The sequence below is a fragment of the Arthrobacter sp. NPDC080073 genome (assembly GCF_040686575.1).
Taxonomy (GTDB): Bacteria; Actinomycetota; Actinomycetes; order Actinomycetales; family Micrococcaceae; genus Arthrobacter.
The window spans coordinates 57251-145146 of sequence record NZ_JBFBKR010000013.1; the positions used below are offsets into that span (position 1 = coordinate 57251).

Sequence of the window (87896 nt, forward strand, 5' to 3'; positions counted from 1 at the left end):
CAGTCCGTCTGCCTTTGCCAACAGCCTTCTGGCGTTTCCGTAGTAGTCGGCAGAGATCTCACTTTCGAGCATGGCCTGCGGGATGCCGAACTGCCGCATGGCCGACTGTGCAATGGAAATAGCATCCACGTCCGGCAAACAGGTCAGAGCGTGAATGACGGTGTCTTCTACGGATGCCAGGGGGACGGCATTCTCCGGAGAGAGGCGAAGCCCGCCGTGCCTGACGAAACCGTTGCCCCGGCAGTGCCGCGTAGCCAGATGCAAGCGCATGGGCTTGTCTTTGATCCACAGGCCGTAGCGTAAAGCTGCACTCGCGCACGTGACATGCCCGTTGTTGAGGATTGCCGTGAGGTATTCCGTGTCCGCTGACGGGAGGGCGACGCAGGGGCTGACGTCCCAAGGAATGTGCCGTATGTGGATGAGCTGGCCGACATTCTGCTGGATTACCCCGGGGTGGCTTCCGCTAATCCCCGGAAAATGGGGGCATATCATCCGCCGGGCAGGAGTGATACAGCAGAATCCTTCGGGCGGGCCGCGAAATCCCGCTCTGTCTTGGCGAGGCTGCCATGGCGCACAATTGATCCGTGCGCACATTTGGTGTGGAAGAGGAATTGCTGATCGTCGATCCCGTGACCGGCGAGCCGCTCGCGCTTGCCGACGCGCTCCTCTCAGGCCCCGCCCAAGACGGCCCCGCCCAAGGCAGCCCGGCCCAGGACGGCCCGGCCCAAGACAGCCCCGCCCAGGATGGCTCCGACGCCGGTCCTACCACTGAGGAGATCGACGGCCCTGATACCGGCCTGAGCCACGAGCTTAAGCTTGAGCAAATCGAAACCCAGACCCGGCCATGCCGCACTTACGCCGAGCTCCTGCACCAGATCCGCAGGGGGCGGGGCCTCGCGAGCCATGCCGCTCGGCGCCACGGCGCAAGGATCGCAGCGTTGGCCACCTCGCCCGTGGACGCCGCTTTGCACACCACTCCGGATCCCCGGTATGCCATCATGCTGGAGCGCTTCGGCATCACGGCGCACGAACAGCTCACGTGCGGATACCATGTACACACTTCGATCGAGTCCCCCGAGGAAGGCGTGATGGTCCTGGACCGCATCCGGGACAAGCTCGCTGTCTTCACGGCCATCAGCGCCAATTCACCGTACTGGCGAGGGCTCGCTACCGGCTTTGAGAGCTACCGGACGCAGGCGTGGAACCGCTGGCCTTCGTCGGGGCCGTCGGCCATCTTCGGTTCCTTGGCTGCGTACCGGCGGGTTGTCAGGAGGCTCATCGAAACGGGAGTGTTGCTGGACGAGGGGATGGTTTACTTTGACGCCAGGCTGTCCCGGCACGTGCCGACCGTGGAGGTTCGGGTGGCCGATGTCTGCCTGAGGGCCGAGGATGCGGCCCTCATCGCGGTGCTCGTCAGGGCCCTGGTTGAGACGTCCGTTCGTGAGTACCACGCCGGAATAGAGCCGGCCGCCGTGCCCACGGCGCTTTTGCGGATGGCGTCCTGGCAGGCAAGCAACTTCGGACTCCGCACCGAGCTGTTGGACTTTGGAACCTTCCGCCCGGAGCCCGCCGCGGACGTCGTCTGGTCGTTGGTGGAGTATCTGGAACCTGTGCTCGCCGAACAGGGCGAATTCGACTTGGTCCAAGCCGGCGTGGCGGCCATCCTGGGCCGCGGCAACGGCGCCATCGAACAGCGTGGTGTTGCCGAGCGCTGGAGCGAGAGCAACGGGGGCACGCCCGACGCCGCCGGGCTGGCCGCCGTCGTCGAGCACGCCGTTCAGATCACGATGCGCTCCGAGAAGGACGAGAGCGACACCAAACCGCAGCCCGTCCTTACGTGGGTGCGCCAGGACTGGCGCGAAGCGCCGGGTTAACCAGGTGCCTGCTAGACCTGCTTGAGGGCCCGCTCCAGGTCCCCGATGAGGTCGTCCACATCCTCCAGCCCCACCGAAAGCCGCACGACACCGTCGCTCAGGCCGATCGCCGCCCGGCCTTCCGGGCCCATGGCGCGGTGCGTCGTGGTGGCAGGGTGGGTGATGAGGGACTTGGAGTCGCCCAGATTGTTCGAGATGTCGATGACGGCGAGCCCGTCAAGCAGTGCGAAGGCCGCCTCTTTCGCCGATCGCCCCGCAGAGGGGAGCAACTCGAAGGTGAGCACGGTTCCGCCGGCCTTCATTTGCTTCGCGGCGAGCTCGTACTGCGGGTGCGAGGTCAGCAGCGGGTACTTGACCCAACTGATGGCCGGCTGTTCTTCAAGCCATTCGGCGATCCGCAACGCAGACGCCGAGGAGTGATTGACGCGCAGTGCCATGGTCTCCAGGCCCTTGGTCAGGACCCAGGCGTTGAACGCGGAAAGCGAGGGCCCGGTGTGCCGCATGAGCTGCTTGACGGGACCGTCGATGAACTCCTTGGTGCCCAGGATCGCTCCGCCCAGGACCCGGCCTTGGCCGTCGATGTGCTTGGTGCCTGAGTAGACGATCACGTCTGCGCCGAGATCGCCGCAGCGCTGCAGCAGGGGAGTGGCAAAGACGTTGTCGACGACGACGGTGGCACCGGCCGCGTGCGCGAGCTCGCTCACCGCGGCGATGTCCACGATTTCCTGCATGGGGTTCGACGGCGACTCGAAGAACACTGCCGTTGTGGGCTCGGACAACGCGGCACGCCATTGGTCCAGGTCCGGCCCGTCGACGAAGACGGTCTCGACGCCCCAGCGCGGCAGGATCTCGTTGAGGATCACGAAACAGGAACCGAAGAGCGAGCGGGCGGCAACCACGCGGTCGCCGGCAGCCAGCAACGCACCGAGGGCGGTGAAGACAGCGGACATGCCCGACGCCGTCGCGAAGCACGCCTCGGTGCCTTCGAGCAGGCGGAGCCGCTCCTGGAAGGTGGCCACGGAGGGGTTGCCGTAACGGGAGTAGACAAAGCGTTCGTCCTCGCCTGTGAACGCGCGCTCCGCGGCTGCGGCGGATTCGTAGACGAACCCTGAGTTCAGGAAGACGGCCTCGGACGTTTCCTGGAAGTTGGTGCGGTCAAGACCGCCGCGGACGGCCTGGGTGTCAGGGCTCCAGCCGGCGGCGTCAGGATTGAAAGTCACTTAGATGTTCCCCAGGTTCGTCGGAAGTCCACGGTTTTTCCAGCCGTTCACGGTTCGCTCACCGTAGCGGTCCGGCTCGCCCTCAAAGCCCTCAAGGACGTTGTACGAGGTGTAGCCAGCCTGCGTTGCGGCGATGGCGGCAGCGATGGAACGCTGGCCGGAGCGGCAGAGGAAGACCAGCTCGGTGCCATCTGCTTCCGGAGCCTGCTGCGTCAGCTGTTCGATGAAACGCGTGTTGGGGATCCCGCCGGCAAGGTTCCACTGGATGAACAGGGGATCGTTTTCGGTGGCTTTGGTGTCCGGGATGCCAATGTGTGCCCACTCGGCTTCGGTACGGACGTCCACCAGGATGGCGCCCTGCTCCAGTTTGGCCCAGGCGTCGTGCGGGCTGAGGTCGCCTGCGTAGCTCATGCGTGGCCCTCGCCGTCGAACTCTTCGTCAAGCTGATCCACGGCATTGGCAACAGCTGCGTCCGCGCTGGCGATCGCCGCGGGGAGGACGATGGCCTGCGCCACAATCACGTCACTGCCGTTGAACGTCGCGGCCGGGCTCCCGTGCAGCACGTATCCCTCCGCGAGGGCGGTAGAGATCCGCTCGCAGAATTCCTTGGTGTCAGGGCCCGTGATGAGACGGTAGGAGAGTTTTTCTTCGGTGGGTTCAGGCATTGGTGCTCCTCAGTCACGCTTGCAGTTCGAAAGTGTCGATACGCCGAGTAGTCACCTGAGGCACCCCGCCGGAGAGAGGGTTGCCGACCAGCAAGTCAGGGCTTTGCGCTGGTGCTCATTACTCAAGAAGAAAATAACATCCGCGACGGCGGCCTGCATCACCGGCCGTCGTCATGTTCCGTAACCGGGCGGCAGTCAGGCTTGCCAAGGCTGGGAACCGGTAGCTCTAGGCCTCGGTATCATCGGGCAGCGGTTCCAGGCTCGCCTGTATCCGGGGAGGAATGGCGTCAAACCGCGACGCTGCTCCTGTGGGGGAGTGATGAAAAGTCGACCCTTGATGCTTCCGGATTTCCAGCAACTCGTGTACGGATATCCCGGTGGCCGTGGCGAGCGCATGCAGCGAGAGACTGTTGTGATGAGCCAAGGCAAAAACCACTCCTGACAGGGCTTCGAAACCTTCTGTCTCGTAGATTTCCTTCACCAGGTTGGACATACCGTTCGCATCATCGATTGATCCCGCTGACGCACCAGTCGCCATGGCCGTCAGCGACCACGCAGCAGAGTCGGGGCTGATGTAGATGCTCATGTCGATACCCTACGGACTCAGGCCCGCTTGGGGAATGGGCGATACGTTTATCTTTATGGCAGCACTTACCGACCTTGACCGTCAGCTCCTCTCCGCCCTCCGGGAGGACGGCAGGGCGTCCGTGGCGAGCCTCGCGCGCAAGCTGGGCGTCGCCAGGGCAACCGTGAATAGCCGGCTCGAGCGTCTTGTCTCCACCGGAACCATCGTTGGTTTCACGGCGAGGGTGCGCGATGAGGTCGATCCACTTGCTATTAGAGCTATCGCGCTCATTGCCGTGGAGGGACGATCGGCCGACAAGGTCATTCGCCAGCTTCGGGGATTCCCGGAGATCTGGGCGTTGCACACCACCAACGGCGGATGGGACCTCGTGGCCGAGCTACGCACGGAAAGCCTCAGCGATTTTGACCAGGTACTCGGGAGGATCCGCGGCATCGAGGGGATCGTCAATAGCGAGACGAGCCTGTTGCTCAGCTCCGTTCTGCGGTAGTGCCCGCATAGGACGCGCGCCGAATGATCATTATGTACAAACCCTTTCGTCGTTTTGTACAGATTTTCAATGAAAAGTACATACTTTGGCAATTGTGGATGCATATCGCCGCTCCGTAGCCTCGTAGCAACAGTGCTTATGAGGGAAAGGAGCGCACATGACGCGCTTTGTCGATGTCCGCAATATGGTTCGCTGGACGGCCGGGCGGGGTCCGGAGACCATCATCTCGGGGATGATCCAGTACTTGGAAGACGACTTCCGGCGGTGGGAGTCTTTTGACAAGACTCCGCGGGTGGCAAGTCACACCCCATTCGGGGTCATCGAGCTGATGCCCACCAGCGACCAGGAAACATACGGCTTCAAGTATGTAAATGGACACCCTTCGAATCCAGCGCGTGGCTTCCAGACCGTGACGGCTTTCGGCGTCCTGTCCGACGTCCACAACGGCTATCCGACGTTCCTCGCAGAAATGACAGTGCTGACAGCGCTGCGAACGGCGGCCACGTCCGGTATGGTCGCGAAGAAACTCGCGCGCCCCGATGCCTGCGTCATGGCGATGATCGGAACCGGAACCCAATCGGAGTTTCAGGCCCTGGCCTTCCGGGCGTCCCTGGGTATCAACAGTGTCAGGATCTGGGACACGGATCCGGCGGCGATGGAGAAATTCGTCCGGAACATGGCTCCGCTGGGCCTCGACGTCACCATCGCAGGCTCGGCGGCTGACGCGGTGGAGGGCGCCGACGTCATCACCACGTGCACAGCGGACAAAGCCAACGCCACTATCCTGACGGCAGACCAGGTTTCGCCCGGTGTCCACATCAACGCGATCGGTGGCGATTGCCCAGGGAAGACCGAACTCGACTCTGCCATCCTGCGCCTCGGCGATGTCTTTGTGGAATTTGATCCACAGACGCGGATTGAAGGCGAGATCCAGCAGATGTCCGCCGATTTCCCGGTCACGGAATTCTGGCAGGTCCTTGGCGGGCGCGCTCCGGGCCGGACCTCCAGGGACCAGATCACCATATTTGATTCCGTTGGCTTTGCGATCGAGGACTTTTCCGCCTTGCGTTACCTCCGCGATGCCGTTGAGGGCTCAGAATTCTTCGAGGAGATCGACTTGGTCGCGAACCCTGATGACCCCAAGGACCTCTTCGGTCTGGTGCGGGCACTTTCTCCGATCGGGTCCTGAAAGAAGCCTGGTGCGCCGGCCCCAGAACCGGCGCACCAGACGTTTTTATCCGGCCATCCGGCCATCCGGCCATCCGGCCGCGCTATACGGCCGCGAGGCGCAGGATCAGCTCGGCATGCCCGGGGAACCTCAAAACGAGCGATTCGATGTCGCGTGCCGTCGGTTTCGCGGAGTCCGATCTCTCGTATCCCGGTGAGAGGCTGCAGCTGACCAAGGCGAACCCCGGACCGGCCAACTCGGCACCGAACCAGGTGGAGTTCAGCGCAACTGCCTGCAACGTTTCGCCTGCCTCCGGATCCGCCCCCAATACGGCCTCGGAATAGCCAAAGTCCTGATATCCAAGCTCCCGGGAGAAGGTATGCAGCCTGATGGGTGTCCCCACGTGGAAGAACCACAGTTCATCCTGCTTGAGGGCGTGCAACTGGAGAAACTCCCCGGACTGAAGCAGGTACCAGTTGGAGCTGTAGAGCGGATGGTCGACGCCGAAGCGCGGAGGCAGCGCCGAACCGGCTATGTCCTCGTTGCTGACCAGAGCGGGTGCGAACCAGCCGCCCACGATAGCGGGGGACATGTCCAGCCGTTTGATCCAGTCCTCTGCGGCGGCAGTCATGTGACCGGATCCTTCAATGAGAAGCAGACTGTGATCCCGATGATCTCCTTGCTGCCCAGGGCACGCAACAACCCTTTTTGGGTCACGATGTCCACATTCACCATGCCGCCCTCCTTGCTGGGGACGGCGATGGTTTCGTGGAAGTTGAGCAGCGGCTTTCCGCTCGCTATCACTTCCTTGTCGTGGGCAACGTGTTCCGCGCGCGAGTCCTGGTGTCCGATCAGCTCCGACTTGCGCATGCCCACCAGGTCCGCGAAGTTCTGGTTGACCCACAGAAAGACCGAATTCGCGTCCTTCACCACCCAGTACACGCCATCCTGCCGGTCCAGCACATCGGCGACGCTCATGGGCGGAATTGTGGGAAGGAGCGCCGGGTCAGCGCCGGGGCGACGGTCATGGCGCTGCCGCCGCTCCGCCGTCGGCCTCCAGTCTTTCGGCGAGGTCCTGAGCCAGGGCCACCATCGTCATGGTCGGGTTCCAGGAACCACCCGTGGGCCAGAGACTGCCGCCGGTGACGAAGACGTTCTCCACGCCGTTGAGGCGATAGTCGATCCCGACGACGGCGTCCTCCTCTTCGCCGATAGGCAGGCTCGAGCTTTCGTGGACCAAGCCCGGTACGCGGCGCTCCGGGATGGCCGGACGCGCGGCACGCCAGGTTCCGGAATCGGGATCTCCGTGCCAGTACTCGACGCGCTCCGCGCCGGCCGGGGACAGTACCCGCTCCAGCATCTGGAAGGTGCCTTCGTCCATGGTGTCCCACGTGTCGTCGTCGGTGGCGTTGGCCAGCACCTGCAAGGTGACGTTGCAGGTCGGGTCGGCCCCGCCGGACAGGCGCAAATGGTTCTCCGGGTTGCTTTCGTCCAGTTCGCCGAGGACGGCACAGACGAACACCAAGTAGTCCTCCGAGGACCGCAGCTGGGCGAGCGAAGCCGTGGCGACGACGTCGGGGGCGTAGCGTTCGGACTTCTGGGCGTTCTTGTCCGGGCAACGGTCCGAGAGGACCGAAAGCTGCACGTGGTACTGCATGCCGGCCGTGCTCTTGCCCGCCAAATAGATGGCCGCCAACTCGAGCTCGCCGAGTTGTTCGCTGAAGTCAAAATCCTTGCGAGGTACCCGGGCCACCACAGAGGTGATGAAGTGGGCGCTGAAATGCCCGCCTGCACCTTGTACCTGCGGGAAGGAATTCAGGACCAGGGTTGCCGGCGGAAGTGTGCCCATGGCCAGTACCAGGTTGGCATTGCCGATGTTCACCACGCCGCGGTTTGTGTTCAACGCCGTGGCCCGTCCGTCCTGCTGGAGCACGCTCAGCACGGTGCAGTCCGTGACCATGCGAAGAGCGGCGCCCTTGCCTTGGGCTTCAAGTGCCGCTTGTTTGTCCGTTAGTTCCAGGAGGACTGCCGGCGTCGAGAACTTCGCGAAGTCCACGCCCGACGTCGCGCCGGTTGCCGCGGCGAGCGGGGCCGGCATGCTGCGGGTGGCGGAATCGATCTTGTGCAGGCCCGCCTCAAGCCGTTCCTGGAGGGCCTTCTGCATGATTCCGTAGACGGGCCGGGTGTCGTTGATGAGATCGACGACGTCGGCCGACCGTGCGGCGTCGATCTGGTCCGCCGAAACCACGTTGAGCAGGTCTTCCGCCGACGTGAAGTGCGACTTGGCAGCGTCCATCACCGCCCGTGGCCAGCCCCGCATCTCATCCTCCTCGGGGCGGGGGCACCACGCGCTCCACATGATGCTGCGTCCGCCATAGAAAGGGACCATGCCGTGCTGCCAGGAGGTCCTGCCCGGCGGCTGGGTGGCCGTGGCAGCGGCCAAGGTCCAGGGAAAGGTCTCGGAGAGGCCTCCCAGGGTCTCCTTGTAGGGCAGTGGCAGGTTTTGGAAATGCTGTGGCAAGAAAAACGGACCCCGTTCAATGATCAGGATCCGTGCATGCGGGTTGACCGTCAGTGTCCGTTCAGCAAAGGCGTAGGCGCAGAAACCGCTGCCGATGACGATGTGGTCGAATTGTTCTTCTTCGCGGACTTTTTTCCATTCCCCCTCGGAGAGGAAGAAAACATGATCCATGACCTTCTGGGGCGAGGGATCCTGGGGACCGGGCGTGGGAAAACCGTGATTGAAATTCTGGGACGAAGAAACTGCACTCACAATGATGCCCTCCATCAACTTTGCTGATTCCACGGCACCGTGAAACCAGGTGCCCACTGGGCCTAGAGGCAGATCACCCTTCCCCAGCAGAGTTCACGGGACTAGTTAACTACTGCGGGCATGGCGGCACAATAGCGTTCGGCAAGCCAAATTTTCAGCGGCAGCCGGGGGGTCAATGTCCGGGTGGTCGATGCGGGGGCGGGCCGGGGTGCGGAGGCTGGGGTACATGTTTGTGCAGGTGCGGCGGATGCGGGCCTGGATGCGGAGGCGGGGCGGGGCCGCCGTGCGGCTGCGGGATCTGCGGGGCCATCTGCACCGTCCCTCCTTCGTCGGTCCCGGCATCTTCGTCGGTCACAGCACCGGTTCCGCCGTCGGCACGTTCATCGGATTCCTCGGTCGAGAGCCCGTAATAGTTGTAGAGTTCCTGCTCCTGGGTCTCCGTGATCACGCCGCGGTCGCTGTCGATGCGTGGGCCGTTCTTGACCTTGTCCTTGGCGAAAGCCACCCTGATCACTGAATTCTCAAGACTGGCTCCGGAGAGCGGCGCGAAAGACTCGGACATGCCGAACAAGCCGGTCCGCACGGTGACGAAAACAGGATCCCCGGACTCACCACTGGTGAAGACCTGTTCCACTGAGCCGATTTTCTCCCCGGCGGCGTCCACGACAATCCCTCCGTTAAGGACGATGTTGTCGATGTCCTGCAGGCTGAGCATGGGGCGCATCCTTCTCGGCTGGGTTTTCCGGCCGTGCAGGCCAAGCTGTTCTACATTCTGTCCTGATTCTTCGCCCCCGGCGACAGGGTCAGGCACGCGCCGAACGCCCTCACTGTCCGGTGGCTGCGGTGGCTGCGAGCACCGCCACGGCCGCAAACACGGTCAGAGGCGCGACAACCAGTCCGAAGATCGCATAGCCCTTCCACGTAATCAGGACATTCATCCGCGCGAGCCGGTCGTGCCACAGCAAGGTGGCGAGGGATGCCCAAGGGGTGATGATCGGGCCCGCATTGACTCCGATCAACAACGCCGCCATCCGCACAGGCGTCCCAGCTAGCGGTTCTGCGAGCAAGTACGCAGGCAAATTGTTGAGGACATTCGAACCGGCAGCGCCCGTCGCGGCGAGCCGAACCAGATCCAGGAAGCCATGGCCTTCTCCGGCCAGCTGACCCAGCAACACAGGAGCTCCCAGATGCCTGACGGCTTCCATCACCAGAAAGAGGCCCGAAGCGAACAGCAACAAGGACCAAGGAATCAAGGAAACCTTGAGAACCCGAGGGCGCCGGAACGCGAACATGACGCTCAGCACAACAGCCCCGGCCAAGGCCGGGATCCATACCGGGACCCCGGACACCAATGCGGGCAGCAGCAACGCCAAAACCAGAGCACTGCATCCGAGCAGAACCCGGTCCGCCGCCGCAGGCCTCGATTCTGCGCCGGCTGGCTGATCCGGCCTGATCCGCCCGACCGGGATCCGTGAATAGCGCTTGCGCAGATCCCGCCGGAAGACGACAGCGATGAACAGCAGCGGTACGACGACGGCCGCAAGGGAGGGTGCCCACATCAAGCCGGCAAACCCGCCCGGAGTTATGCCGCCAAGGCTGTGCTGGGCCAGAAGGTTGGTCAGGTTGGAAATAGGCAGCAGCAGGCTTGCCGTGTTGGCCAGCCACACCGTCGTCAGCGCGAAAGGCAGGGCCGGCAGTCCGGCTTGCCGCGTCACACTGACCACTACCGGGGTCAGCAACACTGCCGTTGTGTCCAAAGACAGGAAGACGGTACTCAGCGTCGCGAAGAGGGCCAGGAACAGCCATAGGAGAATGCTGTATCCGCGGCCCCAATAACGGAGCCGACGGGCAGTCCAAAGGAAGACCCCGGCCTCACTGCAGAGCTCGGTTACAACCGTCATCGCGACGACGAACAGCAGGATCGGAGCCACCCGGTCCACGAGTGCCATCAGATCGGTGAAAGGCAGGGCGCCGGTGGCGATCGCCACGGCACCTGCCACAAGCAGAACCGCTCCAATGATCGCCAAACGCATGAACGGAGTCTATTCCCCGGCGTGCGATCCTCTGGCCACCAACGCTAAGCTCGGATCACGTCGATTTTGACTGAATTCCTGCTTGACGGAGAACATAGGTGCAACTGTGACGCTTGCCGAGGACATTTTCAACCGGCCAATTCGGACCCAATTCGAGGCTTTCATTGACGAGCACCGGCGCGCGCTCAATGACTGCTTGAACGGGTTGACGGAGGAGCAGTCCCGGCGGTCATTGGTCCCGTCCCGTACCACCTTGCTGGGCATCGTGAAACACGCGACCTTTGTGGAGAAGGTCTGGTTCGACGAAGCCATCACGTGCCGTTCCCGTGCCGAGATCGGTATCCCTGCGACGCCGGACGAATCGTTTATCCTCGATGACGGCGATACCATCGCTTCAATCCAGCAGGCACACCGCGAGGCATGCGAAGCATCGCGCCGGGCGACATCGTCCTTGGGGCTCGACGACATGCTCAACGGCAACCGACGCGGCCCGCTCCCGCTGCGCTGGGTCTACCTCCACATGCTCCGCGAGCTTGCTCAACACTGCGGGCACGCAGACATCCTGCGCGAGCAGATCCTCGCACCCACGTGACTCGCAGTAGATGTCGTTTAGGGCGCTCTAAACGACATCTACTGCGAGCTAGTTGGGCGGGAGTAGCGGCAGCAGGCCCTACTCGATCCCCGCGAACAGCTCGTTAAGTTCGGCTGTCAGCTGTTTGCGCATGGCAGGGGTGCCGATCTCCCTGCCGTCCACATGGTTGACGGGTGCGATGAGCCGGATGCTCGAGATCAACCACACCGCATCGGCGTCGAACAGGTCTTCCGGGACCAGCGGGCCGTAGCCGAGCTCCCACCCCGCGGCCTTAGCCTTGGCGAAAAGGGCGTCCTGGGACGTGCCCGGCAGGATGCCGCTGTCCAGTTGCGGAGTGATGAGGCGCTTGACCGTGCGCACCGAGCCGGCGCCGTCGTCGACCGTTTCAACGTGGGCCAGCAACACCGTGGAGGTCGGACCCTCCAGAACACGGCCGTCTGTTGAGGTGAAGATGGCGTCGTCCGCGCCTTGCTTGTGCGCGTAGCGCAGCGCGGCCATGTTCACCGCGTAGGAGAGAGTCTTGGCGCCGAGCAGCAGCCAGGGGGCGCGGTCGCCCGCCTCGGTGTCGAAGCCACGGTCAAGGAGTACGACGTCGATGCCCGTCTCGCGCTGCCGGCGACTGCCCGCGGGGGACGGCGAAGCCTGGACCCAGCACGTGGGAGTCGAGGCGCCTTCGACGCCGCGTGTCACGAGAAGCTTGACGACTACCTCGTCCTCGGCTGGGCTTGGCGCGGGGAAGGTGTCGCGGAATTCGGTGATCGCGGTGTCGATGGCACGGCGCCAGACGTCCTTCCCGGGAATGTCGAGGTCCAATGCGCGGGCTGAACCCTCAAGCCTGTTCAGGTGCGCTTGCACCTTGCGCGCACGGCCCTCGACGGCGAGCAACGACTCGAAGACGCCGTCACCCCGGGTGGCACCCAGGTCGGTTGCCATGAGCTGCGGTTGGCTGGAATCGGCGATGCGGCCGTTTTCGAACGCGGGATCCAGGAAAACGAGGACCGTCGGGGCAGGTAAAGTCATGCTTCCAGCTTAGTGCTGGCCCACAGGACGAGCAGTCGGGAGCGGTGCGCCCGATAGGCTGGGGTGGTTGTTGGTTCGTTCATTGGCATTGATAGTGGGGGTGTGGGGTGCTGTTTCCTTTTCAGTTCGGGACAGAGTGGACTTGGCTCCTCGGCGCCTGGGCCATCGCTGAGATCGTGCTGCGCGTCGTGCTGCTCGGCGTCATCCCCGGAAACCGCCGCCCCACGACGGCCATGGCGTGGCTCCTTGCCGTCTTCCTCGTTCCGTCCGTCGGATTCGTCCTGTTCCTGTTGTTCGGCAATTTCCGCTTGTCCCGCCGTCGTCGGGAGCAGCAGGAGCAAGTCAACGATCGGGTGCGTGCAGGCACTTCGGCGCTCGCCGACGTCGTGAGTAATTACTCGGGACCCGAATGGGTGACCTCGGCTGGTGAACTGAACCGGCGCCTCGGCTCGCTGCCGATGGTGGACGGCAACTCCGTGGAGCTGATGCCAGGCTACGAAGAGTCCATCAAGGCCATGGCGGAGGCCGTCCGGGGGGCCAAGAAGTTCGTCAACGCCGAGTTCTACATCATGAGCAGTGACTTCGTCACGGACGACCTCCTCACCGAGTTGGAAAACGCAGTAGCGCGCGGCGTCAGCGTCCGTCTCCTGTTCGACCACATCGGCACGCTGCGGATCCCCGGCTACCGGCGGCTGGTTCGCAGGCTGAAGCGCGGCCAGATCCAGTGGCGCCGCATGTTGCCGTTATTGCCCATCCACGGCCAGTGGCGCCGTCCGGATTTGCGGAACCACCGGAAAATCCTGGTGATCGACGGCGAAATCGCCTTCACGGGCTCGCAGAACCTGATCGAGCCCTCCTACAACAACCCCAAGCACCGGCGCGCCGGACGTAAATGGGTGGAACTCATGGCGCGGATGGAGGGGCCGATCGTTGCTACCCTCAACGTCGTCTTCGCTACCGACTGGCTCAGCGAAACCGATGAATCCCTCGAAAACCAGTTGCAGGTCGCAGTCAGGGCGACGCCGGGCCGAATGACGGCCCAAGTGGTTCCCAGCGGCCCGGGGTTCGTCACGGAAAACAATCTGCGCCTGTTCAATACGCTGATCTACTCGGCCCAGCACCGCATCTCGATTTGCAGCCCGTACTTCGTGCCCGACGATTCGCTGCTGTACGCCATTACGACGGCGGCCCAGCGTGGCGTCGACGTGGAACTTTTTGTCTCCGAGAAGGGCGACCAGTTCCTCGTCCACCACGCCCAGCGCTCCTACTACGAGGCGCTGCTGGAAGCCGGGGTACGGATCTACTTGTACCGCGCGCCTTACGTGCTGCACGCCAAGCATTTCACCATCGACGAGGAAGTGGCCGTCCTCGGCTCCAGCAATATGGACATGCGCTCCTTCTCGCTCAACATGGAGGTGTCCGTGATGCTCCTGGGCGCCGAGGCCGTGGACAGCATGCGATCCGTGGAGTCGAGCTACCGGGAAATGTGCCGCGAGCTGACCTTGGAAGGCTGGCTGCACCGGCCGATGCTTGCCAAATACGTGGACAACGTGGCGCGGCTGACCGCCACGCTGCAGTAAGGCTCAGTCCTCGGCGCAGGCCTCGTCCGCGGGTTCGCCGTGGATCCTCGACAACAGCCCATGGAGCTGCTGGAGCTCATCGGCGGAGAACCCGGCAAAGGCCTCCTGCTCGACGTCGGCCACCGCTACTTCAATCGACGCCGCCGCGCGCTTGCCTTCCGCAGTGATTTCGACGATATGGCGACGACGGTCGGCGGGATCGCGGCGTCGTTCCGCCAGTCCTTCGCGTTCAAGGTCGTTCAGGACCGCTACCAGTCCGCTCGCATCGATGGAGAGGGCATCAATCAGGCCCTGCTGACTGAGCGGCCCGGACTCGTCAAGCCGGCACAGCAGCACGGCATGCCTTGGGCTGAGCCCGGAGGAGTCCAACGCTTGGCGGAGTCGCCTATTCATGATGCGCCCATGGCGCGCCAAGAGAAACCCCAGTTGCTTTCCTGCTGCCGAAGAACTCATCAAGAAAATCGTATCACCGAGGAAATTATTGATGATCTCCAATCGTTGTCACTCATAAACGATCTCGGCGGCACGAGCCGAGCAGCGTGAGCTTTCTACCTAAGGAGTTGCCATGAACAACCAGGCTCCGCACCCTACTGTGGTGGTTATCGGCGGAGGCTACGGTGGGATCTCCGTAGCCAAGGCCCTGGACGAATACGCGACGGTCACCTTGGTGGAGCCCAAGGATGCTTTCGTACACAACATTGCGGCCCTCCGGGCTGTGGTCCAACCGGATTTCCTGCCGCGGATGTTCCTTCCCTATGACCGTCTGCTGGCACACGGCACGGTACTCCGCGACCGCGCAGTCCGGGTAGACGGGCACACCGTCGAGTTGGCTTCCGGAGCCAGCCTGGCGCCGGACTACATTGTCCTCGCGAGCGGTTCCAGCTACCCCTTCCCGGCCAAAAGTGATCGAGTGGTCACCACCGACGCCATCGCCCGCTACCGAGCCGCACATGACGACCTCAAACGCGCCGACAGGGTGATGCTGCTGGGCGCCGGGGCTGTAGGCCTTGAATTTGCGGGCGAGATCGCGGCCGCATGGCCGGAGAAGGACATAGTGATGGTGGATCTGGCCCCGGACATCCTTCCCGGGCCGTACGATCCACGGCTGCGGATTGAGGTCAACCGGCAGCTGGATGAACTCGGCGTACGGCGAATTCTGGGCCATTCGTTGGTGCAGTTGCCTCCGGTTCCTGCGGGTGAATTCGCCACCTTTACCGTCAGCACCACGGACGGTACGTCCATCCAGGCGGACATCTGGTTCCGCTGCTATGGAATAGCCCCGCAGACGGACTATGCGGCGGGAGACCTCCTTGCCGCGCGGACCGCCGAGGGCTACCTGGACGTCACCGGCGAACTCCGCGTCGTGGGCTTCGAGAACGTCTACGCCCTGGGCGACATTTCGGCGATCGACGTGAACAAAGCCGGCGTCGCCGGACGCGAGGCCGCTGTGGTTGCCAAGAACATCCAAGCCCAGATCGAGGACTCCGCGGAACTGGCCGCTTACACGCCGTCGAAGCCCGTCATCATCCTTCCGTTGGGACCGTCCGGCGGCTCGGGACAACTGCCCGACGGCGAGATCGCCAGTCCGGAGCTGATCTCCCAGATCAAAGGCCAACACATGATGATCGACCGCTACGTCGAAATGTTGAACCTCGGCGCATGAGCAGGCTGCGGCATCGCCTGGATGCCGATGGCAGGGTCAGTATTCACCCTTGATCACGAAGAAGGAGCCGCGGATAACTCCTGCCAGCTTCGACTTCTGGCGGGCGAATTTGAAGCGTGACGCCAGTTCTTCCGGGATCTCCATGCCGTCGGCGAGCTTGAATCCCACCGCTCGCTTCCCGCCCGCCTCGATGCTGTACATAACGTTGATCGACAGCCCGGACTCGTAGAAGACGTAGGCCATCCGCAAACCGTCGACTTCGAAGGCAGTCGCTTCCAGCGGGCGGGAGCTGATGACGATGTCACGCTCGTCCTTCAGGATGCGGCTGACCCGCTCGACCACCTCGGGAACCTCGCTGGCAGGGCTCACAGTGAAGACGTGGTTGTACTTGTTCCGGTAATAGCGGCCCTCGTTGGCGCGCAACCCGGCAAGGGCGTCGGCAACGGGCGACGATTCCAGCCCGGCAGTAGAAACATTCTCGAAGTCAACGATGTGCGGCATGCACCCTCCTGGTGAGACGTATTTGGACCAATGCTAACGTGACGACGTTCCGGCGCTCCCGAGGGGGCTTTCCTTCCCGCCGCAATGGGTCGATTCTGGAGTTCCAAGCATGTTTGGAAGCGTTCTTCGGAGGCACCATGGCGCGGAAAAACCAGTCCCCGGCTGTGAAGGCACCGCGCGAGCCAGGAGACGAATACCCTGAGAAAGTCCGAATCCTTGCCGAGGGCCGGTTGGTCAGCGACAGGCTGTGGAACGCGGACCTCGCACCGGCCCGGCAACGAAACTGGAAGGTCCGCAGCCTCTTCGCCCTGTGGATGTGCGATGTCCACAGCATTGCCGGTTACACCTTCGCGGCAGGCCTCTTCATCACCGGACTGGTGGGTTGGCAAGTCTTCCTGGCCTTGGTCCTCGGCATTACCCTGGTCTACTTCCTCATGAACTTTGCCGGGACGGCCGGACAGAAAACCGGCGTCCCGTATCCGGTCCTGGCGAGGATGTCCTTCGGCCTCTTCGGTGCCAACCTGGCCGCCCTGATCCGGGCACTCATCGCCATCGCCTGGTACGGCATCCAGACCTGGCTCGCTTCGGAAGCCGTGCTGGTGCTGCTGTTTTCCGTGTGGCCCCAGCTGACCTCGCTCGATGGCCCGGACGTGCCGCGCATCCTTGGCCTGACCCCGCTGGGCTGGGCGGCCTTCCTGGTCCTTTGGGCGGTCCAGCTGCTGGTCATCCGCCGGGGCATGGAGACGGTCCGGAGGTTCCAGGACTGGGCCGGTCCGGCCATCTGGGTGGCCATGTTTGCGCTCGCGATCTACATCCTGGCGCAAGCGGGCAACAAGTTCAGCCTCTCGATCCCCGGCGTCGCGCCTTTGGACGGGCCGGCAGCCTTGACCCAGTTCTTCTCTGCCATCGCCCTGACAGTCACCTACTTCGCGGCGCTTCTCCTGAACTTCTGCGATTTTTCCCGGTTCTCGCCGGACCGCAAGACCATCCTGCGCGGCAACTTCTGGGGCCTGCCAGTGAACTTCATCGCCTTCGCCCTGGTCACCGTGGTGGTCACGGCCGGGGCGGCGTCCTACTTCACCGCGGACCAGTATGCCGGCCAGGACATGTTCAAGGTGATCACCGATCCGGTGGCGATCGTCCAGGCGATCAGGAATCCGTGGATCACCATCATCGCCGCCGTCACGTTTGTGGTGGCCACGATCGGCATCAACGTCGTAGCGAACTTCGTTTCGGCCTCCTACGACCTCGCCAACGTGGCCCCGCACCGCATCGACTTCCGCCGCGGCGGCCTTATCAGCGCAGTGCTCGCAATCCTCATCCTGCCCTGGAACCTCTTCAGCAGTCCCGTGGTGATCGTGTACTTCCTCGGTGGCCTGGGCGCGCTGCTTGGTCCGTTGTTCGGGGTGATTTTCACGGACTTCTTCCGCATCCGGCACCAGCGCTGCAAGGTCTCGGACCTGTACCACGAGGACGAGAACGGACTCTATTTCTACACCAAGGGCTGGAACCTCAAGGCCCTTGCCGCGCTGATCCCTGCCGCCGTCGTCGCAGGTGTTTTGGCGCTGGTCCCGGCACTGCAGACCTTCCTCCCGGGAGGCTCGGGCCTGGGCCCTTATTCATGGTTCGTGGGGGCAATCCTCGCCAGCCTGATCTACTACACGATCACCCGCAACGACGCCCGGACAGTCCGCGCCCGGACCGAGGAGCACGACTGACTCTCAGGTAGTGGGAAACTCCGCGCCGAGGGCGGAGAGCACGCCGAACGCCTTGGTCCGGATTTCGTCGTATTCGTCCTGCGGCGTGGAGTCCGCCGTGATGGCCCCTCCGACGCCGAGACTGAGCGTGCGTCCGCCGTCGCCGTCGGGACCCATCACCAGGGTCCGGATTACGACGGCGAGGTCCGTCGCCGCGTTGAGCGAAAAGTAGCCGATCGCGCCGGAGTAGACTCCACGGGGCCCTGACTCCAAGCCATCGAGGATGTCCATGGTGCTGATCTTCGGGGCGCCCGTCATGGACCCTGCGGGGAACGCGGCCGCCACGGCCTCGGCCCGGGGTGCTCCGGGGCGCAGCCGGGCGTCGATAGTGCTCACCATCTGGTGCACCGTGGCGTAGCTTTCCACCGCGCACAGCCGGCTGACGGTCACCGATCCGGGCACGGCGAAATGGCTGAGGTCGTTGCGCAGCAAGTCCACGATCATGATGTTCTCGGCACGGTCCTTGAGCGAGGATTCAAGGCCGCGCCGAAGGGCCTCGTCGATGACACGATCGTTGGCCCGGCCCCTCGTGCCCTTGATCGGCTCGGCCCGCATGCCGCCGTCGGAGGTTATCCGCAGGAAGCGCTCCGGCGAGGTACTCGCGACCGTCAGATCGCCGAACCGCAAGTAGCTCGCGAACGGTGCCGGGTTGCGCTTGCGCAGCGCGAGGTAGCTCTGCCACGGGTCCAGCCCGGGATCCGGGGCGGTCACTGCGGTGGTCAAGCAGACCTCATACGTGTTGCCCTCGGCGATCTGGTGCTGGGCGTCGGTGATTTTGCTTTTGTACTCGTCCTCGGTGTCGCGGCTGGAGAACTCGAGCATACCGCTCCCGACGGCGGGATCCCCGGCCGGGTGCCTAGTGCCGGCCCCTTGGGGTGCCGACGCGGACAGCACGGCCTCGCGCGCAAGCCCAAGCCATTCGCCGGCGTCGGGAGCATCGATGGCAAGCAGCCAGACGGCAGCGTCACGGTGGTCGATCACCAGGGCCCGGCCGGCGAAGAGCAACGCTGCATCCGGAGTGCCGACCCGGACATCGCTGCCACCGGTCTCCCGCTTCAGTTCATAGCCGAGGTATCCCAACCAGCCGAGCGTGAATTCGCAGTCATAGCCTTCGGGTCCACGCAAGGCCTTCCGGCCCCACACGGTGTCCAGCCAGCGGAAGAAGGGGCCGGTGGTCTCCACGGTGGCGCATCCGGCGCTGATCCGGGTGGCTCCGGAACTGTGCGTTACAGCCTGGCCGAAGCACCCGCCGTCGTCCGCGAGGATACTGAAGCGGCTGCGTTCGGCCGCGGCGTCGAGGGATCCGGCGTCGCCGACTGTGTCCCTGTTGTTGGACGTGTTGGAGGAATCGAGCCAGACGGCGTTGGCGGACTTGGCGTACAGCGCTTGGAACAGGGCCGCGGCGTCCGGGATTGCGTCGATCCGTTCGGCCTTGAGCTGCAAGCCGCGGCGTGCCGACAGCTCGGGAGCGAGCACGGGGGAGAGCGAAGGGAGGTAGTTCAGCGCCTGCAGGGCGTCATCCGGGGCATCGCCGTCCGCCCGGTTCAGCACCCGGACGTCAATGTGGTCGAGGACGCCGTCGGTCTCAAGCCACTCGTCCTCCTGCGCCGCCCAGCTTTCCCAGAACGGTTCGTAGCTGCTGCCGTCCCGGGCCATCGCACGGTGCCTGCGGTCATCGTCGGGAGCGTCCACCCAGACCACGGCGTCCAACATGGGCCGGGCGGCACTCGCGGCTGCCCCGACGCCCTCGACAATCACGATTTCGGCAGGCAGGGTGACGTGGCTGCGGCCGTCGTAGTGTTTCTCCCAGTCCCAACTGACCCACTCGGCGGCGTTCCCGTGCCGCAGTGGTGCCAGGACAGTGGTGACGTATCGCTCGATGCCCGCGGCGAGGCCGTTCCAGCCCGGATAGATGTCCTCAAGGTGGAACAGTGACACCTTGTGATGCATCCGGAGGCGGGCGGCAAGTTCGACGGCGAGAGTAGTCTTTCCTGCGCCGGAGCGGCCATCGATAGCGATGATCACGGGTGCTGGGGTCATGAAATAGAGCGTACCTGCTGCGGGTCAGGGTGCTGTGCGTGCTGCCTGGCGGCAAGGACGTCCCGGGTGGAAGCGACGATGCCGGGGACGGCCGCCTTGATGAGGTCCCAGGTGACGTCGAAATCGTGATGGCCGCCGTACCAGGGATCCTCGATGCCCAGGTCCAAGGTGCTCCGGCCTGCTACGGCCGGGTCGAAACTGCGCAGCATCCGGATCTTGGCCAGTGACTCCGAATCCGGGGCGGCCTCGTGGAGCCAACCGTAGTGATCCACGTCGAGGGCCAAAATCAGGTCCCGCTCCCGGAACCACTCCTCGCGCCAACTCCTCGCGATGTGACCCTCGGAGCGGATGCGGTGTGCCGAAAGGACCCGAGCTGCGCGTGGATCGATGGGGTGTCCGGCCTCGTAGGACGTGGTTCCCGCGGAGTCCACAACCACCGCTCCACCGAGCCCTCCGGCGTCGAACGCTTCAGTCAACATCAGTTGCGCCATGGGTGAGCGGCAGATGTTTCCCGTGCAGACGGTGATGATGCGGTATGGGCTCAACGCTGAGTACATGGAGCAAGCATGGGGGATACCACCCTGTCTTGGCTAGTGAAAATTACAGAATTTGTAAAGTCGCTGGTGGAGGCGTAAAAGCGCCTGCACCGTGGCGGCTTGGGTCAGGAAATCCGCAAGTGCTCCAGGACTTCTGCAGCCCCGGGATAGGCGGCCTGGGTGCCTTTCTTGGTGGTGGCGAGAGCTGCGGCAACCGAAGCGAACGCCGCGGCTTCGGCCAGGGTTTCCCCCGCGGCGAGCCGGGCCGCTACGGCTCCGGTGAAGGCGTCCCCTGCACCGGTCGTATCCACGGCACTCACCTTGGTGGGTGCGATCCGCGAGATCTGTTCCCCGGATACGGCGAGCGAATCCAACACCACCGAGCCGTGGGAGCCGAGCGTAACCAATACCCGTTGCAATCCCCGCTCGGCGAACTGGCTTCGGACAGGCTCCCAGGCGCTTGCGTGCGCGCCGGGGTGGGGCATCTCAGCGTCGCCCAGAAACATGGAGGCTTCGTGGGCGTTCACCAGCAGCACATCGCTCAAGGCGGCCAGGCTTTGCGGGATCTCGGCGTACGGCGAGAGATTCAGCAGAACCGTTGCTCCGGCGTCGTGCGCTGCTTTCGCGGCAGCCTCCACGGTCTCAAGGCTGACCTCCAGACAGAGGCAGAGCACCGCGGCGTCGTCGAAGGCGTCCGCCGACACGTCCGCCGGGGCGAGCGTTCCGTTGGCACCGGCCGAAATGATGATGTTGTTCTCACCACGCGCGTCCACCGCGATAACCGCGACGCCGGTGGCCACCTCCGCGGCACGGCGGACGCACGAAACGTCCACCCCGGCCCCTTCCGTGGAGGCGATGAGCATGTCACCGTTGGAGTCGTTTCCGACCGCGCCGATCAGGCTTACCGTGCCGCCCAGCTTGCTCGCCGCGACGGCCTGGTTGGCGCTCTTGCCGCCGGGATTGACCGCGAAGCCGTTGCCGTGGACGGTTTCACCCGGGAGCGGGAGCCGCTCGCAATAGATGGTCAGGTCCGCATTCAGGGACCCGACGACGACGATCCTGCGGTTCACTTTTCAACCTCGGCTTCGAGGGGCTTGGGGATGAGCAGCGACGCCGCGAAGGCGCCGACAGTGATGGCCAGGCCCACGACGACCACCGTCAAGTACGAGGCCTTGGTGTCGCCCAGCGCCGAGGTCGCCACAAGGACTGCCGGCAACACCAGGAAGCTCAAGCCGGCGCCGAGGTTGAAGGCGCCGGCGTTCATGCCGGGCAGGAAACCGGGGTTGCCGGCCGGGGAGAGGACAACTCCGAGTCCGTTGAGCATGATGTTCACCGTACCGGCGTACATGATGCCGAGCAAGGCCGTTCCCACGATCATGGTCGGCAGGCTGCCGAGGCCGAAAAACGCGATGATTGCCAGGGCCGCGATACTGCCCAGCATTCCAATGCGCAGGACTTTGGTGTAGCCGAGCACGGGTGCGAGCCGGCCACTGATGGGTCCGAATACCCAGCCGAGGAGGGCGTACGGCGTGAGGATCATGAGCGACATCTCGGTGGGGCCAACCCCGAATCCCGGTGCCGCGGCCTGGACGTAGGCCGGGACGATGCCGTTGATGACCGCGAAGATGCCGGTCATGGCGAGGGTGGTGGTCAGCAGGGGCGCCCACGTGGAACGCTGGCGGAGGTGGATCGTTTCCACCATCGGCTCCTTGGAGCGCTTTTCGGTCCTCCAGAACGCGGCGAACGCGGCCGCGGCGACCACAATCAGTCCGATCGCCATCATCAGCGTTCCGGAAGAGAAGGCGCCGACCAGCTTGGATCCCTCATTGAGGGCTGTCAGGAGTGCGCCCACCGCGATGACAATGAAGAACACGCCGGGCCAGTCCATGCCTGTACCAGCGGCAGGCTTGCTCTCGCCGGCAAGGATGGCGATCAAGGCCGTGGCCACGATTGCGAGGCCGACCATGAGCCAGAAAATGCTGCGGAATCCGAAGTGCTCGGCGAAGTAGCCGCCTACGAAGGAGTCGACGCCGGCAACGCCGCCGTTGACTGCCGTGATGAGGCCCATGAGGGCTCCGTACTTGCGCGGGTTGTTGACCGCGGAGCGCAGCATGATGAGGCACAGCGGGACGGTAGGGCCGCTGACGCCCTGGACGATGCGGCCCACGAAGAGCCATGTAACGTCGGGCGCCATGGCTGCGATGACCGAGCCGACGGCCATGAGCAGCATCATGCCGAGGAGGATCTTCTTGCGGCCGACGATGTCGCTCAGGCGCGGCAGGAAGAGTGAGAACAAGGCCGCGGCCGTGAAGAACCAGGTCTGGGAGAGGCCGATGACCGCCTGGTCCGTGTGGAGCTCGTTGCCCATGGTGACCAGGGCCGGGCTGAGCATGGAAGCGTTGAGCTGGAAGGCTACGCAGGCGGCCAGCAGGGCAACCATGAGGGCCGCGACGTTGCCGCGGTTGGTCTTGGTTTCGTTGATGAGGGTCGTCATTTACTTGGCCTCTCCTGCGATGCTGCCAGCCACGGCGGCGGCGGGAGTGCCGCCGTCGTCGGGCTCGCCGATGCGGATGATCGCGTCGGTGACGAGGTTCCAGAACTTCTCGTGGTCGAGGTCGACGGCAACGGAGGTGTGGCAGTCGGCCGGTGCGGGGGCGCGGAAATCGGCTACGGTCATGCCAAGCGTGAGCTTGCCTTGCAGTTCGATATCGACGGGGACCTTGCGGGTTGTCATCACGCTGGGGTCGATGACGTAGGCCACGGCGCAGGGATCGTGCACCGGGGGGTAGTCAAAGCCCTGGGCGTCCTTGTAGGTCTTGGTGAAGAACTCCATCAATTCCATGACGAACTTTGCCGGCTTGGTGCCCACGGCGGCGATCTTCTCAACGACCTCGGGAGTGGCCAGGGCCTGGTGCGTGAGGTCCAGACCGACCATCACCACGGGCCATTTTTCGTTGAACACGATATGGGCGGCCTCGGGGTCGATAATGATGTTGAATTCGGCCACGGCACTCCAGTTGCCCACGTGGTAGCCGCCGCCCATCAGGACAACTTCCTTGACGCGTTCAACGATGCGCGGCTCCTTGCGGGCGGCCATGGCGATGTTGGTGAGTCCCGCAGTGGGGACCAGGGTCACTGTGCCCGGCTCGTGCGCCATGATCGTTTCGATGATGAGGTCGACGGCGTGGCGAGGGTCCAGCTCGATGGTGGACCGGGGCTGCTCGGGGCCGTCCATGCCGTTTTCGCCGTGGATGTCCGGCGCGGTTTCGATGGAGCGGACGAGTGGGCGGTCGCAGCCGGCGGCAAAGGGAACCCCGGTGATGCCTGCGATCGTGCCCACCGACAAGGCGTTGCGGGTGACTTTTTCGAGGGTCTGGTTACCCACCACCGTTGTGACGGCGAGTAGTTCGATGTCCGGGTTGCCGTGGGCCAGCAGCAGGGCCACGGCGTCGTCATGCCCGGGATCACAATCCAGGATGATCTTCTTGCGTTCACGGGTCATGGTGGGGTCCATGTTCATCTCCACGTCATTGGGGCCTGCCGATGCAGGGCGCTAAAGCATTCAGTGGAATTCTGGCACTGGCTTGCGTCTTACGTCAAACGCTTAACGCTTTTTGCGTCAAGCGCTTGATGCCTTGCGGCGAGAGAAGGCACTGATTCCCGCTACGATCGTTGTATGGAATCCGCGGAACGAGTGCACCGGGCCTCCAACCGTACGCAGCGCGTCACCGCGGCGATGGTGGCCTCCCTGGCAGGGGTCTCGACTGCGACCGTGTCCCTGGTTGCCAACGGCAAAACCCAGGGCAGGGTCTCCGAAGACAACATTTCACGGGTCCGCCAGGCTATCGCCGAACTCGGCTACGTGGTGGATGGGATCGGCAGTTCTTTGGCCAAGGGCGTGAGCTCGATTGTGATCCTTGTGGCGCCGGACATTTCCAACCCCTTTTTCGCCAAGGTCATCGCGGGAGTCCGGGAATCGCTCGGATCCGAGTACCAGCTGCTGCTCTCCGTGACCGACGCCGGTGAGTTTCCCCGTGCGGAGGACGTCCGAAAGCTTCTGGCCCTTCGTCCCGCCGGTCTGCTGGTGGATGCGCCCAACGCAAGTTTCCTGGAGGAGCTGTCCGTTGCCGGGCCGCTGGTCCTTCTAGATGCCCCCGGCCTCGAAGCCTATGCCCCATCCGTGAACCTCGATGTTGCCCATGGCGCCCGTGAATTGGCCGCGCATCTTGCGGCCTCCGGGCACAAGCGGGTTGCCTACGTGGACAGCGTGACAGGCACAGCCACGTTCGAGGTGCGCCGGGCGGCGTTCCTGGATGAGGCAGACTCCTGCGGTATTTCCGTTGCGGACGCGCACATCGTCAGTACCACCATCGACGTCGGCGCTGCCGCGGCTGCCTTCGCCGCCGCCTGGCCGGACTGGCAGCGTGCCGGGGTCACCGCCGTCGTCTGCGGAACGGACACCCACGCCTACGGTGTGTTGCAGGAAGCCCGAGTGGCCGGTGTCCGGATTCCGAAGGAACTCGCTGTTGCCGGCTTCGATGACCTGCCGTATTCGGCCACGAGCAACCCGAGCCTGACCAGTGTGCATTTGCCGGCCACTGCGCTGGGACTCAAGGCCGGCGAACAACTCCGGGGACTGATGGAAGGCCGTGAGCTGGAACAGCCGCAGCTGACGCTTGAGAGCTCCTTGGTGGTGCGCGGGTCCACGCGGTAGGTTTCCCCGTCGATTGCTGAGCAAGTGCCGTTTTGAGGCTGGAAAACGACATTTGCTCGGCAGTCGATTGCTGGCCTAGTGGATGACGGCGAGCAGAACGCCGACGGACATGAACAGCACGCCGAAAGTGCGGTTCAGGACTTTTTGTCCGTGCTCGTTGTGCGTGAACCGTTGGAATGAACGGGCTGCCAATGCGAAGAAGAACCACATGACGCAGATGTCGATGAAAACGATCGTGCTGCTGAGGATCAGATATTGCGGAATCAGTGGCTGCTCGGGGCGGATGAATTGCGGCATGAAGGCCAGGAAGAAAACAATCGCCTTCGGATTGAGCAGGTTGACCCACACGCCTCGCTGGAACATGGACCATGCTGGCTCGTTCCGTCGGGCCTCCACTTTCTCCTTGTCCAGGTCGGGCCGGTGGAGGAACTGCCGGATGCCCATGTACACCAGATACGCGGCCCCCGTGTAGCGGATCACGTTGAAGACCACCGGCGAGCTGGAGACCAGAACACCTACCCCGAGTGCCACGACCAGGATGTGGATGATCAGTGCCGTTTGCTGGCCCAGCACTCCCCAGATGGAGCGGCGGAATCCGGAGTTGAGCGAGTTGCTCATCGTGGAGATGGCGCCGGCGCCGGGAGTGAAACTGATCAGGGTGCCGGCGCCTACCAGTGCCAGCCAAAGCGAAATTTGCACCAATCCAGCTTATGCCCGGAGGACGGCGCGGCAGGACATGCTGATGCGAGCACCCGACGAGCGGTTACCAGAGCGACTCAACTAACGGGAAGCTATGGAATTCTTGATCGGCCGTGATGACCACCATCGATTCCACAATTGCTTGGGCGGCGATCAGCCTGTCGAAGGGGTCCCGATGCTCCCAATCGAGTTTCCCGGCCGCAAGCGCGTGCACGCTCCGGATGGGTAGCTCCTCGTTGCACAGTTCGGCGACGTGCCGGGCATAACCCAGGAGCAGTCCCTCCAAGCCCGGAAGCCTACCCAGCTTGTGCTTGTAGCCGATCTCGAAGGCGCTGGCGGATGATGCCACAAGACGATTGTCGAATGACTGGATTGCACGTCTTGCCTTGGGTGAGAGCTTCCTTGGCTCAGTGAGGGCCCAGATCAGGGCATGCGTGTCGAGGAGGTAAGGGGTGCTTCCCACAGCGCAAGTTCCTCCTCGTCCATGGGCTCTAGGAAATTGTCCGGGAGTTGCCCTTTGACGAATCCAAGGCGGCGCTTGGTGGGCCGCTCGATCTTCACGAGCCGGGCAACGGGCTTGCCGGCTTTGGCGATGACCACATCTTCGCCCCGTTCAACCATGTTGAGAAGCTCAGAAAGGCGGGTCTTTGCCTCCTGGACGTTGTACTGCCCCATGTTGACCAAGTCTAGTTGGTCAACCTCTGGAAAGTAAGGCTCAGTGGCACGGTGAATGCTTCTGGCCCACGGTCGACGAAGCTCAGGCACAATGGCCATACCTCGAGTGCATCCAGTGAAGCATCGTGTCTGGGAGGTCGTCTCCCGAAGCATATTGGTCAAAGTAGGAGTGCGGGCCATTGGACATGTATCCGGTCTCGTCGATGCCAAAATGGCCGATCATGTGAAGCCCGCGCTCCTCGGCAATACCCTTGAGTTTCTTCGCTTCCTGGAGGATTGGCTGCTCATCGTAATAGTCGTCCTCGGCCCAGATTCCGGCGTGCGCGATCGCAAAATACTTGGAACCCTCGAGCTCCAGATGTTCCAGGATGGTGTCCTGGAACGGATTCAAGCTGCCTTCGAAGGACTCTGTAACAACCCGGATGCTATCCAGCTGCATCTCGGCGTCGAGGCCGATCACGACGAGTCGTGGGTAGAGCTTTTCTTCTTGGTCGATGAGCGGACGGGCGAGAATCTGGAGGTCAAAGCCTGCTTGAATAATCATGGTTCGAGGCTATTCGTGGCCGCGGACCACAAACAGGGATCACTTTGCCTATGTGGACAACTGCCCGAGCTTGGCCGCCTTCACGAGGAGGTACTGCCGTTCCTGCAGGCTCCCTGTTTTCTTTGCTGCGGCAAGAAAGCACACCCGGGCACCCGCAAGGTCGCCGGACATTTCGAGCAGGTGACCGCGGACGGCGTCGAGCCTGTGCCAGTTTTCCGGGCCATTCTCAAGCCCCTCCAGCAGCTCAAGGGCCGCCCGAGGCCCCTCGACCATTGCCACCGCAACTGCCCGGTTGAGCCTCACCACCGGGCTTGGGGCCATGGCTTCGAGGACCGTGTACAAAGCAAGGATCTGCGGCCAGTCGGTCTGCTCCGCGGAGGCCGCCTCAGAGTGGACCGCGGCGATCGCGGCCTGCAGCTGGTAGGGTCCCGGCTGCCCGACCCCCAGCACCGCCGACACCAGTTCAAGGCCCTCGGCAATCTGCGCCGCGTCCCACAGGCGGCGATCCTGCTCGGCGAGCGGCACCAGCATCCCGTCCGGGAGGGACCTCGCCCGGCGTCGTGCATCGGTGAGGAGCATGAGGGCCAGCAGTCCGCCCACCTCAAGCTCGCCCGGGAGGAGGCCGCGCAGGAGCCGCGTAAGGCGGATGGCCTCCGCCGTGAGGTCTTCGCGCTGCATGGATGGCCCGGAACTCGCCGCGTAACCCTCGTTGAAGATCAGGTACAGGACGTGGATTACGACGCCGAGCCGCGCCTTTCGCTCGCCCGGTTCCGGGAGCTCGAAATGGGCCCCCGCCTTCTTGATGCTCTGCTTGGCCCGGCTGATCCTCTGGCCCATGGTGGCCTCCGGGACAAAGAACGCGCTGGCGATTTCCGCCGTCGTGAGCCCCCCGACTGCCCGCAAAGTCAGTGCCAGCTGCGAGGGTGCTGAGAGGGCGGGGTGACAACAGAGGAAAAGGAGGGTGAGGGTGTCTTCCGAAAATCCGTCCGTGTCACCGTTCGCAGAAGGCTCCTCGCGAGGCGGCGGTTCCAAGGCCGCCGCGCGTTGTTCGCGTGCCTGCCGGGCGCTTTCGCTGCGCCAATAGTCCACCAAGCGCCGACTGGCGACGGTGAGCAGCCAGGCCCTGGGATTGTCCGGGACGCCGGAAGCGGGCCATTGCAATGCTGCCTCGAGCAGCGCCTCCTGGGCGGCATCCTCGCACTCTGCGAATTGGCCGTACCTGCGGACGAGCACGCCAAGGACCTGCGGCGCAAGCAAGCGCAGCAGGTCCTCGAACGTGGATTCACCGGAAGGCTCGGCCAAGCGCTAGACCTCCGGGGGCTCGTCCTGGACGCGACGAAGCTCCACAACGGGGGCATACTTCACGATGCTGGAGCAGATTTCCACGGCCCGTTCTTCGCTCGCGACGTCCACCACCCAGTAGCCGATGAGGGATTCCTTGGCCTCGGCGAAAGGTCCGTCGGTGGTGATGACCCCGTTGTCCGTCTGCTTGACCAGCTTGGCGGTGCCGGGGTCAGCCAGTCCCGCGTTGAAAACCATCTCGCCCGAATCGCTGAGATCCTTGTCGATCTGGATCATGAAGCCGATCATTTCCCTGATCCACTCGGGATCGGCGGTTTCCATCATGCCCTCGGCAGAACCAAACATCATGATCATGTATTTCATCTCGAACTCCTTATCAGGGCGCTCCGTGTGGGCGCTTTCGTTCATGGGTCGGAACTACGGGACGGTTTTCGACATGGTTGATGGAAATTCCCAGAAAATGTTTGGCGGGCTGCCCGCGGCCGCTACGCCCGCGCGATGACTTCCCCGTTCGGGATCAGGAAGAAGCCATCATCAGTGGAGCCCCAGCGGTGCCAACCGGCGGCGATCCGGGCCAGGTCAGCCTCGTTGGCCAGGCCATATTCCAGCGCCTGCTCGGCAAAGGCGGAGTGCAGGACGCGTTCGCTCCAAACCCGCGACTGCCAACGGCGCTGCTGCGCGGTGGCGTACAGCCAGTTGCTGCTCGAGGGCGCGACGTCGGTGAAGCCCGCCTGCTGCGCCCACGACACGAGCCGCCGCCCGGCGTCGGGCTCTGCTCCGTTCCGCCGGGCGATCTTCTGGTAGAGCTCCATCCAGTCGTCGAGCTCGCGGACCTCCGGGTACCAGCTCATGCCGTGGAAGTCGGCGTCGCGCACTGCCACGATGGCGCCGGGTTTGGCCACGCGCCGCATTTCGCGCAACGCGGCCACGGGGTCGGTCAGGTGCTGCAGGACTTGGTGGGCGTGGACGAGGTCGAAGGTCTCGTCCTCAAAGTCCAGATCGTAGATGTTACCGGTCACGAATTCCACGTTTTCCACACCACGTTCGGCCGCGAGCGAGGCAGCCTGGGCCACGATGTCGGCGGAACGGTCGAGCCCGACCACCTTCGCGGGAGCCACCAGCTCCGCGAAGTCGCAGGTGATGCTCCCAGGTCCGCATCCGACGTCGAGCACTGACGTCCCGGCGGTGAGATGCGGGATGACAAACGCGGCAGAGTTCTCGGCTGTGCGGGAGGCGTGGGCGCGTACGACGGACTCGTGGTGGCCGTGTGTGTAGACGTCTTCAGGCTTCTGCTCGTTCATAGGGAAACGCTACCCCGATGGAGCGGAAAGCGGGCGGAACTGCCCAATGACTCTTCACGAAATATGTTGCCTAAAAGGCATCAGTTGTTGCATGATGAAAAGGTGATCCACATCACCCCGAGCACACGCCCGTTCGGCGGCGACCTACGCCGGCCAGCAGGGCCATTCCAAGCCAGAAATGGAGAATAGATGAGCCTGCAGCTAACGCCGGAAGAAGTCACGTCGGCAGCGGAACGGATCGTTGCGGCCTATTCGGCCATGGACGAGGACGCATATTTCGGCTCATTCGATCCGCAGGCGACCTTCTTGTTCCACGGGACCCCCGAACGGCTCAACAGCCGGGACGACTACGAAGAGCAGTGGCGCACCTGGGTGTCCGATGGCTGGAAGGTGGTCGGCTGCCACAGCAGCGATCCACTCATCCAGATCTACGGCACAACTGCGGTTTTTTCCCACAGCGTGGCTACGACTACGGAGGAGCGGGGACAGCGGGCAGTCACCGAGGAACGGGAAACCATCGTGTTTACCCGGACCGGCTCCGGCGGCATCAAGGCCGTGCACGAGCACCTATCACTCAACACTTTCTGATCACGGAGTCCAGCAATGACGACAGAAGCATCCGACCGGCCCAGGGCGCGGCCCGGCGCACCACTGATCGAGGTCCGCTCAATCGACTGGGTTCCCGATAACGAGCGTCACGGCCGCCTGTGGCACCAAGCGCCGCTTTGGTTCCTGGGCAACTTCCAGTACTTCTCCATCCCGATCGGTTTCATCGGCCCATCGATGGGCCTGTCCCTCGGGTGGACGGTGGTGGCCAGCGTTCTGGGCATTGGAGTGGGAACCATTTTCATGGCCTTCCACGCCTCTCAGGGTCCAACCATGGGCCTACCGCAGATGATCCAGTCGCGGGCCCAATTCGGGTACCGGGGCGTGGTGGTTCCCTTGATCGCCACCCTTTTCACCTATGTGGCCTTCAATGTCGTTGATACCGTGCTCCTCGGTGACGGCCTCGGCAGTGCTTTCGGCTGGAACCCGGCACTCATTGCCGTTGTCGCTGCCGCGGGCGCGGCGGCCCTTGCGATCTTCGGCCACGACTGGCTGCACAAGGCATTCCGCGTGCTGCTCTACGTTTCCCTGCCGCTGATGCTGATTCTGACCATCGGAGTCATCACCGGAAACGCCGGCGGAGCCGAAAGCACCACGCAGTACGGCTTCAACTGGGGCGCGTTCATGGCGCAGTTCGCCGCGGCATCGGCATACAACATCACGTATGCCCCCTACGTCTCCGACTATTCGCGATACCTGCCGTCCAGAACCAAAAGCCGGTCCGTCATCGCGGCTGTGTTCTTCGGTGCATCGTCGTCTGCGATCTGGCTGATAGTCCTTGGGGCGTGGCTCGCGATCCGGCTTGGCGCCACCGACGGCCTCGCCGGACTCCAGCTGGCAGGGAACACGGTTTTCGTGCACCTCGGTGATGCTACCGCGTTGCTTTCGGCCATGGCCCTGGCCGCCACCATGGGAATGAACGCCTACGGCGGGATGCTTACCGTATTGACCACGGTCGATTCCATCCGGCCGATCAAGCCGACCCGCAAAGCCCGGGTCATCACCATCCTCGTCCTGACGGCGGTGTGGTACCTCGTTGCCAGCACCATCACCTCGGGGGCTGTCAGCACGGTGTTCTCCTCCCTGACCCTCATGCTGTACCTTCTGGTTCCCTGGACGGCGACGAACCTGGTCGACTACTTCCTGGTCCGCAAAGGCCATTACGCCATCACGGACCTGTTCACTCCCAAGGGCATCTACGGTGCCTGGGGGTCGCGGGGCTTGCTCTCGTTCGCCATCGGCCTCGTCGCTGAGGTGCCCTTCATGGTGCTGCCCCAGATCGGTTCCTGGAGCTACACGGGACCCCTTGCCCAGGCCTTGGGCGGCGTCGACATCGCCTGGCTCGTCGGGTTGCTGGTCACTTCCATCGCCTACATCCTGCTCAGCCGCTCACTCAACGTGGCTGCCGAACAGGCGGCACAGCTAAGCAGCGATCAAAAACTCGGCCGCGAGGAAGAAGCAACGACCCCCGTGCATTAGTGACCCCGGGGCATGCTTCTGAGCGAGCGTTGGGGGAAACCCGGCGATAGGTGAGCGAGCGTTGGGGGAAACCCGGCGATAGGTGAGCGAGCGTTGGGGGAAACCCGGCGATAGGTGAGCGAGCGTTGGGAGGAGGGCCTACTCCTGGGGCCGGTTCCGATAGGCCGCCAGGAACGTGGCGATCCTGCGCACCGCCTCCTCGATCTCGCGGACGGACGGCAGGATGACGAAGCGGAAGTGGTCCGGGGCGGGCCAGTTGAAGGCCGAGCCGTGAGAGACGAGGATTTTCTGGTCCTGTAGGAGATCGAGGACAAATTTCTCGTCGCTCTCAATCGGGTAGACATCAAGGTCCAGCCGCGGGAACAAATACATTGCCCCGGCCGCGGGAACGCAGCTCACTCCGGGGATCGCGGTCAGGAGCTTCAAGGCCAGGTCCCGTTGTTCGCGGAGCCGGCCTCCTGGCCTGATGAGCTCCTCGATGCTCTGGTAGCCGCCCAGGCAGGTCTGTATGGCGTGCTGCGCCGGCACGTTGGAGCACAAACGCAGGGAAGCCAACAGCTCCAATGCTTCACGGTATTCAGCGGTCGCCGCGTGCGGGCCGGTCAGGGCGACCCAGCCGGCACGGTAACCGGGCATGCGGTAAGCCTTGGAGAGGCCGCTGAAGGTCAGGACGCAGATGTCGTCTGCCACGGAGGCCATGTGGATGTGCTGGGCGTCCTCGTAGCGGATCTTCTCGTAGATCTCGTCCGAGAAGAGGACAAGATCATGCTTGCGGGCCAGTGCCGCGAACTGCTCCAGGATGTGGCGGGGATATACCGCGCCCGTGGGGTTGTTCGGGTTGATGATGACGATGGCCTTGGTGCGCTTGGTGATTTTGGCTTGGACGTCGGACATGTCCGGCCACCAGTTCTGGCTCTCGTCGCAGAGATAGTGCACCGGGTTGCCCCCCGTGAGGGTCACTGCGGCCGTCCATAGCGGATAGTCCGGAGCGGGGATGAGGACCTCGTCGCCGTTTTCCAGGAAGGCCTGCAGCGTCATGGAAATCAGTTCACTGACGCCGTTGCCGATGAAGATATCCTCGACGCCGATATTCATCAGGTTCTTTGTCTGGTAGTACTGCGAGATCGCTGTCCGCGCGGTGAAGATGCCTTTGGAATCGCTGTAGCCTTGAGCGCCGCGGAGGTGGTGGATCATGTCCACCACCACGGACTCCGGAGCTTCCAGCCCGAAAGGCGCGGTGTCACCAAGATTCATCTTGAGGATGCGGTGCCCTTCGGCCTCCATGGTCTTGGCCGCTTGGAGGATGGGCCCACGGAGTTCATAACGGACGTTCTGTAGTTTGCTGGAGTGCTGCATCGGACGCATGGTTGATCATTTCACGTCCTGGGGCCTGTTATCCCTCATTCCCAGCGGATGATGACCGGCAAGCTGCTCGTATTGGCCGCGACTTCACGTTCAGTGCCGCGGACTGCCACGACAAAATGCTGGAGATCGTCCGCCGAGGCCAGGACCTCGAAATGGCCGGTGGGATCGCTCACGACGGCGGTTCCGGACGAATGCGGGCGGATATACGCCTCAGGGATGCCCTTGTTATGGACGTCGACCAACCTGCCGTGGATGAGGCGGGCCACCGCGGCAGCAGCAAGCAGGGGTTCAGCGACCGGAGGTTCGGAAGGCTCGTCGAGGCTTATGCCGATGGGGACGCGGACCAGGAAACCGAGGCCTTGGCGGATGCCCGCGTCGTACTCGTCCGGCTGGAATTCGCCGCTGGAGACCACGGAATATTCGGTGTTCTGCTCGATGGCAACCAAGAGCTTCTCCATGTTGTCCAGCTGTGTGGGACCATGGCATTCAACGGCCACCTTTAGCTCAAGGTCCAGCAGCGGCCCCTCCCGCCGGGAACGGCCCACCCTGTTCATGGCAACGGCATGGACCGTGACGGGGGCATCGATGGATTGACCGGTGGGTGGTTCGGAACCATCATCGAAGCGCACGCGCGCGGGCGAGACGGCGTCGGAAAGTATCCCGAGGAGCTCGGTCAGGGATGATCGCACAACACCCACGGTGACACTCCAGTCCACAAAGTGGTCCAGCTAGCCGTTGTGCTCTACGTTACTCCCGCATTGGTCCACGAGTCACCCGGATTCAGGCGTAACTCCATTCGATGGTTGCCTGTTTGGCGTTACATCGTTGCGTCGAATAAGGCTCAGCGTGCAGCCACGGTTTGCTGATCCCGCCACCAGGCCACTGTTGCCGCCATCGCGTCCGCAAGCGGCGTCGGTTCCTGCCCGAGCTTGGCCTGGCTCGCGGTGGAATCCATGACGAATGGCCGTTCGAACTGGTACAACATTTCGGCCAGCTCCCGCATATCGGTGGAAAACAGGCCAAGGGTCCGGAGCAGCCAGCCTGGAACCACACTCAGCTTCGGTTCGGGAACGCCGGCCGAGCGTGCGAAGTTTCCAGCGATTTCCCGCATGGTCATTGCCGGTCCTGTGGGTGCGTGGAGCACTGAGTTCCAGAGTTCGGGCTTTTGGGCCGCGGCGATCATGGCTGCGGCGAGATCCGGGACGTAGGTGAAGGAGTGCGGCTGCCCGGCGCTTCCGAGAACCTGGACGGTCTTGCCTTTGAGGATCAGGGGGACCATGCGCTCGCCGGCATGCGCCATGCGGGCCCGTGGCCCGAAGAAATCGCCCGCCACCACGCTGACGGTGTTCGCCGGGTGGGCTTGCCGGGCCTTCAGCAAGGCGGAGCGGATCCCGCGCTTGCCACCGGCAGCTTCGCGCGGGCTGCTTTCAGTCATGGTCTTGTCCGGCTCGCTGTAGGAGTACAGGCTCTCAGGGAAGACGACGACGCCGCCCGCCGCCGCCGCGGCGTCCATCACCACCCGCTCTGCTGCGGGAAGCTCGGCCGCCCAGGCTTTGGCGCGGTAGGCGGAACCGTGGATGCAGTGGAAGACGGCCGCGGCACCGTCGAAGGCTTCCGCCAGCTTGGCCGGGTCGGAGACATCCACGCGGAGCTTTTCGACCAGAGGGTGGTCCGGGCCGCTCCCGGAGCGGGTCAGGACACGCACCTGTTCTCCACGTTCCGCGAGTTGCTCGGCAATGGTCCATCCGACGGGGCCTGCTCCTGTGACGACGTACATGGTGTTGCTCGCTTTCTGGCTGGGGATCGAGTCCTCGGGTTGTAAGACTTATTCGAGAGCAGTGCTCTCTGAATTCAGGATGGGCTCTTTCGAATCCCTTGTCAAGAGCACTGCTCACATTTGTTGCCACTGCTCTCCTTTGTGGCATGCTGGATGCATGAGCCTCCCTCCCGCCGCAGCGGCCAAACACTCGACGCCCCGCGAGCGGGCCCGGGCCCAGACGGTGGCGGACATCATCCGGCTGGGCCGCCGGCACCTTGCTGTGCATGGCGCGGCGGGCTTGTCCCTGAGGGCTGTTGCGCGCGATCTTGGCGTGGTGTCATCCGCTGTGTACCGCTACGTTGAGAGCCGGGACGAACTGCTGACCCTCCTGCTGATTGACGCTTACGGAGAGCTGGGCGACGAAGTGGATGCCGCCGTCGACGCCCTCCCCGGGGACGACTACCGCCGCAGGTTCCTGGCGCTTGGGCGGGCCGTTCGTCAGTGGGCCCTGCGTGAGCCGGCACGGTACGCCCTCCTGTTCGGCAGCCCGGTGCCCGGATACCAGGCGCCCGCCGAGCGCACCACCGAACCCGGGACGCGGGTGATCTACCGGATGGTGGGGATCTTCGATGCCGCCTTCCGCGCAGGTGCCTTGGCCGCCGACGTTGCGCCCGCCGTCGTCGTGCCTCCCGCTCTTGCCGCAGACTTGGCGGCCATCCGGGCCGAACTGGGCGTGGCCGTTCCCGAGCCTGCACTGGCCAGGGGCATGCTGGTGTGGACGTCGGTTTTTGGTGCGGTCAGCTTCGAGGTATTCGGCCAGTACGGAGCTGATACCTTCGCCGCGCGCGACGAGTTGTTTGAGCACCAGCTTGAGGTGCTGCTGGGGATCGTCGGGTTGTAGGCGCCGACGGTAGAGTGTCTAGATGGCTCGCGGACTTGCTGACATCGGCGCGGAGGGCGTTTTGCTCGCCGGAGCAGGACGCGCCATCCTGATGCAGATCGCCAATCCCGCGGTCGGTCACGGCGTAGCCGAACACAGCAATTTCGCCGAGCGGCCACTGGACCGGCTGCGTGCAACGATGACGTACGTCTACGCCGTAATCTATGGCTCGGACGAGCAATTGGCCGCGGTGCGCCGGGCTGTGAATCGTGCGCACGCCCCTGTTCGCCGGTCAGCGGACGGAGGGTCGACGGGATACAACGCCTTTGACTCCCAATCCCAGCTCTGGGTGGTGGCGACCCTCTACGACACCGCCGTCACCGTTTACGAAAAGGTCCATGGAGCCCTCGACGACGAGACGGCCGATCGTGTCTACCGTGAGTATGCGCGAATCGGGACAGCGTTGCAGCTTCCCGCCGAGCTCTGGCCTGCCGACCGCAAGGCCTTCGCCGGCTATTGGGACGAATCCGTGCGGAACCTCGAACCGGATGCAGCTGCATTGAGGGTGGCTCGCGAACTTCTGTACCCCGCGGGTGGGCCGTTCTTGATGCGGTTGAGCATGCCGTTGGTCCGGTTGCTTACCGCGGGCCTGCTGCCGGAGCAGCTTCGTGCGGGTTTCGGACTTCCTTGGAACGCCCGGGATCGGCGCAGCTTCGACGGCACCATGCGGCTCTTGGCGGCGGCCTATCCAAGGCTGCCGGAAAAAGCCAGGCATTGGCCGAAGAACTATTATCTTGGCCGGCTCGGGCCCGGCGGGCCCGGCCTTGGCGAGTTCGGTCCCGGCGAGTAGGGCGCTGATGCGTGAGCTCACCGCGGTAGAGGAACTTATCGACGGGAGCGCGAGCCGCTTCCTGGGGAGTGCCCCGGTCCAAGGGCTTCGATCCAGGCTCATCGAGTTCACCGTCTTCGGCCTCAAGCAGGCATGGGCGTGCATCTTCGGCGCTTCGCTCCTCGCCGTCATTTTCGCTGCCCACCTCTGGTATCCGGCCAGCGCCGGCCTCGCGAGGAACGATTTCCTGACGATCGCCGCCGTCGTGATCCAAATCCTGATGGTGGCCACGAGGCTGGAAACCTTGCGCGAACTCAGGGTTATCGTGCTCTTCCACATGGTGGGAACGGTCATGGAGTTGTTCAAGACCGACGTCGGCTCGTGGTCCTACGAAGCCGAGGGTGTCCTCCGCGTAGGCGCCGTTCCGCTCTTCAGTGGCTTCATGTATGCAGCGGTCGGCTCGTACATGGTGCGGGTTTACCGGGTTTTCGACCTGCGTTTCGACAGGTATCCGCGGCGCTGGATCACCGCGGTCCTCGCTGCGGCCATCTACCTGAACTTCTTTTCGCACCACTACGTCGCTGACGCCCGCTGGGTCCTGCTGGCCGCCGTCGTCGTGATCTATGGCCGGTGCGTCATGTACTTCAGGGTGTTTCGTCGTCGACTCCGGATGCCGCTGGTCCTTGCATTCCTGCTGGTGGCGCTCTTCATCTGGATTGCCGAGAACATCGCCACCTGGTCCCACGCCTGGCTGTATCCGAGCCAGCTGGATGGCTGGCATTTGGTGTCCCCGGACAAGCTTGGCTCGTGGTTCCTCCTGATGATCATCTCCGTGGTGCTGGTGGCATGGGTCTACAAGCCGATGCCGCCGGACTCCGCCTGACGGAACACCCGGCGTCGACATCGCCGGAACGCTGCGGACTCGCCGGAGCGCTCACGCGAACCGGCACTGTTCCCGCGAGTTCGACGTCGGCCCTCTGTGTTCTCCCACGGCGAAATCGGCCATAATCCCTGAGTTTCCGCGGTTCTTGAGCCCTCGGAGAACGGGGTTGAGCGTACTCCACTCAACTTTGGATTGACATTGAATGAGGGCTGAGTACAGTTGAGTCCAGAACGCTCAACTAGCCGAAGGTTGAGTGCTCCCCGCCCTCCAAGCCCTCCGTGGGTATCGGAATCGGGTGAAATCTCCATCGTCGGCCATTGAAAGGAAGCAACATATGTCACGCGCTGTAGGTATCGACCTCGGAACCACTAACTCCGTCGTCTCTGTTCTCGAAGGTGGCGAGCCCACCGTCATTGCCAACGCCGAGGGTGGCCGTACCACGCCGTCGGTCGTTGCATTCTCCAAGTCCGGTGAAGTCCTGGTTGGCGAAATTGCCAAGCGCCAGGCCGTCAACAACATCGACCGCACCATCACGTCCGTAAAGCGCCACATGGGCACCGATTGGTCCGTCGCCATTGACGACAAGAAGTACACGCCGCAGGAAATCTCGGCGCGTATCCTCATGAAGCTCAAGAACGACGCCGAGAGCTACCTCGGCGAAAAGGTCACCGACGCTGTCATCACCGTCCCGGCCTACTTCAACGACGCCGAGCGCCAGGCCACCAAGGAAGCCGGCGAAATCGCCGGCATGAACGTTCTCCGCATTGTCAACGAGCCCACCGCCGCTGCACTTGCCTACGGCCTGGATAAGGGCAAGGAAGACGAACTCATCCTGGTCTTCGACCTCGGCGGCGGAACGTTCGACGTCTCCCTGCTGGAAGTCGGCAAGGACGAAGACGGCTTCTCCACCATCCAGGTCCGCGCCACCGCCGGCGACAACCGCCTCGGCGGCGACGACTGGGACCAGCGGGTTGTTGACTACCTGCTGAACCAACTCAAGGTCAAAGGCATCGACCTTTCCAAGGACAAGATCGCCCTGCAGCGACTGCGTGAGGCTTCGGAGCAGGCCAAGAAGGAACTCTCCTCCTCCACCAGCACCAACGTCTCCCTCCAGTACCTCTCCGTCACCCCCGACGGCCCGGTCCACCTGGACGAGCAGCTGACCCGCGCCAAGTTCCAGGACCTCACCAAGGACCTGCTCGAGCGCACCAAGAAGCCGTTCCACGACGTCATCACCGAGACCGGCATCAAGCTCTCCCAAATCGACCACATCGTGCTCGTGGGCGGTTCCACCCGTATGCCCGCTGTGTACGAGCTCGTGAAGGAACTCGCCGGCGGCAAGGAGCCCAACAAGGGCGTCAACCCGGACGAAGTTGTTGCCGTTGGTGCAGCCCTCCAGGCCGGTGTGCTGAAGGGTGAGCGCAAGGACGTTCTCCTGATCGACGTCACCCCTCTGTCCCTCGGTATCGAAACCAAGGGCGGCGTCATGACGCACCTTATCGAGCGCAACACGGCCATCCCCACCAAGCGTTCCGAGACCTTCACCACCGCTGACGACAACCAGCCGTCCGTGGCCATCCAGGTCTTCCAGGGCGAGCGTGAATTCACCCGCGACAACAAGCCGCTGGGCACGTTCGAACTGACGGGCATCGCTCCGGCACCGCGCGGCGTCCCCCAGGTCGAGGTCACCTTCGACATCGACGCCAACGGCATCGTCCACGTCTCCGCCAAGGACAAGGGCACCGGCAAGGAGCAGTCGATGACCATCACCGGCGGCACCGCGCTGTCCAAGGAAGAAATCGACCGCATGGTCCGTGAAGCCGAGGAGCACGCAGCCGAGGACAAGGCACGCCGCGAGGCTACCGACACCCGCAACACTGCCGAGCAGCTCGCCTACTCCGTGGACAAGCTCATCGCCGAAAACGACGACAAGCTGCCTGAAGAGGTCAAGACCGAGGTCAAGGCCGACGTCGACGCCCTCAAGAAGGCCCTCGAAGGCACCGACGACGCAGTAGTGAAGACCGCTTTCGAGAAGCTGCAGCACTCGCAGTCGAAGCTCGGCGAAGCGATCTACTCGCACGCAGGTTCCCCGGATGGCGCAAGCAGCGCCGCCGGTGCTGAGGGCGCTCAGGCCGGTGCCAAGGGTGCCGACGAGGACATCGTCGACGCCGAGATCATCGACGAAGACGAAAAGAAGTAAACATGCCTCACCACGGCAACGACGCAGAGCACTCACCTTCCAGCAACGAGGGCAAGCCCGACGAGCGTGAGGGAGCCGGTCAGCAGAAACCGGTCATCCGGGACAACCGCAAGGTTGACCCGAAGACCGGGGCCGCACGCCACACCCAAGGATCGGCAGCTGATTCCAACGCCGCTGCCGCCGAGGGCGACGCCCTGTCCCAGGCTGAGGAAATCCTCAACGGCATGGAGGTTCCGGCTGAAGAGTCGGTAGCCCCCGGTGCCGCTGCAGAAGCAGAGGCCGCGGAGCTCCGCAACGACCTCCTGCGCCTGCAGGCTGAGTACGTCAACTACCGCAAGCGCGTCGAACGCGACCGCGCCGTCGCAGGGGAAATGGCCGTCATCGGCGTCCTGAACTCCCTGCTCCCGGTGCTGGACGACGTCGACGCCGCCCGCCAGCACGGCGACCTCGTGGACGGACCGTTCGCCGCGATCGCCGCCAAGCTGGAGAACGCGCTGAAGACGTACGGCTTGGAGCGCATCGCGGAAACCGGAGTCGACTTCGACCCCACGATCCACGAAGCGCTCATCCAGCAGCCGGGCGAGGACATCGAAGTGGACACCGTCAGCCAAGTGCTGCGCTCCGGCTACCGGTCCGGCGACCGCGTGCTGCGTGCGGCACAGGTGATTGTGGCTGTGCCGGCTTAGCGTTCCGCCTTAGCTGTGCTCGCCGCACTGGGTGTGCTCACCGTGGCGCTTCGCCGGATATGGGGCGGTGCCCGTCCCCAGCCGCTCCCAACGCTCGCAAGCTCGCGTCGGGACCCTCGCGGCAGTGGGCCCCCCGCTGGGTGCCCTCCACACCGCCGCCCCATATCCGGCTTCGCGCCCGCTGTAAGCTCGCCTGAGGTGAGATGACAGCAGGCGCGAAGCGAAGCATAGGCCCCGGGAGTGGCATCGGGCCTGCCGGAGCGTGGCGGCTGAAGTCCGTAGGACTTAGCCGCCACGCGAAGGGGCGGGGGCCTATGCATCGCGCAGCGCACGCAACTTAACCAGAAACGAAAGAGAGAAGCCGAGTGGCCAGCCAGGACTGGGTTGAGAAGGACTTTTACGCCATCCTTGGTGTCGCCAAGGACGCCTCTGACGCTGACATCAAGAAGGCGTACCGCAAGCTTGCGCGGAAGTACCATCCGGACACCAATTCCGGGGATGCTGCTGCGGAGAAGAAGTTCAAGGACGTCTCGGAAGCCTATTCGGTGCTTTCGGATGCCGAGGAGCGCCAGCAATACGATGCCATTCGCGCTATGGGCGGGGCACGCTTCGCTCCGGGCGCAGCTCGCGGCGGGCCGGCCAATGGCGGCTTCGAGGACCTGTTCGGCGGGCTCTTCGGCGGCGGACGCCAGCCGGCCGGTGCCGGCGGCATCCCACCCGAGTTCGCTGACCTCTTCGGCGGCGGCTTCGGCGGTGGACAGACCGGGTTCCAGCGCGCACCGCAAAAAGGCAGCGACCGCACGGCGTCGACCTCAATTTCCTTTGCGGGCTCCATTCACGGCACCACGGTGAGCCTGCGCGAAAGCAACGGCAACGTCATCGACGTGAAGATTCCCGCGGGCATCCGAGACGGCCAGAAAGTCCGCCAGCGCGGCAAGGGCAACCCCGGCGCAGCTGGCAACGGGGACCTCATCATCACAGTGAACGTCAAACCGCACGATTTCTTCCACCGCGACGGCGACAACATCCGCATCCACGTGCCGGTCACCTTCGCGGAGGCAGCCTTGGGTTCGAACATCCACGTGCCAACGCTCGACGGCGACACCGTCACCGTCCGCGTCCCGGCCGGCACGCCTTCCGGGCGAACGCTCCGGGTCAAGGGCCGCGGCGTCAAGACATCGAAGGGCACTGGGGACCTGCTGGTGACGATCGACGTCTCCGTCCCGCAGAACCTCAACAAAGAGGCCGAGGAAGCCGTCAAGGCATTCGCCGCGGCCACCGCGGACGCCGATCCTCGGCACGACCTGGCCGCCAAGGCCCGCTTGTAGCGGCAGAACACATGGGAGGGGACGTAGGCATGGGGATCGACATCAACCAGCCGATCTTCGTCATCTCCGTCGCGGCCGAACTGGCTGACATGCACCCGCAGACCCTGCGCCAGTACGACCGCCTCGGTATCGTGTCGCCGAGCCGTGCCCCGGGCAAGTCCCGGCGTTACTCCCAACGGGACATCGACCGCTTGCGCGAGGTCCAGCGGCTCTCCCAGGAGGGCGTGTCCCTCGAGGGCATCAAGCGCATCCTCGAACTGGAAAACCAGGTGGCCGCGCTGCAATTCCGCGTGGCCGAGTTGAGCGAGGAATTGCAACGCCGGCGGAGCCCGATGGAGGCCCGTATTTTTGCTGCGGGAGCAGCGGGCGACGTCGTCAGCCTGGCCCGCGGGCAGCGCCCCCGGGCGCGGTCACAGGCAGTTGTTGTGTGGCGGCCGCGTCCGGGGGAGTAGTCCTCTAGGCCTGCGAGAGCGACGCCAGCAGCACGGGCGCTTCCTGCCCGGCCCACGTGCCCCGCAGGGCATCCGAATTTTCCGGACCGGGTGTCCCCGGGTCCAGGACACGATTTACCAGCAGCGTGAGCTTACCGGCGTCGATGCCAGTGACGCCGTCTTCTGTGACCGGGGCGGCCGGGGTCACCGAAGGGACTTCGCTACCGGGGGCTCCACTGCCTTTGACTTTGACGGAGCTGGCGCGTGGCTCCAAGGCGCCGTCGACCTCCACGAACTGTCGGGCTTCCTCTTGTCCAGTGAGGATGGCCGCGGCCAGGGCAGCTACGTAGACGGGGTCGGCGCAGGCGTCGTACACCCACCTCGTGCCCAACACCGAGTGTTCCATGGTGCCGAGCAACGAGTCCTCCCCACCGGGCAATTCCGAACCCCGGTAGCTCAAAGGAACCTGATAGACCTTGCCGCCGTGGGAGACCAAGTGGGTCTCGAGGCCGACTTCGCCGTCCGGATCATCGAAGCGGTACGCGCCGAGCAGCTCGGGCGGCGTGGAGCCATCCTTGGTGAACCACGGCTGGGCGGGCAAATACGTTTCGATGAGTTCAAGTTTGCTGGGACTCAGGGTTGCTCGATGGATGATAGCCATGCGGTCCAGCCTAAGCCACCTCGACGCAGTTGCTTCAGGCGTCGCGTGCAGCCAGGCGTCGATTGAGCCGGTCTACTTCGTCCAGGACTTCGGTTGCTGCCCATGCGCGATTCCGTTGCGATTGGGTGATTTGCGCCAGAATGCCGGCGTTCGTCAGCCTATCCAGGACCCTGTATATGGATCGCTCTTCGACGCCCGCGATGGATGCGGCGCTGTGCGCTTCGAACACCGGCCGCTCCAAGAGCCAAGGGATGATCTTCTCGTCTGCGGAGCCTTTTCGGGGTCGGGCCGCCTCCATCCATGCAGCCGGGAGGGCGTCGAGGGATGCCACTGACTCGCGGGCCGCTTCCGCTGCGCGGAGTGAGGACTTGGCCAGATACAGCACGAACGGATCTACCTCACCGTTGCGGTAGTTGTTGAGCAAGGAAAAGTAGCTCTCCACGTCCGCAACCATGGCCGAAGCGATCGGTATTACCGTGTTCTTCGTCAGCCCTCGCCGGCGGGAGACCGCTCCGATCAGCGCCCGGCCAATACGGCCGTTGCCGTCGGTGAACGGGTGTATGGATTCGAATTGGGCGTGCGCAATAGCCGCTTGGGCCATGATCGGGACGTCCCGTCGGGCGGAGAATGCCATGAGATCGTCCATGAATCCGGGGACGAGCTCTGCAGGCGGCGGCACATGAATGGCCCCTCGGGGTGAATAATCGCTTCCACCGATCCAGTTCTGGACGCCCCGGAACGAACCGGCATGCGTGCCATCCATGGGGTCGTTTTTCATGAGCGTCTTATGCGCTGCAAGCAGGGCCTCCAGTCTAATCTCACCTGTGGTGCCGGCGTCGTTGATCATGCCCTGGACGGCTTCGGCGGCGGCGACCATCGAATTGGCCTGGTCCGTTGCCTTCAGTCCGATCATCGCCCGGGCGTAGTCATTTCGCTTAGCGTCGACGTGCTCGATCTTGGACGACGAAACCGCCTCGCTGCGAAGAAGGAATCCACTGATGGCGGCCATGCGGGAAGCTGCGGTCACATCCAAGGATGAGATGGCGATCGCAGCCTCTTCAAGCGCCACGATGGTTTCACGTCCTGGCTCGAACCAGAGATCCGCTATGAGCGGTGGCAGCGACACCTCCACCTCGGTGAACTCCCGGTCCTCCCGCGGGGGCCGGCCGGAGGACTTCCACGGCACGATCTTGCTCCCGTGCGCGGGCCAGACTGCCATGAAGTCCTCCAGAATCGCTGAGTTACTCGCTCGTTATTCACATTTTATGCCATAAAAGTGAGTAATGATGAGTCTGGTGGCTGTTCTGAGCCCTGCCTGTGAATCCCTACTCCGCGAACAGGCCCGCCAGGTCCTCCGCGGTCAGGGCGCCGCCGGCCAGGGCATCGCCTTCCATCACATCCGCGAACAGCTGCGACTTCCTGGTCTTGAGCGCCATGACCTTTTCCTCGATGGTGTCCTTGGCCACCAAACGGTAAACCATCACGTTCCTCGCCTGCCCGATCCTGTGGGTGCGGTCCACGGCCTGCGCTTCAGAAGCCGGGTTCCACCATGGATCCAGCAGGAAGACATAATCGGCTTCGGTCAGGTTCAGGCCGAAGCCGCCGGCCTTCAAGGAAATGAGGAACACGGGCGCTGCGCCGTTCTTGAATTCGCTCACGACGTCGGCCCGGTTCCGGGTGCTGCCGTCGAGGTAGCAATACTCGATGTTCTCCGCGTCGAGCCGCTCCCTGACCTTGCCCAGGAATCCGGTGAACTGGCTGAAAATGAGGGCCCTGTGCCCCTCGGCAACGATGTCCTCCAACTGTTCGAACAGCACATCGAGCTTGGACGAGCGCACTGCGGACAGGGACTCGTCCACCAGGGAGACATCCAGGCTCAACTGCCGCAGCAGGGTGAGCGACTGGAAAATGGTGAAGCGGTTCTTATTGACGTCGTCGATGAGTCCAAGGATTTTCTGCCGCTCGCGCTGCAGATGCGTCTGGTACACCTTCTGGTGCCGCGGGTTCAGCACCACTTCCAGCACCTGCTCCTGCTTCGGTGGCAGGTCCTTGATGACCTGCTCTTTAGTGCGGCGCATCATGAGGGGGCGGACCCGACGCCGGAGCTTGGCGAGCTGGGCCTTGTCGCCGTTCTTTTCGACAGGCTTTTGGTAGTACTCAGCGAAGCGGCGCGGGCTGGAGAACAGCCCGGGGGCGACGATCGAGGTCAGCGCCCAGAACTCCATGAGGTTGTTCTCAAGCGGCGTTCCCGTGATGGCGAGCTTGAAGGATGCCGGGAGTTTCCGGGCGCACTGGTACGCCTTGGACTGGTGGTTCTTGACGAACTGGGCCTCGTCGAGCATGAGCCCGGCCCATTCCTTGGCTGCGTAGGCTTCGTAGTCGATCCGGAACAGAGCATAGGAAGTGATGACGACGTCGGTTCCGGCCATGGCTTCCCGCGGATCGGCGCCGCTCTTGGCGAAGGTTTCTCCGACGGTCTTCATGCTCAGGCCGGGCGCGAAGCGTTGGACCTCGGCGGCCCAGTTGCCCACGACGCTGGTCGGCGCGACCACCAAAAAGGGAGCGCTGCCACCCGCGCCGCCTGCGGCGGCTTCAGCCTGCTCCTTCGCCGCGCACATCAAAGCAATCGCCTGCACCGTCTTGCCGAGGCCCATGTCGTCGGCCAGGACGCCACCCAGGCTGTGCCGGTACAGGAAACTCAACCAGTTGAAGCCCTCCAGCTGGTACGGACGGAGCTCGGCATCAAGCGAGCCTGGCAGCGGCAGCCCGGTCACGCCGTCGTCGAGCAAGCCGCCCACGGCCTCGCGCCATGCGGCCGCTTGCTCTTCCACAATCCCCAGTTGCGCGAGCTCATCCCACAGCCCGGCCTGGAAGCGGCTGATCTGAAGGGTGCCGTGCCGGTCCGGGTTGTCCTGCAAGGACCTGGCCTCGTCGATCAGCGCGCGGAGCTGGTGCAGTTCGGGCAGGTCCAGCGAGAAGTAGGCGCCGCTGGGCAGCAACATCCGGCTCTGGCCGGCCGCGAGGGCGGAGAACACCGCGGCGAAGGAGACAGGTTCGCCCTCTAGCGTGATGACGATGCCGAGATCGAACCAGTCGCGGCTGTCGGTGGCCTTGGTCGAAATGGAGACGACGGGAGCCTCGGTGGCCTCGCGGTAGTCGGCGATCTCGCCGGAGGTGTCGACGACGACGTCGGGCAGTTCGCGGAGCCGGGGCAGTACCTCCTCGGTGAAGGCCAGGGTGTCCAGGCCGTCCAGCGCTACCGAGGCCGCCAACCGTGGAGCCCCCCATCCTCCGCTCGAGGATTCGCCCAGCGCGGCGACCACATCCCAAGGCCGGCCCAGGGACTCCAGGATCCGGGCTTCCTCGGCGTCGTCGCGGTAGCCGTGATCGTCCGGGTGCCGCCAGAGGGGCTGGGCCGTCACGAGCTTGCCCGCCTTGTAGTGCCACTCCCAGTGCAGCCGCACGCGGTGGTCGGAACCGTAGTTCGCCAGCAGGGACAGCGTGGGCACGGCGAGGACCGGCAACTCCACCGAATGGTCCGCTGCCGTGACCCGGGTGGACTGCTTGAGTTTCGGATAGAACGCCGTGAGGAATCGCTCTTCGTCCTTCGCCGGGATCTGGAGCCGGGATGCGCCCATGACGAAATCGAGGAGTTCCTGCGACTCGCCGCCCTCCAACGGAGCCAGCGTGATGAGGTTCTCGGGTGCCGATACGCCAGGCAAGTGCCCCTCGCCGGGACCGGTGAAGAACAAGCCATGCGCCGGGCGGCCGATCAAGCCCAAAGTGGCCGGATCAAGGGCGTCCCCGCCCAAGGTCACCGACGGCGCGAGCTGCAGTCCGCCGTCGGGCCGGCTAAGGTCAAGCCCGACGACGGCGGGCTCGGCAGCAATGCGGACCGGTGCGGCTCCGCCGGAATGGATGAGCGCGACCCCTATCTTCTCGGCATCGGCTATGAGGCTCCACAGGTTCTTGCCGGCGAATTCGTTGAGCAGCATCCACATGCTCGAGGTGAGCTGCCGGTAGTCAGCAGTGGAATGCGCGGCCAGGAAGTTCTGCATCCAGTCGATATGGGCTTCGTTGAACTCGCGCTTGTAGCCGAGGTAGTTCAGGTTGGTCCAGGAAACATCGCCCCGGATCCACTTGCCCTTGGCGCCCATCATCACCGGGCGGGCCTTGAGCTGGCGCACGCTGCGGAGCGGATCCCGCCGGCCGGTGTAGGAGAAGTGCGGTGCAGGTTCTTCCACCTCGAACGCCAGCGCCAAGGGGAGGCCCTGGCCTTGCGTTGCGGTTCCCGGAGTGGCTATGAGCTTGCTGAGTGCCTGCTCCCAGGCCGGCCGCTGCACGATTTCCCCAGGCTGCGCCGTCTGCCCAAACGCAGGCGCGCTCAGCAGCTGTGCCCGCACTGCAGGGTGGTCTTCGGCGGCGAAGAGAAGGGCGGCCACATGTTTGCAGTCCTTGCGGACGGGGCAACTGCACACGCCCACGGTGCAGCTCCAGCCGCCGGGCTTGCGGACCAGCTTGGCCGACGTCGAATACGCTGAGGGGCCACTGCCCCTGACCTTGCCCATCATCAGGCCCGTAGCGGAATCGAAAGTGATGCCGCTGACCCGGCTTCCCATGGCATAGGCGAGGCCGGCCGCCAGGGAGCGGTCGTTAATGGCGGGTGTCTGAATCGCCAGTTCCCAGGAGTCGTCTGAGTGGGAAGGCATTCGTTGGGACTACTTTCGGCAGGAGGCTATCTATGAATCCTAGGGCCCCCACCGCGGCCCTGAAACTTTGCCGGACGTTCACCTCTGCCTAGCCTGCCCGACAACCGCCTCCGCGTACGTTGAAAGGGTCCGGAGCAGCACAAGCTTCCCAGCAGTGAGGAAATCCCATGACCAGCAATGAGACCACCTTTAGGAACGCAACAGTTCTGACGAAGGACAGCATCGAGGCCGACGACGCAGCCGTTGTGGACGCGAACGTCACCGTGGTCAACGAGATGTACGAGGAGCTCCTCAACCATGAGGAAATCGCTACCAACGCTCTGCGCAGCTACTTTGTGGACTTCTACCTGACACAGGCACTCGCGGGCGGTTTCGCCCAGTACGTGTTCACGGTCCCGGAACGCGAAGAGGTGGATGCGTTTGTCCGCGAAGGCCTCGAAGGAATGGGTGCCAAAGGCCACCTCGAGCTGTTCAACCGCACCGTCGCAGCGTTCGACGCGCTGTCCGAAGACGACGCCGAGGCCTACCTGGACGGTGACCTTGACGAGTCCGAAGAGGCACCGGAAGCCGTTGCTGAGCTCGAGGCCCTCGACGGCGAATTCGAATCCCTCCTGGAGACCGAAGACATCATCGAACTCAACGCAGCCTGGCTCCGCGGCCAGGACGGCGTGCTCTACCTGGACGAGGAGCAGCTCAAGGCACACATCGCCGAGCGCGTAGCCCGGATTCCCAACCTCGAAGAGCGCAAGGCCGAGGCAGCGGAAGCGGAACTCGAGAACGCCCCCGAATTCGAGCTCATCATCCGTGAACTGTGCGACGTTGCCGGCTACCAGCTGGAGAAGATCACCATGGGCGATCCCAACTACGAGCACGACGGCGAGACGATCCTCGCCTGGCACTTCACCACGGACCACGGCAACTACATCATGATCGAAGGGGACGACGAAGCCTTCATGATCCACCCGGAGACGAAGGAAATCATCGCCGCCGTCGAGTTCGAAGACGCTGACGAGTTCGAAGACGCCTAAAACGCCCGCTCACCTATAGGGCTTCCAAGGCGGACGCTCGCTCACCTATAGGGCTTCCAAGGCGGACGCTCGCTCAGATCTTCCGGCAGGCCCGGAGAGATCTGAGCGAGCGTTTGCCTTTTGGGCTGCAAAAGTGAGCGAGGGTTTCAGTAGCCCATGCTGCTCCCGCTTGGGGTGCTGGTGCTGCTCGGGGTGCTGCTGCTCGGGGTCACCATGGAGCCGGACGGGCTGACCAGGAACCAGACGCCACCCACGCCTTGGCCATAGGTGTCACTGGAGTCTTCGTCCTTGGAGAAGAAGTAGAGGGGCATGCCGTTGATGGTGATCTGCATCTTGCCGTCTGCTGTGGGGATGGTGCCTATGCTTCCGCTCACCCCGTCAACCGCCGGCCTGGTCGACGTCGTTGTCACGGCGGGCCAGTTGTTAGCGCAGCCGCCGGTGCAAGCGCTTTTTCCGGAATCCTTGACGTCCTTCGTGAAGATGTAGACGCTCTTGCCGTTCGCCGCAACCACTCGCTCGCCAACGCTCGACGTCGCCGTCTTCAGTTCCGCCGCGCCTGCAGGAGTGCTCGACGCCGCGGGGCTGGACGCCGTCGGACCGGGACTGGTGGCGCTCGAGGATGTGGAGGACGCGCCGGGGCTTCCTCCGCAGGCAGTGAGGGCGATGGCCAGAGCAAGAATGCCGAGCCCGGTGCCGAGTTGCTTCTTCATGGTTTGCTCCTTCGCTTGCACCGGCCGCGGACGTGCCGGAAGCTAACCCGTACGACGCCGCCGGGTGAAGAATGGTTCACAGGGCGTGAACCTTTTTAGTGGCGGGCACGTCGTATCGCACGAGAAGGGGAAGCCGAGCACCAAGGAGGCGCCGATGCCGCTCGACGAGGATGTGGTGGCCGCGATCTACCGCGACCACGGCGCAGCCCTGCGCCACTTCGTGCTGAGCTGCACGCCGGACGCGCACTTGGCCGAGGACGTGGTGCAGGAAACCATCCTTCGCGTGTGGCAGCACGCCCCGCAGATCACCGGCAGCCTGCGCAGCTATTTGTTCCGCACTGCCCGCAATGTCATCATCGACAACTACCGCAAGGCCCAGCGGCGCCCGGCAGAGGCTGCCGAACGCGACATGGCGGACCCGGAGGAGGCCACCGAGCGAGTGGACGAGCTCCTCAACCGGGTCCTTATGGAGGAGGCGCTCCTGCGGCTCAGCACTGAACACCGGGAGGTCCTGGTAGCCCTGCATTACGAACGTTTCACGGTTAACGAGGCCGCGCTGAGGCTTAACATCCCCAGCGGCACGGTGAAATCCCGGGCCTTCTACGCCGTCAGGGCGCTTCGCACGATTCTCGACGAAATGGGGGTGCAGCGGTGAACGAAACCGGACTTCACCAATTGCTGGGCGCCTACTTGCTCGGCGGCCTCGAGCCTGCCGAGGCCAAGGCTTTCGAAGCGCACTTGGCAAGCTGCGCTGATTGCCGGCTCGAGCTGGGCGAGCTGGAGAGCCTCCCTGCCCTCCTCGACGCCGTCCCCGTGCCCGACGCCGTCGCGCTCGCCGCCGGGCGCCCCGCCGTCGAGCCCTCCGCCGCAGTTCCGCCCGACGCCCGCTCACGTATGGGGGCTTTTTCAGAGACGCTACCGCAGCCGATTCTTGTGAAAATGGCGGCACGGCGGCGGAAATCCCGACGCCGGTGGACGGCCTTGGTGGGTGCCGTGGCCGCCGCTTGCCTGGGGTTGGGCATACTGGCGGGGCCGGTGTTGAACCAGCCGCCCAAACCTGACGCCAGCTACTCGCTGCAGACGGACAGCGGCCTGCAGCTCACTGTGGGGCTCGTCAGGAAGGCGTGGGGGACCGAGCTGCAACTGGAAGGCCGCAGCATGCCGGCGCAGGGCACGATGTACCTATGGGTCAAGGGCCGCGACGGCACGGAGGAAATGGCGTGCGGTTGGACGGCGACCTCCAGCGGCCACATCAAGGTCACGGGCGCGACGCCGGTCCAGCTCGCCGGGATTTCGGGCGTGGAACTGCGCGATGACGCCCAGAAGACGGTCGCGGTGATTTCAGTCCCGGGAAGCTAGGGGTTCCCAGGACCTAGGGGGTCAGCGTACGCGGCTAGGCGGATGCTGCTTCGCTGGGCTCGGGATCTGGCAGATCGCTTCCCCCCCAACTTGGCATGTCCAGTCGGTTGAAACTGTAGAGATGGATTCCGGAGATACCATCCGGGCGCGCCGTTAGTTCGGAAACCAGGCCTTCCGGTGAGTACTTGTCCACGCCCAGAAGCTTGCGCGCAAGGGTCCCTTTATTGCTGAGGAACTTCAAGGAGGTCCCGACGCCGATCTGGGTCGCCAGCGCCAGCAGTTTTGTCCTCGGAACGGCCCCGGGAACACCGGCCCACACCGGCAGGTCGACCCCTTCGCGGCGCAGGAGTGCTGCGTAATCGAGGACCTTCGGGGCGGAGAAACACATTTGCGTGACAACGTGCGTCGCCAGATGTTGTTTGGCCAACAGGGCATCCAGCAAGTCCAGCCCGCTCACGGAAGGATGCCCCTCGGGGTAACCGGCGATGCCCGCGGTGATGCTGCCGCCGGAGCACTCGGCGATGTCCGCCAAGAGGGGAAGGCTCGATCCATAGGGGCCGGCAGCTTGCGCGCCGTCTCCACCGATGGCGAAGACCTCCGTGATCCCGGCAGCCTCGCAGTCCCGGAGGATGCGGGAAAGCTGCGACCGGTGCTCCAGCCCGCGTGCCGAGAGGTGCGGAACCACGTTGTAGCCCAGAAGGCTGAGCTTGATGGAAGCCTCCATGGTCCGCGCGATCCCGTGATGGGGCAAGCAGGTAACGGTGAGCGTTGTGGAAAGCGGCACTGCGGCCTGGACTTTCTCGACGATTCCGTCTGAGGGAATGATTTCAATCCGGGTGGGGAACATGCTGGCTCCTTGCGGATCAGGCCGTCGCGTGGTGTGCGAGGAGGGTGCGGGCTTCCTGGCGGGTGGTGCCGGAGTCCTGGATGCCTTCGGCAATGTGCTCTAAGTGTGCGGGGATTTCGCGGCCTTTCTTGCGCATCGCGGTGGCCCAGAGGCGTCCGGCGCGGTAGGAGGAGCGGACCAGGGGGCCGGACATGACTCCGAGGAAGCCGATTTCCTCGGCTTCGGTGGCGAGCTCGACGAATTCCTGGGGTTTGACCCAGCGGTCCACGGGCAGGTGCCGTTCGGAGGGGCGCAGGTACTGGGTGATGGTGATCAGGTCACAGCCGGCGGCGTGCAGGTCGGCCAGTGCTTCGGAGATCTCTTCCCGGGTTTCGCCCATGCCCAGGATCAGGTTGGATTTGGTGACCATGCCGGCGGCCCGGCCCTGGGTGATGACGTCCAGGGAGCGGTCGTAGCGGAACGCGGGGCGGATGCGCTTGAAGATCCGGGGCACGGTTTCGACGTTGTGCGCGAAGACTTCCGGGTTCGAGTCGCAGATCGCTTTGATGTGTTCGGGTTTGCCGGAGAAGTCGGGGATGAGCAGTTCGACGCCGGTGCCGGGGTTCAGTTCGTGGATCTTGCGGACGGTTTCGGCGTAGAGCCAGACGCCTTCGTCTTCGAGGTCGTCGCGGGCGACGCCGGTGACGGTGGCGTAGCGCAGGGCCATGGCCTGGACGGAGCGGGCGACCTTGGTGGGTTCGAACCGGTCCACGGGGGAGGGTTTGCCGGTGTCGATCTGGCAGAAGTCGCAGCGGCGGGTGCATTCGGAGCCGCCGATGAGGAAGGTCGCTTCCTTGTCTTCCCAGCACTCGAAGATGTTCGGGCAGCCGGCTTCCTCGCAGACGGTGTGCAGGCCTTCCTTTTTCACGAGGTTCTTCAGGCCCACGAACTCCGGGCCCATCTGGACCTTGGCCTTGATCCACTCGGGCTTGCGTTCGACCGGGACGGCTTTGTTGCGCTGTTCAACGCGCAGCAGCTTACGGCCTTCGGGTGCCAGGGTCATGAGGAACTCCATAATTCAGGTGGCGCGGACGCACCACGTTGATTCGGTTCCTCCCCGCTCTGTATTGGACCTGAGAGTTTCCGCGTCTCCGCCTCGTGGCTGGACGCTTGCACCGTCGGTGAGTCCGGTTGCCCGGGCTGCTTTCCAGAGTTGCCTTGCCGCGGCGGTACATGGGCCTGAGAGATTCCTGGGGAGGATTTGCTCCTACGGCGCCTGCTGAAACGTACCGGCAGGGCTCTCCCGCCGCAGATCATAAGCACGTGCCGCCTTTCGGTGACACGTCTCACATGGTATCCGGTGCCTGTGCGGTGCGCAAAGGACGCCCCCGTTCCAGCCGAGGTTCCCACCACGCAGTGTCAAGGGTTTTGCTCTTGCCTGAGTGGTCGATATGCAAAATTGAGTGCTCGAAGACAAAAAATTGAGTGGTGTTTGGATTGGGGATTGAGTATTGGGGAACATCAAAAGATAAAAATTGTGAGTACCAGATTCTAGAACTCCACGATAAAGTCCTCCATCCGTTTAACAAAAAATGTTGCTTAATTTGCCTTTTCTGCCTAATTTGATTCTGAAGCATTTGCCTTACCGGTCGCCCCTCCCGATAACGCTCGTCGGAAGACAGGGTGAATCGAAAGTCAAGAACCTTAAGAATGTACGGCGCAGTTGCCGCCAGTTACTGGTCGCCGGGGCCGAAACTCACGTGCCCAGGTCCTCTGTTGAAGCGGTATCCGATCTCATAACGGGAGTAGATGACACCTCTGGCGTACTCATGCTTGATTTCCTCGGCGAACACTTCCGCCTCGTCTTGAGATGCGAAGACGCCAAGCACGGCATTAAATGGTTCCTCTTCATCGTGTTGGACGATCCACACCGCAGCCATGCTGACAGGGTACCTGAAAACTTGAGCGCCTTGACCTTTTTATAACGCCCGGTTGTCTAGTCGGAACGTTTTAAGCACAGAAAGCAATTAGCAAAGGGAGCCATGAAGAAAATATCCGTACTTGCCACGTCAGCCCTGTTACTGGCCTCGTTGTTCGCGGCAGGGCCGTCAACTGCCATTGAACAGTCGCCGAAGGCGCCAGACGCCCCCGCCGATGCTCCGGCATATGATCCAAAGGTCGCGGCGCCGAAACCTGGCGACCTGACTTGGGCCGAGGTAGCTACAGCCCAGCAGAGCTTGGGAACATTCACGGAAGAGACCCCCAAGAACCGAATCTCGAAGGAAGTCGCTGCTCCTACCAGCCTGTCGGCGATCGCCGGTGTTAGCGGCCAGCGTTGCACCATTGACACCGGAAACGTTTATAAACGGACATCAGGAAGCATCTATCCGTATGGAACTGTCGGGGGTCACCCAAAGACGACGTGCAATGTCTTCATGATCAGCATGTCCCAGACAACGAATCTGTATAAGACGGTTTGGTGGGGGCTTCAGCGAGTCGCAGGTCCGTTCAATAGCTTTAACCAGGGACAAGCATCCTTGATCCAGACATCTCCTGAGGTCGTTTGCGCGGACCTTCGTGAATCGACATTCAGGATGTTCGTCCGTAGTACTGGGACGTTCCCGACCGGGGCAGTGGGATCAGCCAGCGCCTGGGAAGGCGCCACCTTGAGGTGCGGGACCAAGTAGTAAGTTCAACGAGCTAAACAAGGTGGACGCCTTCGTTGCCCCACCAATATCTGCCCCTAGATCCTGCGGTAGCTGAGGTCGAAGATCATGCGCCCGGCCTCGTGGGCCTTGTTTTCGAAGCTGGTGCGGATGCGGCCATCGAAGCGCGGAGCCCACCCGCCCACGTGGTCCACTCCCTCGTTGGGGCCGGTGTGCTCCGTGCTGACAGGGGCGCGGCCTTCCTTGACAGGTGCCCCGCCAACCATGGATTCGACTCCGGATTCCCACACTTGGGTGAGGGGGCTGTCAGCGCCGGTCCGCTCGCCGCGGTGCACGTTCTCAAACTCGGTGGAGCCGGCGAGGACCTCGCGGACGTGGATGGCGTAGTTGGACCAGTCGGTGGCGATCCGCCACAGGCCACCCTTTTTGAGGGACCGCGCAGCGAGTTTGGCGAACGCGGGCTGGATGAGGCGGCGTTTGTGGTGCCGGGATTTGTGCCATGGGTCCGGGAAGAAGACCCAGAGCTCGCTCACCGAACCCGCGGGGAGCATGGTGGCCAGGACCTCCGGCGCGTTGGCCTCCACCACGCGCACGTTGCTGAGCCCGCGGCTGTTGATCTTGATCATCGTGTTGGCCAGGCCCGGGGTATAGACCTCCACGGCGAGGAAGTCCTTGTCCGGGTTCTGCTCCGCTGCGTGGCACACGGCGTCGCCGAGTCCCGAACCGATTTCGACAATCAGCGGTGCTTTGCGCCCAAACTCGGCTTCGGCGTCGAACACGTAGTCCGGGTGCACGGAGGTGTTGGCGACATGCCGCGGAACCTGGATGGCCCAGCGGTCCGAGTGCTCTTCCCACGCTGCCTGGCGGCGGCCCTGAAGGCGGGTCCCGCGGCGGACGAAACTGACCGGCCGGCCACCATATGTGCCAAAGGAGGCCTGGCTGCCAGGGGTCACGGGGCGCGAAGACTGCGGTGTTTCGGGGGATTCTGGGGTTTCACTCATCTCCTCCAGAATACCGTTGCAGGGCCAAACGCCCGCGGCGGAGCCTGCGTAAGTGGACAAACTGCCAGAATGGGTTGGTGACCCGTGCTTCAAGCTCCCCCGAGAACACCAAGCCGCACTCCGCCGTCCCGGAGATCCTCGTCGACGCCGAGATCGACGAGGTTCCCGCCGCCGAGCCCACCCAGGTCAAGACGCGCTCCGGACTCGTTTTCCTGGGGATCTGCCTGGTGCTTATCGGCCTGAACCTGCGGACGGTGTTTTCGAGCTTTTCGGCGGTTCTTCCGGAAGTCACCGCCGACGCCGGGCTGCCGGGCTGGGCAGTGGTTGTCCTCACCACAGTGCCGGTGACCTTATTGGGTGTCTTCGCACCGCTGGCGCCGGTCCTGGCGCGCCGTTTCGGTGCCGAAAGAGTATTGCTCGGCGCGATGGCAGTGCTAACGGCTGGGCTGCTGCTCCGTCCCGTGGACCTCGCCGGCGCCGGGCACTTGCCGGCCCTCCTTGCCGGCACCGCCGCGTGCGGCGCCGCGATCGCGCTATGCAACGTGCTGCTTCCCGGCGTGGTCAAGCGCGACTTCCCGCATCGGCTTGGGCTCATGGGCGGGCTGTATACGACGGCGATTTGCGCGTCCGCCGCACTTGGTGCCGGTTTCACCTATCCCGTCTTCACGGCGGCCGGGCACTGGACCTCGGCGCTGTGGTTCTGGGCGCTGCCCGCCGCCGTCGTACTTGTGCTTTTCCTGCCGCTGGCGGTCCGCCAGCATCCCGTCCGGCACAATGCCGCCGACGGCGGTGCGAACGTCTGGCGTTCCGCCGTCGCCTGGCAGGTCACCATCTTCATGGTGTTGCAGGCGATGATGTCCTTCAGCGTGTTTGCCTGGTTGGCGCCGATTCTGCGTGATCGCGGGATCGACGGCGGGACGGCCGGCTTGATCGTGTCCGTGTCGATTGTGCTGCAGATGCTTGGTTCGTTCATTGCCCCGGGGCTCGCGGCCCGTTTCAAGGATCAGCGCGTCATCAACACCGTGGTGGCGCTCATGACCGGCGGCGGCTTTGCCTTGAGCATCTTCGGTCCCACGAGTTTGATTTGGGTGTGGACCGGGCTGTTGGGCCTGGGCCAGGGGAGCCTCACGGCCGTGGCGTTGACCATGATCATGCTGCGTACCCGTGATTCGCATACCGCGGCGCACCTTTCGGGCATGATGCAGGGCGTCGGCTATGGCTTGGGCTCCACGGGAACCCTGATGGTCGGCCAGTTGCACCAGGCGACCGGCGGCTTCGCGGCTGCCGGCATCCTGTTCCTCGTGGTGGGATCCCTGGCGGCGTTCTTCGGCTTCCGCGCCGGCCGGAACCGGTATGTCGGCTAGCCCAACTGACTCGCAGTTGTTGTCGTTTTCAGGCCTCTAAACGACGTTAACTGCGAGCCAGTTGGGGAGGGAACGCGGCGACGCGGCATAATCGGGTACATGGTCATGCTGGCACCCTCGCGCGAGCTGGACGGGCTCGATCGGCGGATTGTCGGCGCTCTCCAGGTCAACGGCCGCGCTTCCTGGCGGCGCATTGCCGAAGTCCTGGGCGAACCCTTCAGTACCGTGACCCGCCGCGGCATCGCATTGCTGGATTCGAACGTCGTGCGCGTGGCCGGCCTGGTGACGCTCGGCCCGACCCACCTTGTGGAGGTTCACTGTGAGCCCTCGCGGTTGGTCGCCATCGCGGAGGAGCTTTCCCGCGACCCGGACGCTATTTTCGTCTATGCGCTCACCGGTCCCACCCGCCTCCTGTTCGAAGTACAGGCCCGTGCGGGACGCCTCTCGAGCCTTGTGCTGGAGGAACTGCCAGCCCTCGACGGCGTGGTGCAAGTGAGCGCTTCGCCCGTCATGGAGTATTTCCGCACGGTGGCTGAATGGCACCCGGGCCCCGTCACCGCCGAGGAAACTGCCGCGCTCCAGGAAGTGCCGCCTCCGCCGTCCCGGCCGAGTGCGAGCGGAGCGCTCGACGACGTCGACTCCCACCTTGTGCGGATCCTCGTGGCTGACGGCCGCGTTCCCGTCGCCGAGCTGGGGGAAGCCGTGGGACTCTCCGCCCCGGCCGTGCGCCGACGGCTCAACACCCTCCTCGAGGAGGGCACACTGAGCGTCCGGGCGATCGTTGAGCCCTCGGACATCGGCCTTCCGATCGAAGCCGTGGTCTGGGTCCGCACCGCCCCGTCCGACGCCGCCGAGGTCGGCCGGCTGCTCGCTGAAGCACCCGGGGTCCGCTACGCGGTCATGGCAATGGGCGAATTCCAGCTCATGGCCAACGTCACCCTCGCCAGCTTGAACGAACTGCGCGATTTCCTCACGTCATCTCCGTGGGCCGCGCGTGCCCTGGCCGTGCGCAGTTCGCTCGTCGTGCGAGCGTACAAGCGCGGTGGCGTGCGCATGCCCGCCCTCGGCTAGGACTTCCTAAGGCTCTCCCGGGACTTCCCGGCCGTTTGTTCCCTTAGCGCGTCCACTCCCGGTCACCTCCTGCCCTGGTCCGGGTTTCGTGTACGCCAAGAAACTTTGCGCACACCCCTAGTCAAATGTGATCCATCGCACTATCGTGGTTCATTAATTCCACTTGAGGCAAAGAAGTGACTCAAAAGGAAACTAAATGAAAGCAAGATGAATCATGACAAACGATTTGATTTACCGCGGAGCCGTGGAGCTCGCTGGGCTCCTGCGCTCGCGGCAGGTGTCCGCCATCGAAGTCCTCGAGGCGCACCTGGACCAGATCGACAAGCTCAACCCGCTGATCAACGCCGTGGTGACCCTCGATGAAGAGGGCGCCAGGGCGGCGGCCGCGGAAGCCGATCGGAAGATTGTGGCCGGAGAGCCGGTGGGGCCGCTCCACGGGCTGCCCATTAGCTTCAAGGACACGGCGAACACCGCGGGGATGCGCACCACCTTCGGCCACCCGCACTTCCGGGACCACGTTCCGACCGAAAATGACCTGCACGTCCAGCGCATCCTCGACGCCGGAGCCATCCGAGTGGGCAAGACCAATGTCCCCGAGTTCGCCGCCGGATCCCACACCTTCAACCGTGTCTTCGGCGCAACGCGCAACCCTTATGACCCCGGCAAGTCCGCCGGCGGCAGCAGCGGTGGTGCGGCGGCGGCCCTGGCAGCGGGCTTCCAGCCGGTCGCCGACGGAAGCGACATGGGCGGCTCCCTCCGCAACCCGGCGTCGTTCTGCAATGTCGTAGGCCTTCGCCCAACGCCCGGCATGGTGCCCAACACGGACGGCAACAATGTCTTTTTCCCGCTCGGTGTGGCCGGACCCATGGGCCGCACGGCGGCAGACGCGGCGCTCCTGTTTGAAGTCATGACCGGCGCGTCGTCAGCGGATCCGCACTCGGTGTTCCTGCCGGATCCCGAAAGCCCCGAAAGCGCTGCCACCGAACCGTCCCCCACGGATTTCGCCGGCCTGCGCGTTGCCTTCGCACCGAACCTCGGCGGCCGGATTCCGGTGAGCCGGGAGGTACTCGACGTCATTGAACCGCAAGCGGCCGCCCTTGCGGCCCTCGGTGCCCACGTTGAACTGGACTGCCCTGACCTCGACGGTTCCGAGCAAGTGTTCCGCGTATTGCGCGCAGCCTCTTTCGATTCGATGTGGGGCGAACAGCTTGCCGCGGAACCCGACGCGTTCAACCACTTCCTCGCCGGCAACATCCGCGAAGGTGGCCTGCTCACCGGCCGCGATGTAGTCCGCGCGGAGGAAGGAATGACCCGCCTGATCCGCAAGGCGGCCGGATTCTTTGAGCGTTACGACCTGGTGATCGCGCCCGCGTCCCAGGTTGTCCCGTTCGACGTCGATCTCGAATACCCCACCGAGATCGAGGGGGAACGGCTCCAGAACTACCTCGACTGGATGCGTGCCCCGTACCTGTTCACCCCGCTGGGCCTCCCTGCCCTGTCGGTTCCGGCCGGATTCACCCCGGCCGGACTTCCCGTAGGCCTCCAGATGGTCGGAGCGCGTGGCAGCGACGCCCGCCTGCTCCGCCTGGCTTCCGCTTTCGAGAAGATCTCTTCCTGCTCAACCGTTCGCCCCCAAGGAGCTGCAGTTCTATGAGCACTACCCTGGCATCCCCCAAGAGACTGACCATTGCCTCAGTCCCCATCGTGGGCATGATCATCACACCGTTCCTCCCCTTCGTTTCCACACCAACGCTATGGCTTGGCCTTCCCTCGGCGATCGTCTGGATGGGCCTCATGATCGTCGCCACGATCGTCGCCCTGCAGATTATCGAGCGCACGTACCTTCGCGAAGGCGGTGCCGAACTCGATCGGCTCGAGGCTGAGCGAAGCGCCTTGCAACTCGCAGCCGTGACGAACAGTGCTACCAACAGCCCGGCCACCATCACCGAAAGGCAGACCCACTGATGCTTACAGTCGCCATCATCATCGGAATTGTCGGCATCGGCGCCCTCGGTATCGCAGGCCGCCGGCGCCAGACAGAACTCACCAGTTGGACCGTCGGCAAGCGGGATTTGCCCCGCTGGACCAGCTGGTTCCTCCAGGCGGGCGAGTCGCTGACCACCTTCAGCTTCCTCGGCCTCGCCGGAATCGCCTTCGGAGGCGGCGTTGCCGCGCTCTTCGCCGTCGCCTATCTGACCATCAACTGCATCGTCCAATACTTCGTGATTCCCCGGCAGCGGGAGCTCGGCGCAAACCGCGGCTACCTGACCATGGCTGACTTCTTCAAGGACCGGTTCAACAGCAAGGCCTTGGGCAAAACCGTGGCCCTCGTCGGAGCGGTCTTCCTCATCCCGTACCTGCAACTTCAGATCACCGGGCTCGGTTTGATCGTCCAGCTCGCGACGGGCAGTGAATCGGCCCGCGGTTACAGCATGGCCGTGGCAAGCGTACTGGTTGTTGTCTTCGTGATCTGGGCGGGGATCCGGGGGCTGGCCAAGGTGGCTGTTTTCAAGGACTTCGCCATGCTGGCTGCCCTGGTCATCGTGTTGGCCGGTGTGGTGGCCGGGATTGGCGGCATCCCGGATATCTTCGCCAAGGTCATGGATACCGCCCCGAGCTACCTGACCATCAGCCGTCCGGGATTCGACGCGACCTTCTGGGTGACCTCGGTCATCGTGACCAGCATCGGCGCCGGGCTCAACACCTTCCCGCACTTGTGGCCGCCGGTCCTTGCCGCGAAAAGCGGTGCCGTGCTGCGGGACAACGTCAAATGGCTTGCGGTCTACCAGTTCCTCCTGCTCATCCCGATCACGGCCGGAATTGCCGCCACCTTGGTCCTCGATCCGAAGACCAAGAGCAACTTTGTCCTGTTGGGCATCGCCCAGCACACCTTGCCAGAGCCACTGATCGCGATCATTGCCATCGGCGGCGCGGCGGCCGCCATGGTTCCCGCAGGCGCGATCGCCATGGGCATTTCCTCGCTTGTCTCGAACAACCTCCTGTCCGTGAAGAACCCCAAGCTGCGGTTCCGGATCAACCACGTGGTTGTCGCGATCGCCGTCGGACTGGCGCTGGCTTTCGGGCTCGCCAAATCGGACATCGGAGCGCTGCTCCTGCTCACGTACGGCGGCCTCACCCAGCTCGCACCCGCCGTCGCCATCGCGATCGGCCGCAAAGTGCGCATCGGTGCCCTTCCGGTCACCTTGGGGATCATCGTCGGCACGCTCACCGTAGCCGTCATTACCTTCGGCAACATCCCCACGGGCGGCGTGGATTCCGGCCTTATTTCCCTCGCGCCGAACCTTGCGGTGCTTGCCGTTGCTGAACTTATCCGCCGTCGTCGCGTTCCGCAGGCACCCGCTGAGCCGGCGGAGGACACCGGGCAACCCTCGCCCGAGCAACAGCCGGTAGCGGGACACAGCGCCGTAGGAGCCGAAGCATGACGCAGCCCGAGCTCCCCAACCACAAGCAACACCACCAGGGACCGCTTGCCGGTACGCTCGTCGTCGACCTCTCCCGCGCCCTTGCCGGTCCGCACGCCGGCATGATGCTTGGTGACCTCGGCGCCCGCGTCATCAAGGTGGAGAATCCCGACGGCGGTGACGACACCCGCGGCTGGGGGCCGCCGTTCATCGACACCCCTGAGGGTCGCGAGTCCACATACTTCCTTTCGTGCAACCGGAACAAGGAGTCCATCCGGATCGACCTCAAGGCGGCAGAAGGCAAGGCCGCGTTACGGGAACTGCTGCGGCGGGCGGACGTCCTCGTGGAGAACTTCCGACCGGGAACCCTGGACCGCCTCGGATTCGACCCGGCGAGCCTCGAAGAGTTGAATCCGCGGCTGGTGGTTCTCGCCATCAGTGGATTCGGCCACGACGGGCCGGAGGGGCATCGGGCCGGTTACGACCAGATTGCCCAGGGCGAAGCAGGGCTGATGTCACTGACAGGGTCAGGTCCGGGGGATCCGCAGCGGGTAGGCGTCCCGATTGGGGATGTCCTGGCGGGAATCCACGGAGCCTGCGGTGTGCTGGCGGCTCTATTGGAACGCGAGCGGACGGGCCGAGGCCAAATAGTACGCACCTCGCTGTTGTCCTCGATCGTCAGCGTGCTCGCTTTCCAAGGCACGCGCTGGACGGTGGGTGGCGAGGTTCCGCAAGCCCAAGGCAACCATCACCCGTCGATCGCGCCGTATGGCTTGTTCCGCTGCGCGGGAGGCTCGGTGCAGATTGCCGTGGGATCCGAAGGCTTGTGGCGGCGTTTCGCGGAAGAGTTCGGCTTCAGCACCGAGGACGAACGCTGGCGGGACAACCAGTCCCGCGTGGCCCACAGGACCGCGCTGATCGAAGCGATCGAAGCCGCATTCTCGGACTTCGACGCCGAAGAGCTGCTCGTGCGGCTTGAAGCGGCCGGGGTGCCGGGAGGGCGGGTCCGTTCCCTCGACGAAGTCTTTGCCTGGGAACAGGCTCGAAGCCAGCACTTGGCGGTCGAACTCCAGCACCCCACGCTGGGACGTATCGAGGTCCCCGGATCGCCGCTGCGGTTCTTCCAGCCGGACGGCACCGAGACCACCAGGTCGCGGCACTCTGCGCCGCCGAGGCTCGGAGAGCACGACGACGCCGTCCGGGCATGGCTTGACGGGGCCGCATTGCTCGGCGCGGCATCAATTGGTTCGGGGGCGTCATGACGGCGGTCGCGGAAGCCCAACGGCCCTCGGAGTCGGGCCCCGTCGGCACGCGGCAGCGCCGCCTTGGCGGGGCGGAGTTTCTCAACCAGCTCCTCGACGCAGGTAGTTTCCGCAGTTGGGACCGGCCGGTCCCGGCGCCGCCGGGGGCAGATTCTGCCTACCTCGCGGACCTGGCCCGGGCGCGGGAGCGCAGCGGCGCCGACGAGTCCGTGCTCACGGGCGAAGGGACGCTGGATGGGCAGCCCGTGGCCGTCCTGGCTAGTGAGTTCGCCTTCCTCGGCGGCTCGATCGGACGGTCCGCCGCCGAACGGATCGTCGCAGCAATTGAAGAAGCAGGCCGACGCCGACTACCCCTCGTGGCCGCACCGGCGTCAGGTGGAACTCGAATGCAGGAGGGCACCCTGGCTTTCCTGCAGATGGTGCGGATTACCGAGGCGCTCACGGCGTACAAGCGTCTCGGACTGCCCTATCTGGCCTATCTCCGGCACCCCACCACGGGCGGCGTCTTCGCCTCGTGGGGATCATTGGGGCACGTGACGGTGGCGGAACCGGATGGGCTGGTTGGCTTCCTGGGGCCCAAGGTCTACACCGGACTCACCGGGCAGGAGTTCCCGGAAGGCATCCAGAGGAGTGAACACCTCTTCGCCCATGGGACGGTCGACGCCGTGTTGGACGCACGGGGATTCAGGAACTTTGCCGCCGAGGTGGTGGGGATTCTCGCCGCCCGTGGATCGTGGATCGGCGCGGGAGGCCCGCCTGGTCAAGCCGCCTCCGGCGGCGACGCTTCAGCATGGGATTCGGTCGAGCGGACTCGCGACGCCGGACGTCCCGGGCTGGCCGAACTGCTCGACGGCGGGTTCGGCCGCCTCGTGCGTTTGCACGGCACCGGCCGTGGGGCAGCTTCGGCGAGTACCGCCGTCGTACTGGCTGAACTCGAGGGGCGGCCCGTCGTCGTCGTGGGCCAGGACCGGGCAGCCCAGCGGGCCGGGAGCGTCCTCGACGCGGCGGGTTTGGCGCAGGCCCGCCGGGGAATGCGCCTGGCAGAGGAACTGGGGCTGCCGCTCGTGACGGTGGTGGATACTCCGGGGGCCGAGCTTTCGGTCCGGGCCGAGGAGTCCGCAATTGCGGGCGGGATCGCCGATTGCATCGCGGGATTGCTCGGACTCACTGTGCCCAGCGTTGCCGTGCTCCTCGGCGAGGGGACCGGTGGCGGTGCGCTCGCTCTTGCGGCTGCCCGTCGCACGGTGGCGGCAGGGAACGCCTGGCTCGCTCCGCTGCCGCCCGAAGGTGCCAGCATCATCGTGCACGGTGACACGTCCTTAGCGGCCGAGCTGAGTGAGCGGCAACGGATCGTAGCGCGCGCACTGCTCGAGGACGGTGCCGTGGACGAGGTGGTAGGCGAGGACGAGGGTTTCATCAAGCGCCTCGCGGAAGCCGCCTCCCGGCAGATCGCTGCGCAGCTTTAACCCAACTGACTCGCAGTTGTTGTCGTTTTCAGGCCTCTAAACGACATTAACTGCGAGTCAGTTGGGTCCACACGGGGGAGTTTAGTGTGTCAGGTCCTTGCCCTTGGTTTCCGGGATCATGAAGGCGAACGCGATTCCGATGGCCAGCAGGACCACGGCGTAGACGTTGAACATATTGGCCTGGCCGATGCTGCCGAGCCAGGTCTGCAGGTACGGGGCCGTGCCGCCGAAGACCGCAACGCAGATCGAATACGGGACGCCGACGCCCACGGTGCGGATCTTGGTCGGGAACAGCTCAGCGTACACGGCAGGGACAATCGAGGCGCTGCCGGCAATGAAGAACAGCATCACGGACATCGAAACGGCCAGCTGCCACGGGGAATCCTTCAGGAGCCAGGTCATGGGGAAGTGCAACAACGCCGCACCGGCGGAACTCACGATCAGTACGGGCTTGCGGCCGATGCGGTCGGACAGCTTGCCCCAGAACGGCAGCGCCGCGATGAACGCAATGTTGCCGATGACGCCGGCCCACAGGGCTGCGCCGCGGTCCATCTTGAGGGTGGTTGCCGCATAACTCGGCGCAACGACGCCCCAAATGTAGTAAACGACGGTGAGGCCGACGGTCAGCCCGATCACTTGCAGGGCCTGCTTGCGGTACTTGACGATCTGCGGCCACATCGGCGCACGCTTTTCTTTCGGAGCTTCGGCTTCGAACGCCTCGGTTTCCTTCATCTTGGCCCGCATGACCAAGGCGTAGACGCCCAAGGCGCCGCCCACCAGGAACGGGATGCGCCAGCCCCAGGCGTTCATGTCGGCCTTGCTCAGCACACCGGTCAGGATGGCCCCCAGCAAAGTTCCGGCGAGAATGCCGGCGGTGCCGGAGGTGTAGATGAGGGTCGCCCAGAAGCCGCGCTTTTCCTTGGGCGCCATTTCGGACAGGTACGTTTGCGACGACGGCAGCTCGCCACCGTGGGCGAGGCCCTGGATGAGGCGGGCCACCAGCAGCATGACGGATGCCAGGGCTCCAACGGCCTGGAATGTCGGGGCGATACCGATCAGCAGGCTGCCGAGGGCCGCGAGACCGACGGCGAACGTCATGGAGGTCTTGCGGCCGATCCTGTCGCCGATCCAGCCGAAGACGAAGCCGCCGAACGGTCGGGCCACGAATCCGACGGCGAAGATCGCCAGGGTGGAGAGGACCGCGGAGGCGGGGTCGGCATTGCTGAAGAGCGCGCTGGCAATGAAAGGCGAGAACGTGGCGTAGATTGCCCAGTCGTACCATTCGACGGCGTTGCCGATGCCGGTGCCGATGAGGGTTCGCAGATGGGACTTGTGAACCTGGACTGTGGCTGAAGGGCCTACGGTGGCGGTCATGTCGTGCTCCAAGGTTTGGGGTGGTGGTTAGTTGCCGGCGGCGAGGGTGGCGATGCGGGAGACCGCGAGCTCTGCGTAGAGAGCCGCGCCGTCGGACAGTACGCCGTCGTCGAATGTGGCGTAAGGGGAGTGGTTGAACGGTGAGGTGGTGTGGTCCACGCTCCGCGGTACGGCGCTCAGGCCTACGAAGGTTCCCGGAACTTCCGCCAGGACCCTGGAGAAATCTTCCGAGCCGCTGATCGGCGTGGCCCAGCGGGAGAGACGGGAATCCCCGAACATGTCCGTGATGACGTTCTCAGCAGTGCGGGTCTCGTCCTCGTCAGTGACGGTCATGGGGTATTCGCCGCGGTAGTCGACGTCCACCTCCACGCCGTGGGCCGAGGCGATGCCCTTGAGGAGCTGGGGGATCGCGGTCATCATCCGGTCGCGGGAGGCTTCCGAGAACGTGCGGATGGTGGCTTCGAAACGCGCGGATTCGGGGATAACGTTGCGCTTGGTGCCTGCCTGCAGCACGCCCACGGTCAGGACTACGGGATCGAACATGTTGAACTGCCGCGTGATCATGACCTGCAGGGCCGTCACCATTTCGGCGGCGGCAGTCACGGGATCCTTGGCCGAATGCGGCGCCGAGCCGTGGCCGCCGGCGCCGAGGACCGTGACGAAGAGGCCGTCGGAGGCGCTCATCATGACGCCTGGTTTGGTGCAGAACTGGCCATGCGGTTCCAAGGAGGAGAAGACATGCATGCCGTAGGCGGCATCAACACGGCGGCCTGCGGCGTCCAGGACTCCTTCGCGGATCATGTGGCCCGCGCCGTCGAAGCCTTCTTCGCCCGGCTGGAACATGAGGACGACGTCGCCCGCCAGCTGATCGCGTCGCTCGGCCAGCAGGGTTGCCGCCCCGGCGAGCATGGACGTGTGGAGGTCGTGGCCGCACGCGTGCATGGCGCCGTCGATCTTCGAGGAGAACTCGACGCCGGTGCGCTCCTGGACGGGAAGGCCGTCCATGTCGGCGCGGAGCAACACAACCGGCTTCCGGGCTGGTTCCGCGCCAAGCGCACCGGGCGCGCTGCCGCGCAAGACCGCGGTGACGGACGTCGTGCTCTCGCCCAGAGTGATTTCGTACGGGAGCCCGTCAAGCGCCTTGAGCACCTTTTCCTGGGTGCGGGGGAGGTCCAGGCCGATCTCCGGTTCCTGGTGGAGCTCGTGACGGAACCGGGCGATTTCTCCCTGCATCTCTTTGGCGTCTGCGGCGATTGACATCTGTTCTCCTGTTTCCTGAACGTTTGGTAGGTATCCATAGCCATTGTGGAGTGACTAGCCTCACAGTCTTCAAAAGTCATGAAAAAATTCAGGATCATGCCAGAATTAACAGGAATCACGCACTGCCTAGGAGAGGATCGCTGATGGAACTCAGTGAAGAGGATCTTCGGCTGATCAATGCCCTCCAGATCTCGCCGCGGATCAGCTGGTCTGATGCCGCGGAGGTCCTGGACGTCCACGCCACCACGTTGGCCTCCCGATGGGAGCGCCTTCGCGAGTCCGGAGCCGCCTGGACTACGGCGCACCTCATGGGCGACCCCAAGCACGCCTGCCTCGCCCTGTTGGACGTGGACTGCGAAATGCACCTCAGGCCCGAGGTCACAGCCGCGCTCGCAGCGATTCCGGAGATCATCACGGTTGAGGAGGCGGCCAGCAACCGTGACCTCATGCTCACCGTGATCACCCAGGACCTGGGTGAGTTCAGCAGCCGGCTATTGCCCCAGCTCAAGGAAATCCGGGGGCTCACCAAGTACCGGACCTCGCTCTGCACCCGGATCCATACGAGCGGCTACGCGTGGCGGCTCAACGTCCTGAGCCGGGCGGAGCAGCAAGCGCTGCGCGCCCTCGCCGGGCCGGAAGCGCTCAATCCATCCGCCCCCTACGCGCAGGTCACCCCGCTCCCGGAGAGCCACATGGCTCTCTTTCCCTTCCTCGCGCGGGATGGAAGGGCCTCCGCCGCGGAGATCGCACGCGCCCTGGGGCGACACCCTGCCACGGTGCAGCGGCAGCTCGGCCGGGTGCTCGCGAGCCGGATGCTGTCTTTCCGCTGCGAAATCGCCCAGCAATTCTCCGGCTATCCCATCACGTGCCAGTGGTTCGCGAATGTTCCAGCAGGCCAGCACGAAGCTGCGGCCGGCGAGCTGCGGGCCGTCAGGAACGTCAGGTTCACGGCCTCCACCACCGGCAGCACCAACTTTGTGATCATCATGTGGCTGCGCTCGCTGGCCGAGGTACTGGAGATGGAACTTGCCATCCAGCAACGCATTCCCGGGATCGAACTCGTCGAAAGCGTCGTGATGCTGAGCACGGCCAAGCGGGTCGGGTGGATGCTGAACCCGGACTCGACGGCGACTGGCGCCGTTGTGCCGACTGGCGCCGTCGTGCCGACCGCCGCCGTCGTGCCGGCCGCCGCGGGCCCGGCCTAGAGGCCGGCGTTGTAGACGTCGAGTCCGAAGCGGTTCAGCCCAGGGGTGCCTGCGTAGCCGAGGTGCGGAAGGCCGAAGGTGTCTTCAATGCTCGCCAGCAAGCTGTAGTGGTTGTAGGGCGTCGTGGACCACGTGCCGCCCTTGGTGAAGGGGGAGATGACCAAGGCCCCGACCCGGCCTCCGCCCTGTCCGACGATCCCGGGAAGCGGGGAATTGGGTCCGGGGCCTTCGCCGCAGCACGCGGAGGCGTCCGATTGGGGGCTGTCGGATTCGTCGAAGGTGATCACCAAAACACCGTCCTGGCGGAACGCGGGAGACGAGGTGATCAGCGGAACGTACTGCTTCAGCCATGCATCCGCGCTGGTCAGGCCGCCGGGCTGGCCGTCAACGCACGGGGAGTCGTGTCCGTCGTGGCAGAGGTTCGGCGTGATCATGGACAGGTTGGGCGTGGTGGAGACCGAAGCAAGATCGGTCTTCAAGGCTCCGAGGTCCACGTCGTTCTTGGCGCAGTCCGGGGAACCCGTGATCCCCGCGAAGTAAACGAAGGGATTGTGCCGGGCGGCGTACTGGTCCCCGACCTTGGCTTTCTGCGTGTCATCGGGTGCGCCGAGGGCCGGGTGGCGGCATGGGGTGCCCATGTCCTCCATGTAGCCCTTCCAGGACTTGCCGGCTGCCGTCAACTGGCCGGCCACCGTGGGCACATCGGCAGGGAAGACGCAGCCATCTCCAACGGCCTGGCCAGGAGCTGCTGTCCCGGTCTTCGCGAATGGAGAGTACGTCTGGCAATCGGCCTGCATCTGCGGGTTGGGGCCCTGGCCGGAAATCTGGGCGACGTAGTTCGGTTGCGAGTTGTGTGCCGTGCCGAAGTACTGGTTCAGGAGTACGCCTTGGTTGCGCAGCGTGGTGGAAAGGTATGGTGCTGCCGAACCCGGTCCCCACGTGGTGTCGTATCCCTTGTTTTCAAGATTGATCACGAACACGTGCTTGGCTCCCGGGAGATATCCGGTGCTCTGGGCGGTTTGGGGTTCGCTCGCTTGTGCTTCCGTCTGCTGCAATCCGAAGGCGATGCAGGAGGCGCCCAGCAGGACAACCATCAGCGCAGCGAAACCGAGCCGCATCTTGGACATGGCGAAGGTTTTGAAGGTCATGGCAGGATCCATCCGTCCGCGAGAGCTTTCTGTTTCAAGCCGGCCCACTCTTCTTCCGCCGGTGGCCCTACCGGGGAGCACGCCGGACCGGCGGCATAAGGCGGCACAAGGTATGTCGGAGCGGCCAGATTGGGCGCTGATTGGAAATCGAGCACTTCGGCGATGTTGCGGGCGGCATTGTCCCGCGGCGTCAGTGGTTGAAGCCCCCAGCGCCACTCGATGGCCTTCAGGACCGAGGTGTGGTCATAGGTGCCATGTGCCACGTATTGCCTGCGGGCGCGTGGAGAAATGACCATCGACGGTACGCGGAAGCCGCGCCGGGCGGTGTCTGGATTGCTGTCCGGTGCTGTTTCGGGTGGCACGTGGTCGTAGAACCCGCCCCATTCGTCGTAGTTCACCACCAGCATGGTGTTCGCCCAGTTGGGGCTCTTGGTCACGGCGTTATAGACCTCCGCGAGGAACAGTTCGCCGGAGCGGATGTCCGCATGCGGGTGGTCATCGCCGGAGGTTCCGCTGGACTCGTCCGTGAAGCGCGGATCCACGAAGGACACGGAGGGGAGTTTGCCGGAACTGCAGTCGCTGAGGAACTCGGCGTAGGGCTTGGAGATTCCGAGATACTTCGTTCCCCATAAGGCGGTGAAGGGGATGTCGCCGTAGTAGTACTTCCCTTGCACCCCGGCGGCTGCCAAGCGGTCCCAGATCGTGGGCATGGTGCTGGTGACGGTCGAGTTATGGAGCCTGTCCGTGGCCGCCGAGTGCTGATAGAAGCGGTTCGGATACGTTTCGGCCAAGGTGGCTGCGAAATAGCGGTCGCAGACAGTCCAATCGGGGCCGGCTTGGCGCCAGAAGTCGAGATCGCCCGAGTCGTAGTATCCGACGGCGAACTCATCATTCTCGCCTGCCCGCAGCCAACCGTCGTTCTTGCCGTTGTTGTACTGGATCCGGCCGCCCTCATAGGAATGGTCAGGGTCGGGATGCCCGCAGCCCTGGTAATCCGTCAGGTGGTGAGTCGTGTGCGGGATCCCGTAGCGGTCAATGAACGTCAGTCCGGCTTGTTTTCCGTCCGCACCGGGCATCCAGCCAAGGAAATGGTCGAAGGAGCGGTTTTCCATCATCACCACAATGATGTGGTCGATTCCCGAGGCGCCGGGTTGAGGGAGGGCGGTCACGGCAGGCGCGGTTCCCACGGAGGCGCCGGTGACAAGCGTCGCGGCCGTGGCAGATCCGGCAACTGACAGGAAGTTGCGTCTTGTGAAGTTCACGCCAAGCAGTTGATCACGGAATGATTACGGGAACAACCGATAGTCGGCTATTTAGTACAGTGTTTGCCCAGAGTTAATTTCTCGTGAAACATAAATCACTTGAATGGATTTTGAGGGTGGCCCCAAACTCCACCGGGCTTCTAGGCTGGGATGATGACAAGCCACGACGCAACAGCCGGCATTTTGCAACGCCCCTATCTCCTGGCGACAGCGGGTGCCTGCGCGTTGGTCTTCCTTGCAGCTTTCGAATCCATGGCGGTCACCACCATCATGCCGCTGGTGAGCCGCGAGCTGGACGGTGCCGGACTCTATGCACTGGCGTTCGCCGGGCCGCTCGCCACCGGTGTGATCGGGATGGTGGCCGCAGGGAACTGGGCGGACAGGCGTGGTCCGTCCGCTCCGCTGTATGCCTCCGTGGTGCTGTTCGCGGCGGGGCTGCTCATCGCCGGTACGGCCGTTTCCATGCCGATACTCGTCGCCGGCAGGCTGGTCCAGGGCCTTGGCGGCGGCGCAATGACCGTGGCGCTGTACGTGGTGATCGCCCGGGTTTACCCCGCGAGGTTGCACGCCCAGGTCTTTGCGGCGTTTTCGGCGGCCTGGGTGATTCCCTCGATGATCGGTCCCTTCGCGGCCGGCGTGGTTGCCCAACTGAGCAGCTGGCACTGGGTGTTCCTTGGCGTGGTCGGCCTCGTGGTTCCGGCCCTGGCAATGATCCTCCCCGCCATGCGGGGCGTGCGGTCGGCGGAAGGCTCCGACGCGGCCGCCACACACACTCCAAAGCCCGAAGCCGCCGACGTTCCCTGGGCTTTCGGCCGCATGGGATGGGCAGCGCTCGCAGCCCTTTCGGTTCTCGGCCTGAACCTCTCCGGCCACGTGCCCGGCGTGGGTTGGGTGATTGCCGCCGTCGCGCTCGTCATCGCAATGCTGGCGGTAAGGCCCTTGGTTCCGCGCGGCACGCTAGGCGCGCACCGCGGACTGCCGAGCGTCATTTTGATGCGCGGAGCCGCTTCCGCAGCCTTCTTCGGTGCCGAGGTTTACGTGCCGTACCTCCTCACGGAGCGATACTCCTTCACCCCTGCTTTTGCGGGACTCGCGCTGACGGGATCGGCGCTCGCGTGGGCAGGGGCATCCGCGGTGCAGGGCCGCATGGGCTCCAGGCTTGGCAATTCCCGGGCAGTCCGGATTGGCTCGGCGCTGGTGCTCGGTTCGGTGGCAATTCTCCTCGTGACCACATTGTTTTCGTGGCCACCCGCGCTAGCAATTGCAGGGTGGCTGTTCGCCGGCGCCGGGATGGGCCTGATGTACCCGCGCTTGAGTGTCATGACCCTGGCCCTCTCCAAGCCCGAGGACCAAGGCTTCAACAGTTCGGCAATGTCCATCGCCGATTCCCTCGGAGGCGCCCTCTCGCTCGCCGTGACGGGACTCGTCTTCAGTGCGCTGACGACGACGGCGGCTTCCTTCGCGGGAGTGTTCGCGCTGACATCGACCATCGCCGTCGTCGGACTCATCATTGCGCCGCGGGTTACCGTCCGGCGACCTTCGGGTACGGAAATTGCGGGGGACGCCGAAGCCCACAGCGCCCCCGAGGCGGACGACGTGCGGGCCTAGGACGCTCGGGTGGCCCGGAGCACGCTGTCGATGGTGGTGGCATGTTGGCCCTCCGGCCCCGTCACGGCGCGTTCCCGGGAATCGGCAACATTGATCCTCCAAGAGCCCGGGCCGCTCATAAGTGCCTCGACCAAATCTTCGGGAGTGAAGAACTTGTCCTTCATGTCCTTGTGCCCGCTCCACGGCGTCAGGCCATCCGGATGATGCCCCACCACCAGCAAAGCACCGCCGGGAGCCACCGCGGCCGCGGCCGAAGCGAGCGAATCGCGCCACGGAAGAAGTGGAGAATGAAGGAATTGGGAGGACACGAGGTCGAAGCCCGTGTCGGGGAGCCAGGAGCCGAAGTTCCGTTGAAGCCACACGATGCGGTCCTTTAGCCCGACGTCGGCCGCATGGGCTTCTGCCCGTTCAAGCGCGACGGCGGAGACATCCACGGCGGTCACTGTCCAGCCGTGCTGGGCGAGCCAGATGGCGTCCGCGCCCTCCCCGCAGCCGAGATCCAGTGCGGTTCCGGGAGCCAGGGCCTTGGCTTCCGCGACCAGCTGCGGATTGGGATTGCCGCTCCACCTCTTCGCCTTTTCCAGGTACACCCCGTCCCAAAACTGCGCCGCGTCGGCGTCGCGGTCGGGTTCGCTGTGAAGGTGGGCTCCGCCGTCGTGCTGGTGCGTCATGCCTCAAGCCTGCCCGGAGGTGCCCCCGTGAGGCAACGGCTGCCCAAAAGCACCCCGTGGAAAGGCCAGCTGTCTGCGGATGCTAGGATAGATCTACTTGATGTGCAGTGATGCCCGCTTAGTTCCCGAATTTGGCTTGGTTCCAAACTTGGGAAGTGGGCTTTTTTCATGTGAGAGGCACATCCTGCGTCGATGAACGCGTTTTCTCTGGTCCCGGCCACGGCTTATTGCCTACCGGTCGATCACTGACTTTTCCTCGGCGAACCCTTGGCCCAACCGGCGTCGGGGGACGATGTCCGTTGGACACCGCCAGAAAGACCCTTGAAACACATGACTACTTTTGCTGCCCTTGGCACGCCCAAGGCCATCGCCGAGTCCCTCGCTGCGGATGGCATCGAAGAAGCTTTCCCTATCCAGGTCAAGACCCTCCCGGATACGCTCGCCGGCCGCGACGTCCTGGGCCGTGGCCGCACCGGCTCCGGTAAGACCATCGCTTTCGCTATCCCGCTTGTGGCACGTCTCGCCGAGCGCGAAGCCAAGCACTTCCGCAAGCCTGGCCGCCCGATGGGCCTGGTCCTTGCGCCGACCCGCGAGCTGGCCACCCAGATCAACGCCACCATCGAGCCGCTCGCCAAGGCCATGGGCCTAAACACCACGGTCATCTACGGCGGTATCTCCCAGGCCCGCCAGGAAAAGGCGCTGCGCGCCGGCGTCGACATTGTCATCGCCTGCCCGGGCCGCCTTGAGGACCTCATCCGCCAGCGCATCCTGACTCTCGAAGCCGTCGAGATCACCGTGCTGGACGAGGCCGACCACATGGCCGACCTCGGCTTCCTCCCGGTGGTCAAGAAGCTCATGGACATGACTCCTACCCAGGGTCAGCGCCTGCTCTTCTCCGCGACGTTGGACAACGGTGTTGACAAACTGGTCAACCGTTACCTGTCCAACCCGCTGACCCACTCGGTGGACGACCCCCAGGCCGCCGTGACCACCATGGAGCACCACGTCCTGGTGATCAACGACCAGACCGTCAAGAAGCAGCTGATCGTGGAGCTGGCGTCCGGCGCCGGCCGCCGCGTCCTCTTCATGCGGACCAAGCACCACGCACGCAAACTCGCCAAGACCCTGACGGACTGCGGCATCCCCGCCGTCGACCTCCACGGCAACCTGTCGCAGAATGCCCGTGACCGCAACCTCGCCGAGTTCTCCAGCGGTGAGGTCCGGGTTCTGGTGGCCACCGACGTCGCTGCCCGCGGCGTGCACGTCGACGACGTCGAGCTGGTCATCCACGTCGACCCGCCCACAGAGCACAAGGCTTACCTGCACCGCTCCGGCCGTACGGCCCGTGCAGGTTCCGACGGCACCGTGGTCACGCTGACGCTTCCCGAGCAGCAGTCCGACGTCAAGAAGCTCATGAAGGCTGCCGGCGTCGACGTTTCGTTCGAGCGCGTCACGGCCAACTCCCCGTTGATTGCCGAGCTGGTGGGCCAGGTTGCCGACAAGGTTGACCCGCGCACCCGCGCGGCACTGCTTGCGGCAAAGACCCAGCAACCGGGCGGCGGTACCTCCACCGGTGCCAACGCCCAGCGCAAGCGCAACCGCCGTTCCACCCAGGCTGCACCCACTGCGGGTGGCCGGGGTGGTCGCGGTGGCCGTGGCAAGGTCGCGGCCGAGCCCGTGCGTACCGACATCAACCGCGCGGAACGCCGTGCTGCTGCGAACGACGACGTCGCCCGTAGCTCGCGGGGACGCGGCAACGCTGCTTCCACTCACCGCAATGACGTTCCAGGCGCACAGGGCCAGGGTGGTCGCAGCGGACGTCCGGCAACGGGTCAGCGTGCATCCGGTGGTAACCGCTCGGCGTCGGCTCCGCGCACGGAATCCGCTACGTCCACGCGTACTAGCGGCAACAAGTCCGTATGGTCCTCGAACACGGGTGGCAATTCCGGTGGCTCCTACGGCTCCGGCTCAGGTAACTCGGGTTCCGGCCGTCCGGCCCGCAGCGGCCCGCGCCGTGCCTCGGCCCCGGCGTCGAACGAACGCCGCGGCCGCTAGGTTACTTGTGGTGTAGGGGCATGTCCCTTGTTCACTCGATAGGCCGCCGAGTTCGCCAGGTTGTCCGCTGGACATGCTCTGCGTGGGCAATGAGGAGTGGACATATTCCTGATATGCCCACTCCTGGGCTCGAATAATGAGCATGTCCCTCGTCCGTTCGCTAGGTTCTCCGCTGGACATGCTCAGCGTGGGCAATGAGGAGTGGACATATTCCTGATATGCCCTCTCCTGGGCTCGAAGGCTGGGCATGTCCCTTGGGGATTACCAGCCGCGCTCGCGCCATTCCGCAAGGTGTGGCCGCTCCGCGCCGAGCGTGGTCGGATCTCCATGGCCCGGGTGTACCACGGTGTCGTCCGGGTAGGCCTCGAACAGCCGTTCCTTCACATCGTTTAGCAGCGACGTGAAGCGGGCGGCGTCGTTCTGGGTGTTGCCGACGCCTCCGGGGAACAACGAGTCGCCGCTGAAAATGTGCGCGGGCCCTTCCGGGTCCTGGTAGACGTAGGCGATCGAGCCGGGAGTGTGGCCGCGCAAGTGCAGCGCGGTGATGTCGAAACCGTCGAAGTTTCCCACATCGCCATGGTGCAGCAGCACGTCCACGGGTACGGGCAGCACCTCGGCGTCGTCCACTCCGGCCGAGGTCTTCGCGCCCGTAGCTTCCACCAACCCGGGAAGCGCGCGGACGTGGTCCCAGTGCTGGTGCGTCGTGGCGATCATGGCCAGTTTCGGCGTGGCGGTGGTGTCCCCGGCGGACTCAGCCAGCATTGCCTGGATGGCCGGAAGGTCGTCCGCGGCGTCGATGAGGAGCTGCGCGCCGCTCGCCTTGGCGGTGAGCAGGTACACGTTGTTGTTCATCTCGCTGACCGAGATTCGCCGGATGGTGATGTCACGCAGTGAATGAATGAGTGAGTCCATTCGTCCACTCTACGGAAGCCTCCTGCGGCTTATCGCCTATTCGCGGCCCTGCGAAACCCAGGTGGGATCCGCGGACCGTGAGCCGACGACGGCGTCCGCGGCGCCGTCGAGCACGTCGAGTTGGGCGGCGCTCAACTCGAGCGACAGGGCGCCCAGGTTCTCATCGATCCGGTGCGCTTTGCGCGTTCCGGGGATGGGGACCACACTGAGCTGGAGGCGGCGGCCCTGGGCGAAAAGCCAGGCCAAAGCCACCTGGGCGGGGGTTGCATCCCGGCCATTGGTTTCGGACAGCTCGGCGGCCACGGCACGCACGGCGGCAACAACCGCTTGGTTGGCGTCGAGTGCGCCGTCGGCAAATCGGGGGATGCGGTGCCGGAAATCGCTCTCGCCGAGTTGATCGGCGCTGACGGTTCCCGTGAGGAAGCCCCGGCCAAGCGGCGAATAGGGCACGAAGCCCACACCCAGCTCTGCCGCAGTCGGGACGACGTTGCGTTCAACGTCCCGGCTCCAGATGGACCATTCGCTCTGCACGGCGGCTATCGGGTGCACGGCGTTGGCGTCCCTCAGCTCCTCGGCTGTCACTTCGGACAGCCCAAGGTGCCGGACCTTGCCTGCCCGGACAAGCTCCGCCATGGCCTCCACGGTTTCCACAATCGGAACGCGGAGGTCGCGGCGGTGCATGTAGTAGAAGTCGATGACGTCGGTGCCCAGGCGGCGGAGGCTTGCTTCCGCCGCCTGGGCCACGTACGCGGTATCTCCCCGGACATCGGTGTAGCCATCACGCGGGTTGCCCACGATTCCGAACTTGGTGGCCAACTGGACCTCGTCGCGCCGGTCCTTCAGGAGCTTCGCGATCAGTTCCTCGTTGTCGCCCGCACCGTAAACATCCGCGGTGTCGATGAAGCTGATGCCGGCATCCACGGCGTGATGCAGCGTTTTGAGGGATTCCGCGGGATCCACCTCGCCGTATACGGGCGTCAGTGCCATCCCGCCGAAACCGAGGGGGCTCACGGTCAAGCCATCGCCGAGCTGTACATTCGTGGTTTCCGGGCTATGGTGCTTCTCCTTCGCAGAGTGTTCGTCTCATTGCTGGCAACTCCGGGGAGCCGGGGAGTATTCCGGGCTTACGACCGGGCCGGTTCCGTCACTTCTTCACGCTTCTCAGGGGGAAGGACCTTCAGCCCGGCCGCGCAACCCACGATTCCCGCAATAAACAGCAGCTTGAGCGGGCTGGCCGGTTCGACGCCGGTGGCCATCGCCCAGCCGACCGTCAGCGCAGCGCCGATCCCGACCCAGACGGCGTAGGCCGTGCCCAAGGGAATCCGCTTCACTGCAATGCCGAGGCCGATCATGCTGAGGCTTGCCGTGACGGCGAAGACCACGGTGGGGAGGGCTTGGCTGAAGCCGTCGGACAGTCCCAGGGCCGTCGCCCACACAGCTTCGAGCACGGCGGATGCCAGCAGTATGGCCCACGCGAATTTAGCGGTCATGGCTACGCCACCACCTTCAAGCCGACCACGCACGCACCGATGCCGGCGAGCAGGAGCAGCCGGGCCGCCGTCGGGCGCTCGACTTTGGTGACCATCGCGTAAGCGGCCGTGAGAACGACGCCAACTCCCACCCACACGGCATACGCGGTTCCGGTGGGGATGGATTGCATCGCGAAGGCAAGCCCTGCTGTGCTCGCGACCACGGTGACCAGGAAGATGGCGGAGGGGACCGGCTTGCGGAAGCCGTTGGAACGGTGGAGCGCTGCGGCCCAGACGGCCTCGAGCGCGCCGGACAGAATGAGGATAAACCACGACATGACGATCCTTTGGCCAGTCTTGTCGCGTGCCGGGTACTGATCCGTCGTCCGGAGGTCCCTGTGCGGGCCTTCCTTCGAGGCTAGCAAGCCCGACGCCGGGTGGTCAGCTTTGGTGGCGAGCCTCACCAGGGGACATGCGCGGTCATGGGCCTCACCGAGGGACATGTCCAGTGGTGGGCTCAGTGAATGGGCATGTTGCTGACACCACGAGGGACATGTTCAGTGGTGGGCTCGGTGAATGGGTGTTTTGCGGACGCCATGAGGGACATGTCCAGTGGTGGGCTCAGCGAGTGGGCATGTTGCTGACACCACGAGGGGCATGTCCAGTGGTGGGCTCAGTGAATGCGCATGTTGGCATTATGTCCAGTGCTGGGACCTAGGAGGGCGCATGCTCCACACGGTCGATGGAGATGACGGCGATGAATCCACGGCCCAGGATTTCCGGGCTGCGGGTGTCGGAACCTACTACGGCGTCGTAGCGGGCGAGTTCAACGGGTTCGGCGGTCGCCGCGCCAGCCTCCCCGTCCGCGGCGGCCTCCCCGTCCGAGCCGTCCGCGGGTGCCGTGTCCGCCGGCTCCGCGCCGGGACTCACGGAAGCCTTGCCCTCCAAAAGGACAGCCAACTGGCCTTCGAACACCGGGTGTGCGCGCTTCTTGGATAGCTCGATGATGGACGTGTAGCCCTTGAATTCGCCGGCCCGGGCAATCACATTGAGGTCGCGGATGTCGCCGGTGGGAAGTGCGCTGGCCGAAGCCGCCTCTCCGGAAAACCGGAACGGTCGGTACTTTTCCAGCGGGTGTTCTTCGCCGTCCACCGTGAGCAGCAGCAATTCGCCATCGATCACGGTAAGCACTCGCTCCATGCCCGGGAACGTCGAGAAATCGCCGGCCGATCCGACGTCGGCGATGCTGACCCGCCAGTCCCACGCTCCGTCTTGCGCCGACGCCGCTTTCGGATGGCTGGCGAGTTCGCGGGTCACCCCGCCTCCGTTGCGCCATGGTTCGGGTTTGAGCTCGGCAAAGCGGATGATCTCCATGCGCTCCAGCCTAGCCCGAGCCAGCCTTTGGCCAATTGAACGCCCGCGTAACATCGGTGCAATCTTGGCACGGTTCAACAAACCCTGAGGCCCTTGCTAACGTCGTAGGAAGGTAAACGGTTGGAGGCGCGGAATGTTCGTCAAAGTGTGCGGATTGAGCACGCCTGAATCTGTGCAGGCCGCCGTCGAGTCCGGCGCAGACGCCGTTGGTTTCGTGCTGACGAAGAGTCCGCGGGAGGTATCGCCCGACCGTGCCCGAGAGTTGTTGACCCATGTCCCGGAAGGTGTCGCCGCCGTCGGGGTTTTCCGGCACGAGGCAGCTGCCGAAGCCGTCGTAACCGCCCGTGAAGCCGGTCTCGAATGGGTCCAGCTGCACGGAACTCGCTCGCCGGAAGACGTTAAGACCGTGCACGACGCCGGCATGCGGCTCATCCGGGCCGTCACCATGGGTGCCGCTCCGGTCGAGTTCGAGGAGTGGGGCGAGGAACTTCTCCTGATCGACGCCGCTGTGCCGGGTTCGGGTGAGGCATGGGACTATTCCTCGGTCCTTAAACTGGCCCTGGGCGGGCGCCACTGGTTGTTGGCCGGCGGGTTGACCGCGTCCAACGTCGGAGCCGCGGCGCGCGAAGCCAAGGCCTGGGGCGTCGACGTGTCCAGCGGCGTGGAGTCCTCGCGCGGGGTGAAGGACCTCGACCTCGTTCGCTCCTTCGTCCAGGCCGCAAAAGCCTGACGCCCGCCGGACGCTCGCTCACCTTTATCGCCTTTTCGCCGGACGCCCGCTCAGATGATGTGAGCGAGCGTCCGCGGTTTTGCCCCCGGATGTGAGCGGGCGTCCAAAGAAACTCTTGACAGTAGCCGCCCGCTGTCGCATATTTAACACGTCGACTAATTAACCGATGTATTAAATACGAAGGCGCTGGCGATGTCCACAGACCGGCTCAGTCTCATCTTCTCGGCTCTTGCCGACCCCACCCGAAGGGCCATTCTGGCCCGGCTTTCGGAGGGTGAGGCCACCGTGAACGAGCTTGCCGAACCGTTCGACATCAGCCTTCCCGCCGTCTCGCGGCATCTCAAGGTCCTGGAAAATGCAGGGCTGATCAGCCGGAGCCGGAATGCGCAATGGAGGTCTTCCAAATTGGAAGCAGAACCACTGCGCGAAGCCACCGAATGGATGGACAAATACAGGCGCTTCTGGGATGCCAGCTTTGCCCGCCTCGACGCCCACCTACGCAAGATTCAGAACGATTCAAAGGATCCAGGAGTCAAGCAATGAACACGGAACAGCACATTCTCACCATGACCCGCGAATTCGATGCCCCGCGCGAGCTCGTCTTCCAAGCTTTCGTTGACCCCGACCAGCTCGCGGCATGGTTCGGGCCGGTGGGCGTGGATTCGCCACGCGACCGGATAGCCGTCGACCCCAGGGTGGGCGGAGTCTGGCAGCTCGTCATGACCTGGGACGAGAACGGCGTCGCCAAGGAGTCACCCATCGACGCAGTCATCACCGCGTACGATCCGCCCGCCCTGCTGGTCGCCACCCAGAAAGCAGAGCCCGACGCCGGGATCACACTTTTGCTGGAAATGCGCCTTGAGTTCGAGGTACTGGACGGCGGCCGTACGCGGCTTCATATCACACAGGGTCCCTTCGACTCGGACGAATGGGTGGAAATGACCCGTGAAGGATGGGGCACCTCGTTCACCAAACTGGATACCTTGCTGGTGCGGGAAGAGGGAGCGGTCTAAAAGGGGTCCTGAAGTCAACTTGGAAGGTCCGGGGCCGTTCGGGCTACACTCCACGGCGGGGACAGAATGCCATTGCTCTGGAGACCGAACGGTTCCGGAGACAGACGATCAAGCAGAATGCGACCTTTGAAAATCCTTTCCAAACCACTTAACGGTCCGATCCGATACCTGACAGTCGCCCTCTTCGCCGCACTGGCGCTGTCCGGCTGCTCCACACAGGGAGGGGGCTCCGCCGCGGCGGGCACGCCGTCGTCCTCTTCTGCGGGCGACTCCGGAACCGCAAGCGCAAGCCCAACTCCTTCATCGGGGCCATTCGGGGGCTTCGCCTCGGCAGCCGAGATGTGCTCCACCATCTCTAAGGAAGCGACGGGAGCTTCGTTGCTGCCAATGTCTGCGGCGCAGGGAAAGACCGCCGAGCTGGAGCAATACAAGGCAGAGCTCGCCGCCACTGCGGATCGCGTCCCGGACGCGCTCAAGGCTGATTTCACAAATCTCAAGGACACTGCGATCGCAGGCCTGAAAGATCAGACCGTCTACTCGAGCGGCAAGTTCGAAAAAGCCATGGCTCCCGTTACCACGTGGCTGAGCGCCAACTGCAAGTAGTCCTTCGCGGGAAGTCCCACGGGCGTTGGCCCGGGGGGCCTTGTTTGTGAGCGGGCGTTGGCCGGGAGGGCCTTGTTTGTGAGCGGGCGTCGGAGGAAAGGGCCGTATATGTGAGCCGGGATCGGAAGATCAGGGAGATTTCAGGGCGAACCCCTAGCCCCCAACAGCACGCGGCAAGGGACAATGGGAGATATGAAAACGCTGCTCAACATCATCTGGCTCGTCTTCGGCGGCTTCGTTCTGGCCTTGGGATATTTTGTGGCCGGAATTGTGTGCTGCTTGTTGATCGTCACCATCCCGTGGGGCATCGCGTCGTTCCGGATCGCCTCGTACACGCTGTGGCCGTTCGGACGCACAATCATCGAAAAGCCCGGCGGGGGAGGTGTCTTTACGCTCCTCGGCAATGTCATCTGGTTGCTGGTTGCGGGCATTTGGATCGCGATCGGCCACGTGGTCACGGCCTTGGCCATGGCCATCACCATCGTCGGGATCCCGCTGGCCATCGCAAACCTGAAGCTCATTCCGGTATCGCTCATGCCGCTGGGCAAGCAGATCGTGCCCAGCAACCGCCCGTTCGTCACCACCTACCGTTAGCCCTCCCGACGCCGGGCATCAGGCGCCATGGACTGTTCCGGAGTAGCGTAGGCCGTGTCTGCACTGCCTCCCCTCGAAAGGAACAGTCCATGTCCGCCGCCAGGAATACTGTTGCCAAGAACATCGTCGCCACCCTCAAAGCCAACAACGTCCAGCGCGTCTACGGGATCCCCGGAGATTCGCTGAACGGATTCACGGACGCCCTGAGGGAGGAAGAGAGCATCCGCTGGGTCCATGTCCGGCACGAGGAAGCCGCCGCGCTGGCAGCCGCAGCCGAGGCGGGTCTGACGGATGAACTGGCGGTGTGCGCCGGATCCTGTGGCCCTGGCAACCTGCACCTGATCAACGGCCTCTACGATGCCAACAAGTCCAGGGTTCCCGTGTTGGCGATCGCCGCCCACATTCCCAGTGAAGAGATCGGCAGCCAGTACTTCCAGGAGACGCACCCCCAGGAGTTGTTCCGGGAATGCAGCGTTTATGTCGAGCACATCGCCCATCCTTCCCAGATGCCACGGGTCTTGGAGATCGCCATGCGGACCGCGGTCGAGAAGCGAGGCGTCGCCGTCGTCGTAATTCCCGGCGATGTCGCCCTCGCGGAGGCGCAAAGCGACCGCACAGCGGTGATCCGCGCCGCCCGGCCGGAGATCCGGCCCAACTCGCAGGAGCTCGCAGAGGCAGCGGATATTCTCAACGCGGCCGGCAAGGTCACCATTCTCGCCGGCGCCGGCACCGCGGGTGCGCACGCCGAGGTCATGGCCCTGGCGGACGCGCTCGGCGCGCCGATCGTGCACGCGATGCGCGGCAAGGAACACATCGAATACGACAACCCGTTCGACGTCGGCATGACCGGCCTTTTGGGGTTCAGCTCCGGTTATCGCGCGATGGAGAGCTGTGAGGCCTTGCTCATGCTGGGCACCGATTTTCCGTACCAGCAGTTCTACCCGGAGAACGCCAAAATCATCCAGGTGGATGTCAGGGGCGAGCAGCTGGGCAGGCGGGCCCGGATCGACCTTGGCCTCGTGGGCACGGTCAAGGACACCGCCGCTGCGCTTCTGCCCTTGATCGGGCGCAAGGCGAAGAGAACACACCTGAGTGCTTCGCTCAAGCACTACGCCAAGTCGCGTGCCAAGCTCGACGATCTCGCCTCTCCGGCCAAGGACGGGCAGCCCCTCCATCCGCAGTTCGTAGGCAGGCTCGTGGATGAGTTGGCGGCTCCGGATGCGGTTTTCACGTGCGACGTCGGGTCCCCCACTGTGTGGGCGGCCCGGTATCTGAGCATGAACGGCCGACGCCGGCTTCTGGGTTCGTTCAACCACGGAACCATGGCCAATGCCCTGTCGCACGGGATCGGCGCGGCGGCCGCGTACCCCGGGCGGCAAGTAGTGGCCCTGGCCGGCGACGGCGGCCTGACCATGCTGCTTGGCGAGCTGATCACCTTGGTGCAGAACAAGCTCCCCGTCAAAGTGGTGGTCTTCAACAACTCCTCGCTGAACTTCGTGGAGCTCGAAATGAAGGCCGCCGGATTCGTCAATTACGGCACGGAGCTCGAGAACCCGGACTTCGCCAAACTCGCGGAATCCTTGGGAATTCGCGGCATCCGGGTGGACAACTCCTCCGGGCTGAAAGCGGGACTGGCTGAAGCCTTCGAGTACGACGGTCCGGCCCTCATCGACGTCCGCACGGCCCGGCAGGAACTGTCCATTCCGCCGGCGATCAGCGCCGAACAGGTCAAGGGCTTCACGCTCTACGCGATCCGGACGGTCCTTTCCGGCCGCGGCGACCAGCTTATCGACCTCGCGAAGACCAATATCCGCCAGATTTTCTAAGGAACGCCCCGGGCGCCGCCTGAAGTACAGCGCTTCGGCGGCCCCGCGGTTGCGCTCGGGATTATGGTTACAGCCATGGGCAATCGAAATCCGGATGTAGACAACTGGCTTCAGCAATACGACAACCCGCACCGTGAACTCGTCGGAAAGATCAGGGAATTCGTCATGGGGGTGGACCCCCGCCTTTCCGAGGCCATCAAGTGGCAGGCACCCACGTTCATGTACAAGGGAAACATTGCCTCGTTCTTCCCTCGGTCAAAAAAGAACGTCACGCTGATGTTCCACCAAGGGGCGTCGATTGCCGATGAGCTGGGCCTGTTGGAGGGCGACGGCGAGGTCTCCCGCGTCGCGCGGTTCCTGGACGAAGCCGACTTCGAGGCAAAGAAGCCCGCGCTTGAGGCCGTGATTCTAGGCTGGATCAAGGACAAAGGCTAAAGCGCAGTTAGCTGATCCTGCGCCGGTAGGCCGCCGCCGCGAAGAAGTACGCGAGAACGAGGATCCCGAGGCACCAGGCGATAGCGACCCAAATGTCGCTTCCGATCGGCCGTTGTTCAAACAGGTCCTGGATCGTGTTGACGATCGAAGTGACCGGCTGGTTCTCTGCGAAGGCGCGCACGGGACCCGGCATGGTGGAAGTGGGTACGAAAGCCGAGCTGATGAACGGCAGGAAGATCAGCGGGTAGGAGAACCCGCCGGCACCGTCCACGGACTTCGCTGTCAGGCCCGCAATGATTGCGAGCCACGTGAGAGCCAGTGTGAACAGCGCCAGGATCCCGATGATGGCGAGCCATGCCAGCGGGCTTGCCGATGTGCGGAATCCCATGAGGAGGGCCACCACCACGATGATCACGAGCGAGAGCCCGTTGGCGGCGAGGGAAGTCAGCACGTGCGCCCACAGCACGGACGATCGTGCGATCGGCATGGAGTGGAACCGCTCGAAAATCCCGCTCTGCATGTCGTAAAACAAGCGAACGGCGGTGTACGCGATGCCCGACGCTATCGCGATCAGCATGATTCCCGGCAGCAGGTAATTGACGTAATTCTCCGTGCCTGTCTTGATGGCGCCGCCGAACACGTAAACGAACAGCAGCATCAGGGCGATCGGTGTGATCGCAGTGGTGATAATGGTGTCCGCGCTGCGGAAGATGTGACGCATGGAGCGGCCCAGCAAGACGGCCGTGTCTGCGAAGAAGTGTGTGCTCATGACTGGTCCTTACTTGACGCGACATTGCCCTCGTTTCCCACGAGTGCGAGGAAGATATCCTCCAGGGTGGGCTGCTTTTCGACGTACTCCACCTTCGCTGGCGGGAGGAGTTGCTTGAGCTCGGCGAGAGTGCCGTTCGCGATGATCCGCCCGTGATGAAGGATGGCGATCCGGTCCGCGAGTTGTTCGGCCTCGTCGAGATACTGCGTGGTGAGCAGAACCGTGGTGCCCTGGTTGGCGAGCTCCTGGATCACCTGCCACACCTCGATGCGTGCTTCGGGGTCCAGTCCGGTGGTCGGCTCGTCGAGGAAGACTACCTCGGGCTGCCCGATGAGGCTCATGGCGATGTCAAGGCGGCGGCGCATGCCTCCTGAATACGCGGACACCTTCCGAGATGCCGCATCGGACAGGTCGAAGCGCGCGAGGAGATCATCCGCCGCCTGGCCGGGGTCCTTGAGGTGGCGCAACTTGGCAACCAGCACCAGGTTTTCCCGACCGGACAGGATTTCATCGACAGCCGCGAATTGTCCGGTGAGGCTGATGGATTCCCGAACCCGCAGCGATTGGGTGACGACGTCGAATCCATTGACGGTGGCCGTGCCCGCGTCCGGACGCAGGAGCGTGGACAGGATTTTCACCATCGTGGTCTTTCCTGCTCCGTTGGAGCCGAGAAGGGCGAAGATGGTGCCCGCTGCCACGTCGAAGTCCACGCCGCGCAGCACGTGCAGCTCCTTGTAGGACTTTTCCATGCCCTGCACGCGGATCGCGGGTTCTCGGGTGGTGGATGCACTGGTCATGACTATCTCTCCTTCCCATCGTCTCCGGCAGCGGCGTCGATTGCCTTGACCAGGCGTTCGCGCTCCTTGTTGATCCACTGTCCGCTCGTGTAGTTGCGCATGAACGTTTCGGCGAACTCCACCGGGTCCTCGCCGACGATGTCGCGGATCGGCGTTCCGTCCGCGGCGCTCTGTTCGAAGAGATCGGTGAGGTCGCCGAGCATCCTCAGCAGCACGTCGCCCTTAGTGATGGCCCCGAAGTACATCAGGTACCGTTCCAGCGCGGTCGCCGCCGCGCGATAGTCCGCGGGAAGCTGCTCCACGCGCGCCTTGTTTTGCCGGTATTGCTTCTTCTGTTCGAGCGATCCCGTGAGCTGCTCGATCCACCCTGCGGCCATGTTCACTTTCCTCCCTTTCGGAGCTGCTCCAGCCGTTCAGACAGGAAACTCCACGTATTCCAGAATTCGTCCAGTTCCTTCTTGCCCTGCTCGTTGAGCGAATAGACCTTGCGCGGCGGGCCCTTCTCGGACGGCCGCTTCTCGACATCGACGAGGCCTTTCTGCTCGATCCTGACGAGCAGCGCATAAACGGTGCCCTCGGCGATCTCGGTGAAGCCCTGTCCCCGGAGCAGCGTCGTGATTTCGTACCCGTACGCGGGATTCCCGGTCAGGAGGGCGAGAACGATGCCCTCCAGGGTCCCTTTGAGCATCTCCGTCATCTGCCTGCCCATCGGACACCTCTTTTCACTACTCAGTGATACTAGCTACTGGTACATAGTATCGCTAAGTAGATGAAGCGCAAGCCCCTATGGAAATCGCACCGAAGGGCATTCAAGGCCGCTGGAATGCGCCGTCCCTCAAGATGGCCACGGCGGTCCCGGCGTCAAGTTCGGCGGCGATCTCGACGTCGTCGGCGTACCCTGCGCCGATCAACTCCCGGCCGCTGGAGCAGCCTCGAAGGGCGTCATGGAGCCGGGGTTCGGCAGCGTTGAACACGGCCATCGCGGCACCAGCCTCCGGCGCGAAACCTTCCCTGCCGTCTTCCGGAGTGAAGCCGCCCCGCCCTGCGGCAGCGAGCCCGGCAATGAAGGTTCCGGCCCCGATTTGATCCTCCACGGCGGGCCTGAGCGAGCCGCCGGGCCATAATTCGCCGGCTGCGATCACCGCCACCACTGCATCCGCGGGGAGTTCGGCCGCCACCCAATCCGCGGTGGCGGCTGCATTACGCAATGACACTGCCGCGATAAGCGGGACTTCCCGGGCGAGCTCGTGCGCGATGGAGGAGCCGTTGGGCGAGGGCAGCACCAGGCGGTTCAGCGTCCGTGCGTCCCGCAAGCTCGACGGCGAGAGGCTCAGTCCGCCTCCTCCCCGCGGTCCGGCCAGTTGGGCATCGTGGTGGGCGGCGAAATCCTCGGCCCCGGCATCCTTCCACGGGTAGGGGAACACGATGGCGCCCCGGTCGACGGCGACGCTGACGCAGGTGGTGAAGGAGAGAACGTCAACCACGACGGCGAGGTCAGCTCCGGACGCAACCGCACGGGCGCCGTCGAGCCCCCACTCAAACCTCACCGTGAACGGAAGCTGCCGGTGCACCGTCCCCGCCGTGGTCATGACAGTTCGGCCTCCAGGTTGCGGCGGGCGGCATCGAGCCAGAGGCCCTTTGCGCGTTCGCTGTGGAAGAGCGGATCCAAAGTGAGTAGTTGACGGACGACGGCGGTCCGGCCCGCGGCGAAGTCCGCGTCGCTGACGTGGGCGTAGTCCTCGCGGACAGCAGCCAGGTAGCGGGCGTAAGCCGTGGGTTCCGCGCCGAGGATGGACAGATCGGCGTCGCACAAGAGGGCGCCCGTGTGGTCTCCCGGTTCGGGACTGTGGGTGGAGGTCAGCCTGACCAGCCGGGCGACTTCGTCGATCACTGGCCGGGCAAGTCCCGCAAGGGCCAGCCGGTCCTCGGCCAGCCTGGCCGACTGCTCTTCGTCCTGCCCGGCGATACCTTCGTAGACGGCGTCGTGGAACCACGCGGCCAACGTTACTGGGCGTGCAGGCTGCCCGGGGTCGGTGAGGAGGTCCAGGGCTTCCAAGACCGCCAGCAAATGCGTGCGGCTGTGGTACTTCCGATGGTCCTCGCCCCAGCGTTCAAGAAGCTCGAAACCCAGTTCCTCATGTCCCGGAAGGGTGGAATTCCAGCGCTCCAGCAAGGGCACAGTGAGGGCGTTGCTCCGTTGGCGGGCCGGAATCCGCAAGCCGCTCGCGATCAGTTTGCGCACCAGGATCCGGGCCTCCACGGGGATGGCACCTGCGGACAGGAGATCCTGGTATCGGCGTTCCGGGACGTCGTAGTGGTCGCCGTCGAAGGCCCGCCCGGGAATCCCCGCGGCCTCGGCGAAGGCATGCAACTCCTCAAGCGATGTGTCCGAGACGAGGTGGGAAAACACGGTCCCGTGGGCGGGCCACAGCGGCGGATCAACGTAGACGGCCATGGCCTGCGTCCGGGAAGCTAGGAGTTTTTCCGGGTGGCTACCGCTGAGAGCGCGGCCAGGCCCTTTTCGAAGTCGCCGCCCACCATCTTGTCCATGTTCATGAACAAAGCGAAGATTTTGCCGAGGCCCTTGTTCTCGCCGGTCATTGTCCAGGTGACGCGGGTGCCGTCCCCTTCGGGCGCGAACGTGAACCGCGTGGGGTTGACGGCTTTCATCGGCTTGGTGAATTCGAGGCGGATGTCGATCTTGCCGGGCTCTTCCGAGCCGACGATTTCCATGGTTCCGGCGCCGGCCTTGTTGTTGCCGCTCCAGGCATACTTGGCTCCGACGCCGGATTCGTTGCCCGAGTAGCTCCGGCTCAGCTTGGGGTCAACGGCCTCCCACGGAGACCATTTGGTCCACTCGTGGAAGTTGTTGACGAGGGGGAAGACGTCGGAGGGCGCGGCGGGGATCAGCGCATTGCGAGTGACTGTGAAGGGTGCCATGTGCATATCGTACGGCGCTTCGGCGGGATCGTGGGTGCGGGCCGCGGGCGGAGGTTGCGTGCCCCCCCCGCGCCCCCGCCCCCACGGTTGGTCCGCCGGGGGCGGGCGGGGGGCGCCCCCCGGGGGGCGG

General features: G+C 64.2%; 90 protein-coding genes and 3 riboswitches (1 of these 93 cut by a window edge). Of the genes, 37 read left to right on the top strand and 53 right to left on the bottom strand.

Annotated elements, in window-relative coordinates:
• Positions 1 to 270: the beginning of a DUF559 domain-containing protein gene (locus AB0O52_RS15285; RefSeq protein ID WP_364538957.1), read on the bottom strand. Its footprint begins 312 nt before the window's first position; the window shows 270 of its 582 coding nt (coding positions 1-270); it begins with the start codon at positions 268 to 270; its stop codon lies beyond the left edge, outside the window.
• Positions 271 to 584: 314 nt separating this feature from the next.
• Between AB0O52_RS15285 and AB0O52_RS15290 the strand changes: the two genes are divergently transcribed.
• Positions 585 to 1874: a glutamate--cysteine ligase gene (locus tag AB0O52_RS15290; protein WP_364538959.1), complete on the top strand. Its 1290-nt coding sequence runs from the start codon at positions 585 to 587 to the stop codon at positions 1872 to 1874.
• 11 nt (positions 1875 to 1885) lie between these two features.
• On the opposite strand, the gene AB0O52_RS15295 is transcribed toward AB0O52_RS15290, so the two are convergent.
• The 4 genes from AB0O52_RS15295 to AB0O52_RS15310 all read right to left on the bottom strand — a co-directional run bounded on the left by AB0O52_RS15295 (position 1886) and on the right by AB0O52_RS15310 (position 4345).
• Positions 1886 to 3094: an O-succinylhomoserine sulfhydrylase gene (locus tag AB0O52_RS15295; protein ID WP_364538961.1), complete on the bottom strand. Its 1209-nt coding sequence runs from the start codon at positions 3092 to 3094 to the stop codon at positions 1886 to 1888.
• Positions 3095 to 3505 (bottom strand): rhodanese-like domain-containing protein, encoded by a 411-nt coding sequence (locus AB0O52_RS15300; protein WP_364538963.1) that lies wholly within the window; start codon positions 3503 to 3505, stop codon positions 3095 to 3097.
• Positions 3502 to 3759 carry a DUF1737 domain-containing protein gene (locus AB0O52_RS15305; RefSeq protein ID WP_284983558.1) on the bottom strand — a complete coding sequence of 86 codons (258 nt, stop codon included), beginning with the start codon at positions 3757 to 3759 and terminating at the stop codon, positions 3502 to 3504. The genes AB0O52_RS15300 and AB0O52_RS15305 overlap by 4 nt, the downstream gene beginning before the upstream one ends.
• 10 nt (positions 3760 to 3769) lie before the next feature.
• A riboswitch (SAM riboswitch) is annotated at positions 3770 to 3882 on the bottom strand.
• Between the two features lie 103 nt (positions 3883 to 3985).
• The gene (locus AB0O52_RS15310; RefSeq protein ID WP_364538965.1) at positions 3986 to 4345 is read right to left on the bottom strand and encodes a hypothetical protein; all 360 of its coding nucleotides are present in this window, start codon (positions 4343 to 4345) and stop codon (positions 3986 to 3988) included.
• A gap of 55 nt (positions 4346 to 4400) precedes the next feature.
• Here AB0O52_RS15310 and AB0O52_RS15315 point away from each other — a divergent pair, with 55 nt between their 5' ends.
• Complete coding sequence (locus tag AB0O52_RS15315) at positions 4401 to 4832, top strand: Lrp/AsnC family transcriptional regulator (RefSeq protein ID WP_364538967.1); 432 nt, start codon at positions 4401 to 4403, stop codon at positions 4830 to 4832.
• Positions 4833 to 4989: 157 nt separating this feature from the next.
• Positions 4990 to 6021: an ornithine cyclodeaminase gene (locus AB0O52_RS15320; protein ID WP_364538969.1), complete on the top strand. Its 1032-nt coding sequence runs from the start codon at positions 4990 to 4992 to the stop codon at positions 6019 to 6021.
• 82 nt (positions 6022 to 6103) lie between these two features.
• Here AB0O52_RS15320 and AB0O52_RS15325 read toward each other — a convergent pair whose 3' ends face one another.
• From AB0O52_RS15325 to AB0O52_RS15345, 5 genes are all read right to left on the bottom strand, one after another.
• Positions 6104 to 6631: a cupin domain-containing protein gene (locus AB0O52_RS15325; RefSeq protein WP_364538971.1), complete on the bottom strand. Its 528-nt coding sequence runs from the start codon at positions 6629 to 6631 to the stop codon at positions 6104 to 6106.
• Positions 6628 to 6978 (bottom strand): PAS domain-containing protein, encoded by a 351-nt coding sequence (locus tag AB0O52_RS15330; RefSeq protein WP_364538973.1) that lies wholly within the window; start codon positions 6976 to 6978, stop codon positions 6628 to 6630. Before AB0O52_RS15330 ends, AB0O52_RS15325 begins: the two co-directional genes overlap by 4 nt.
• A gap of 46 nt (positions 6979 to 7024) precedes the next feature.
• Complete coding sequence (locus AB0O52_RS15335) at positions 7025 to 8773, bottom strand: GMC oxidoreductase (RefSeq protein WP_364538975.1); 1749 nt, start codon at positions 8771 to 8773, stop codon at positions 7025 to 7027.
• A 172-nt stretch (positions 8774 to 8945) separates the two neighbouring features.
• Entirely contained in the window at positions 8946 to 9488 is a 543-nt protein-coding gene (locus tag AB0O52_RS15340; protein WP_364538977.1) for a PRC-barrel domain-containing protein, read from the bottom strand.
• 109 nt (positions 9489 to 9597) lie between these two features.
• The gene (locus tag AB0O52_RS15345; RefSeq protein WP_364538979.1) at positions 9598 to 10806 is read right to left on the bottom strand and encodes an SLC13 family permease; all 1209 of its coding nucleotides are present in this window, start codon (positions 10804 to 10806) and stop codon (positions 9598 to 9600) included.
• 82 nt (positions 10807 to 10888) lie between these two features.
• Between AB0O52_RS15345 and AB0O52_RS15350 the strand changes: the two genes are divergently transcribed.
• The gene (locus tag AB0O52_RS15350; RefSeq protein WP_364538981.1) at positions 10889 to 11398 is read left to right on the top strand and encodes a DinB family protein; all 510 of its coding nucleotides are present in this window, start codon (positions 10889 to 10891) and stop codon (positions 11396 to 11398) included.
• A 78-nt stretch (positions 11399 to 11476) separates the two neighbouring features.
• Here AB0O52_RS15350 and AB0O52_RS15355 read toward each other — a convergent pair whose 3' ends face one another.
• Positions 11477 to 12418, bottom strand: coding sequence for an aminodeoxychorismate lyase (locus AB0O52_RS15355; RefSeq protein ID WP_364538983.1), 942 nt, complete (start codon positions 12416 to 12418; stop codon positions 11477 to 11479).
• 107 nt (positions 12419 to 12525) lie between these two features.
• On the opposite strand from AB0O52_RS15355, the gene cls reads away from it, so the two are divergent.
• On the top strand, positions 12526 to 13998 hold the full coding sequence (cls, locus tag AB0O52_RS15360; protein WP_364538985.1) for a cardiolipin synthase: 1473 nt from the start codon (positions 12526 to 12528) through the stop codon (positions 13996 to 13998).
• A 3-nt stretch (positions 13999 to 14001) separates the two neighbouring features.
• On the opposite strand, the gene AB0O52_RS15365 is transcribed toward cls, so the two are convergent.
• Positions 14002 to 14451 (bottom strand): MarR family transcriptional regulator, encoded by a 450-nt coding sequence (locus tag AB0O52_RS15365; RefSeq protein WP_364538987.1) that lies wholly within the window; start codon positions 14449 to 14451, stop codon positions 14002 to 14004.
• Positions 14452 to 14563: 112 nt separating this feature from the next.
• Between AB0O52_RS15365 and AB0O52_RS15370 the strand changes: the two genes are divergently transcribed.
• Positions 14564 to 15661 (top strand): FAD-dependent oxidoreductase, encoded by a 1098-nt coding sequence (locus AB0O52_RS15370; RefSeq protein ID WP_364538989.1) that lies wholly within the window; start codon positions 14564 to 14566, stop codon positions 15659 to 15661.
• Positions 15662 to 15697: 36 nt separating this feature from the next.
• On the opposite strand, the gene AB0O52_RS15375 is transcribed toward AB0O52_RS15370, so the two are convergent.
• On the bottom strand, positions 15698 to 16162 hold the full coding sequence (locus tag AB0O52_RS15375; RefSeq protein WP_364538991.1) for a phage tail protein: 465 nt from the start codon (positions 16160 to 16162) through the stop codon (positions 15698 to 15700).
• 137 nt (positions 16163 to 16299) lie between these two features.
• On the opposite strand from AB0O52_RS15375, the gene AB0O52_RS15380 reads away from it, so the two are divergent.
• Positions 16300 to 17880, top strand: a complete 1581-nt coding sequence (locus AB0O52_RS15380) for an NCS1 family nucleobase:cation symporter-1 (protein ID WP_364538993.1) — start codon at positions 16300 to 16302, stop codon at positions 17878 to 17880.
• 3 nt (positions 17881 to 17883) lie between these two features.
• Here AB0O52_RS15380 and pabB read toward each other — a convergent pair whose 3' ends face one another.
• The 5 genes from pabB to AB0O52_RS15405 form a co-directional block, all read right to left on the bottom strand.
• A complete protein-coding gene (pabB, locus tag AB0O52_RS15385; protein WP_364538995.1) occupies positions 17884 to 19959 on the bottom strand; it encodes an aminodeoxychorismate synthase component I in 2076 nt (691 codons plus the stop codon).
• A complete protein-coding gene (locus tag AB0O52_RS15390) occupies positions 19956 to 20516 on the bottom strand; it encodes a low molecular weight protein-tyrosine-phosphatase (protein WP_364538997.1) in 561 nt (186 codons plus the stop codon). Before AB0O52_RS15390 ends, pabB begins: the two co-directional genes overlap by 4 nt.
• A 104-nt stretch (positions 20517 to 20620) precedes the next feature.
• Positions 20621 to 21565 (bottom strand): ribokinase, encoded by a 945-nt coding sequence (locus tag AB0O52_RS15395; protein WP_364538999.1) that lies wholly within the window; start codon positions 21563 to 21565, stop codon positions 20621 to 20623.
• Positions 21562 to 22989: an MFS transporter gene (locus AB0O52_RS15400; protein ID WP_364539001.1), complete on the bottom strand. Its 1428-nt coding sequence runs from the start codon at positions 22987 to 22989 to the stop codon at positions 21562 to 21564. The genes AB0O52_RS15395 and AB0O52_RS15400 overlap by 4 nt, the downstream gene beginning before the upstream one ends.
• Positions 22990 to 24009, bottom strand: a complete 1020-nt coding sequence (locus AB0O52_RS15405) for a nucleoside hydrolase (RefSeq protein WP_364539003.1) — start codon at positions 24007 to 24009, stop codon at positions 22990 to 22992.
• A 162-nt stretch (positions 24010 to 24171) separates the two neighbouring features.
• On the opposite strand from AB0O52_RS15405, the gene AB0O52_RS15410 reads away from it, so the two are divergent.
• Positions 24172 to 25209: a LacI family DNA-binding transcriptional regulator gene (locus tag AB0O52_RS15410; protein ID WP_364539005.1), complete on the top strand. Its 1038-nt coding sequence runs from the start codon at positions 24172 to 24174 to the stop codon at positions 25207 to 25209.
• Between the two features lie 75 nt (positions 25210 to 25284).
• Here the strand turns inward: AB0O52_RS15410 and AB0O52_RS15415 are convergent, their stop codons facing one another.
• The 7 genes from AB0O52_RS15415 to AB0O52_RS15445 form a co-directional block, all read right to left on the bottom strand.
• Positions 25285 to 25908 (bottom strand): LysE family transporter, encoded by a 624-nt coding sequence (locus AB0O52_RS15415; RefSeq protein WP_364539007.1) that lies wholly within the window; start codon positions 25906 to 25908, stop codon positions 25285 to 25287.
• Between the two features lie 64 nt (positions 25909 to 25972).
• Positions 25973 to 26371: a type II toxin-antitoxin system VapC family toxin gene (locus AB0O52_RS15420; RefSeq protein WP_364539009.1), complete on the bottom strand. Its 399-nt coding sequence runs from the start codon at positions 26369 to 26371 to the stop codon at positions 25973 to 25975.
• Positions 26332 to 26583 (bottom strand): type II toxin-antitoxin system prevent-host-death family antitoxin, encoded by a 252-nt coding sequence (locus AB0O52_RS15425; protein WP_364539011.1) that lies wholly within the window; start codon positions 26581 to 26583, stop codon positions 26332 to 26334. Before AB0O52_RS15425 ends, AB0O52_RS15420 begins: the two co-directional genes overlap by 40 nt.
• A gap of 82 nt (positions 26584 to 26665) precedes the next feature.
• The gene (locus AB0O52_RS15430; RefSeq protein ID WP_364539013.1) at positions 26666 to 27127 is read right to left on the bottom strand and encodes a hypothetical protein; all 462 of its coding nucleotides are present in this window, start codon (positions 27125 to 27127) and stop codon (positions 26666 to 26668) included.
• A gap of 48 nt (positions 27128 to 27175) precedes the next feature.
• On the bottom strand, positions 27176 to 28429 hold the full coding sequence (locus AB0O52_RS15435; protein WP_364539015.1) for a DUF6596 domain-containing protein: 1254 nt from the start codon (positions 28427 to 28429) through the stop codon (positions 27176 to 27178).
• Positions 28430 to 28432: 3 nt separating this feature from the next.
• Positions 28433 to 28792, bottom strand: coding sequence for a YciI family protein (locus AB0O52_RS15440; protein WP_028267572.1), 360 nt, complete (start codon positions 28790 to 28792; stop codon positions 28433 to 28435).
• A gap of 122 nt (positions 28793 to 28914) precedes the next feature.
• Complete coding sequence (locus AB0O52_RS15445; protein ID WP_284983586.1) at positions 28915 to 29730, bottom strand: methyltransferase domain-containing protein; 816 nt, start codon at positions 29728 to 29730, stop codon at positions 28915 to 28917.
• 189 nt (positions 29731 to 29919) lie between these two features.
• Here AB0O52_RS15445 and AB0O52_RS15450 point away from each other — a divergent pair, with 189 nt between their 5' ends.
• Together AB0O52_RS15450 and AB0O52_RS15455 are read left to right on the top strand one after the other, a co-directional pair.
• On the top strand, positions 29920 to 30318 hold the full coding sequence (locus AB0O52_RS15450; RefSeq protein ID WP_364539017.1) for a nuclear transport factor 2 family protein: 399 nt from the start codon (positions 29920 to 29922) through the stop codon (positions 30316 to 30318).
• Between the two features lie 15 nt (positions 30319 to 30333).
• Entirely contained in the window at positions 30334 to 31815 is a 1482-nt protein-coding gene (locus AB0O52_RS15455; RefSeq protein ID WP_364539019.1) for a cytosine permease, read from the top strand.
• A gap of 138 nt (positions 31816 to 31953) precedes the next feature.
• Here AB0O52_RS15455 and AB0O52_RS15460 read toward each other — a convergent pair whose 3' ends face one another.
• The 3 genes from AB0O52_RS15460 to AB0O52_RS15470 all read right to left on the bottom strand — a co-directional run bounded on the left by AB0O52_RS15460 (position 31954) and on the right by AB0O52_RS15470 (position 34957).
• A complete protein-coding gene (locus tag AB0O52_RS15460) occupies positions 31954 to 33180 on the bottom strand; it encodes a pyridoxal phosphate-dependent aminotransferase (RefSeq protein WP_364539021.1) in 1227 nt (408 codons plus the stop codon).
• A gap of 35 nt (positions 33181 to 33215) precedes the next feature.
• Positions 33216 to 33869 (bottom strand): hypothetical protein, encoded by a 654-nt coding sequence (locus AB0O52_RS15465; protein WP_364539023.1) that lies wholly within the window; start codon positions 33867 to 33869, stop codon positions 33216 to 33218.
• A 152-nt stretch (positions 33870 to 34021) separates the two neighbouring features.
• The gene (locus AB0O52_RS15470) at positions 34022 to 34957 is read right to left on the bottom strand and encodes an NAD-dependent epimerase/dehydratase family protein (RefSeq protein WP_364539025.1); all 936 of its coding nucleotides are present in this window, start codon (positions 34955 to 34957) and stop codon (positions 34022 to 34024) included.
• Between the two features lie 157 nt (positions 34958 to 35114).
• On the opposite strand from AB0O52_RS15470, the gene AB0O52_RS15475 reads away from it, so the two are divergent.
• The 7 genes from AB0O52_RS15475 (at position 35115) to AB0O52_RS15505 (ending at position 42197) form a co-directional block, all read left to right on the top strand.
• Complete coding sequence (locus AB0O52_RS15475; RefSeq protein WP_364539027.1) at positions 35115 to 35840, top strand: WHG domain-containing protein; 726 nt, start codon at positions 35115 to 35117, stop codon at positions 35838 to 35840.
• Between the two features lie 22 nt (positions 35841 to 35862).
• Complete coding sequence (locus AB0O52_RS15480) at positions 35863 to 36669, top strand: oxygenase MpaB family protein (RefSeq protein WP_364539029.1); 807 nt, start codon at positions 35863 to 35865, stop codon at positions 36667 to 36669.
• A gap of 7 nt (positions 36670 to 36676) precedes the next feature.
• Complete coding sequence (locus AB0O52_RS15485) at positions 36677 to 37531, top strand: DUF817 domain-containing protein (RefSeq protein WP_364539031.1); 855 nt, start codon at positions 36677 to 36679, stop codon at positions 37529 to 37531.
• Between the two features lie 334 nt (positions 37532 to 37865).
• The gene (gene dnaK / locus AB0O52_RS15490; protein WP_364539033.1) at positions 37866 to 39731 is read left to right on the top strand and encodes a molecular chaperone DnaK; all 1866 of its coding nucleotides are present in this window, start codon (positions 37866 to 37868) and stop codon (positions 39729 to 39731) included.
• A gap of 2 nt (positions 39732 to 39733) precedes the next feature.
• Positions 39734 to 40417 carry a nucleotide exchange factor GrpE gene (locus AB0O52_RS15495; protein WP_364539035.1) on the top strand — a complete coding sequence of 228 codons (684 nt, stop codon included), beginning with the start codon at positions 39734 to 39736 and terminating at the stop codon, positions 40415 to 40417.
• Positions 40418 to 40782: 365 nt separating this feature from the next.
• Entirely contained in the window at positions 40783 to 41745 is a 963-nt protein-coding gene (locus AB0O52_RS15500; protein ID WP_364539037.1) for a DnaJ C-terminal domain-containing protein, read from the top strand.
• 29 nt (positions 41746 to 41774) lie between these two features.
• Positions 41775 to 42197 carry a helix-turn-helix transcriptional regulator gene (locus AB0O52_RS15505; protein WP_364539040.1) on the top strand — a complete coding sequence of 141 codons (423 nt, stop codon included), beginning with the start codon at positions 41775 to 41777 and terminating at the stop codon, positions 42195 to 42197.
• 4 nt (positions 42198 to 42201) lie between these two features.
• Here AB0O52_RS15505 and AB0O52_RS15510 read toward each other — a convergent pair whose 3' ends face one another.
• The 3 genes from AB0O52_RS15510 to AB0O52_RS15520 form a co-directional block, all read right to left on the bottom strand.
• Positions 42202 to 42837 (bottom strand): hypothetical protein, encoded by a 636-nt coding sequence (locus tag AB0O52_RS15510; protein ID WP_364539043.1) that lies wholly within the window; start codon positions 42835 to 42837, stop codon positions 42202 to 42204.
• A gap of 34 nt (positions 42838 to 42871) precedes the next feature.
• Entirely contained in the window at positions 42872 to 44056 is a 1185-nt protein-coding gene (locus AB0O52_RS15515; RefSeq protein ID WP_364539046.1) for a Fic family protein, read from the bottom strand.
• Between the two features lie 106 nt (positions 44057 to 44162).
• The gene (locus AB0O52_RS15520; RefSeq protein ID WP_364539049.1) at positions 44163 to 47546 is read right to left on the bottom strand and encodes a DEAD/DEAH box helicase; all 3384 of its coding nucleotides are present in this window, start codon (positions 47544 to 47546) and stop codon (positions 44163 to 44165) included.
• A 167-nt stretch (positions 47547 to 47713) separates the two neighbouring features.
• On the opposite strand from AB0O52_RS15520, the gene AB0O52_RS15525 reads away from it, so the two are divergent.
• A complete protein-coding gene (locus AB0O52_RS15525; protein WP_364539052.1) occupies positions 47714 to 48574 on the top strand; it encodes a hypothetical protein in 861 nt (286 codons plus the stop codon).
• A 146-nt stretch (positions 48575 to 48720) separates the two neighbouring features.
• Here the strand turns inward: AB0O52_RS15525 and AB0O52_RS15530 are convergent, their stop codons facing one another.
• Positions 48721 to 49284, bottom strand: a complete 564-nt coding sequence (locus AB0O52_RS15530; RefSeq protein ID WP_364539055.1) for a hypothetical protein — start codon at positions 49282 to 49284, stop codon at positions 48721 to 48723.
• Between the two features lie 154 nt (positions 49285 to 49438).
• Here AB0O52_RS15530 and AB0O52_RS15535 point away from each other — a divergent pair, with 154 nt between their 5' ends.
• Positions 49439 to 49939, top strand: coding sequence for a sigma-70 family RNA polymerase sigma factor (locus AB0O52_RS15535; protein WP_364539161.1), 501 nt, complete (start codon positions 49439 to 49441; stop codon positions 49937 to 49939).
• Positions 49936 to 50643, top strand: a complete 708-nt coding sequence (locus AB0O52_RS15540; protein ID WP_364539057.1) for a zf-HC2 domain-containing protein — start codon at positions 49936 to 49938, stop codon at positions 50641 to 50643. The genes AB0O52_RS15535 and AB0O52_RS15540 overlap by 4 nt, the downstream gene beginning before the upstream one ends.
• 34 nt (positions 50644 to 50677) lie before the next feature.
• Here AB0O52_RS15540 and AB0O52_RS15545 read toward each other — a convergent pair whose 3' ends face one another.
• From AB0O52_RS15545 to trmB, 4 genes are all read right to left on the bottom strand, one after another.
• The gene (locus AB0O52_RS15545; RefSeq protein ID WP_364539060.1) at positions 50678 to 51490 is read right to left on the bottom strand and encodes a methylenetetrahydrofolate reductase; all 813 of its coding nucleotides are present in this window, start codon (positions 51488 to 51490) and stop codon (positions 50678 to 50680) included.
• A 16-nt stretch (positions 51491 to 51506) separates the two neighbouring features.
• A complete protein-coding gene (gene lipA, locus AB0O52_RS15550) occupies positions 51507 to 52532 on the bottom strand; it encodes a lipoyl synthase (RefSeq protein ID WP_364539063.1) in 1026 nt (341 codons plus the stop codon).
• Between the two features lie 154 nt (positions 52533 to 52686).
• Positions 52687 to 52785: riboswitch (glycine riboswitch) on the bottom strand.
• 417 nt (positions 52786 to 53202) lie between these two features.
• Positions 53203 to 53409 (bottom strand): hypothetical protein, encoded by a 207-nt coding sequence (locus AB0O52_RS15555; protein ID WP_364539065.1) that lies wholly within the window; start codon positions 53407 to 53409, stop codon positions 53203 to 53205.
• An 803-nt stretch (positions 53410 to 54212) separates the two neighbouring features.
• Positions 54213 to 55136 (bottom strand): tRNA (guanosine(46)-N7)-methyltransferase TrmB, encoded by a 924-nt coding sequence (trmB, locus tag AB0O52_RS15560; protein WP_364539068.1) that lies wholly within the window; start codon positions 55134 to 55136, stop codon positions 54213 to 54215.
• A 77-nt stretch (positions 55137 to 55213) separates the two neighbouring features.
• Between trmB and AB0O52_RS15565 the strand changes: the two genes are divergently transcribed.
• The 7 genes from AB0O52_RS15565 (at position 55214) to AB0O52_RS15595 (ending at position 63721) form a co-directional block, all read left to right on the top strand.
• Complete coding sequence (locus AB0O52_RS15565; protein WP_364539071.1) at positions 55214 to 56500, top strand: MFS transporter; 1287 nt, start codon at positions 55214 to 55216, stop codon at positions 56498 to 56500.
• Positions 56501 to 56599: 99 nt separating this feature from the next.
• Positions 56600 to 57571, top strand: coding sequence for an Lrp/AsnC family transcriptional regulator (locus tag AB0O52_RS15570; RefSeq protein ID WP_364539073.1), 972 nt, complete (start codon positions 56600 to 56602; stop codon positions 57569 to 57571).
• A 214-nt stretch (positions 57572 to 57785) separates the two neighbouring features.
• Positions 57786 to 59225: an amidase family protein gene (locus tag AB0O52_RS15575; RefSeq protein ID WP_364539076.1), complete on the top strand. Its 1440-nt coding sequence runs from the start codon at positions 57786 to 57788 to the stop codon at positions 59223 to 59225.
• Positions 59222 to 59536 carry a hypothetical protein gene (locus AB0O52_RS15580; protein WP_364539079.1) on the top strand — a complete coding sequence of 105 codons (315 nt, stop codon included), beginning with the start codon at positions 59222 to 59224 and terminating at the stop codon, positions 59534 to 59536. Before AB0O52_RS15575 ends, AB0O52_RS15580 begins: the two co-directional genes overlap by 4 nt.
• Positions 59536 to 61014 (top strand): sodium:solute symporter family protein, encoded by a 1479-nt coding sequence (locus AB0O52_RS15585; RefSeq protein ID WP_364539081.1) that lies wholly within the window; start codon positions 59536 to 59538, stop codon positions 61012 to 61014. The genes AB0O52_RS15580 and AB0O52_RS15585 overlap by 1 nt, the downstream gene beginning before the upstream one ends.
• The gene (locus tag AB0O52_RS15590; protein ID WP_364539084.1) at positions 61011 to 62255 is read left to right on the top strand and encodes a CoA transferase; all 1245 of its coding nucleotides are present in this window, start codon (positions 61011 to 61013) and stop codon (positions 62253 to 62255) included. The genes AB0O52_RS15585 and AB0O52_RS15590 overlap by 4 nt, the downstream gene beginning before the upstream one ends.
• Positions 62252 to 63721 carry a carboxyl transferase domain-containing protein gene (locus tag AB0O52_RS15595; protein ID WP_364539087.1) on the top strand — a complete coding sequence of 490 codons (1470 nt, stop codon included), beginning with the start codon at positions 62252 to 62254 and terminating at the stop codon, positions 63719 to 63721. The genes AB0O52_RS15590 and AB0O52_RS15595 overlap by 4 nt, the downstream gene beginning before the upstream one ends.
• An 81-nt stretch (positions 63722 to 63802) precedes the next feature.
• Here the strand turns inward: AB0O52_RS15595 and AB0O52_RS15600 are convergent, their stop codons facing one another.
• Together AB0O52_RS15600 and AB0O52_RS15605 are read right to left on the bottom strand one after the other, a co-directional pair.
• Positions 63803 to 65095 (bottom strand): MFS transporter, encoded by a 1293-nt coding sequence (locus tag AB0O52_RS15600; RefSeq protein WP_364539090.1) that lies wholly within the window; start codon positions 65093 to 65095, stop codon positions 63803 to 63805.
• 27 nt (positions 65096 to 65122) lie between these two features.
• On the bottom strand, positions 65123 to 66355 hold the full coding sequence (locus tag AB0O52_RS15605) for a M20 family metallopeptidase (RefSeq protein WP_364539093.1): 1233 nt from the start codon (positions 66353 to 66355) through the stop codon (positions 65123 to 65125).
• Between the two features lie 143 nt (positions 66356 to 66498).
• Here AB0O52_RS15605 and AB0O52_RS15610 point away from each other — a divergent pair, with 143 nt between their 5' ends.
• Entirely contained in the window at positions 66499 to 67560 is a 1062-nt protein-coding gene (locus AB0O52_RS15610) for an Lrp/AsnC family transcriptional regulator (RefSeq protein WP_364539096.1), read from the top strand.
• Here AB0O52_RS15610 and AB0O52_RS15615 read toward each other — a convergent pair.
• Both AB0O52_RS15615 and AB0O52_RS15620 read right to left on the bottom strand, forming a co-directional pair.
• A complete protein-coding gene (locus AB0O52_RS15615) occupies positions 67557 to 68708 on the bottom strand; it encodes an alkaline phosphatase family protein (RefSeq protein ID WP_364539099.1) in 1152 nt (383 codons plus the stop codon). The genes AB0O52_RS15610 and AB0O52_RS15615 overlap by 4 nt on opposite strands.
• Positions 68705 to 69970, bottom strand: a complete 1266-nt coding sequence (locus AB0O52_RS15620; RefSeq protein WP_364539101.1) for an alkaline phosphatase family protein — start codon at positions 69968 to 69970, stop codon at positions 68705 to 68707. Before AB0O52_RS15620 ends, AB0O52_RS15615 begins: the two co-directional genes overlap by 4 nt.
• Before the next feature lie 153 nt (positions 69971 to 70123).
• Here AB0O52_RS15620 and AB0O52_RS15625 point away from each other — a divergent pair, with 153 nt between their 5' ends.
• Positions 70124 to 71578: an MFS transporter gene (locus tag AB0O52_RS15625; RefSeq protein ID WP_364539104.1), complete on the top strand. Its 1455-nt coding sequence runs from the start codon at positions 70124 to 70126 to the stop codon at positions 71576 to 71578.
• On the opposite strand, the gene AB0O52_RS15630 is transcribed toward AB0O52_RS15625, so the two are convergent.
• Positions 71575 to 72249, bottom strand: a complete 675-nt coding sequence (locus tag AB0O52_RS15630; protein ID WP_364539107.1) for a class I SAM-dependent methyltransferase — start codon at positions 72247 to 72249, stop codon at positions 71575 to 71577. The two genes, AB0O52_RS15625 and AB0O52_RS15630, sit on opposite strands and share 4 nt — an antisense overlap.
• A gap of 330 nt (positions 72250 to 72579) precedes the next feature.
• Between AB0O52_RS15630 and AB0O52_RS15635 the strand changes: the two genes are divergently transcribed.
• Positions 72580 to 74304, top strand: coding sequence for a DEAD/DEAH box helicase (locus AB0O52_RS15635; protein ID WP_364539109.1), 1725 nt, complete (start codon positions 72580 to 72582; stop codon positions 74302 to 74304).
• 261 nt (positions 74305 to 74565) lie between these two features.
• On the opposite strand, the gene AB0O52_RS15640 is transcribed toward AB0O52_RS15635, so the two are convergent.
• The 5 genes from AB0O52_RS15640 to AB0O52_RS15660 form a co-directional block, all read right to left on the bottom strand.
• Positions 74566 to 75216 carry an MBL fold metallo-hydrolase gene (locus AB0O52_RS15640; protein WP_364539112.1) on the bottom strand — a complete coding sequence of 217 codons (651 nt, stop codon included), beginning with the start codon at positions 75214 to 75216 and terminating at the stop codon, positions 74566 to 74568.
• 36 nt (positions 75217 to 75252) lie between these two features.
• Positions 75253 to 76227 carry an aldo/keto reductase gene (locus tag AB0O52_RS15645; protein WP_364539115.1) on the bottom strand — a complete coding sequence of 325 codons (975 nt, stop codon included), beginning with the start codon at positions 76225 to 76227 and terminating at the stop codon, positions 75253 to 75255.
• 113 nt (positions 76228 to 76340) lie between these two features.
• Positions 76341 to 76706 (bottom strand): multidrug efflux SMR transporter, encoded by a 366-nt coding sequence (locus tag AB0O52_RS15650; RefSeq protein ID WP_364539117.1) that lies wholly within the window; start codon positions 76704 to 76706, stop codon positions 76341 to 76343.
• 2 nt (positions 76707 to 76708) lie between these two features.
• Positions 76709 to 77023, bottom strand: a complete 315-nt coding sequence (locus tag AB0O52_RS15655; RefSeq protein WP_364539119.1) for a multidrug efflux SMR transporter — start codon at positions 77021 to 77023, stop codon at positions 76709 to 76711.
• Between the two features lie 8 nt (positions 77024 to 77031).
• A riboswitch (guanidine-III (ykkC-III) riboswitch) is annotated at positions 77032 to 77097 on the bottom strand.
• A gap of 302 nt (positions 77098 to 77399) precedes the next feature.
• Positions 77400 to 78059, bottom strand: coding sequence for a HutD family protein (locus AB0O52_RS15660; RefSeq protein WP_364539122.1), 660 nt, complete (start codon positions 78057 to 78059; stop codon positions 77400 to 77402).
• A gap of 133 nt (positions 78060 to 78192) precedes the next feature.
• Between AB0O52_RS15660 and AB0O52_RS15665 the strand changes: the two genes are divergently transcribed.
• The 7 genes from AB0O52_RS15665 (at position 78193) to AB0O52_RS15695 (ending at position 83260) form a co-directional block, all read left to right on the top strand.
• Positions 78193 to 78789, top strand: coding sequence for a phosphoribosylanthranilate isomerase (locus tag AB0O52_RS15665; protein ID WP_364539124.1), 597 nt, complete (start codon positions 78193 to 78195; stop codon positions 78787 to 78789).
• A gap of 192 nt (positions 78790 to 78981) precedes the next feature.
• Complete coding sequence (locus AB0O52_RS15670) at positions 78982 to 79332, top strand: metalloregulator ArsR/SmtB family transcription factor (protein WP_364539127.1); 351 nt, start codon at positions 78982 to 78984, stop codon at positions 79330 to 79332.
• A complete protein-coding gene (locus tag AB0O52_RS15675) occupies positions 79329 to 79802 on the top strand; it encodes an SRPBCC domain-containing protein (RefSeq protein ID WP_364539130.1) in 474 nt (157 codons plus the stop codon). The genes AB0O52_RS15670 and AB0O52_RS15675 overlap by 4 nt, the downstream gene beginning before the upstream one ends.
• Positions 79803 to 79928: 126 nt before the next feature.
• The gene (locus tag AB0O52_RS15680) at positions 79929 to 80405 is read left to right on the top strand and encodes a hypothetical protein (protein WP_364539133.1); all 477 of its coding nucleotides are present in this window, start codon (positions 79929 to 79931) and stop codon (positions 80403 to 80405) included.
• A gap of 192 nt (positions 80406 to 80597) precedes the next feature.
• Positions 80598 to 80999, top strand: a complete 402-nt coding sequence (locus tag AB0O52_RS15685) for a YccF domain-containing protein (RefSeq protein WP_364539136.1) — start codon at positions 80598 to 80600, stop codon at positions 80997 to 80999.
• Between the two features lie 89 nt (positions 81000 to 81088).
• Entirely contained in the window at positions 81089 to 82825 is a 1737-nt protein-coding gene (gene poxB, locus AB0O52_RS15690; protein WP_364539139.1) for a ubiquinone-dependent pyruvate dehydrogenase, read from the top strand.
• Positions 82826 to 82900: 75 nt separating this feature from the next.
• The gene (locus AB0O52_RS15695; protein ID WP_364539142.1) at positions 82901 to 83260 is read left to right on the top strand and encodes a DUF1801 domain-containing protein; all 360 of its coding nucleotides are present in this window, start codon (positions 82901 to 82903) and stop codon (positions 83258 to 83260) included.
• Positions 83261 to 83267: 7 nt separating this feature from the next.
• Here the strand turns inward: AB0O52_RS15695 and AB0O52_RS15700 are convergent, their stop codons facing one another.
• The 7 genes from AB0O52_RS15700 to AB0O52_RS15730 form a co-directional block, all read right to left on the bottom strand.
• Complete coding sequence (locus tag AB0O52_RS15700) at positions 83268 to 84029, bottom strand: ABC transporter permease (RefSeq protein ID WP_364539144.1); 762 nt, start codon at positions 84027 to 84029, stop codon at positions 83268 to 83270.
• The gene (locus tag AB0O52_RS15705) at positions 84026 to 84826 is read right to left on the bottom strand and encodes an ATP-binding cassette domain-containing protein (protein ID WP_364539147.1); all 801 of its coding nucleotides are present in this window, start codon (positions 84824 to 84826) and stop codon (positions 84026 to 84028) included. The genes AB0O52_RS15700 and AB0O52_RS15705 overlap by 4 nt, the downstream gene beginning before the upstream one ends.
• 2 nt (positions 84827 to 84828) lie before the next feature.
• Positions 84829 to 85203, bottom strand: a complete 375-nt coding sequence (locus AB0O52_RS15710; RefSeq protein ID WP_364539164.1) for a DUF1048 domain-containing protein — start codon at positions 85201 to 85203, stop codon at positions 84829 to 84831.
• Positions 85204 to 85205: 2 nt separating this feature from the next.
• Complete coding sequence (locus AB0O52_RS15715; protein ID WP_364539149.1) at positions 85206 to 85535, bottom strand: PadR family transcriptional regulator; 330 nt, start codon at positions 85533 to 85535, stop codon at positions 85206 to 85208.
• A gap of 100 nt (positions 85536 to 85635) precedes the next feature.
• Complete coding sequence (locus AB0O52_RS15720) at positions 85636 to 86415, bottom strand: 2-phosphosulfolactate phosphatase (protein WP_364539152.1); 780 nt, start codon at positions 86413 to 86415, stop codon at positions 85636 to 85638.
• Complete coding sequence (locus tag AB0O52_RS15725; protein ID WP_364539154.1) at positions 86412 to 87281, bottom strand: DUF4031 domain-containing protein; 870 nt, start codon at positions 87279 to 87281, stop codon at positions 86412 to 86414. Before AB0O52_RS15725 ends, AB0O52_RS15720 begins: the two co-directional genes overlap by 4 nt.
• 17 nt (positions 87282 to 87298) lie before the next feature.
• Positions 87299 to 87766: an SRPBCC family protein gene (locus tag AB0O52_RS15730; RefSeq protein WP_364539156.1), complete on the bottom strand. Its 468-nt coding sequence runs from the start codon at positions 87764 to 87766 to the stop codon at positions 87299 to 87301.
• Positions 87767 to 87896: the final 130 nt, after the last annotated feature.

What these genes read in the sequence shown, in the direction of transcription:
- AB0O52_RS15650 (WP_364539117.1), bottom strand. Translation starts at nt 76,706, where the DNA reads ATGACCGCTAAATTCGCGTGGGCCATACTGCTGGCATCCGCCGTGCTC.
- AB0O52_RS15310 (WP_364538965.1), bottom strand. Translation starts at nt 4,345, where the DNA reads ATGAGCATCTACATCAGCCCCGACTCTGCTGCGTGGTCGCTGACGGCC.
- AB0O52_RS15710 (WP_364539164.1), bottom strand. Translation starts at nt 85,203, where the DNA reads ATGGCCGCAGGGTGGATCGAGCAGCTCACGGGATCGCTCGAACAGAAG.
- AB0O52_RS15410 (WP_364539005.1), top strand. Translation starts at nt 24,172, where the DNA reads ATGGAATCCGCGGAACGAGTGCACCGGGCCTCCAACCGTACGCAGCGC.
- AB0O52_RS15665 (WP_364539124.1), top strand. Translation starts at nt 78,193, where the DNA reads ATGTTCGTCAAAGTGTGCGGATTGAGCACGCCTGAATCTGTGCAGGCC.
- AB0O52_RS15590 (WP_364539084.1), top strand. Translation starts at nt 61,011, where the DNA reads ATGACGCAGCCCGAGCTCCCCAACCACAAGCAACACCACCAGGGACCG.
- AB0O52_RS15430 (WP_364539013.1), bottom strand. Translation starts at nt 27,127, where the DNA reads ATGATTATTCAAGCAGGCTTTGACCTCCAGATTCTCGCCCGTCCGCTC.
- AB0O52_RS15605 (WP_364539093.1), bottom strand. Translation starts at nt 66,355, where the DNA reads ATGTCAATCGCCGCAGACGCCAAAGAGATGCAGGGAGAAATCGCCCGG.
- AB0O52_RS15640 (WP_364539112.1), bottom strand. Translation starts at nt 75,216, where the DNA reads ATGGACTCACTCATTCATTCACTGCGTGACATCACCATCCGGCGAATC.
- AB0O52_RS15320 (WP_364538969.1), top strand. Translation starts at nt 4,990, where the DNA reads ATGACGCGCTTTGTCGATGTCCGCAATATGGTTCGCTGGACGGCCGGG.
- AB0O52_RS15485 (WP_364539031.1), top strand. Translation starts at nt 36,677, where the DNA reads ATGCGTGAGCTCACCGCGGTAGAGGAACTTATCGACGGGAGCGCGAGC.
- AB0O52_RS15675 (WP_364539130.1), top strand. Translation starts at nt 79,329, where the DNA reads ATGAACACGGAACAGCACATTCTCACCATGACCCGCGAATTCGATGCC.
- AB0O52_RS15510 (WP_364539043.1), bottom strand. Translation starts at nt 42,837, where the DNA reads ATGGCTATCATCCATCGAGCAACCCTGAGTCCCAGCAAACTTGAACTC.
- AB0O52_RS15470 (WP_364539025.1), bottom strand. Translation starts at nt 34,957, where the DNA reads ATGTACGTCGTCACAGGAGCAGGCCCCGTCGGATGGACCATTGCCGAG.
- AB0O52_RS15515 (WP_364539046.1), bottom strand. Translation starts at nt 44,056, where the DNA reads ATGGCAGTCTGGCCCGCGCACGGGAGCAAGATCGTGCCGTGGAAGTCC.
- pabB (WP_364538995.1), bottom strand. Translation starts at nt 19,959, where the DNA reads ATGACCCCAGCACCCGTGATCATCGCTATCGATGGCCGCTCCGGCGCA.
- AB0O52_RS15725 (WP_364539154.1), bottom strand. Translation starts at nt 87,281, where the DNA reads ATGGCCGTCTACGTTGATCCGCCGCTGTGGCCCGCCCACGGGACCGTG.
- AB0O52_RS15530 (WP_364539055.1), bottom strand. Translation starts at nt 49,284, where the DNA reads ATGAAGAAGCAACTCGGCACCGGGCTCGGCATTCTTGCTCTGGCCATC.
- AB0O52_RS15305 (WP_284983558.1), bottom strand. Translation starts at nt 3,759, where the DNA reads ATGCCTGAACCCACCGAAGAAAAACTCTCCTACCGTCTCATCACGGGC.
- AB0O52_RS15575 (WP_364539076.1), top strand. Translation starts at nt 57,786, where the DNA reads ATGACAAACGATTTGATTTACCGCGGAGCCGTGGAGCTCGCTGGGCTC.
- AB0O52_RS15705 (WP_364539147.1), bottom strand. Translation starts at nt 84,826, where the DNA reads ATGACCAGTGCATCCACCACCCGAGAACCCGCGATCCGCGTGCAGGGC.
- dnaK (WP_364539033.1), top strand. Translation starts at nt 37,866, where the DNA reads ATGTCACGCGCTGTAGGTATCGACCTCGGAACCACTAACTCCGTCGTC.
- lipA (WP_364539063.1), bottom strand. Translation starts at nt 52,532, where the DNA reads ATGACCCTGGCACCCGAAGGCCGTAAGCTGCTGCGCGTTGAACAGCGC.
- AB0O52_RS15670 (WP_364539127.1), top strand. Translation starts at nt 78,982, where the DNA reads ATGTCCACAGACCGGCTCAGTCTCATCTTCTCGGCTCTTGCCGACCCC.
- trmB (WP_364539068.1), bottom strand. Translation starts at nt 55,136, where the DNA reads ATGAGTGAAACCCCAGAATCCCCCGAAACACCGCAGTCTTCGCGCCCC.
- AB0O52_RS15425 (WP_364539011.1), bottom strand. Translation starts at nt 26,583, where the DNA reads ATGGGGCAGTACAACGTCCAGGAGGCAAAGACCCGCCTTTCTGAGCTT.
- AB0O52_RS15475 (WP_364539027.1), top strand. Translation starts at nt 35,115, where the DNA reads ATGAGCCTCCCTCCCGCCGCAGCGGCCAAACACTCGACGCCCCGCGAG.
- AB0O52_RS15355 (WP_364538983.1), bottom strand. Translation starts at nt 12,418, where the DNA reads ATGACTTTACCTGCCCCGACGGTCCTCGTTTTCCTGGATCCCGCGTTC.
- AB0O52_RS15700 (WP_364539144.1), bottom strand. Translation starts at nt 84,029, where the DNA reads ATGAGCACACACTTCTTCGCAGACACGGCCGTCTTGCTGGGCCGCTCC.
- AB0O52_RS15715 (WP_364539149.1), bottom strand. Translation starts at nt 85,535, where the DNA reads ATGGGCAGGCAGATGACGGAGATGCTCAAAGGGACCCTGGAGGGCATC.
- AB0O52_RS15695 (WP_364539142.1), top strand. Translation starts at nt 82,901, where the DNA reads ATGGGCAATCGAAATCCGGATGTAGACAACTGGCTTCAGCAATACGAC.
- AB0O52_RS15300 (WP_364538963.1), bottom strand. Translation starts at nt 3,505, where the DNA reads ATGAGCTACGCAGGCGACCTCAGCCCGCACGACGCCTGGGCCAAACTG.
- AB0O52_RS15455 (WP_364539019.1), top strand. Translation starts at nt 30,334, where the DNA reads ATGACGACAGAAGCATCCGACCGGCCCAGGGCGCGGCCCGGCGCACCA.
- AB0O52_RS15370 (WP_364538989.1), top strand. Translation starts at nt 14,564, where the DNA reads ATGAACAACCAGGCTCCGCACCCTACTGTGGTGGTTATCGGCGGAGGC.
- AB0O52_RS15730 (WP_364539156.1), bottom strand. Translation starts at nt 87,766, where the DNA reads ATGGCACCCTTCACAGTCACTCGCAATGCGCTGATCCCCGCCGCGCCC.
- AB0O52_RS15325 (WP_364538971.1), bottom strand. Translation starts at nt 6,631, where the DNA reads ATGACTGCCGCCGCAGAGGACTGGATCAAACGGCTGGACATGTCCCCC.
- poxB (WP_364539139.1), top strand. Translation starts at nt 81,089, where the DNA reads ATGTCCGCCGCCAGGAATACTGTTGCCAAGAACATCGTCGCCACCCTC.
- AB0O52_RS15440 (WP_028267572.1), bottom strand. Translation starts at nt 28,792, where the DNA reads ATGAAATACATGATCATGATGTTTGGTTCTGCCGAGGGCATGATGGAA.
- AB0O52_RS15720 (WP_364539152.1), bottom strand. Translation starts at nt 86,415, where the DNA reads ATGACCACGGCGGGGACGGTGCACCGGCAGCTTCCGTTCACGGTGAGG.
- AB0O52_RS15600 (WP_364539090.1), bottom strand. Translation starts at nt 65,095, where the DNA reads ATGACCGCCACCGTAGGCCCTTCAGCCACAGTCCAGGTTCACAAGTCC.
- AB0O52_RS15585 (WP_364539081.1), top strand. Translation starts at nt 59,536, where the DNA reads ATGCTTACAGTCGCCATCATCATCGGAATTGTCGGCATCGGCGCCCTC.
- AB0O52_RS15345 (WP_364538979.1), bottom strand. Translation starts at nt 10,806, where the DNA reads ATGCGTTTGGCGATCATTGGAGCGGTTCTGCTTGTGGCAGGTGCCGTG.
- AB0O52_RS15375 (WP_364538991.1), bottom strand. Translation starts at nt 16,162, where the DNA reads ATGCCGCACATCGTTGACTTCGAGAATGTTTCTACTGCCGGGCTGGAA.
- AB0O52_RS15365 (WP_364538987.1), bottom strand. Translation starts at nt 14,451, where the DNA reads ATGAGTTCTTCGGCAGCAGGAAAGCAACTGGGGTTTCTCTTGGCGCGC.
- AB0O52_RS15380 (WP_364538993.1), top strand. Translation starts at nt 16,300, where the DNA reads ATGGCGCGGAAAAACCAGTCCCCGGCTGTGAAGGCACCGCGCGAGCCA.
- AB0O52_RS15450 (WP_364539017.1), top strand. Translation starts at nt 29,920, where the DNA reads ATGAGCCTGCAGCTAACGCCGGAAGAAGTCACGTCGGCAGCGGAACGG.
- AB0O52_RS15580 (WP_364539079.1), top strand. Translation starts at nt 59,222, where the DNA reads ATGAGCACTACCCTGGCATCCCCCAAGAGACTGACCATTGCCTCAGTC.
- AB0O52_RS15655 (WP_364539119.1), bottom strand. Translation starts at nt 77,023, where the DNA reads ATGTCGTGGTTTATCCTCATTCTGTCCGGCGCGCTCGAGGCCGTCTGG.
- AB0O52_RS15555 (WP_364539065.1), bottom strand. Translation starts at nt 53,409, where the DNA reads ATGGCTGCGGTGTGGATCGTCCAACACGATGAAGAGGAACCATTTAAT.
- AB0O52_RS15460 (WP_364539021.1), bottom strand. Translation starts at nt 33,180, where the DNA reads ATGCGTCCGATGCAGCACTCCAGCAAACTACAGAACGTCCGTTATGAA.
- AB0O52_RS15520 (WP_364539049.1), bottom strand. Translation starts at nt 47,546, where the DNA reads ATGCCTTCCCACTCAGACGACTCCTGGGAACTGGCGATTCAGACACCC.
- AB0O52_RS15445 (WP_284983586.1), bottom strand. Translation starts at nt 29,730, where the DNA reads ATGAACGAGCAGAAGCCTGAAGACGTCTACACACACGGCCACCACGAG.
- AB0O52_RS15495 (WP_364539035.1), top strand. Translation starts at nt 39,734, where the DNA reads ATGCCTCACCACGGCAACGACGCAGAGCACTCACCTTCCAGCAACGAG.
- AB0O52_RS15545 (WP_364539060.1), bottom strand. Translation starts at nt 51,490, where the DNA reads ATGTTCCCCACCCGGATTGAAATCATTCCCTCAGACGGAATCGTCGAG.
- AB0O52_RS15525 (WP_364539052.1), top strand. Translation starts at nt 47,714, where the DNA reads ATGACCAGCAATGAGACCACCTTTAGGAACGCAACAGTTCTGACGAAG.
- AB0O52_RS15480 (WP_364539029.1), top strand. Translation starts at nt 35,863, where the DNA reads ATGGCTCGCGGACTTGCTGACATCGGCGCGGAGGGCGTTTTGCTCGCC.
- AB0O52_RS15330 (WP_364538973.1), bottom strand. Translation starts at nt 6,978, where the DNA reads ATGAGCGTCGCCGATGTGCTGGACCGGCAGGATGGCGTGTACTGGGTG.
- AB0O52_RS15610 (WP_364539096.1), top strand. Translation starts at nt 66,499, where the DNA reads ATGGAACTCAGTGAAGAGGATCTTCGGCTGATCAATGCCCTCCAGATC.
- AB0O52_RS15660 (WP_364539122.1), bottom strand. Translation starts at nt 78,059, where the DNA reads ATGGAGATCATCCGCTTTGCCGAGCTCAAACCCGAACCATGGCGCAAC.
- AB0O52_RS15400 (WP_364539001.1), bottom strand. Translation starts at nt 22,989, where the DNA reads ATGACGACCCTCATCAACGAAACCAAGACCAACCGCGGCAACGTCGCG.
- AB0O52_RS15685 (WP_364539136.1), top strand. Translation starts at nt 80,598, where the DNA reads ATGAAAACGCTGCTCAACATCATCTGGCTCGTCTTCGGCGGCTTCGTT.
- AB0O52_RS15505 (WP_364539040.1), top strand. Translation starts at nt 41,775, where the DNA reads ATGGGGATCGACATCAACCAGCCGATCTTCGTCATCTCCGTCGCGGCC.
- AB0O52_RS15315 (WP_364538967.1), top strand. Translation starts at nt 4,401, where the DNA reads ATGGCAGCACTTACCGACCTTGACCGTCAGCTCCTCTCCGCCCTCCGG.
- AB0O52_RS15535 (WP_364539161.1), top strand. Translation starts at nt 49,439, where the DNA reads ATGCCGCTCGACGAGGATGTGGTGGCCGCGATCTACCGCGACCACGGC.
- AB0O52_RS15595 (WP_364539087.1), top strand. Translation starts at nt 62,252, where the DNA reads ATGACGGCGGTCGCGGAAGCCCAACGGCCCTCGGAGTCGGGCCCCGTC.
- AB0O52_RS15405 (WP_364539003.1), bottom strand. Translation starts at nt 24,009, where the DNA reads ATGGACCCCACCATGACCCGTGAACGCAAGAAGATCATCCTGGATTGT.
- AB0O52_RS15340 (WP_364538977.1), bottom strand. Translation starts at nt 9,488, where the DNA reads ATGCTCAGCCTGCAGGACATCGACAACATCGTCCTTAACGGAGGGATT.
- AB0O52_RS15635 (WP_364539109.1), top strand. Translation starts at nt 72,580, where the DNA reads ATGACTACTTTTGCTGCCCTTGGCACGCCCAAGGCCATCGCCGAGTCC.
- AB0O52_RS15615 (WP_364539099.1), bottom strand. Translation starts at nt 68,708, where the DNA reads ATGACCTTCAAAACCTTCGCCATGTCCAAGATGCGGCTCGGTTTCGCT.
- AB0O52_RS15390 (WP_364538997.1), bottom strand. Translation starts at nt 20,516, where the DNA reads ATGTACTCAGCGTTGAGCCCATACCGCATCATCACCGTCTGCACGGGA.
- AB0O52_RS15625 (WP_364539104.1), top strand. Translation starts at nt 70,124, where the DNA reads ATGACAAGCCACGACGCAACAGCCGGCATTTTGCAACGCCCCTATCTC.
- AB0O52_RS15570 (WP_364539073.1), top strand. Translation starts at nt 56,600, where the DNA reads ATGGTCATGCTGGCACCCTCGCGCGAGCTGGACGGGCTCGATCGGCGG.
- AB0O52_RS15630 (WP_364539107.1), bottom strand. Translation starts at nt 72,249, where the DNA reads ATGACGCACCAGCACGACGGCGGAGCCCACCTTCACAGCGAACCCGAC.